The sequence below is a fragment of the Cupriavidus pauculus genome (assembly GCF_008801835.1).
GTDB classification, from domain to species: domain Bacteria; phylum Pseudomonadota; class Gammaproteobacteria; order Burkholderiales; family Burkholderiaceae; genus Cupriavidus; species Cupriavidus pauculus.
In genome coordinates this window covers 54132-140131 of the sequence record NZ_VZOW01000013.1, presented here as the reverse complement: position 1 = coordinate 140131, position 86000 = coordinate 54132, and the positions used below count along the sequence as shown (strand labels likewise).

Genomic DNA, 86000 nt, shown 5'->3' with positions numbered 1-86000 from the left:
AAGCACTGCAAAGAATCCAGCAGTACCACGGACGCCTGAAGGTCGAGGCCGATACGATGAACTGGCGTTCCTATCTGACCCGGCTCTGGAACACCGACCGCAGCGAATACCTGCGCACGATCGAGACTGCGGGCGGGCGACGCGTGACAAACGAGCCGCTCTCCGAAGATGAACTGGCGTACTGGAAGGCGTGGTTGAATCCACCCGAACTGTCCGCGAATCTGATCCGATTCTTCGATCGGTATGTGCATGATTCACGCGCTGGTTTTATCCGCATCGATGGTGGCGGATATTTGCTGCCACGCCAATTGGTCGCGGTCGCGCCGCCTGCGAACGCGATGACGACACCAAGCGAAGGCGAACCAGCCACCCACGCCGCCCCGATCACCCCGCACTATTCCGCAGCGTATCCGCAAGCTGTCTCGCGCTATAGCGGTGTCATGGGTCACTAAGGACGCAAGCGCATGTTCAACAAGCTCCTCAAGGCATTGTTCGGTCCGCGCGCGCCAACGGACTTGGCCAGATCTTCGCAGGCGCGATGGGAAGCGTGGTTGCTGCCGGTGCGCGACGGTGCGCCCACCGGCGACGATCCCTCCTACGACGATGCATTCCTGGCAATCAAGGATGAAGTCGCCAAGCTGTCCGATATCGACGACACGCTGATCGTGGACGCATCCGAGCGGCTGTTGAAGACGGTGGCGAAGGATGTGCGGCTCGCGGTGTATTACCTGTATGGCCGCATGCGTCGCGATGGTGCGGAAGGCGTCGGCGACGGCTTCGAGCTGTTGTCGGCGCTGATCGACCGCTACGACGCGCAGCTGTTGCCGGCGCGTGTCGAAAGCCGCAAGGCTGCGTTGGAGTGGCTGGCCGGCTCGACATTCACAGACCGGCTCGAGCGCGTACACGGTCTTGTCGGCGCACCGCTTGAACGCACGATGTCCTCGCTCGCGTTGATCCTGGCGCGTACCGCGCAATGGCCGGAAGGTGCGCGCCCGTCGCTGGAAGGCCTCACTCGCCGGCTCGCCGACCGTGTCGAATCCCCGGGCAGCGGGACTAACGCGATGATTGACCGATCGGGCCTGCCGCAGACCGCGCCGGTGTCGGCAGTGCCAACCGCTGACAGAGTGACGTCGACGCGCGACTTGCTCGATCAGGCGCGCCAGATGTCGCAGTACCTCAGGGACCAGCCGCACGGCTATCTCGCCGCTTACCGGCTGATGCGCTGCATTCGCTGGGATACGCTCACCGAATTGCCGCCGCACGATGCAGCGCGCAAGACGCGGCTGATCGCGCCGCGCGCCGAATTGCAGACTCAGCTCAAGCGGCTGATGTTGCAAAAGCAGTGGCCAGAGTTGCTCGACCGGATCGAACAGGCCTTTGCCGAAGGCGCCAACCACTTCTGGCTCGATTTGCAGTACTACGCGTTCGTCGGGCAGGAACACGCGGGGGCCGCGTTCGCGTGCTTGCGCGATCTGCTGGCGACCGATTGCGCATTGATGCTGGACCGCCTGTCCGGCCTCGAGCACCTTGCGTTTTCCGACGGCACGCCGTTCGCGGACGACACGACGCTGGAATGGATCGCGCGCCACGCCACCGTGCGCGACATCGAGCGCGGCGACCCGGTTTCGCCGGTGTCGGTGTCGTCCGCCAGCACGGACTGGGCGGAGACCGAAACGCAGGCGCTCGAAATCGCCGCACGGCAGGGACTGGACGCGGCGTTTGCATGGCTGCAGACCCTACCGGTGAAGGACGGCGAGCGCGATCGATTCGTGCGTCAGGTGGTCATGGCGCGCGTCGCCGAGCGGGCCGATCGCATCGACACTGCTCTTCATCTGCTATCCGCAATCGACGGCGCCGCCCAGCGTTTTCATCTGGCGCGATGGGAGCCATCGCTGGCGTTTGAAGCCAAGCATCATCTGGTGAAGCTGCTGAAGATCCGCGTGATGCGCAAGGACGCGGACAAGGTGGCGCTGGCGCAGCGCATCGACGCGCTTGTCGGCGAGATGACCGCAATCGATCCCGCCCGCGCTGTAGCGCTCGTCCAACCGTAGCGGACACCCAATGAACCATTCGACCCAAGACAACGAAATTCTGCGCTATTACGAGGCGGAAATGCGCTACCTGCGCGAGGCCGGCAAGGAATTCGCGCAGGCTTTTCCCGACCGCGCGCGCATGCTCAATATCGACCGGATCGGAGAGCGCGACCCGCATGTCGAGCGGCTGTTCGAGGGTTTTGCATTCCTGATGGGCCGCCTCCGACACAAGCTCGATGATGAACTGCCGGAACTGACGGAAGGACTGGTCAGCATGCTCTGGCCGCATTACCTGCGCATGATTCCGTCGCTGTCGATCCTAGAGATGACGCCGGATCTGGGCGCGCTGCAGCGCCACGAGGTGTTGCCTGCCGGGCTGGAGGTCACCTCCGATCCGATCGCACTGGATTCGCAGGTCGACGGTTCGGGCGAGCGCGTGGAGTGCATCTATCGCACAACCCAGCCCGTTGACCTCTATCCGTTGCGCCTGACTGAAGCTGGCGCCTATACACGCGAGGACGGCCGCTCGGTGATTCGCTTGCGGCTGGCGCTGCAGACGCAGGGCCGGCGCGAGCAGCTGTCCGTGCCTCGTCTGCGGCTCTATCTTCATGGCGATCGCCCCCTCGCGCTGGCGCTCTATGCGGCGTTGACCGCGAAGCCGCTGGCGCTGCAGGTTCGGATTCCGGACAGCACGGTCAATTCAGCGAATTCGGCCGATCCGAAAGATCGGGAAAATCCTGCGGATCCGCTCAGTGGGACCGGGCGGCCGGGCGCACCGCGTGCGATGCCAGGCCTGCATCTGGAACCAGCGGGATTCGACGCAAACGAACGGCTTTGGCCAAAGCCGGACAATGCCTTCGGCGGCTATCAACTGTTGCTCGAGTACTTTGCCTTCCCCGAGAAATTCATGTTCGTGGATCTTGTGGGACTCGATCTTGACGCAATTCCCCACGATGCGCCCCATGTCGATGTGGAAGTGGTGCTGGCCAAGCCGTTTCCGGACGACATGCGCTTCTCGGCGGAGAACGTGCGGCTGTTCTGTACGCCGATCATCAATCTGTTCGAGCTGGAAGCCGATCCGGTTTCCGTCAATCATTTCGAATGCGAGTACCGCGTGCGCACGCAGCAGCACGGCAAGCATGTCGACGCATACGCGGTCGATGCGGTGCGCGGCTTCGAGGCCGGCAGCGGCCGGCGCTTCGAATACACCCCGTTCGCGGCATTTCGCCATCGTGGCGGCATGCTGCGCCACGAGATGCCCGAGCGGTACTTCCACACTCGCGTGCGGCGCGGCGCATCGGGCCGATTCGACACGTGGCTGGTGCTCGGCGGTCATGCGTGGGACCAGCAGCAATCGTTGCCGGACGAAACGTTGTCGCTATCGGTGACCGGCACCAATGGCATGTTGCCGCGCAAGGGCCTGCGCGAGGCCGGCATCAGCGGCATGCGCGGCGGCTTCACGAGCATCGTCGCAGTGCGCAATCTCATCGCACCCACCGCACCGCTGTATCCGCCTACGGCCGATCGCTTTCACTGGCGCGTGTTGTCCCATCTGGCGCCGAATTACCTATCGCTGCTCGATGCGGAAATCTTGCGCGGCAGCCTGGCGTTATACGACTGGACAGACGGCGAACTGAACCGCAGACGGATCGAAGCGATCAAGGACGTAGGCCATCGGCCGTTGCAGAAGCTGGTCAAGGGCGGCCTGCTGCGTGGCGTGGAAATCGAGGTAACGCTGGACAGTACGCGCTTCGCCGGCGCGGGCGATGTTGCGCTGTTCGGCGAGATGCTTAACCGGTTTCTGTCGTTGTACGCCGGCGTGAATCTCTATACGCGCCTCGTCATCGTGTCGCAGCCAAGCGGCGCCCGGCTCGCCTGGGCCGACAGCAAGACGGAAGGAGCGCCGTTTTGATCGATTCCGATGCCTTGAGTGCCAACGCTGCGGCAAGCCGCCTATTGCCGACGCTGCTTGCCAATGCGCCGCTGATGAATTTTCTGCGCTTCTGCGAGCTGATCGAGTTGGCGGCGCCGCAGTGCGCACCGCTCGGGACGACTGATTCGCCGGCGGGCGATCCAGTGCGGTTCCGATCGCACGGCAAGCTGGGCTTTCCGTCGCGCGAGATCCATATGGTCGAGCGGGATGGCGATGTTCCCGACGCGCCGCCCGTGGTCAGAACCACGTTCCTTGGGCTGTACGGCGTCGATGCACGCATGCCGTCATATTTCGTCGACGAGATCGCGCAGCGTCGCGACGGGGCCGAGCCGCTCGCAGCGTTTCTAGACTTGTTCCACCACCGCATCGTGACGCAGTTCTACCGCGTCGCGCGGAAGTATCGCTATCCGATGGGCTTCCGGCCGGGCGGGCGGGACGAGGTATCGCGCTGTCTGCTAAGCCTGCTTGGACTGGGCTTCGGCACGGAGCCTACGAGCCAGCGCGGCGATGCTGCCGAGCCGCTGGAACCGCGCAGGCTGCTGTCGATGCTCGGGCTTGGCACGCAACGCACGCGCACCACGGAGGGCCTGGCCAGCGTGCTGAAGGATGCGGTGCCGGATGCGCACGTGAAGGTGGAAGAGTTTTATCCAGTCTGGGTGCGCCTCGATCAGGGCGATCGCATGCCGCTCGGCGAGAACTGTGTTTTGGGCGGCGGCTTCTACGATCGTGCAAATGCCGTGCGGGTTGTGATTACGCCGCAGTCGCGTGAAACCGTGCTGTGCCTGATGCCAGGTAAGCCCTTGAACCAGGCACTAATCGGCCTGCTGCGCTTCTACCTTGGCTATGCCGCGCATGCCCATCTTGAAATGCATGTGCGTCCGACGCTGATGCCCGCGCCAGGTTTGCGTTGCGATCAAGTGCGGCTCGGCTTCACGACGCAACTCCCGGCCGCAGCCTGTGCGGATGGCGACGCATCCCGGCTGTCGACATCGCGCATCACGCGCGTTCGGCTGGGGATCTGGAGCGGCAGTCATGCGTGCGTGCGTCGCCGCTGAATGGGGCGCACTGCCGGCACAACATCGAGCTTGATTACGTTGAGGATAAAAACGATGAGGCGACAGTTTGGGAGCACGATCGGATTGTTGGCCGCCATGCTGGTCGCGGGCTGCGGCGTCGGGCAGAAGGTAGCGGACGGTACGGTCGATTTGGCACGATGGGCGTTCACGACAGAGGTCAAGACGATGAACCTCGATCTCGTCAGCCGCGCCGCGCTGAATCCGAGTGGCGCGGGACAACCGTTGTCGACGGTGGTGCGCGTCTATCAGCTGAAAACGCCGCAGACGTTCGAGCAACTGAGTTACGCGCAACTCGAATCGAATGACCTGGAACTGCTGAAGGCCGATGTGCTGGCTACCAGCGACGTCGTGTTGCGTCCCGACGCCAGCGTGAGTCTGGCAGAGCCGATGCATGCCGACACCGCATATGTGGGCGTCGTTGCGCTGTTCCGTGGCGGCGACAAGGACACCGTCTGGCGGCTGGTGGTGCCGAAGAAACAGTGGAAAAAGACCGATCCGGTGAAGATCGAGCTGCGCGGCAGCAAACTGGATTTGGCCTGACCAGTCGCGCCGGCGGCGACGGAGGCGCAGCGTTGCTGTTGCCGCCGTGTGCGCCGACGCATCCTGGCCGAGCAGCGCGTCGATCGATGGCCGCGCCGCGCAGGCTGTCCCCGTGGTTCAGCCAGCCACCGCGACGCGCACCTGTTTCAACGCATGGAACGGATCGAGCTGGATGGCGGTGGCGGCGGCGTCCGTCACCAGCGTCCACGCGCGTTCCAGTGGCGTCCAGTGTTGTTGGCGCGCGCGGCCAAGCTTGGTCGAATCGGCCAGCACGAAGATATCGGCGGCCTGGCGGATGATGCATTCCTTCAGATAGGCTTGCTCGGCGGTGGCCTCGCACAACCCGACGCCGGCCACCACGCCATCGGCGCCGAGGAACGCCTTGTCCACGCTGATGCGCGACAGCGCCACCTGCGCCAGCGGTCCGAACGTGCCCATGCTTGAAGGGCGAACGTCGCCGCCGATCAGTGTTACGCGGATCTTCGGCAGTCCCGCCAGGGCGGTGACCGCCAGCAGGTTGGTGGTGTAGACGTGCAGGTCCTCGCGCGCTGCGAGCAGCCGCGCCAGGGCCGCGGCGGTGGTCCCGCTGTCAAGCAGCACGGCGTCACCGTCCTGCACGAACGAGGCGGCCAGCCGCGCAATCGCTTCCTTCTGTTCGCGCTGCAGCGCCTTGCGCTCTTCCAGCGAGGCTTCGGGTTCGTGGCCGCCCAGTTGCATCAGCGCCGCGGCGCCGCCATAAGTGCGCACGATGCGGCCCTCGCGCGCCAGCGCGGTGAGGTCGCGGCGCACCGTTGCCTCGGATACGCCCAGGCTTGCCGTCAACCGGTCGACATTGGCGTCCTCTCCCGCGAGTACGAGTTCGAGGATGGCGCGGCGGCGGTCGGCGGCTTTCATGATGTGGCGGCAACAAAAAGGGGATCGCAAAGGACCCCCGATCTTACAGCAGCGGGGCCACAGGCCGAGCGGCCTGTCGGGCCCGCCCGCTCAGAGGCGGCGCGTGGCCAGTTCCGCGCCCTGGCGCAGGGCTTCCAGCAGGCTGCGCTCATCCGCGATGCCCTTGCCGGCGATGTCGAACGCGGTGCCGTGATCGACCGACGTGCGGATCACGGGCAGGCCCACGGTAATGTTGACGCCGGCTTCAAGCCCCAGCACCTTGACCGGGCCGTGTCCCTGGTCGTGATACATCGCCACCACCAGATCGAAATCGCCACGGCCGGCGCGATAGAACAGCGTATCGGCCGGCAGCGGGCCTTCCACGTCCACGCCCTGCGCGCGCAGCGCTTCCACTGCCGGGATGATCTTCTGTTCTTCCTCGCCCTGGCCGAACAGGCCATTTTCGCCCGCGTGCGGATTGATGCCGCACACGCCGATGCGCGGTGCGGCGATGCCGGCGCGCTGGAGTGTGGTGTTACCGCGTTCTATCGTGCGCTGCACCAGGCCGGGCTCGATCTTGCGGATGGCATCGATCAGGCCGATGTGCGTGGTGACGTGAATCACACGCAGCTTGGGCGCCACCAGCATCATCGAAACTTCCGGCGTGCCGGTCAGATGCGCGAGCATTTCGGTATGGCCGGGGAACTTGTGGCCGCCCGCGTGCAGCGCTTCCTTGTTGAGCGGCGCGGTGCAGATCGCGTCCAGCTTGTCCTGCTGCGTCAGCTGGACGGCACGCTCGATATAGCGGAACGCGGCGTCGCCGGCCACGGCCGAGATCTTGCCGAAAGGCAGGTCTTCGGGAATCAGACCCAGGTCGATGCAGTCGATCGTGCCAGGTTCGAAGCGCGCTTCATCGGGCGAGCCGATGGCGCGCACCTTGAGCGTGGAGTTCACCAGCCTGGCGGCCAGTTCGAGACGGCGCGCGTCGCCGATGACCAGCGGGCGGCATTGGGCGTAAACGCTGTCGTGCGCCAGGCTCTTGACGATGACTTCGGGGCCGATGCCGGTGGCGTCGCCCATCGTGATGCCGATAATCGGAATGTAGTCGCTCATTTGTCCATCTCAGTCTTGGCGCATGGCCTGCCAGGCCAGCCATAGCGCGGCTTCGGTGCCGAACGCGCCAGCCTTGGTGGCAACGCGCCGGGCGGGGGATTCCAGGGTGGCCGACAACGGCACACCGGGTTCGACTTCGCGCAGCAGCGCCAGAGCGTCGATGCCTGCGGCGGACAGCATCGCGCGTGCGGTTTCGCCGCCGGTCGCGATCAGGCCGCCGACGTGGGCGAAGTGCGGCAGCACCAGCGCCGCCAGCGCGGTGGAAAGGCGCGGACCTTCCGCCGGGTCGAAGGCGTCGTCGCGGCCGATGCTGACCAGCATATCGCGGCCGGCGCGCAGCGTGGCACCGATCGATTGCTGTGTGGCGTGCCAGTCCGCATGGGCGACGCCATTGCGCAGCACCTGCGGCGCGACGCTCAGGCAGTCGATTGCCGTGCGCTCGCACAGGTATGCCGCCTGCCTGCCAGAAATGCCGGACATGCTGCCGACCAGCGCCAGTACCGGTCCGGTGCGATGGGTAACGCCGCCGGCGGGCGCTTGCGCAGGCTGCGGCGCCGCCATGGACAGCGCGCGCGCCAGGCCGCCGGAACCGACACAGAAGTGCGCGGCATCCAGTGCGAGCGACGCTGCGGCCAACGTGAGCAGATCCTGCTCGATCTCCGCATCGCACACCACAGCGTGAAATCCGGCGTCGATCCACGCGGCCAGTTGCGATCGCGTGGCAGCGGCGCCGGCGCGCAGCGTCTGGAGTGGCATGCGCACCGTGCGCAGACCTTGCGCGGCCAGCAGGTCGACCATGTCGGCGGGACCGCTCAGCTTTTCCACGCGCCAGATGTCGGTGTCTTCGAGCGGCTGTCCGTGGACGAACATGCGCCCGTCCTGCGTGGTGCGGCCCGTGGCGGGAAATGCCGGTGCAACGATTGCCAGCCCGGCCGCCGGCTGCAACGCCGCAGTCTCCGCGGCCCAGTTGCCACGCAGCGTGGAATCGATCTTCTTGTACAGGCGTCGTTCCTGGCCATCGGCGCGGCGCCACACGTCGAGGTTGCACGCGGCGGCGTCTTGCGGGGCCATGCGGCGGCTGTCCGCGTCGGCGGCAATGACGTCGGCATGCGCGATGTCGGCCACTGTGTCCGCGTTCAACGTGACGACCGTGCGCGCGCCGTGCGCGGCAAAGCCGATCGCGCAGTCGGCCGCGCCGGACAGGTCGTCGGCGATGATCAGCCAGTTCATGCCGGCGACCGCCCGACTGCCATTTCGGTCTTGCCGGCCACGCGACGCGCTACCCATGCAGTGACCAACGGCGTCATCACGGCGGTCACGACCACGCAGGCGGCGACGAGGATCGTCGCGTGCTTCGCGGCTTCCGTGTAGGCCGGATTGGCGGCGGCGACGAGTGTCGGCACCGCGGCCGCATTGCCGGCCGTGCTGGCGGCCGCCACACCGGCCACGCCGGTGCCGCCGCTGAGCCGATCGGCGATATAGAGCGTGGTACCAGTCACCACCACGACCGCCACGCCAAGCCCGAGGCCCAGCATGCCGGCCTGCCAGACCTTGTGCAGATCGAGTCCCGCGCCCAGCGCCAGCGCGAAGAACGGAATCATCACTGGCACGGCCTTGCTCAGGAAATCGCGCATTTCACGATCCAGATTGCCGAGCAGCATGCCCAGCATCAGCGGCAGGATGCTGCCGACCAGCGTGGGCCACGGAAATGCGGAAAGCCCGGCCACGCCAAGCGTCACCATCGTGAGGAACGGCCCGGATTCCAGCGACATGATGGTGTATGCGCCAACGTCCTCGGGCTTGCCGTACTGTCCCATCAGCGCCATGTACAAGCCGCCGTTGGTGTCGTTCATCGCGGCGACGACCGCCAGCGTCGACAACCCCGCGAACATGCCCGCGCTGACCGGCGCTTCGCCAAGGAAGTGGCCGAGGATCACGCCAAGGACAATGGCAGTGCCAACCTTGGTGGCAAACAGCACGCCGCCTTTCTTGACGATATAGGGCGTGGCCTTGATGTTGATGCTCGCGCCCATGCAGACGTAGAACACGGCCAGAATCGGCAGCGCGCCCGTGAATAGCGCATTGGTGAACGACCCAAAGAACTTTGGACCATCCGGGATAAACGTGGCCACCAGCGAACCGATCAGCAGCGGCACGATCATCATGCCGCCCGGCACGCGCTCGATGGCGCGCTTGATATGAATCTGCATCGTCGTCTCCTGCCGCGTGGGGGGCGGCAACCTGTGTGTTGTGATCAGATGATTGATCGAAACGATCAATCTTGGGCGGCAGTGTAGGCGAAATGGTCGATACTGACTAGTTCGATCATAAAAATGATTGAAATGATCAAAAAAATGCATTGGTGTAATGCGGCTGCCAATGCACCCGCGATGCTCCGGCCGTTTTTGCACAGGACGTGAGCGATCTGGTTAGACTTCAGCGCTGTGGCGGCCGCCGCGACGCGCTTGGCGCCCGGCGGCTTTCGATCCGGCGCGCCGCCTTCCGAATTTGATGACCTGGAGCCCACAAGATGAGACTGATTGGCATGCTCGATTCTCCCTATGTGCGCCGCGCCGCCATCGCGATGCGATTGCTTGGCGTGCCGTATGCGCACGAATCGGTATCGGTGTTCAGCACTTTCGAGCAGTTTCGCGCGATCAATCCCGTGGTCAAGGCGCCCACGCTGGTGTGCGACAACGACGTCGTGCTGATGGATTCCACGCTGATCATCGACTATGCCGAGGCGCTGGCGGGGCGCAGCCTGATGCCGTCGGACCTGCCGGCGCGTCAGCGTGCGCTGCGCATCGTCGGGCTGGCGCTGGCGGCATGCGAGAAGGCGGTACAGAACGTCTACGAACACAACCTCCGCCCGTCGGAAAAAATGCATGCGCCGTGGGTGGCGCGCGTCGATGGCCAGCGTGACAGCGCCTTCGCGCTGCTGGAGCGGGAAATGACCACGCTGCCGCTGCCGGCGTCCGAGCAGGCGCTCGACCAGGCCGGGCTGACCGCTGCCGTGGTGTGGACCTTCACCCAGGCGTTGCTGCCGGGTAAGGTCGATCCGGCCGCGCATCCTGCGTTGGCGGCGTTCACGGAATCGGTCGAGCGATTTCCTTCATTTGTAGCGCTGCCGCACGCCTAACCGCGCCGCGTCACCCGCATGGGTCACATCGCGCCGCGCTCGGGCGGCGTTTGGACCACCTCACGTCTCGGCTCGGTACGCTACCCCACCAAGCTCCCCACAATCGGGTGATGTGCGGCGCGTCGTGATCTTGCAAGATATTCAGCGGGGCAACAGGATCCTTGCCCCGCTACCACTTCTGCCCCGCGACCTCCCCGGCCTGCGGGGCTTTTTATTGGCGGCGCGGCCGGGGCGGCTGCGGATGACGAGATGGCGCGCGCCGAGGTCAGCGCGCTTTCAGAATCGACTCGATCTTCGCGGCCGCGCGCTGCAAAGGCGGCAGCAGATGCGACTCGAGCCGCGCGGCGTCGCGGCTGCCCAGCACCATGCTGATGCCGAGCCCCGCCACGACCTTGCCGCTCTGATCGCGCAACGGCACCGAGATCCCGGCGAAACCGTCGGCCAGTTCGCTGATCAGCGTGCAATAGCCGTCCTGTCGCACCTGCGCCAGCTTGCGCGCCAGCGCGGGACGCGAATCGACCGTGAACGGCGTCAGCTTGCGCAACTCGGCCCCTTTGAGATAGGCGGCCAGTGCGTGGTCGTCCAGCCCGGCCAGCAGCACGCGCCCCAGCGAATGCGCGTAGGCGGGCATGCGCCGGCCAATCGCCATGTCCACCCGCAACAACTGGCTCGGTTCCTCGCGCGCCACCAGCACCACCGATTCGCGGTCGAGCATGCCGATCGAGCAACTCTCGCCCACTTCGGCGCAGAGCGCCTGCAGATAGGGACGTGCCAGTTGCGGCAGGTTCATCGACGCAAAGTACGCGTAGCCCAGATCCATCACCTTCGGCGTCAGAACGAACTGGCGGCCTTGCTGGGCGACGTAGCCGTTGTGCGCCAGCGTCAGCAGCAGGCGGCGCGCCGCGGCGCGCGTCACGTCGAGCTGTTCGGCCACGTCCTGCATGGTCAGCCGCTCCACGCCGCTGGCGTACAGGCGCAGCAAGGCGAGCCCCTTGGTCAGGGAATCGAGCAGCTCTTCTTTCTTTGGCGCCTCGGGAGCGTCGTCGGCGTGCTGGGCGTTGCTTCGCGGCATGAGTAATGGGAAATGAACGGCATCTGCGGGTCTTACCGGACTTGCGTCCGGCTGTCCGATCCGTATGATAGGCGTTTCGCGAACTTTTGTTCGCAAAACGTGGATCGGTAGAAACCACGACGGCACAAGACTCAGGAGACAGCGATGAAGGTGATCACCACCGCGCAGGCGGCGGAACTCGTCCAGAGCGGCTGGACCGTGGCCAGCGCGGGGTTTGTGGGCGCGGGCCATGCCGAAGGCGTGACCGAGGCGCTCGAGCAGCGCTTTCTGCGTGACGCCATGCCGCGCGATCTGACGCTGGTCTATTCCGCGGGGCAGGGCGACCGTGGCGCACGCGGGGTGAATCACTTCGGCAACGCCGGCATGACGCGCGCCATCGTGGGCGGTCACTGGCGCTCGGCCACGCGGCTGGCCACGCTGGCGATGAACGAGCAATGCGAGGGATTCAATCTGCCGCAAGGCGTGCTGACGCATTTGTATCGCGCCATCGCCGGCGGCAAGCCCGGCGTGCTGACCAAGATCGGCCTGCACACGTTTGTCGATCCACGCAGCGGGCTCGATCCGCGTTACCACGGCGGCGCAGTGAACGAGCGCGCGCGCAACGCGATCGCCGCCGGCACCGCCAACTGGGTCGAGGCGGTGGAATTTCGCGGCGACGAATATCTGTTCTATCCGAGTTTCCGCATCGATTGCGCGCTGATTCGCTGCACGGCGTCCGATCCGCGCGGCAACCTGAGCACGCATCGCGAGGCGTTTCACCACGAACTGCTGGCGATGGCGCAGGCCGCGCACAACTCGGGCGGCATCGTGATCGCGCAGGTCGAATCGCTCGTCGACTATCACCAGAACCTGCAGGCCATTCATGTGCCCGGCATTCTGGTCGATTACGTGGTGGTCAGCGAACAACCCGCCCATCACCAGATGACATTTGCGGAGGCCTATAACGAGGCGTATGTCCGGCCGTGGCGCGGCGAGGCGGCCGATGCCGCCGAGAAGGCGAGCGAAGCCGAGACGCTGCCGCCGGCGTCCGCGCCGCTCGATGCGCGCACCATCGTCCAGCGTCGCGCTGTGATGGAACTTGCCGCGCGCAAGCCGCGCGTGGTCAATCTGGGCGTGGGCATGCCCGCGGCGGTCGGCGCGCTTGCGCATCAGGCCGGGCTCGGCAATTTCACGCTGACCGTGGAGGCGGGGCCGATCGGCGGCACGCCGGCCGACGGCCTCAGCTTTGGCGCATCGGCCTATCCGGAGGCCGTGGTGGACCAGCCCGCGCAGTTCGATTTCTACGAAGGCGGCGGCATCGACCTGGCAATTCTCGGTCTGGCCGAACTCGATGGTCACGGCAACGTCAACGTCAGCAAGTTTGGCGAAGGTGAGGGCGCGCTGATCGCTGGTGTCGGCGGCTTTATCAACATCACGCAGAGCGCGCGCGCCGTGGTCTTCATGGGCACGCTGACCGCTGGCGGGCTTGAGATCCGCGCCCAAGACGGCCGGCTGGAAATCGCCAAGGAAGGCCGCGTGAAGAAGATCGTGCCGGAAGTTTCGCACCTTAGCTTCAATGGCCCGTACGTGGCGTCGCTGGGCATTCCGGTGCTGTACGTGACCGAGCGCGCGGTATTCGAGATGCGCGCCGATGCCGATGGCGAGCCGCGTCTCACGCTGGTGGAAATCGCGCCCGGCATCGATTTGCGGCGCGACGTGCTCGACCAGTGCGCCACGCCGGTGGCCGTGGCCGATGACCTGCGCCTGATGGATGCGCGCCTGTTCCGCCCGGGCGCGATGAAACTCTGAGCGCGCCGCAGCGCGTTCCGAAGGATCGCCCCTGCAATCGTTCGCCCAACACTAGAAACGCATCGGCCGCCCCCGGTTTGGCCGATCGATATTGGAGGAAGCACTGTGCAACACCATCGTCAATCCCGTCGTCTCGCGCTGGGCGCGCTTGCCCTGGCAGCATCGCTGCCGTTCGTATCCGTGAGCGCGTTCGCGCAACAGAACTATCCGGACAAGCCGATCCGCCTGGTGGTGCCGTTCCCCGCCGGTGGCCCGACCGACACCGCGGCGCGCATCATCGGCCAGAAGATGGGCGAAACGCTCAAGCAGACCATCGTGATCGACAACCGCCCAGGCGCGTCGGGCACCATCGGCACCGATACCGTGGCCAAGGCCGCGCCCGATGGCTATACGCTGGTGATGCTGGCCACGCCCGCGCTGCTGGCGGCGCACCTGTTGCCGCGCCGGACCTACGACGTCTTCAAGGACTTCACGCCGATCGGCAATGCCTATGAGCTGCCGATCGTTATGGTCGTGAATCCCACTGCGCTCCCGGACGTGACCGACCTGCAGCAGTACATCGCCAAGGCCAAGGCCAGCCCGGGCAAGATGAACTACACCAGCGCCGGCAATGGCAGCTTCGGGCATCTGTCGACGGAGCTGCTGAAGAATTTGGGTCATTTCGATGTGCAGCACGTGCCGTACAAGGGCAGCGCACCGGCGATTTCCGACCTGCTGGCCGGACAGGTGCCGATGATGTTCTCCGACATGATCGCCGCGCTGCCGCATATCAAGGCCGGCAAGCTGCGCCCGATCGCGGTCGGGTCGATCAAGCGCGTGTCGTTTGCGCCCGATGTCAAGACCGTGGCCGAGCAGGGTTTCCCGGGATTCGACGCGACGTCGTGGGGCGCGCTGCTGGCGCCTGCCGGCACGCCGAAGGACGTGGTCGCCAAGTTGTCGGCTGCGCTCAAGGGTGCGTTGGCCGATCCGACCGTGCAGCAGAAGATGCTCGGCGCCGGCACCGTGGCTTCTTATCTGCCGGCCGATCAGCTGGCCGCGCGCATGCAGGGCGACTATGTGAAGTGGGGCAAGGTCATCAAGGACAACAACATCAAGAGCGACTGATGCCTTGCCGCCGCGCAGTGCCGGTCCGCGTCGCCCCGGCGGCGCGCTTCAGGCCTGCGCCGGCAGTGTCTGCTGGAATTGCGACACGCCGTTCATGTCGCGCAGATCGACCGTCATCGCCCGCGACGCGGGATCGATATTGACTTCGCCGAAGAACTGGAAGCCGGCAAACGGCGACATGTTCTGCGCCGTCGGCGCCTTCTGGTAGACGATGCGCGGGCCGAACGTGTTGTCGAGCGGATTCGGTCCGAAGCTGCCGGCGTTGAGCGGGCCCGCGACGAATTCCCAGAACGGGTCGAAATCCTGATACACCGCGCGCTCGGGCGCATAGTGATGGGCCGCGCAGTAGTGCACGTCGGCGGTCAGCCACACCACGTTGCGCAGTCCCGCTGCCTTGATGCGCGACAACAGCCGGGCGGTTTCCAGTTCGCGGCCCAGCGCGGGGCCGTTGCCGTTGGCGATCGCTTCCCATCGTTCACGGCCTTGCGCGTCCTTGCCGTCGGGCACGCCAAGACCGATCGGCATGTCGGCGGCGATGACCTTCCATGTGGCCTGCGACGCTTCCAGCTCTGCCATCAGCCAATCGATCTGCGCATTGCCCAGGAATGCGGTGGCGGCGCTTTCGGTCGCCTCGCGGTTGTAGCCGTTCGGGCCGCGAAAGCTGCGCATGTCGAGCACGAACACGTCCAGCAGCGGACCGTAGGCGATCTTGCGATGCACGCGCTCGGCCAGACCCTGGCGGTGCCAGCGCATTGGCGCGTTTTCCAGGAACGCGCGGCTGCCGCGCGCCACCAGCAGGCGCACGTCCTTTTCGGTGTAGCGCGCGTCAGCCGACAGGTCTTTCGAGTCGGACCAGTTGTTGGTCACCTCGTGGTCGTCCCATTGCCAGATCTGCGGGACCTGGCTCGCGAAGCGGCGCACATTGACGTCCATCATGTTGTAGCGATGCCGTCCGCGGAATTCCTTCAGCGTTTCGGCCACCTTGCTGACTTCCTCGGTCACCACATTGCGCCAGATCCGTCCGTCCTCGGCCTTCTGCTCGGCGCTGATCGGACTGTCGGCGTAGATCGTGTCGCCACTGTGGATGAAGAAATCGGGATTGCGCTGGCGCATGGCTTCGTAGATGCGCATGCCGCCAAGGTCCGGATTGATGCCCCAGCCCTGGCCCACCGTGTCGCCGGACCACACGAAGCGGATCGGGCGGTCGGCCGTCAGTGCGCGGGTGCGGAAGCCGCCTTCCATCCATGCGCCCAGGCCGCGGCGCTCGCCCGGGTTTTCGAACGCCACGCGCACGTGGTACTGCTGGCCCGGCAGCAGGCCGGTAAGCTGGGTGCGCGCCGTGAAATCGGTCTCGCTGCTGGCCAGCGGGCCAGAAATCCGCGTGGCATTGCGGAAGTCCGGCGCGGTGGCATATTCGACCACCATGCGCGATTGGCGCTCGGCACGGGCCCACACTACAAGGCCGTCGTCCGACGGATCGCCCAACTGGATGCCGTCGGGCGCGCCGGGGCGGCTCGCCGAGATCACGGCCGGGGCGGCCAGCGCCGATGGCCCCAGCACGGCCACGCCGGCGCCAAGGCCGAGAAAGCGGCTGGAGGTGCGCAAAAAGCTGCGGCGGGTGCTGTCGCTGGGCTGGGTGGCGGTCATGGGTGATCGTAGGGTGTGGTCTGGTGTCATGGTCGTAGCGGCGCTCGGCCGGCGCGCTATGCTCGCGAGCTTGTGTGACACGCTGTTGACATGCGCTTGACATGGCGGACCGCAATACTGCCTGGCGCGCCGATGTCCGTCGCCGGGACTCTGGTGGTAGAATCCAAGTCTTTGATTTTCCGGGCAATTCATCTGTTCGCCAGTTTTTGGCTGCGAGCGGCCCGTTGACCAGTTCCAGACGCGTGTCCGTTGCCTCGGCTCCGCGCCCTGCACCGACACTCCATTGATGACGATGACAACCACCCCAGACCAGACCCCAGCCGCAGAGCAGACGTTCGAAAGCTTCGGGCTGGACGCGCGAATCCTGCGCGCCTTGTCCGACCAGGGCTACACCAAGCCCACGCCGATCCAGGCGCAGGCCATCCCCGTGGTGCTGCTGGGCAAGGATGTCATGGGCGCGGCGCAGACCGGCACCGGCAAGACCGCCGGCTTTGCGCTGCCGATCATCCAGCGCCTGCTGCCGATGGCCAACGCCAGTGCATCGCCGGCCCGCCACCCGGTACGCGCGCTGATGCTGACGCCCACGCGCGAACTGGCCGATCAGGTCTACGATAACGTTGCGCGCTACGCTCAGCACACCGACCTGCGCAGCACGGTGGTTTTCGGCGGCGTCGACATGAATCCGCAAACCGACGCGCTGCGCCGCGGCGTGGAAATCCTGGTGGCAACGCCGGGCCGTCTGCTCGATCACGTGCAGCAGAAATCGGTGAATTTGTCGCAGGTGCAGATGCTGGTGCTCGACGAAGCCGACCGCATGCTCGACATGGGCTTCCTGCCCGACCTGCAGCGCATCATCAACCTGCTGCCGGCACAGCGCCAGACGCTGTTGTTCTCGGCCACGTTCTCGCCCGAAATCAAGAAACTAGCGTCGAGCTACCTGAAGCAGCCGGTGACGATCGAAGTGGCGCGCAGCAATTCGACCAACGAAAACGTGCGCCAGATGGTGTACCAGGTTGCCGACGGCCACAAGCAGGCGGCCGTGGTGCATCTGCTCAAGCAGCGCGCCACCGGGCAGCAGTCCAAGCAGTGCATCGTCTTCGTCAACAGCAAGATCGGCTGTTCGCGCCTGGCGCGGCATCTTGAGCGCGAAGGCATCAACGCCGCGGCGATCCACGGCGACAAGACGCAGACCGAGCGCATGCAGACGCTCGAAGGCTTCAAGAACGGCACGATCGACGCGCTGGTGGCCACCGACGTTGCCGCGCGCGGGCTCGATATTCCGGCCATGCCGTGCGTGATCAATTTCGACCTGCCGTTCAGCGCCGAAGACTATGTGCACCGTATCGGCCGCACGGGCCGCGCCGGGGCCAGCGGCGATGCACTGTCGATCTACACGCCGGGCAACGATGACCGCCTGCTTGCCGATATCGAGAAGCTGATCAAGCGCAGCGTGCCGCGCGGCACGCTCGAAGGCTTCGACCCGACCGGCGAGCGCGCGCGTCAGGAAGATGCCGAGCGCCGCCGCCAGCGTACGGACACGCGCCGCCCGCGCGAGAACGGCGAAGGCGAGGAATCCACGCGCCGCCGTCGTACCGAACCGGCCGGCCGCCAGGCTTTCCGCCCGTCGGACGATCCGTTCTTCTCACGTCCGTACGAGCCTTCGGGCAACTACACGCCGGCGCCCCAGGCCGAGGACCAACTGGCCGCGGCGCTGACGCGCGGCCGCCAGACCACCAAGCGCCCCGTCGCGGCACTGCTGGGCGGCGTGCCGCGCAAGTCGTAAGTTCCCAAGCGCTCGCGGGCGGGCGCCATTCGCGCGTCAGCCCGGCACCTTGCCGTACTGGTGGCCTCGGGCCGTCCTGGCCTGGTTCGATTTGGCGAGCATCTGCCGTCCCTTATCGTCGGCTGCCCGCTATCCAATGCGCCCGCCGCGTTACGCCTGCGCGCGCTGCCCGACCCACCGGGACGCCCATTGAGCGGTAGCCGCCGCCAGCCACGCCTCGATAGTTGCCTCCCCATTCACGATACCCAGATGCGCACCGGCCTGCCGCAGCGTTGCGAGTGGCGTCGTCGTATCCAGCGCCTGCGCGCCGCTTTGCTTGCTCAGCTTTTCCCCGGCCGCATTGACCACGACCGGCACGTGCAGATACGCAGGCGTCGGCATGCCAAGCAGATGCTGCAGATGAATCTGGCGCGGCGTGGAATCGAGCAGGTCGGCGCCACGCACGATATGCGTGATCGCCTGCGCCGCGTCGTCCACCACCACGGCGAGCTGATAGGCCCATAGCCCATCGGCGCGCCGCAGCACGAAATCGCCCAGTTCGGTTTCCAGGTTCTGGCACTGCCGGCCCTGCCAGCGATCGTCAAAGCAGATGATTGCGGCGGTGCCATCGGGCACGCGCACGCGCCACGCGCGCGGCAGCTTGCCGTGGAGGCCATGGCGGCAGGTGCCCGGATACCCGAGCGTCTGATGCCGCTCGCGGACGTGCACGAGGGAATCGGCAATCTCCTTGCGCGAGCATCCGCATGGATAGAGATGACCGGTTGCATCGAGCCGGCGCAGGGCGTCGGCATACAGCGTTTCGCGGCGGCTCTGCCAGACCGGCGGCTCATCCGGATGCAGGCCCAGCAAGGCCAGCGTGCGCAGGATGTCGGTATCGGCGCCGTTCACGCAGCGCGGATAGTCGATGTCCTCGATGCGCACCAGCCAGTCGCCGCCATGCGCGCGGGCGTCCAGCCAGCTGGCCAGCGCGGTGACGAGGGAGCCAAGATGCAGCGGGCCGGTCGGGGAGGGGGCAAAGCGCCCCCGATAGCGTTGCGGCATGGTTTTCTCGGGCGCCACAGGCTATTCGATCGACTCCGTCTGCCCCTGCGGCGACTGCTGCATCAGCGCCTGTGCCAGACGCGGGTCCTCAAGCTTGCTGGCCCACCACTGCAGCGCCTTGCCGCGCGTGTTGGTGCGCCATGCCACCTTGAAGTTGCCGGGCGCGCGCACCTCGACGGTCTCGCGCACCTGCAGCACGCCGTTCTCGATATGCGGCTGCGCCATCGGCGCCGGCAGCCAGCCGCAACCGAGCCCGCGGATCTGCGCTTCGAGCTTGTCGCGCATGGTGGGCACCACCAGCACGTCCTGCCCGGCCAGCACGCCATGCGTGCGGGCCGGCAGATTGCGCGACGTGTCGCCCACCGCCACGATGCGATGCTTGGCGATCTGGATCGTCGTCAGCGGGCCCGGCTCGGACGCCAGCGGATGATGCGCCGCGACCGCGAATACAAACGGGATGCTCCCCAGCGGACGCACCTGGAAGCCCTGCGTGCTCGGGGTTTCGTAGGCGCCGCCGATGATCATGTCGGCACGGTTGCTGATCAACGCGTCCCATGTGCCGCCGAGCACTTCCTTCGAAAATCGCAGGCGCGTGGCGGTGTTCTCGGCGTAGAAATCCTGGATCACCGGCAACAGCGCGCGGAAATTGACCAGATCGTCGACGGCGATGTTCAGGTTGGCTTCCCAGCCCGTGGCCAGCCGCTTGACGCGGCGCGCGAGGTCGTCGGCGGCGTGCAGCAGATGGCGTCCTTCGTCCAGCAGTGCGCGGCCGGCCGGCGTCAGCTCGGCGCGGTGGCGCCGGCGGTCGAACAGCAGCACATCGAGGTCTTCCTCGAGTTTGCGGACCACATAGGTCAGCGCCGATGGCACCTTGCCCATTTCGTGGGCGGCGGCGGCGAAACTGCCCTTGCGCTCGATGGCGTCAAGGACTTCAAGGGATTCGAGGGAGAGGGGCATATTCAGATTTTCTGAACGACTGCTTCTAAGACGGTGCCCGTAAATATACTCCCGCGGTTCTACACTGCCTAGCATCGAAACGCCGCTGACCTAGAAGCAACACCGAAAACCGGGCGGCGGCCCCGGCCACAAGGAGGGCCATCAAAATGATTGAAATCCGTAAGTCTGAAGAGCGCGGGTATGCGGACCATGGCTGGCTCAAGTCGTATCACAGCTTTTCGTTCGCCGATTATTACGATCCCCGCCACATCCAGTTTGGCCCGCTGCGCGTCATCAACGAAGACCGCGTCGCGCCCGGCATGGGGTTTGGCACCCATGGTCATCGCGACATGGAAATCATCAGCTATGTGCTGGAAGGCGAACTTGCGCACAAGGACAGCATCGGTAACGGCAGCGTGATCCGTCCCGGCGATGTGCAGCGCATGAGCGCCGGCACGGGCGTGCGCCATTCCGAATACAACCATGCGGCCGACCAGACCACGCATTTCCTGCAGATCTGGATCATGCCGGACCAGCAGGGCATTGCGCCTGGCTATGAGGAAAAGCACTTCGACGCCGCCGACAAGCGGGGCCGGCTGCGTCTGGTCGGCAGCCCTGACGGTGCGGACGGCTCGGTCGTGATCCATCAGGATGTGCGGCTGTTCGCGGGCCTGTTTGACGGCGACGAGGCGGCCACGCTGGCGTTGCAGCCGCAGCGCAAGGCATACGTATTTGTGGCGCGCGGGCGCGTGAGCGTCAACGGGCAGGTGCTGGAAGCCGGCGACGCTGCCACGCTGGAAGGCGAGGACGCCGTCCGCCTGACCGACGGCAATGGCGCCGAAGTGCTGGTGTTCGACCTGCCGTCTTGAGGCCCCGCGCGCACTGGCTGGCTGCAACGTCCGTCGGGCCCGGCGGACGTGCTGCCGGCCGGACGCACGGCGCGGTAACCGATGCTTACAGGTCTGATTTTTTGATACTGTGCCGCTATGCTATCGTCTGGCAATCCGCCATGCGACCGTCGCGGCACATCGCCGCGCGCCGACCAATCGTCACGCGATGACCTTCGTATCCATTCTTTTGGCGTTGATTGCCGAACAATTCCGAGCATTGGGTCGGAATAATCCTATTTATGACGTCGTCCGGGCGCTCGGCGATCGGGCCGAGCACGCGTTCGATACAGGACGCCCGCGCGACGCCGCGCTGGCGTGGCTGACCGTCGTGGTGCCGCTGGTGCTGGCTGCGGTGGTGGTGCACTACCTGCTGGCGTCGATCAGCGTGGCGCTGACGCTGGTCTGGAACGTCCTGCTGCTGTATCTGACGCTCGGCTTCCGCCAGTTCAGCCACTATTTCACCGACATCCACGAGGCGCTCAATCGCGACGACCTGCATGCCGCGCGCACGCTGCTGCATGAATGGACGGGGCAGGATACGGTCGACATGCCGGTCACGGAAATCGTCCGCCACACCCTGGAAGCGGCCATCGTGGCAGTGCATCGGCATGTCTTCGGCGTGTTTTTCTGGTTCCTGGTGCCGATTGGTCCGGGCGGGGTCGTGCTGTATCGCACGGCCGAATACCTGAGCCGGCTCTGGAACGCGCCGTCCAACGAGCGCAGCCCTGCGCTGGGCCGGTTTGCCGCGAAGGCATTCTATGTGCTGGACTGGGTGCCGTCGCGCCTGACCGCGATCGGCTTTGCCATCGTCGGCAATTTTGAGGACGCGATCTACGCGTGGCGCAACCACGCGCGCAAGTGGAACGACGCGGTCAATGGCATCCTGCTGGCCAGCGGCGGCGGCGCGCTGGGCGTGCGTCTCGGCCAGCCGCTGGCCGAGGACGACTCGCGGGTGATGCTGCGCACCAGCCTGGCTGGAGTCGATTACGCGCCCGGCATGAGCGACTTGAGCGATGCGGACCCGGTGCCGCCCGAATATGGCGCCGAGCCCGGCGTGCGCACGCTGCAGTCGGCGGTGGGCCTGGTGTGGCGCGCCGTGATCCTGTGGATGCTGCTGCTGGCGATGATTTCGCTGGCGCTCTGGGTGGGCTGAATTTCCGCCACCCGGGCCGGCCCGCAATGGGCCGTGCCTATGCCCTGGCGCGGCCGCATTGCCAGCAGGCGGCAAACTGCGCCTCGTGCCACTCGCCGCAATGACGGCACTCCCAGCGCGGACCGGGCGACGGATTGGCTGCCGCGTTGAGCGCCGCCCAGGCGTCGGCCTCGGCCGCATCGTCGACGATCCATACCTGCGGCGCACTCTCGTTCAGCGGAATATCGCCCGCCGCGCCCGCCAGCCATGTGTTGCGGACCTGCGCGGCGATGCCGGCCGCGCGCAAGACGTTTTCGCAGTGCGCGGCATGGACCAGCGAGGGTGTCCTGAGCAGCAGTTTCATGATGGCGCGCTTCTAGCGGGCAACGTGCCTTTACCTTATCACGCGCGCTGCGGATTGCCAGCCGCGCTTACCACGGCTTCTGTTGGCGCGACTCGTGCAGCAGCTGCGTATAGAGCTGGTGGCGGCGCGCCGAAATCGCGCCGTCGTCGATGGCCGCCAGCACCCCGCAGCCTGGCTCGTTGATGTGATGGCAGTTGTAGAAGCGGCATTCGGTCAGGCGCGGGCGGAATTCCGGGAACGCGCGCTCCAGCATGCCTTCGCTCAGGTGATGGAGGCCGAATTCCTGGAAGCCCGGAGAATCGATCAGATAACCGGGCCGTCCGTCCACCACCGCCCATTCGCGGGGCAGGTGATACAGCCGTGTGAACGTGGTGGTGTGCTTGCCCGAATCGAGCTTCGACGAGATCTCGCGGGTCTGTGCCTCGACACCCGGTATCAGCAAATTCAGCAGCGACGACTTGCCCATGCCCGACTGGCCGATCAGGATGCTCGACAGCCCAGCCGTGCGCGGCTGCAGCGCCGCCAGCGTTTCCTCGGGGCGCGCATGTACCGACAACTCGACGGTGTCGTAGCCAAGGTCGCGATATAGCGCCAGGCGGCGCCGCGCGTCGTCGAGCCGGTCGGTCAGGTCGGTCTTGTTCAGGATGACCAGCGGGCGGATCTCCAGCGCTTCGGCCGACACCAGCGCGCGGCCGAGCAGATCCTCCGAAAAGCCCGGCTCGGTGGCCAGCACGATGATCACCTGGTCGATATTGGCGGCCAGCAGCTTGGACTTGAACTGGTCGGAGCGATACAGCAGGTTCTTGCGGGGATCGATGCCGGTGATCACGCCCTGGTCTGCCGCGGCCAGTTCGATGCGCACGTGGTCGCCCACCGCCGCATCGCTTTTCTTGCCGCGCGGAAAGGCGTGCAGGTGCGTTCCGTCCGCGCGTTCCACCACATAGTGGCGGCCGTGCGCGGCGACGATCAGTGCGGATTCGCCATGGGCGGCGTTGCCCTTGCCGGCGCCTTTCCCGGCATTTTGATGGCGCACGCTGCGGTTCATGCGTACGACAGCAGGCGGTCGATCCGCTGTGCCGCAGGCGGATGCGAGTAGTAGAACGCGCTATAGATCGGGTCGGGCGTCAGCGTCGACGCGTTGTCCTTGTACAGCTTCACCAGCGCTGAGACCAGGTGGCCGGCGTTGGTCTGGTGTGCGGCGAATTCGTCGGCTTCGAACTCATGCTTGCGCGACGACTGGCTGGCCAGCGGGCCAAGCACGAAGGTGAACACCGGCAGCGCGAGGAAGAACAGCACCAGCGCCAGTGCATGGTTGCTGGCGCCGAAATTCGGCAGCACGCCCAGCCCCGTGAAGAACCATTCGCGCGTGGCCAGCCAGCCCAGCAGGGCCAGGAACACCAGCGACAGCGCGAAAGTGACCGCCATCATCTTGGCCACGTGGCGGCGCTTGAAATGGCCCAGTTCATGCGCCAGCACCGCTTCCACTTCCTCGCCGTCGAGCCGTGCCAGCAGCGTGTCGAAGAACACGATCCGCTTGGCCGCGCCGAAGCCGGTGAAATAGGCGTTGCCGTGCGCGCTGCGGCGGCTGCCGTCCATCACGAACAGCCCCTTGCTGGCGAAGCCGCACTTGCGCAGCAGCGCTTCGATGCGCTCGCGCAGGCTGTCGTCGGTCAGCGGCTCGAACTTGTTGAACAGCGGGGCGATGAAGGTCGGCACGATCACCTGCAGCAGCAGGCTGAAGGCGACCCACACCAGCCACGTATAAAGCCACCAGTAGCTGCCGGCGCGGTCCATCAGCCACAGCACCGCCAGCAGCACCGGCAGGCCCAGCACGCACGCCACCAGCGCCATCTTGATGAGATCGGCGAGCCACAGCCCGAACGTCATCTTGTTGAAGCCGAAACGCTGCTCGATCACGAACTGGCCGTAGAGCGAGAAGGGCAGGTCGACCAGCCCGCCGATCAGCGCCACGCTGGCGATCAGCGCCACGCCGTAGAAATAGCCGCCGCCGTCGAACACATGGAGCCAGAACTGGTTCAGCGCATGGAGCCCGCCCAGCATCGTGAAGCCGATCAGCAGCGCGGCACCGGCCAGCACTTCGAGCATCGACAGCCGCGTGCGCGCCATCGTGTAGTCCGCCGCCTTCTGGTGGGCGGCCAGCGCGATGGTGTCGGCAAAGCGTGCCGGCACCGCGCCGCGGTGGCGCGCCACATGGCGGATCTGGCGCGACGCCAGCCAGAGTTTGGTCACCACCATAATGACCAGTGCGGCAAGAAAGATAAGGGTGAACATCAGCAAGCCTGGTTGCGACGACACGGCGGCGAGAGTGCCGGCCGCGCCATCTGGGGCGAATATGCGAGAATTATAAGTTGTTCGCCGCCGGCGGCTCCGCGCCCGGCGATTTCCCTTTCGAATTCCATATCGAGCCGTACCGCCAGATGACAAGCCCCGCCGCAACTTCCGTGAAAAGTGAAAACAACCTTGTCTGGCTGGACATGGAAATGACCGGTCTGCAGCCCGATACCGACCGGATCATCGAGGTGGCGGTGGTCGTGACCGATTCCGAGCTCAATATCCTTGCCGAAGGCCCGGTGCTGGTGATTCACCAGTCCGATGCAGTGCTCGATGGCATGGACAACTGGAACAAGGGCACGCACGGCCGCTCGGGCCTGATCGACAAGGTCAAGGCGTCGACGCTGACCGAGGCCCAGGCGGAAGCCGAACTGCTGGCGTTCCTGAAGCGCTGGGTGCCGGCCAGCAAGTCGCCGATGTGCGGCAATTCGATTTGCCAGGATCGCCGTTTCATGGCGCGCTACATGCCCAAGCTCGAGGCGTTCTTCCACTATCGCAATCTCGATGTTTCCACGCTCAAGGAACTGTGCAAGCGCTGGGAACCGGCCATCCACAAGGGCTTCCAGAAGCGCCAGATGCACACCGCGCTGGCCGATATTCTCGAATCGGTGGAAGAGCTGCGCTATTACCGTCAGCATTTCATCAAGACCCCGGCCGAGGCGGCTGCCTCGTTCCCGGCTGCCGATGCGCCCGCTGCCCCTGCCGACCCTTCGCCTGCTGCATAAGGCCATTCGCCCGATAACAACAACCCGGCGGGCGGGTCCGTAACGGACCGGCCACGCCGCCCGCTCCGTCCTTGCCCGGCGCCCGCCCGGCCACTCCGACATGTTCACGCGCATTGTCTCCATCATCACCCCGGTCATCCTGATCATCGTGATCGGCTGGATCTACGGGCGGCGCGCCCACCCCGACATGACCGGCATCAACCGCGCCATGCTGGAGGTGATCGCGCCGCTATTGGTGGTGTCGGCCTTTATCAGCAAGGACTTCGTGCTGGCCGATCAGTTGGTGCTGCTGGCCTGCGCGGTGGCCGTGGTGATTGGATCGGGTGTGCTGGCGTGGATCGTGGCGCGGGCGACGGGAGCCAATCCTCGCACGTTCGTGCCGCCGATGATGTTCAACAACAGCGGCAACATGGGCCTGCCGCTGTCGGTCTTCGCATTCGGGCAGGCGGGACTCGCGCCGGCCGTGGCGCTGTTTGCGGCGTCCAACCTGATGCATTTCACGATCGGCATGAAGATCGTCAACCGGCAGGCGTCGATGGCGCAGATCGCGCGCAATCCGATGGTGCTGGCGACGGTGGCCGGTGTAGCACTGTCGCTGGCGCGACCGGTTTTCTCATTGCCAGAGCCGGTCTACGAATCGATCAAGCTGCTCGGTGATTCCACGGTGCCGCTGATGCTGTTTGCGCTGGGCGTGCGCATGAAGGACGTCAGCCTGCGCAACTGGGGGATGGGCGTGCTGGGCGCCGTGGTCTGCCCGCTGGCGGGCATCGCGGTGGCACTGCTGCTGGCATGGTGGGTGCCGATGACCGATCTGCAGCGCGGCCTGCTGTTCGTGTTCGCGTCGCTGCCGCCGGCCGTACTCAACTTCCTGGTGGCCGATCACTATCGCCAGGAGCCCGATCAAGTGGCCTCGATCGTGCTGCTGGGCAATATCGCCGCCGTCGTGTTCGTGCCGGTCGGCCTCTATCTCGGGCTCCGGTAACGGCCGGAATCAGACCGTCGGCGCAGGTTTCGGCCGGATGGCGTTTTTCGGGCGGAATGCGCGCACGATGGCGTCGTCGGTCTCGATATACGGACCGCCGATCAGGTCGATGCAATACGGAATGGCGGCGAATACGCCTTGCACCACGGTGCGGCCTTCCACATCGCGCAATCCTTCCAGCGTTTCCCGGATCGCCCGTGGCTGGCCCGGCAGGTTGACGATCAGCGCGGCGCGGCTTGGCGTTTCGCGGATCACGGCAACCTGCCGCGACAGGATGGCGGTCGGCACGAAATGCAGGCTCACCTGCCGCATCTGCTCGCCGAATCCCGGCATTTCCTTGGTGCCTACGGCCAGTGTGGCTTCCGGCGTGACATCGCGCCGCGCCGGCCCGGTGCCACCGGTGGTCAGCACCAAGTCGCAGCCGGCCACGTCGACCAGCTCGATCAGCGTGCGCGAAATCAGCGCCTGCTCGTCGGGAATCAGCCGTTCGACCGACTGCCACGGCGACGTCAGCGTCTTGCCGAACCAGTCGCGCAGCGCCGGAATCCCTTCGTCCTGGTAGGTGCCCGACGAGGCGCGGTCGGAAATCGAGACAAAGCCGACCACCAGTTCGTCGGGGTGGCTGCGCGGTACGGGGGCGGTCAGCGGTGGATTCATGATTCGGTGTCCTCGGCCGGTGTGTCGGCGGCTTCATCCTTGCCGCCGCCCAGTGTGTCCTTGATGGCCTGGAACAGCTCGCGGTAATACTTCGGCGGCTTGCCCAGTTCCTTTTCGCGACGGGCGTTGCGGATGATGTTGCGCACCGCTTGCACGTCCACGCCCGGGTGCTCGCCGAGGAACTTGGTCAGGTTGGCGTCGTCGGCCAGCAGCAGGTCGCGCCAGCGCTCGATCAGGTGCAGCCGGGCGGTTTCGGCCTTGCTAGTGCCCTTGAAGCCTTCCAGCGCGCCGCGGATGGCCGCCACTTCGTCGTCGTCGAGCGTGCGCATCACCTTGCCGACAAACTGCATCTGGCGGCGCTTGCCTTCGTGGCTGGTGATCTTGCGCGCCTGGAGAATGGCGTCGGACAAGGCTTCCGGCATCGGCACGCGGGCCAGGCGGTCTTTGGGCAGGGCTTCGAGTTCGACGCCCAGGTCCTGCAGCGCGGTCATGTCGCGCTTGCGCTGGGACTTGCTCTTGGGCAGGTCGTCGTCCTCTTCCGGGGCAAATCCGCCCGGGAAGCGTCCGTTGGAGGTGTTACGGGTATTTCGCGTCATGGGCGGCATTTTATCTTGCTATGATTCCCGTTTGGACTTTTGATCACGCCCGCCCATATGAGCCAGACTGCCGAACAGACCGCGCATTTCACGTACACCCAGGACCAGCTCAAGACCATGGCGGCCGATGTGCTGCGTGTGGCACGCGAACTTGGCGCGACGGACGCCGCCACCGAGATTTCAGAGGGCAGCGGCCTGTCGGTGACCGTGCGCAAGGGGCAGGTCGAAACCATCGAGCAAAACCGCGACAAGGTGGTCGGCGTGACGGTGATGATCGGCAAGCGCCGCGGTAACGCCAGCACCTCGGATTTCTCCCCCGCCGCGCTGCGTGCGACCGCTGAAGCGGCGTACAACATCGCGCGCTTTACCGCCGAGGACGACTGCGCGGGCCTTGCCGAGGAAGAATTGCTGGAGCGCAATCCCCAGGATCTGGATTTGTTCCATCCGTGGACGATCGATGCCGAAGAGGCCATCGATATCGCGCGTCGCGCGGAAGCGGCATCGTTTGCCGTGTCGCCGAAGATCAAGAATAGCGATGGCGCCAGCGTGTCGGCCCAGCATTCGCAATTCGTGCTGGCCACCTCGCGCGGGTTTGTCGGCGGCTACCCGTACTCGCGTCACTTCGTCTCGTGCGCGCCGATCGCCGGCTCGGGCAACGCGATGCAGCGCGACGACTGGTATTCGTCCAAGCGCTCGCCGCAGGCGCTGGCCGAGCCCGAGGCAATCGGCCGCTATGCCGCCGAACGGGCGCTGGCCCGCCTGAATGCGCGCAAGCTGTCCACCCGCAAGTGCCCGGTGCTGTTCGAGGCGCCGCTGGCCGCAGGCCTGCTCGGCGCGTTCGTGCAGGCGGTGTCGGGCGGCGCGCTGTATCGCAAGTCGACGTTCCTTTACGACACGCTGGGCAAGGCGGTTTTTGCGCCCGATATCCAGATCTACGAACGCCCGCACGTTCCCGGTGCGATGGGCAGCGCGCCGTTCGACGAAGAGGGCGTGCGCACGCGTGAGCGCGAAGTGGTGCGTGACGGCGTGGTCGAAGGCTATTTCCTGTCGACCTATTCGGCACGCAAGCTTGGCATGCAGACCACCGGCAACGCCGGGGGATCGCACAACCTGACGCTGAGCAGTTCGCTGACGCAGCCGGGCGACGATTTCGTCGGCATGCTCAAGAAAATGGGCACCGGCCTGCTGGTGACCGAACTGATGGGACAGGGCGTCAACTACGTGACCGGCGATTATTCGCGCGGCGCCTCGGGCTACTGGGTCGAGAATGGCGTAATCCAGTATCCGGTCGAAGAAATCACGATTGCCGGCAACATGGTCGAAATGTTCAAGCAGATCGTCGGCATTGGCGCCGATGCGCTGGTGCGCGGTACCAAGGAAACCGGCTCGATCCTGATCGAGCAGATGACTATCGCGGGCAACTGATCGCCCGACCGTATCGCGGAAATACTGCCGGGCTTATTTCTGGAGTGTTTCTAGCGCGGATCCCAAAAAAACGTGGCGCCTCGATCGGGCGCCACTTTTTTTTGTGCTCGGCGATTATTGCTCGCCCGACGGCGGCCGTTCGTAGGTCACGAATGCGTAGTCGAAACCGTTGGCTTCGGAATGATGCGTTTCGCGCGCCACTTCGATCCACTTCGACCGATCCACTGCGGGAAAGAACGCATCGCCTGGCACGTCGGCATCGATCTCCGTCACGATCAGCCGGTCGGCGCTCGGCAGCGCTTGCGCATACAGCTGCGCGCCGCCGATCAGGAACACCTGTTCCGCGCCGATGCACAGCCGCTGCGCATCTTCGAGCGAAGCCACCACCTCCGCGCCATCGAGCGTCAGGCCGTGATTGCGGCTGACTACGATGTTGCGCCGTCCCGGCAGCGGCCGGCCGATCGAATCCCACGTCTTGCGGCCCATGATGATGGGCGCGCCCAGCGTGGTGCGCTTGAAATGCTGAAGGTCTTCGGGCAGGCGCCATGGCAGCGCGTTGTCCCGGCCGATCACGCCGTTGCGGGCGCGCGCGACGATCAGTGTCAGCAGCGTCATACGGCCACCGGCGCCTTGATGGCCGGCCACGATTCATAGCCGATCAGTTCAAAATCGTCGTACTTGTAATCGAAGAGGCTCTCGGGCTTGCGCTTGATATGGAGCGTCGGCAACTTCATCGGCGTGCGCGCCAACTGGGTCCGCACCTGCTCCATATGATTGCTGTAGAGATGGCAGTCGCCGCCGGTCCAGACGAAATCGCCCACGTCGAGGTCGCATTGCTGCGCGATCATGTGCGTCAGCAGCGCGTAGCTGGCGATATTGAACGGCACACCGAGAAAAATGTCGGCGCTGCGCTGGTACAACTGGCAGCTCAGCTTGCCGTCGGCCACGTAGAACTGGAAGAACGCGTGGCAGGGCGGCAGCTTCATTTGCGGGATGTCGCCGACATTCCACGCAGACACGATCAGCCGGCGCGAATCGGGGTTGTTGCGGATTTGCTGCACTACGTCGCTGATCTGGTCGATGTGGCGGCCGTCCGGGGTGGGCCAGGCGCGCCACTGGTAACCGTAGATCGGGCCGAGTTCGCCGTTCGCATCGGCCCATTCGTCCCAGATCGTGACGCCGTTTTCCTTCAGGTACGCGATGTTGGTGGAACCCTGCAGGAACCACAACAGTTCATGAATGATCGACTTCAGGTGCAGTTTTTTGGTGGTGACCACCGGAAAGCCTTCGCCCAGGTCAAAGCGCATCTGGTAGCCAAACACCGAGCGCGTGCCGGTGCCGGTGCGGTCGGACTTTTCGGTGCCATGTTCATAAACATGGCGCATGAAGTCGAGGTACTGTTTCATCGGCGCGGAGGGGAAAAGTGATCTCGGCCAACGGGCCGCAAGCCGGGATTTTAGCCTGATTGCGAAACTGGCCGCCCAAGGGCGGCCAGTTTCATTTCAGCGGAGCCGGATCAGTGGCTCTGCACGGGCTTTTCGCCGGTTCCGCGATTATCGCGACGCTTCTGCGTCAGGTAACCAGCGCCCAGCACGCCGCCGACGATCACCAGGTACAGGCCCCACTTGATGGCCGGCTGCGCCTCGAAGAACGCCTTCGTGATCGGCTCGCCCAGGATCATCTTCACGGCCGTGAACGCCAGCACGCCGGCGCCCACATAGATGATGGCCGGGAAGCGCGTCATCAGCTTGAGCACCAGGCTGGAGCCCCACACCACGATCGGGATGCTGATCAGCAGGCCCAGCACCACCAGCAGGAAGCTGCCATGCGCGGCTCCGGCCACGGCCAGCACGTTGTCCACGCCCATCACCGCGTCGGCGATGATGATCGTCTTCATCGCGCCCATCAGCGTGGCCGCACCCGCACCGTGCTCGCCGCCATCGTCATCGGCAGCCAGCAGCTTGTACGCGATCCACACCAGTGCCAGACCGCCCACCAGCAGCAGCCCCGGAATCTTGAGCAGCCACACCACGCCAATGGTCATGGCCGAGCGGACCACCACGGCGCCGACGGTACCCCAGACGATGGCTTTTTTCTGCAGATGGGGCGGCAGGTTGCGCGCCGCCAGGGCGATCACGATGGCGTTATCGCCAGCCAGCACCAGGTCGATAACCACGATCGACAGCAATGCCGTCAGGAATTGCATCGTGAACAGATCGGTAAACCACTCCATGTAGGCTCCTCAAATGTGCAATAGCTGCGGGCCGCTCTGGCCAGCAAGTTGTTTTGACACCTGGGATTTACGGAGCGCCGGAAGTGCGGGGCCGCCTTTGCAAACCGTAAATGCCAGGTTGCAAAGGTCTTGCTCGACGGACTGGTGCGGAATGCGCGCCAGGGTCAGCACAACCGGAAGCGGGTCGCGCTTCGGAATGACGATTGTGCTAAGGGCATGGGCCCCCAAGCTACTCCCCTTTTACTTCCCTCTCTGGAAGGGAACGGGCCGCGGGAATTGTCATTACCCGCGAGCACGTAGGACGCGATTATAAGGGAATTACGAGAAAAATGTCGCGCCGCCGGTGCCATTTTCGCATGTATGCAACATGAGTCATGAGAGGGTCAGTGTTTGTAAAGTGATGCAACGCATCAGACGCGCATAAGCATATGCACCTATGCTATGTGGATTGGTTCGGCAGATGTGCGTCAGACTGAACAGGCGTATGTCCCGGCCCAGCCGCCCGCTCCGTCGGCCGCGGATTTTGAGAGGGATTCACCGTAGTGCCCATCGACAAAACAAGGAAACGTCATGTCGGCCCTTACGACGCCCAATAAGACACCGCTGAATCAGTCCCGCCCCCAGGCCTCCGCCAACCACCACAACCACAATCACAACAATCACCATCCGGCCGACGACCGCACCGCCGAAGCGGCTGAAGCGGCCGCGCGCATCGTCGTCGGCAACGGCCCCGCGCGCCACGGCGCCGTGCCGCAGCCGGAATTCGTCCAGCAGTACCGGGAAGACAGCGGCGCCATGCGCGCCGAAACCGTTGCTGGCCTGAGTCGCCAACAGGCCAGCATCAGTCCGAAATTCTTCTACGACGTGCTCGGCTCGCGCCTGTTCGAGGCGATCACCGACCTGCCCGAGTACTACCCGACCCGCACCGAAGCGTCGATCTTCGCCGCCGCCGCGCCCGCCATCGCCGCGCGCGCGGGCAGCGGCTGCGTGCTGATCGACCTCGGCGCCGGCAATTGCGAAAAAGCCGCGCGCCTGTTCCCGACCCTGCAGCCGGCGCAATACGTGGCGGTCGATATCTCCGTCGAATTCCTGCGCGGCACGCTTTCCAGCCTGCAGCAGCAGAATCCGCAGATCCCCATGCTGGGGCTTGGCGCAGATCTGTGCGGCACGCTCGATTTGCCGACCAGCGTCCGGCGCGGGCGGCGGCTGTTCTTCTATCCGGGATCGAGCATCGGCAATTTCGCGCCGATCGACGCGCTGGCGCTGCTGCAGCGGCTGCGCGCAGCGGCCGGGCGTGGCGACGGCGTGCTGATCGGTGTCGATCTGTTCAAGGACGCCGACACGCTGGTGGCTGCCTATGACGATGCGCTGGGCGTGACGGCGGCGTTCAACCGCAACGTGCTGCGCAACGTGAACCGCATCGTCGGCAGCGATTTCGCGCTCGAAGACTGGCGTCATGCGGCGTCGTTCGACGCCCAGGCGTCGCGCATCCAGATGCATCTGCAGGCCGCGCGCGACGTGCAGGTGCGCTGGCCCGGCGGCGAACGCCGCTTCGCCGCGGGCGACACGATCCACACCGAGGATTCGCACAAATATCGCCCCGACGATTTCGCCATGCTGCTCGAGGCGGCCGGCTTCAGCGATCCGGTCAGCTGGACCGATCCGAACGGCTGGTTCGCGGTGTTCCACGCGCGCGCCTAGCGGCAAAGCCGCGGCGCCATCAGGGGATAAGGGGACGTGCCGGAGCCTTCGGCGTGCGAGTGTCATAATGCGCGCAGCCGGTGGGCGCCTTCTGCGCGTCCCCTGTCTTTCCATTCCTCTGTCAGGACCCTTCGATGAGCGGCTTCTCGATGCTTCCCGATCTTCACTTTACCGGCGGCAAGGCGGCCTGGCCCGACGCACGCCGGTTGCCGCGCGAGGGACTGGCGCAGGCGTTGGTGGAGTCGCGCAATCGCACCCTGGCATGGCTGGGCGCCTTCGGCCAGACCCGCAAGGGCTGGACCGTGCCGCGCCAGTACGATTGCAACCCGCCGCTGTGGACGCTCGGGCATGTCGCCTGGCACGCCGAATGGTGGTGTTTGCGCGGCGTGCGCCACCTGGAGCAGGGCGGCGTCCGCCTGCCGGTGGCCAGCGAGCCGTCGCTGCTCGACGGCGCCGACGAATGGTTCGATCCCGATCGCATCGGTCCCGACGAGCGCTGGGAAATCGCATTGCCCGATGTGGCTCGCGTGAAGCAGTACGCCACGCAAGTGCTCGACGGCTTGCTGCGCCGCATCGCGCTGCTGCCCGACGACGAAGATGCCACGCTGTATCCGTTCCGGCGCGCATTGCTGCACGAGGATGCGCAAGGCGAAACCATCGCCGCGCTTTTGCAGGCGCTGGATCTGGCGCCGGTCGAGCCCGCATCGATCGCCCCGTCGGTCTCGGCCGTGTCGGCGGGCACGCTGCATTTTCCGGGTGGCAATTTCACGCAGGGATGGAGCGAACCGGACGGTTTTGCATGGCCCGATGAATTCCCCGCGCAGAAGGTCTATGTCCCGGCGTTCGAAATGGACGCATCGCTGGTGACCAATGCGCAGTTTCTGGAATTCGTCGAGGACCGGGGCTATGAGCATCCCTCGTACTGGTCCACGGCAGGCCGCCAATGGCTGATGACGCAGGAACGGTCGGCGCCGCGCTACTGGTCGCGCCACGCCGTCACGCGCAGTTGGGTGGTGTCGCGCTTTGGCGCGCAGCGCACGCTCAATCCCGACGAACCGGTGCGTCACGTTACGCTGTTCGAGGCGCAGGCGTGGTGCGTCTGGGCCGGTCGCCGCCTGCCGCAGGAAGTGGAATGGGAGTTGGCCGCGACGCAGAATCGCGGACTGCAATGGGGTGCGCTGCGCGAGTGGACCGCCACTCCGTACGAGCCGTATCTCGGTTTCGCCGCCGAGCCGACCGACGTCGATATCGTCGGCCGCTTCGGCACGCACCAGGCGGTGCGCGCGGTGTCGTTCGCCAGCCCCGCGCGCCTGCGCCATGTGCGCGCACGCGCCGCGCTGCTGCCCGAGGACGACGTGTCGTTCGTCGGCTTCCGCAGCTGCGCCGTGTGAGGTTGAGGCGAGGCTTCCAAGCGGGCGATCAGTGATGCGCGGGCCGATTGGGCGCGCGTGAGACGATGCTCGGGCGACGGCCAGCGCCGCGCCAAGTCATCGGCGACGATGCTCGCAGGCGTGACCGGCGAAACAAACAGAAATGGCACCCGAAGGTGCCATTTTTTTACGTCCGCGCCAAAGTTTCAGCGCATTCGCTTAACGGTCGTAGCGCGAACGGCTGTTGCGCTGGCCGCCGAAGCCGCCGCGGTCGCCAAAGCTGCGTTCGCCGCCAAAGCCGCCACGATTGCCGTCGCGCGGTGCACCGTCGCGATTGCCGAAGCCGCGCGGTGCGGCTGCGTCACGCTGGGCGAAGTCACGGTTGCCATACGAACGCTGTTCGGCGCCGACGTTGCGGTCACCGAAGCTGCGCTGCTGGCCTTGACCCTGACCCTGGCCACGATAGCCGCCGTTGCCGCGATCGCCGAAGCCGCGTTGCTCGCCACGGTCGCCGAAGCCACGATTGGCATCGCCAAACGGGCGCGGGGCGCTGCGATCGCCAAAGCCGCCGCGATTGCCGTCGCCGAACTTGCGTTCGCCGCCGCCGGCGCTACGGTCGCCAAAGCTGCGCTCGCCGCCTTCGCGATTGCCGCGGTATCCGCCGCCGCCGCCGTTGCTGCCGCGATAGCCGCCGCCATTGCCGTTGCCACGGAAGCCGTCACGGCCGCCGCCCGGCTTGCCGCCGAAATTCGAACGCGGCTTGGGCGAACGACGCGGCTCCAGGCCTTCGATCACCGATGCGTCGATGCGATGGTTGGTAAAGCGCTCGATACGCCGCCACTGGAACATGTCGCCATGGTTCACCAGGTTGATGGCGATGCCCGAGCGGCCGGCACGACCGGTACGGCCGATACGGTGCACGTAGTCTTCCGCCTGCTTGGGCAGGTCGAAGTTCACCACGTGCGTGATATCGGGCACATCGATGCCGCGCGCGGCGACGTCGGTGGCCACCAGCACGCGCAGGTTGCCGCGGCGCAGCGCCGTCAGCGTGCGATTGCGCGCGCCCTGGGTCATGTCGCCGTGCAGTGCGCCGGCAGCGAAGCCGGTGTCCGACAGGCGTTCGGCCAGCGAATCGGCATCGCGCTTGGTGGCCGTGAACACGATGGCCTGCTTGAGCGACGAATCGCGCAGCAGGTGGTCGAGCAGGCGCTCCTTGTGCGACATGTCGTCGGTGAAGTGCAGGCGCTGTTCGATGTTGCTGTGGTCGGCGTGGGCCGCGGCGATCTCGATGCGTTGCGGATCGCGCAGCTGACGCGAGGCCAGCTGGCCGATGCGCGCGTCGAGCGTGGCCGAGAACATCAGCGTCTGGCGCGATGCCGGCGTGGCGGCGACGATGGCGTCGATGTCATCGGCAAAGCCCATGTCGAGCATGCGGTCGGCTTCGTCGAACACCAGCATGTCCAGCGCCGACAAATCGATCCGGCCGGCTTCGATGTGATCGAGCAGGCGGCCCGGCGTGGCGACCAGGATGTCCGGCATGCGCGACAGCATGGCGAGCTGCTTCGGATAGGGCATGCCGCCCAGGATGCTGGCGCACACGATGCGGCGCAGATGGCGGCCGTACTTGGCGGCCGCTTCGGTCACCTGCAGGGCCAATTCGCGCGTCGGCGTCAGCACCAGCAGCGCCGGCTGCGCGGCGGCCGGGCGGGGGCGCTTGCCCTTCATGCGCTTGGCCGGTTCGGTCGGGCGCTGGGTAGGCGGCTTTTCGCTGATGCGCTGGATCGCGGGCAGCATGAAAGCGGCGGTCTTGCCCGAGCCGGTCTGGCTCGACACCAGCAGGTCGCGGCGGGCCAGGAAGGCCGGGATGGCTTGCGCCTGAACCGGCGTCGGGGTGTTGTAGTTGGCTTCGGCCAGGGCGCGCAGGATGGCGGCGTCCAGGCCAAGTTTGGCGAAGCCGTTTTCTGGCGCCGGGGCCGCGGCGGCTGCCGGCGCTTCATCGGCGTGGAGCAGCGCGTCGAGCTTGTCGAGCGGGCTCACGGCAGCGGCGGTCGTGGCGGTGGCGTCAGTGGCGGAAGCAAAAGGCTGCTCCGCACGGAATTCTTCGTGCTGGGTCATGTCGTCGTGCGAAATAAAAATGCATGGCACCCCAGGGCAGATATGCGCGAAGGGGTGGGCGCAGTGCAAAGTCTTTAAAAAGGCTTCGGCGCCAATCGGTAGGCCGTACGACAGACTCAGCTGGCAATACGGCGGCAGGCAGGGGGGCGGCTGGTTATTGGTGCGACCAACCGAAAATCCCTGGCAGGCAAACAGCGCAAATGACTACAGGCTGTTCATCAGGATCGGAGACGAGGCTACGTCAGGTGAGCGGTGCGTTCTGGCCAGGCACCTGTCGGAAACATCGTGTGATGACAGAGGCAGGGAGCAGAGCTTGGGAGGTATGCGGATGCGCCATGGCGTGGATGCCGGGCGCGGTGCGGAACTCACAGTGCGAAACTCACGGCGCGCAGTATAGCAGAACCCTTAGGAATTTGCTGCACCGCGAAATGGGCGCAAACGTAATCGGATGTAAGGGGAAGGCAAGCGGAAAGCGCCTGGGCCGTCGCTTGATTGTCGGAGGTCCCTGCCTATACTCCAGACCACGGGCTTCGCGCCCGTACGGGGCGGACGATCAACGTCCCGCCGATCCTTCCTTCGGCAAGGATGGCTTGCCGCTCTTTTCCGGCATTGCGGTCATTGGACGCCACTGCCAGATTTCCTCCGACTGTCCGGGTGGTCCGGATGGGCGTCCGCGTCATGGGCGGAATCCAAGGGAAACCTGCTTGGCAAAGCAATGACCGGAATTTGCCGGCGATGCAGATCCAGGAAGTCCGGGCCCGTCCGCAACCAAAGCCCGCCAATGATCTGGCGGGCTTTTTCTTTGCGGCCTTGCTGTAATGACCGGCCATTGTCACGCGAGCGATGCGGATCACTCGCGGGTTGGCCGGCTCGCCCGTTCCTGCCCTGCAGCCTGTGATGTACCCGGAAAGCCCTGCGGATACTGGATCAGCCGTGTCAGCGACGAACCTCGGTACGCTTGCCAGCGATAGCTGCCGGCCAGCCTTGCGCCGCCCACGATGGCGAGCATGGCCTCGCGGTCGAGGTCGACGTTCTCGGACAAATCCTTGATGACGATGGATGCCATGGCGTTCTCCGGCGTGCGGGCCTTGCCTCGGCCGGCCGGTACGGCGCCGGTCGGGCTGCGCCGGGGCAGGCGCGGGCCCGCTTCAGTATAGGCAGCGATGCCGTTTCCCGCGTGGCGTGCGAGAGGCGGCATCGCATCCCGGCGTGCGTCGCTCAGACCACCGCCAGGTTGCCGCCCCATTGCGACGGATTCACGCCCAGCTGGACGTGGCCCAGACTGGCGCCAATGATCCGGTTGTTGTTGAACGCGGCCACGTTCACCTGCTGCAGCTGCTGCACGCTCTGGTTGACCGTGATGTTCACGTTGGCCAGCGGGCCGGTGTTGCCGACCTTGCTGAGCCAGTCGGTGCCGCCACGGATGGCGCACAGCGATTTGCGGTCGAGGTCCTTGCTGGCGGCAAGGTCGCGGACGATGATCGATGACATGGTGAGTCTCCTGGGTGCGGATGCCATGCGCGGCGCGCGGTGCGGCGCGCGACGCGCATCGGGTTCGGCGAGCTGAATCGGGTGCGCGATTACGCGTTGTTCTGCGCGTGCTGATTCGTGTACGCGTTGTTGGTCATATGGTCCTGGAAAGCCGACCCATTGGCGAAGTAGTTGCCCACCTGCTGCATTTGCTGGTTTTGCTGATCGATCTTGGTGTGCGAATCGAACGACAGCTTCACCGGTGCATATACGCTGGTCCACGGTGCGGCGATGATGCCGAGTCCGCCGCGCACGGCTTGCATGCCGGCGCGATCGAGGGTGGCGGTGGTGGTCAGGTCGAGGATGGTCAGGGTGCTCATGGCAGTCTCCTAGCGGCAAATCGGGTGTGATGCGGTTGGGGCGATGCGGGATATCGGCGAGCGCGGCTTACTTCGCGCCGTACACGTTGTTCTCTGCGTGCTGGTTCGTGTAGACGTTGTTGGTCATGTGGTCCTGGAACGCCGAGCCGTTGCCAAAGTAGTTTTCCACTTGCTGCATTTGCTGGTTCGACTGGTTGATCGTCGTGACCTTGTCCACCGACAGCTTGAACGGGCTGTACACGGTGGTGATCGGCAGAAAGGCGATGCCGCCGCGCACGGACTTCAGCGTCGTGGCGTCGAGGGTTTCGGTCGAGGACAGGTCCTTGATGGTCAGCGTGGTCATGTCAGTCTCCTTGGGAGGAAGGGTGAAGCGGGTTGGGTGATGAGCATCGGGTTGGTGTCGCGCTCGGTATCCCTATCGCAGCAAGCGTGCCAGCGCCGGTCCGCGCGCCGACGAAAAACGCGGACGCCTTGTGCCGTGCGGGTTTGCGGTGCGTGGGGTGGTTTAGCGCAATGCGCACCGAGCGCGATGCGCGGTGCGAAGTGGTGGTGTGGGGCCAACAGAATGCGGTGGGATGTCTGCGCGGAGGCGACGCTCGCGCGCGTGGCGCGCATCGATGCGGCATTGCGGATGACCGGAGTGCGCACTAGTATCCATCGAAGGCAATATGCCGTGACGCGGCGGTTCCGCCCGTTGTGCCATCACTCGTCGGATGCACCGGATGCCCAGCCTGACCGAACTCATTCGGAATTTCCAGCGCGGCAATTTGAGTCGCGACGAATTCCTCGCCTCGGTGGATCTGGCCCTCAAGGACGATCGCACCGACTCCACCCAGTTTGCGCGCGTGCTCACTGAAGAACACACGCGCTTTCCATTGCCTGCCGCCGTGTACGCGGAAGTCATGGACCGCATCGATTCGCACATGGCCACGCAGTTCGATCCGGGCGGCGATGTCGCCACCGAGGCGATCGGCCATGCGGGGCGCGACGCGCTGAGCGAAGAAACCCGTATCGAACCCGATCCCTCGGATCGCCCGGCACCGGGCGCGTCGGATCCGTCATCTGGCCCGGGCGGCAACACGGCCGGCACCGGCAGCCAGAGCGGGCTTTTCACCGGCGGGTATGTGCCATCGGGTCCCACCAAGGGCGTGGGCGATACATTGAACGGCCGCTTTGTGCTCGAAGAATGTCTTGGCGTGGGCGGCATGGGCACGGTGTACAAGGCGCTCGACCTGCGCAAGCTCGAAGCGTCGGACCGCAAGCCGTATATCGCCATCAAGGTGCTCAATCTGCAATTCAGCGGTCATCCGAAATCGCTGATCGCCCTCCAGCGCGAGGCGCGCAAGGCGCAGCAGCTGGCGCACCGGAACATCGTCACGGTCTACGACTTCGACCGCGACGGCCCGACGGTCTTCCTGACCATGGAATACCTGTCCGGCAAGTCGCTCAATCGCGTGCTGCGTGCGCCCGATTTTGCCGGGCTGCCGTATGCGAAGGCGATGCCGATCGTGATCGGCATGGGCAATGCGCTGGCCTACGCGCACGAGCGCGGCTTCGTCCATTGCGATTTCAAGCCGGCCAATGTGTTCCTGACCGATCGCGGCGAAGTGAAGGTGATCGATTTCGGCATCGCGCGCGGGTTCCAGCAGCCCACCGACGACGCGGACCAGACCGTGTTCGATCCCGGGTCGCTCGGCGGCATGACGCCGGCCTACGCCAGTCCGGAAATGTTCGAACACCGCGAGCCCGATCCGCGCGACGACATCTACGCGCTGGCGTGCGTCACCTACGAACTCCTGACCGGCAAGCATCCGTACGACCGGATGGCGTCGACCGAGGCGCGCGCCAGGAATATGAAGCCCGTGCCACCGTCGTCGCTGTCGCGCGGACAGTGGAAGGTCTTGCGTCAGGCGCTTTCGCTCGATCGCGCCACGCGCACGCCCACCGTCACGCGCTTCCTGGCAGGGCTCGGCGCGGAGCCGCAGCGCGGCGGCGCGCATGTGCCGGTAATCGTCGGCGGCGCCGTGGCGTTGCTGGCCATTGCCACCGGCGTCGGCTTCTATCTGTGGCGCAGCCCCGCCGCCGGCGATGCATCGAACGCATCGACCACGTCGACCGCATCGAGCGCATCGAACGGGCCGTCCGCACCGAATCCGGCCGCGCCCGCCGCCGCGCCGTCGCCGCCCTCCAACGTGCCGCTCAAGCCGGAAGCCGTGGCGCAGGTGCTGGCCGCCACGCCCTGCGCGCTGCTGACCGCCAGTGTCGACGGCAATACGCTGCAGGTCGATGGCTACGCGGCCGAAGCGGCGCTGGCGGGGCTGCGCGACAAGCTTCTCAAGGTGCCCGGCGTCAAGGCGCTGAAGCTCGACGCGCAGCCGCTGTCGCAGGACAAGTGCGATGTGGTGCGGACCGTGGCGCCGTACTGGTCGGGCAATCACAAGGCGGGCGAACAATCCGGCGCGAGACTGCGCACGCGCGGCGGCACGCAGTTGACCGAGGGTACGCCGCTGGTGCTGGACATCACCACGCCTGCGCATGAGTCGTATGTCTATGTCGATTACTTCGTGGCCGATGGCAAGGTGGCGCATCTGGTGCCCAGCCCGCGCGTGCAGGGCAATCAGGCGCCCGCCAGCTACACCGCGACGATTGGCGATGGCGGCGACTGGGTTGTCTCAAAGCCATTCGGCACGGAACTGGTCGTGCTGCTGACTACGCCGGCGCCACTGTTCGGCACGCGCCGGCCCGAGTTCGAATCGCGCCAGGACTATCTGCACGCGCTGGAAAAGCCGCTCGCGCAAATGGCCAGCAAGTATGGCCGCGGACAGATCAGCGCGGACCTCGTGCAGATTGCGACGCGCGCGAAATGACTATCTGGACTATTTGGCTTCGCGCACCACGCGGAAGCCGTTCTGCGATTGCCGCACGCTGGTGCTGTACTTGAAGCGCGTGGACGACACCATGTAGCTCGCGCCTTCGCGCCACGATCCGCCGCGTATGACGCGCGCGGTACACGTGGGCTCGTCCCACGCGCGGCCATCGGTGGGCGCGTTCTTGTACGAGCTGTGCCAGCAATCGGCCACCCATTCCCACACGCCGCCGTTCATGTCGTGCAGCCCGTACGGATTGGCGGCGAACGAGCCGACATTGGCCGGCGCCGCATCGCTCCACGGATCGCCGCAGTCCTTGCAGTTGGCGTTGCCGCGCGCCATCCGGTCGCCCCACCAGTACGCCGTGCCGGTGCCGCCGCGCGCCGCGTATTCCCACTCGGCTTCGGTCGGCAGGCGATAGGTCTTGCCGGTGGTCTTGGACAGCCATGCCACGTACAGTTGCGCGTCGTCCCAGCTGATGTCGCGCGCGGGTGCGGTCTTGGCGTCCGGCGAATTGGTGGCGATGCGCGGGCAGGCGTTGGCATCGACGCAGGCGTTCCATTGTTCCGATGTGACCTCGTACTTGCCGATGGCGAACGGGCGCGCAATCGTGACGTGATGCGGCGGCCGTTCGGCCGGATCGCTGGTGTTGCTGCCCATCGTGAAGCTGCCGGGATTCAGGCTGATCATCGCCGGGCATTGCGGACAATCGCGCGCTTCCACGCCTTTCGCTTCGGCGCCCCCGGCCTTGGCCGATGGCGGCGCGTCCTTGCCTTCGGTCGCATAGGTGACCGTGCCCTGCGAGATCGCGCCACCAGCGCGCGAACGCGGTTGCGGGGTGTTGCCCGGCGATGGGGACGCTGGCGCGGCAGCGGTGGCCGACGGTGTCGATGCGGCGCGCGGCGCGGATGCATCCGGCGCCTTCGATGCCGTGCGCGTGTCGGTCTTTGTTTCGGGCCGCGCAACCGGAGCGGACGCCGGTGCGGCGGCGCGCAGGCGTTCCACGCGCGCCTTGGCCAGCGCGGCGAAGCGTCCATTCGGATATTGCTTCAGGTACGCCTCGTAGTCGCCCGCGTCGCTGCTGTTCTTGATCGAATCCCAGAACGAGAGTTCGTATTGCTCGTCGCTATTCTTGGGCAGGATGCCGGCGTGCGCCGCCGACACGAGCCACTGCCCCGGCCGCGGCACGCCGCTGCCGCCGATGTGCAGCGCGCCGATCCCCAGCAGCGACACGACTATGATCTTCCGCCACATATTCAGCCCCCTTCGGATCGGCGCAGCGCGGTGTGGAGTTGCCGTGACGTGGTACCGGCCGTTTCACAATAGCACAGCGATTGTGGCGCGAAAGTTCGCTTTTTAAGCGCTGGCGACCTACGCTGTAGGACACATCGCCGGGCGCATCAAAAAACGTCGACCAAGAATCCGCTCATCGCGCGGGGAACCGTGTGCAGCGGACAGTTCTCCGGGAGGAGCCGCCATGTCCAGACGATTCCTGCTCCGCGCGCTGGCGGGCGCAATGCTCGCCGCGTGGTCCAGCTTCGCCATTCCGCTGACGCCCGCGCCCAAGGGCGCCGAGGTCTACATCATCTGGCCCGGCGACGGCGCCGTGATCGATGGCGGCAAGCTCTGGGTGCGCATGGGCCTCAAAGGCATGGGCGTGTGTCCCAAGGGCGTCGAGCGATCCAATTGCGGGCACCACCATCTACTGATCGACACCGACCTGCCGCCGCCGGACAAGGAAATCCCGAACGATCGCAATCACCTGCACTTTGGTGCCGGTGAAACCGATGCGCGCATCGAACTTCCGCCCGGCAAGCACACGCTGCAACTGCTGCTGGGCGACAGCAAGCACGTGCCGTTCGATCCGCCGATTTACTCGAAGAAGATCACCATCACCGTGCGCTAGCGCATCAGCGTGAGCGGGAGAGAAGCCATGTCCAAGCCAGTCTCCGTGGTGACGCTGCTGCTGTTTGCGGCGGCCATGCTCCACTTCGGCGTTGCGCGCGGCGCGGATGCGTCGGCGCCCGCTGCCAGCGCGGCCAGCGGTCCCACGCCCGCGCCGAAGAACGCCTATCTGTACATCGGCTATCCGAACAACAATCAGACGCTGCCGGCCGGCAAGCCGATCAAGGTGTGGTTCGGCCTGCGCAACATGGGTGTGGCGCCCAAGGACGTCAAGTTTCCGAATACGGGCCACCACCATCTGCTGATCGATACGGACTTGCCGCCGCTGGACAAGGAAATTCCGAACGACCGCAACCACCTGCACTTCGGCGCGGGCGAAACGGAAACCACGATCGAACTGCCGCCCGGCAAGCACACGCTGCAACTGCTGATGGGCGACGAGAAGCACATGCCAACCAATCCTCCGATTTATTCGAAGAAAATCACCATTTACGTAAGGTGAAAGGCGGTGGCCAGGTGATACGTCACGATGCGGACTCGGAGCAAAAATGGCGGGGCGGTCCGCCAGTCTCCGGCACGGCGCGCAGCGATGCGCGCCGTTTTTTTTGAGTGTTGCCGTGGGACCGACAGAACAACGCGCCAGCTGTACGCCAGCATCCAACACCTCGCCGCGCCGTGCCGACGCGCGGTGCGTTGGGATTTCGCTGCAATGCCTTGCGCCGCAACGGATTGCGCGTTCTGGCAGCGGTTGGTTACGACGCTGGCACGCTTGCTGCGATAGGGATATCGAGCGCGACACCAACCCGATGCTCATCACCTAACCGCTTCACCCTTCCTCCCAAGGAGACTGACATGACCACGCTGACCATCAAGGACCTGTCCTCGACCGAAACCCTCGACGCCACGACGCTGAAGTCCGTACGCGGCGGCCTGGCGGTGTTTGCGCCGCGCACCTCGATCTTCACGCCGGTGAGCCTGTCGTTCGACTCGCACAAGACGATCACGCAATCGAACCAGCAAATGCAGCAAGTGGAAAACTACTTCGCCAACGGCTCGGCGTTCCAGGATCACATGACCAACAACGTGTACACCAACCAGAGCGCGCGGAACAACGCCTACTGAACACAGAGCGCGGCAACGGCGTCCGTCGCTATCGCATCACGCGCGACGCCGTATGCCGCTCGGGGAGCTTGTCGCCGGGGACACCTCCGCCCCGGCATTTTTTTGTCCGCGATTTCGGTTGCGCGCGCGTGCCGGGCTTGGCGTCCACGCGCCGCCGCACCACAATACAGATCGAATGCCAGGACGTGCTGCCACGGTCCGCTGGCGTTTCGCGCAGGAAGCCATCGTGACTGATTCCGCCCTCACTTCGCGCCGTATGCCGCCGTGGCTTGGCGCTGTCATCTGCGTGTCGATGCTGGCCGGTTGCGCCGATTTTCGACCACCCGAATACAAGCGTCCCGATACCCCGGCAAAGGCGGCGTGGACGCGCAACGAGTCGGTGAGCGTGTCGCCCGGCGAAACCATCGTGCCCAACTGGTGGCAAGGCTTTGGCGATCCGTATCTGGACCAACTGGTGGCCAAGGCGATGAGCGGCAATTACGACATCAAGGTGCTTGCCGCACGCATTCGCGTGGCCAACGCACAGATCGCCGAGGTGCGCGCGGGCGCGCTGCCGGTGTTCGATGTCGGCGCGGGGCTCGATGTGTCCAAGACCACGGGGCAGGCGGTTTCTCGCACCTATAACCTCGGCGCCACGGTCAACTGGGACATCGACATCTGGGGCAAGGTCGAAAAGGGCGTGCAGGCGCAGACCGCCGAATTCCGCGCCACCGAAGCCGACTGGCGCGCCGGCTACCTCTCGCTGGCGTCCGATGTATCGATCACGTACTTCACGATCCTGCTGCTCGACGAACAGATCGACCAGCAGCGCCATACGCTGGCGCGCAACAACGACATCCTGACCACCTACAAGGCGATGCTGGCCAACGGCCTGCTGCCGCAGATCCGCGTGATGCAGCAGCAGGCGGAAATCAATCGCCTGACGAAGGACCTGATCGAACTGCGCAGATCGCGCGATGTGGCGGAAAACGCGCTGGCTACGCTGGTCGGCGTGCCGGCTGGCGAACTCAAGGTGCCGCCGGGACGCCTGCAGCAGCGCGTGAAGTTGCCGGTGGTGCCGGCAGGCCTGCCGTCGCAACTGTTGGCGCGCCGGCCCGATATCGTCGCGGCCGAATACCGCGTGCTGGCGGCCTATGACCTCGTCGGCCAGGCGCGTCTGGCGCAGCTGCCCAGCATCAGCCTCACCGCGCGCGGCGGCACCGCCAGTTTCGCGTTGTCGGACCTGATGAAATCGTTCACGTTCGGCTTCATGCCGAGCATCAACCTGCCGATGCTCGATCCCAGCGTACGGGCGCGTGTGAAGACCACGGAAGCCAACGTCGGCGTGGTCGAGAACGAATACGGGCGCACTGTGATGACCGCCTTCGAGGAAGTGGAGAGTGCGTTGGTCAATGTCGATGCGCACAAGAAGCAGCGCATCGAGTTGCAGCAGCAGGTCGATCAGTTGCGCGTGGTGGGCGCGCAGATCGAGGCGCAGGCGCGCGAAGGCATTGCGTCGCAACTGGAAGTGTTCGAATCCGAACGCTCGCTGCTGACCGCGCAACAGGCGTTGTTGGCCGTGCACCAACAAATCCTGACCGATACCGTCACGCTCTACAAGGCGCTGGGCGGTGGATGGTCCGAGGTCGATGTCCGTCACGGCGCGCCAAACGCGATGGCCGACACCGCCATGCCCGCTGCCGATGCAACGCGCTCGGGCAATCCGGAGCCGCGCAAGGCGGCGCGTTAGCCGCAACGGCGCGCAAAACGTTTCAACGTTGAAACCCGCCTGCGCCGTACGCACGCAGCAACGCTGCGGCGCAGCGCATTGACTCCCCTTACGCGTGGCCTACTATGTTTCTACCCGTGACCTGCCGCCCCTTGCCCGTCTTCGCGCCGCGCCCTCGCGCACGCAACACTGGCGATGCGCGGTTGCGCGCCACAGGCCCCACTGTTGGTTCTGGTGAAACATGACGCGCGACGATGCCCCCTTCATGGATATGCCGGTCATGGCGCAGCCAGCGGGCCAGTTGTTCGATGTCCTGCTGATGCCAGTGTCGCGCCCCGAGCTTGGCGAAATCCGCATCGGCGACGACCTGTTCGCGATCGGACGCGGCGAGGCGCCGTTCGCTGCCTATCCATCGGAAGCCGTGTCGGTGCTATCGCGTCGTCACGCGCGGATCTTCTCCGAGGACGGTTCGGTCTATGTTGCCGATCTGGGCAGCAAGAACGGCACGCGCGTGAATGGCGACACCGTGGCGCAGCAGCCGGCGTTGTTGCGCGATGGCGACGAGCTCAACTTTGGCGCGGGGCTGTCGTACCGCGTCAGGCTCTATCCGCGCCCGCCCGCGCCGGAGCCGCCGCGCGTCGCGGTCACGCTGACGCCGGTGCGCGACGATCTCGGCCTGCAGCCGGTCGTCATCGCGCGTTTTCCGTTTATGGTCAACAAGACCGACGAGACCTTCGCGCGCTATCGCAGCGACTATCCGCACCAGGTGAACTATCTGTCGCGCCGTCACGCCCATGTTTACCTCAAGCATGGCGTGCCGTGGGTCGAGGATCTGGGCAGTACCAATGGCACGTTCGTCAACGGCGTACGGCTGCGCGACCAATCGATCCGGCTGGAATCGGGCGACGTGGTGGCGTTTGGCGGCAGCCACTTTGTCTATCGCGTGACCGTGGAGCACGAGGCGGATGCCGACGCCACGGCCACGCGCACGTCGTTCCTGGCGCCTGCCGAGCCGGCGCGGGGCGACGGCGCGGCCGGGGTGCCGCCCGATGTCGATCCGGACAAGACCACGTTCGTTGGCGCGCCCGATTCGTTTCTCGATATTTTCTGTGTGGACTATCGCGCTGCGCAGGAAGACGAAGTCAATCCCGAGGCGCTGCCCGATGTCGGCGATCACGCGGCGCATCCGCAGCCGAAGCGCGGGCGGGTAGCCATGATGATCGTCGAGGCGTTGCGCCGCTTCGGCATCCGTGACCGCCATCAGCTGGAACGCGCCGCGCGCATTGCGGTCCTGGCCATCTCGGTGATCGTGGTCGGTGGCACGTACATCTGGTGGCGTGGCGCGCCGGACCGCACGCTCCACGCCTTGATCGAAAGCGGCGAATACGCGCGGGCCGCCGAGGCGACGGACAAGGTGCTGGCCGTGCATCCCGACAACGCGCAATACCAGGCGCTGGGCGCCGAGGCGCTGATGCGCGGCTTCGTGCCGGCGTGGTCCGCCCGGCTGCAGGCCAACGATTTCGCTGGCGCCGACGCCGTGCTCGGCCAGATGCGTGCGCGCAGCCAGCATAACCGCGAGGGGCAGGCATTGATCCGGCAACTGGCCTGGGTGGGCGACCTCGAGCGTTTCGTGGTGGGCCGCGGCGGGATCGATGCGCCGATCCGGCTGTACACGGACGAGGCGAAGATTCGCGACCTGCTACGGCAGTGGGGCGACGATACCGCCGCGCATCAGCGCCTGCTCGGACGCATCGCCACCGATGTGCCGCCGTTCCGCGACACGTACGCGCGTGCATTGAGCGACCTGCGCCGCCTGCAGAACGACGATTCGGTCTATCTGGCCGCGATCGACCGGCTCAACACCGCCATCGCGACAGAACTGGCGCGCGATCAGCCCGAAGCACTGCAGGCGATGCTGGCCGAATACCAGGACAAATATCCGCGTCTGGCCGGGCTCGATCGGGTTTCGGCCGACCTGAAGCAATACACGGCGATCATGCAGGCGCTGCGTGAGCGCGCGCCCGCCGCGCTGGTGGCGCACATGCGCACGGCAAACCTGTCGACGCCGCCGTTCCAGGCCGCCTATCAGGCGCTGCGGCCGCGCCTGCCCGGCGACGATGTGCTGGCGCAATACGCAAAGGCTGAAAAAGCGTGGGAGCAGGGTGACAGCACGACGGCCGTCGCTGCGCTCAGGTCGATCAAAACCGGCCCGTGGGCCGCCGATATCGCCAGGGACGCGGCGCGTCGCGAACAGGTGGCCCGGCAGTTCGCCGCCGTGTCGAACGCGCGCGGCAGCGCGGGGTACGACGAGCAGTTGCTTGCGCTCTACGCATCGCTCGATCCTCACGCCGACGCGTTCTTCACCCGAGCGGTCGAGGCCAATGTCGAGACCATTCGCGAAGGCGCCCTGCGGCACGCCAACACGCTGCTCAACCGCGCCGCGACGAACTGGCGGCAGTATCGCAACAACGGTCTGATCTCAAGCGAGCAGCGGCTGGAAGCGGCGATTTCGCCGAAGTTCCGCGCCCAGGCAAAGCTGCTGGCCGATGCGCAGGACGATGCGCGGCAGGGGCTGCGCATCTACACGCAACTAAAGATTGACGACACGGAGCAGTGGACGCGAATTCGCGACGATATCCAGGCCGAAATCGACGCCCAGCGCCGCGCGCTCAACGAGCTGCGCATGGTGCTGGATCCGGCGGTATTGAAAGCGAAGCTCTCGCTGCTGGGCGAGGGCAGCAACCAGGCGACGGCTGCCACAACCGGCGCAGCGGGCGCGGGCGGTCCGGCGACTGGCGCCACGGCGAACGTCCCCGCGGGGAGCGGGCCATGAAGGACGACCTGCGCGAACCGGGCGGGTCGCGGCTGCGTCCGCTGACCGAGGCGCTCGAGGATCACAGCGCCGAAGGCATTGCGCTGCTGAGCGCCGAGCCGCGCAAGCTGACCCTGCTGACCGTGGTGGTGACGGCGGCGCTGATGCTTTGCGGTCTGGTCTGGTCCTTCTTTGGGCACGCCGACGTGATCGTCGCCGCGCAGGGCACGCTGGTGCCGGAATCGGAGGTGCGGCGCTTCTATGCGCCCGTCGATGGCGAACTGGTCGATCTCTACGTGGCTGAAGGGCAGCCGGTTTCCAAAGACGACGTGGTGGCGCGGCTCAATGCACGCGGCGCGATCGAGGCGGCGGCCAACGCGCTGCAGGCGCAGCTCAAGCTCGAGGACGCGGAACGCGAATGGAAGCAGTTTCCGGAGCGCAAGGCACTGCTGGAACGCAAGGCGTTGGCGCTGAGGCAGCAGATCGAACTGGGCACGCGCCTGCACGAGAACCGCATGGCCGAGGGCACCACGCGGCTGGCCGAACAACAGCGCGCGCAGCTGACCGAGGCGCGCAGCAATCTCGAAAACGCCCGCCGTGCGCGCGAGTTCGCGCGCCAGGAACAGGATCGCTATGCACGCCTGTTTGCGCTGCCGGCTGGCGGCGGCGTGTCGCAATCGCAGGTCGAAGCCAAGCGTGCGGCCACGCAGGAGGCCGAAAACAATCTGCGCGTGGCGCAATCGCGGCTGGCTGAACTCGACGCGCGGCTGGCGCAGGAGTACACGCAGGCCAGCGCGCAACTGGAAGGCAGCGGCCAGGAACTGGCGAATCTGCGCATCCAGTACGACGCCGCGATGCGCGAGATCACCAGCACCGAGGACAAGCTGCGTCTGCAGGTGCAGACTGCGCGGCTGGTGGCCGACGCCGCCGCGCGCATCAAGTTCGAAAACATCGACAAGGACAATTTCCTGCTGATCCTCGCGCCGGTGTCGGGCGTGGTCACCGATGTCACGTCGACGCAGCGCGGCGACAAAGTGCAGGCGAACGCACCGCTGGGCGGCATCGCGCCGAAGGATGCACGGCCGATGCTGCGCATCGAGATCGCCGAGCGCGACCGTGCGTTTCTGCGCGAGGGCCTGCCGGTCAAGCTCAAGTTCAGCGCGTTTCCGTTCCAGCGCTACGGGCTAATCGCCGGCACGCTCGAATACATCTCCCCGGCCACCAAGCCGTCGGGGCCGGATAAGCAACCAGTCTACGAAGGCCGGGTGCGGCTGGCGCAGGACTACTACAGCGTGGCCAGCAACAAATATCCGCTGCGTTACGGCATGACGGCCACGGCCGAGATCGTGGTGCGCGAAAGACGTCTGATCGACCTGGGGCTCGACCCTTTCAGGCAGGTCGCCGGTTGAACGGGCAAGCGGTCAAACTAGAGGAGAGGGCGATGACAGCCATCGTGCGTATCGACGACGAGACGATCGACGTCGACGATTTCGTAAGGGTGCTCAAGCTGACCGGGCAGTTCGAAGGGCTGGTGGAGCAACTGGTGCGCGACAAGCTGACCGTGCATGCAGCGCGGCGGCACGGCATTGCGCTCTCGCCAGCGGACGTGCAAGAGCGCGCCGACCAGTTCCGGCGCGCGCATGGCCTGCATCGCGCGGCCGACATGAATCACTATCTCGATGCGCTGCACATCACGCTCGACGAATTCGAGACGTTTATCACCGACAGCCTCTATCAGGAACGGATGATGGAACGCGTCTGCACCGAGGCGGCGGTCGAGGAGTATTTCCAGCTCAATTCGCCGCGCTTCGACAGCATCGAGGTCAGCCACATCGTGGTGGATACCGAGGGCAAGGCGCGGGAGCTGGTGTCGTATCTGCAGGACGATCCCGATGCGTTCGCCGAAATGGCGCGCGAACACTCGATCGCCGATACGCGGGAACAGGGCGGCGACATCGGTAAGGTATTGCGCGGATCGCTCAAGAGCGATATCGAGGCCAAGGTGTTCAACGCGGAACCCGGTGACCTGCTTGGGCCATTTCCAGCGCCGGACCGCGCGTTCTTCGAAGTATTTCTGGTGCGGGCAAAACACCCGGCCAGGCTCGACGCCGATGTCGCCGTGGAGATCCGGCGGCTGCTGCGCGAAGATTGGCTGATGGCGCGGGCGCAGGAACATGTCATCGAAGCCCGCTAGCGATGCCGCGGTGACGGCTGCCGCCGCGGACCCGGCCACGCCGGGGCCGCAGTCGCTGGCCGATTTCCTCGCAGGCGTGGAGATCCTCTCGCCGCTGTCGCGCGCGGAGATCGAGCGGCTGGCGGAAAGCGCGCGCACGCTCAACTTTGGCTTCGGCGACACCGTCTGCAACGCCGGCGAAGCCGCCGACGGCATTTTTATTGTGCGCAGTGGATCCGTGCGCGTGTTCAACGAGGAACACGGCAAGGAAATCAGCATGGGCGTGCGCAAGGCCGGAGAAGTGTTTGCCGATATCGCGTTGCTGCGCGAGTATCGCCACGAGTCGTCGGTACGCGCATCGGGCAAGACGGAACTGATCACGATTGCGCGTGCGGTGTCGGAGCCCGTGGTGAGCGGCAATCCTGCCGCGCTCGCGTTTATCACCAGCTATGTGGCGATCAGCTCCGCCGGGGGCTTCGTGGCGCGGCTGTTCGATCTGCGCGGCAAGCTGGACAAGGCCGAGCTCGAGGACGCCGTGCGCAGCGTGGGCGTCAAGCGCGTGGCGGCGGGCAAGACGATTCTCCAGCAGGATGGCCGCGACGACCGGCGCCTGTATGTGGTGCGGCAAGGCACGGTGCGGATCGAGCGCGAGGAAGACGGCGACATCTTCCCGTTGGCCACGCTGCGGCAGGGTGACATTTTCGGCGAGCGCGCGTGCGTGATGCGGCAGGAGCAGATGGCCTCGGCCATCGCCGAAACCGACACGCGCTTGCTGGTGATCCCCGAGAAAACCGTGCAGTTGATCCTTGAGCGAAACGGGCGGCTGCGCGAGGTGCTCGAAGAAAGGATCCGCGCGGTCGACCGCGAACTGCATCGGCAAAAGAAGCTGGCCGAGCGGCGCAAGCGGCCGGTACTGCTCGATCTGCAGTCGAAGCCCGAGCTGGGCGAGCGTGTGATCCGCCGCTTTGCGCTGGTGGAACAGGCCGAGGAGATGGATTGCGGCGCGGCGTGCCTGGCGATGATCTGCCGCCATCACGGCATTCCGATGACGCTGGGCAAGCTGCGCGAACTGGCCAACGTGACTACCGCTGGCGCGACGCTGGACAGTCTGGCGCGCGCCGGCGAATCGCTCGGGTTCACCACGCGCGGCGTGCAATGCACGCGCGATGCGCTGCTCGGCTTCGAGTTGCCGTTCATCATTCACTGGGAGGGCTACCACTATGTAGTGGTCTACGGCGTGTCGTCGCGACACGTCTGGGTGGCAGACCCCGCGATCGGTTTCCGCAAGATGAACACCGAGGAATTCGAGCGCGGCTGGAGCGGCACGTGCCTGCTGTTCTCGCCCGGCGAGCAGATGACCGAGCTGGCGGTGTCGCGTTCGCCGTGGCTGCGCTTTATCGGCTATCTCGCGCCGTACAAGACCATCCTTGCGCATCTGTTCCTGGCGACATTCGTGATCCAGCTGCTGGGCGTGGTGCCGCCGCTCATCATCCAGAACATCCTCGATGGCGTGGTCGTGCACCAGAACATCGGTCTGCTGCATCTGCTGATCGTGGGCCTGGTGATCTCGAACGTCTTCACGCAACTGATGGTGACGATCCGTGCGTACCTGGCCAACTTCATGGTGCGCAACATGGATTTCGCGATGATGTCGCACTTCTTCAAGCACACGCTGTCGTTGCCGCTGTCGTTCTTTGCCAAGCGCAAGACGGGCGACATCTTTGCGCGCTTCCAGGAGAACCAGACCATCCGCGCCTTCCTGACCGAATCGACCGTCACCACCGCACTGAACCTGCTGATGGTATTCATCTACTTCAGCATCATGTTTCTCTACAACGTCAAGCTGACACTGCTGCTGATTGCGTTCGTGATCCCGATCGCCGCGTTGACGGTGATCGTCACGCCGAAGGTCAAGACTTATGCGCGCGAAGTGTTCGCGGCATCGACCGATGCCAAGGCATACCTGATGGAGACGCTCGGCGGCGCCGAGACGGTCAAGGGCATGGGTATCGAGCGTCCAGTGCGGCTGCGTTGGGAGCGCAAGTACGCCAAGGCGCTGGACAGGCAGTATCACGCGCAGGCGTTCCATATTCTTGTGGGCCTGGCGAGCCAGGTGCTGAACGCGGCCACGACCATCACGATCCTGTGGGTGGGTGCCACGCTGGTGCTGGAACGTGAACTGACGATCGGCCAACTGATCGCCTTCAACGCATTCATGGGCAGCGTGCTGGCGCCGCTGATGGGGCTGGTGGCGCTATGGGGCCAGTTGAACGACGCCGGCGTGGCGATGGAGCGGCTGGGCGACGTGCTCGATCTGGAGCCGGAGCAGAGGCCGCAGGACGTGCTGTCGCGCGTGATGCTGCCCGACCTGCAGGGCGAGATTGATTTCGACGGCGTCTATTTCCGCTACGGCGGCGAGGACACGCCCTATGTGCTCGAGAACATCAGCTTTCATATGCGCCCCGGTGAAATGGTTGCCATCGTCGGCCGCAGCGGATCGGGCAAGACTACGCTGGCCAAGCTGCTGGTCGGCTTCTACAAGCCCAGCGAAGGCTCGATGAAGGTCGACGGCTACGACATGAACGTGATCGATACGGAATTCTTCCGTGCGCAGGTGGGCTACGTGATGCAGACCAATCTGCTGTTCTCGGGCACGGTGGCGGAGAACATTGCATGCGGCGACGAAAGTCCCGACCGGCGTCGCATCGAGGAAGTGGCGCGGATGGCTGACGCGCATCCGTTCATTTCCAAGCTGCCGCTCGGCTACGAGCAGGTGGTGGGCGAACGCGGCATCGGGCTGTCCGGCGGTCAGATCCAGCGGCTGTGCATCGCCCGCGCGCTCTATCACGACCCGCGTCTGCTGGTGTTCGATGAAGCGACATCGGCGCTCGACACGCAATCGGAGAGCAATATCCTGGCCAACATGCAGGACATCCTGCGCGGGCGCACCGCGGTGATCATCGCGCACCGGCTCAGCACGATCATGCAGGCCGACAAGATCCTGGTGCTCTACGAAGGCGGCATCGTCGAGCAGGGCAGGCACGAGGAACTGCTGGAGCGGCGCGGCATGTACTACCAACTGGTCCAGAAGCAACTGAGCGCGGCATGAAGCTATACAACCCCACACCCGCTACGTCCGCGGTGTCGTTCGCGGGCCTGATCGAGAAGATCGAGATCCTGCGCTCGACGCTGCGCTGGTCGTCGCGGCTGGAGCGCGCGGAAATCGAGAAGCTGCTCAAGCAGGCTACCGCGTTGCGCGACGAAGTGATGGGCCTGTCGCACAAGGAACGCTTTGTCGCCGCGGCGGCTGCCGCCGGCGAGCCGGATGCGCCGGCCGTCGAGCCTGTGGAGATGTCGTCGCGTGAACGCCGGCAGGCGCTGATGGAGCGCAGCTTCATTTTCGAAGGCACGTTCGGCGACAACCCGAAACTGCTAGAGGCGCTGGAAATTGCCGAAAAAGCCGCGCCGACCGACCTGCCGGTGCTGATCGATGGCGAAAGCGGCACAGGCAAGGAACTGATGGCCAAGGTGATCCACGCCAACGGGGCGCGCACTGACAAGCCGTTTATTTCCGTCAACTGCGGCGCGATTCCTGACAGCCTGCTGGAGTCCGAACTGTTCGGGCACAAGAAGGGCGCGTTCACTGGCGCGGCCACTGATCGGCGCGGCAAGTTCGAGAGCGCGCATACCGGCACGATCTTTCTCGACGAGATCGGCGAGCTGCCGCTGACCGGACAGGTTAAGCTGCTGCGCGTGCTTGAGGCGCACGAGATCCAGCGCGTCGGGTCCGATGAAGCCATTTCCGTCGACACCCGCATCGTCGCGGCCACCAACAAGGATCTGCGCAGCATGAGCGCGGCCGGCACGTTTCGCGAGGATCTGTTCTACCGCCTGAGCGTGATCCACGTCACGCTGCCCGCCTTGCGCGAGCGCCGCGACGAGATCCCGCTGCTGGTTTCCTATTTCGGCGACGAAGCCGCAGGCCAGTTAAAACGCCGCCCGATCCGGCTCACGCCGCGCCTGCGGGATTTTCTGCTGCACTACGACTACCCCGGCAATATCCGCGAGCTGCGCAACCTGATGTATCGGCTGTCGTGCCTGGCCGGCGATACGGCTGACTTTGCGCATCTGCCGCAAGACATCCGCCCCAAGCCGACCGCGCTGGCGGCGGTGCCGATCGATGGCACCACATCGCGCGTGACCGATCCCGGCATCGCCACGTCGCTCTCCGAAGCCAAACGCGCGGCCAGCGATGAGGCCGAGCGCGCGTTCCTGGAACGCGGACTGCAGGAAGTGGGCGGCACCGTGGCCGAACTGGCGCGCCGCTGCGACATGAACCGCTCGCATCTGCAGATGCTGCTCAAGAAGCACGGCATCCATTCCAAGGATTTCCGCACCCAGCGCCCGGCCGGCGCCAAGTAGGCGCGCCGGTTTGGTCGGATACGGCGGCGCGCGTTCTATGGCGCACGCAATGGCGCGTCAGACTTCCGGATTAAGCAGCGTCATGTCCGATCCACCGGCAATGTCCTCGGCGCGGATCACGACCACCGACACGTTGTCGCGGCCGCCGTTGCCCAGGGCCAGTGCGAGCAGCGCCTGGGCGGCCTGGGCCGGATCGGTCACGGCCGCGAGCGTGTCGGCGATCTGCGCGTCCTCGACTTCGTTGCTGAGTCCGTCGCTGCACAGCAAGAAAACATCGCCATCGCCGATCTCAAGCGTGAGCTGTTCCAGGTCGAGCGTTGCCGCCGCGCCGACCGCGCGCGTGATCGTGTTGTGTGCCGGATGGTGCCTGGCTTCCTCTGCGGTGATCAGCCCGCGCGCCTTGAGGCGTTCCACCTGGCTGTGATCGCGCGACAACTGTTTCAGGTGCCCGCCGCGGAACAGGTACAGCCGGCTGTCGCCGGCCCACAGACAGGCGCAGCGACGTTCGCACGCCAGCAGCATGACGACCGTGCTGCCGATCACCCGCACCTTCATGCGCAGCGCCTGCTCGATCAGCAAATGGTTGACGGACTGGATGGCCTGGCGCGCATTCGCCACCGCATCGTCGAAGCTGGCCGGTGCGGGCAGCGTGGCCAGCGCATCGACGATGGCGCGGCTGGCAAAGTCGCCCACCGCGTGGCCGCCCATGCCATCGGCCACCGCCCAGATGCCTCGCTCGGGCAAGTCCAGGCAGGCGTCCTCATTGCGCTCGCGCACGCCGCCAACGTCGGTGCCCGCGGCGGAGGTCCAGCGGAATTGCGATACGCAGGTCACGACATGCTCCCGCGCGAGCCCGTGACCGATGTCACGCCGCGCGAACTGGCGCCCCCAGCGCCGACTGGATCGGGGTTGCCGCATTGGCTGCCCGGACTGCGGGCAGCATCGGATCAACCGCCGCTACACCAACCGTCCCTTGTTGCGGGCGTCCATATTCGCATCGACCGCAATGGTCGAGTTCGGCGCGTTGTTGTGGACGTCGATGCTCTGGAACTGGTTGTTCATCTGATCAGCATAGAAGCTGTAATTGATCTCGTAAAAGTTCACGACCGGCGACGCGCTGGGCCGCGCTGCCACATACGGCTGGATCCAGCCAAAAACCCACGGCGCGCCGCCGCCCCGGATGGCGGACATGGCGCGGACATCGAGTTCGTGGCGCGTATCGAGATCGCGGATGGTGAGCTTGGCCATGATCGTCTCCTGAAGGCGGGCATCGGTGGTTGCGACGCCGTTGTATCCGCAAGGCCCATGCCATGCGCGCCACAGGGCGACCAAGGCGCTCGCCGGGCGCGTCTGCGGCCCGTTTATGGTGGGATTCCGGCTGTTTGTGGCGCATTCGCGGCAGCGCAGGGCGCCGCGAGCGGGGCATGTGTAACGAAGTGCGCTTTCAGAGGTTGGGGCCGCGCCAACATGCGCCGCAAACAGTGGGGCGGAAACCGTCACCGGGCAAGCATGCGGCTGCGCCTTGCACGGCTCGGACGGCGACGCCGCCCCCGGACCGCCGCGCGGTGCGAATGGCGCTCGCCGCCCAACACAACGCGCGGATTCGTGTCGGCATCGCACCAACCATCGCCCCGCGCCGCAGGGGCGTCGTCGCCCGCAAATCGTTATGCGATGGTCCTTGCCCCGGATTGGCACGCTTGATGCGGGTGGGTTGGCAACGACGCAGCACTGGCTGCCAGACACCGACACCGCACCGAGACCTGCCATGAACCACGAAGACCAACAACAAGCCGACCTGCCGGACGACGTCTACGTGCCGGGAGCCCACCTCGTGACGCAACGCCATGGCTACGCGCACCACGGCATCTACGCCGGCAACGGCCGCGTGATCCACTATGCCGGCTTCTGTCACGCGCTCCATGCGGGACCGGTGGAAGAGACCTCGCTGGAACAATTCGCACAAGGCCATCGCGTCACCATCAAGGCCGAGCCGTGCGCGTGCTACCTCGGCGCCGAAGCAGTGCGCCGCGCCCGCAGCCGCCTGGGCGAAAACGACTACCACCTGCTGACCAACAACTGCGAGCACTTCTGCACCTGGTGCCTGCTAGGCCAGGCGCGCAGCGAGCAGGTGGAGACATGCCTGCGTCATCCGCAAGCCGCCATCGTCACCGTGCTGCAACTGGTACGCGCACTGCTGTCTCCGACCAACGGCCACTCCGGCCTCAACGCCGCCTGAACCAACCAACATCCTTCGCAAAGGGAGCCCGCCATGTCCGCACTGATCGATTGGGAACGCTGCAGCAGCCATCTCGGCCGCGCCAGCCATCGGCGCCGCGACCCTGGCCGCGCGACCAAGCGCCCCCGCACCACCACCGCCCGCGCAACACGTCGCGGCGATCCACATGCGCCCGAGTTTGCTATACTCCGCTCCGTCTTTCGGCCCGCCCGTCCTACTGCGGCGGCGCCATGCAGACGGTCCGCTCGCCGTAGTTCAATGGATAGAACGAGCGCCTCCTAAGCGCATTGAACGGGTAGCCAAAACCCCCGAAACCCTTATAAATCAAGGGCTTGGCTCCCTCCCAGTCCCGTCTAATCCCGTCCCATTCCTCCCTCTCGCGTCCCATTTTTGTCCCAAAACGCCGTTGTCCCACGGCTACAGCGGGCATTCTTGGAGGGCTTGGGGAGGTTGTTTTTGAGGCTATGGGGAGGGTTCAGCAAGGAACCCGAAGAAGGAAATCTTGGCACCGCGAGCGGGAATCGAACCCACATCTAACCCTTCTTACCACTTCAGTTTTCACTGCCCTACCAGGTAGGTTTGTGGTCTGGACTTTGCCTTCATCTCATAGAGATGGGAGCCGTCAAGTCTCTACACCTTCCATGAAGCAAGAGCTTCAAGGCTTGGCTCGGCGTTGCCACGACCAAAAGTCAGAGGGTTCACCGAATTTGACTCCATTCAATCCCGCCATCGCTGACGAGTTGCCCAACATGTAGGAGGGGTTTGTTCTATCCGTTGAACTATCGCGGTATGGATGGAAGGGGCAGAACCACACTATCATACACGACATCACACATACGGGGGAAGGGTCAGACATGGAGCTTCATGCACAGCTTGTAGACTATCTGAAGACAAAAACAGACGGAAAATTCTTGATGACCCCAGAACAGCTTGAAGCTGAAATTGGGATCTCGGAAAAACAACAATCAAAGCTCCGAAAAGAGCAGAATTTTCCTATTCCGTGGAAGCCCGTTGGTCGCAGTGTCTTCTACTCCATCTATCATGTTGCAGACTTCTTGCTCAGTGGCGAAGTAAAGCAAGAAGAAGCCCCCATTGCAGAGCCCGTTGAAGAGAAGCCAATCAAGCCGAAGGTTTTGCAACCAGTAAAGAGCAAAACCCCCGTACAAGATTTGTCATTCCTTGCTAAGATGAAGTTTCTTGCCGCTCATGTCCAAGAGCAAGCAACAGAATTGCAATCTCTGGCAGACAACCTCAATCGCTATCATGACTCGCTTGAGTTAAAAATGAAGCTAGATGGTTCTCTTCCAGTCAGCGACAAACCACACCAAATCGTCAAAAAAATCTAAGCAAGGATGACCAACCCATGAAAACGCCGACTCCAAAACAAAAAGGCATTTACATGACGGCAGAGCTTTATGAGGCTGTCATCCTTGGTCGCCATGCAGATATTCAAAAAGGACGAAAGGGACAAAGCCTAAATCAATCTCTTGATGAGGTTGCCGAGGACTTCAAAAATCCAATTGTCCCCTACATTGAGAGCTTGGGGGAAGTGTATGACTTGCTCACCCCGATCATGTTTCAGATTCATGGAAACCCCAAGACAAAATCCGCTCTTGGTAAATCCCTTTGGCACACCCTCTTGCTCATGGCACGGGACAAGCAATCTGGTTCATGGATAGCTCAAGCCTCCTTTGCTAACTATCTCGCTCTTAATGAGGTCAATTCAGCCAAGCCCTTCATTCCGTTAATCAAAGGCGATTTGACTGAAGAGCAAATAAAAGTAAAAAGGTCATTTGCTGGAACCGTCTTTACTTACATGAATGAGGCACGAATTCTCCATACGGCTCTTAACATTGATGGATGGGACGATCTGGAAGGATGGTGGAAAGGTCTAACACATCCCCACATAGATACGAATTAAAGCCCCTATTCGGGGCTTTTTTGTTGTCTTCAAGGGAATGATATCGGGTTAAGAAAGAATAACCCCTAAAACCCTCTAATTTCGTTGTTTTCCGCATTGATTATCCCATAATGCGAAACATAATCAGCAAGTTCTAATCCTTTTTGTTGTAATGCGTTTCTTCAATAGGGTTTACTTTGGCAATCAAAATCTTTTTACAAGAATCTTGCTAGATCTTGTTGACCCACTTGATAGATCGCCATATGATGGAGACATCAACAAGCACAACACACCAGGCAGCAGCAAGCTTGTTGAGACTTCTAACCTCTGACGCAAGCTGTTGCTACCATACCTACTGGAGAAAGAACATGGCTGAAACGATCACCGCAAAGACCGCCGCCAAGGAAGCACCGAAGAAGCTGACCGTCGCTGAAATCCTCGCCAAGCGCCGTGAGTTTGAGGAAATGATTCAAGCTCAACTGGATGCCGAACGCCCCGCAGCTCTGGCATCGGTCAAGGAGCAGATCGAGACCTTCGCCTTCACGGCCGCTGAGCTGGGCTTCGCCTCGCTGGAAGCAATCAAGGAAGTCATCCATGCCGAAGGCTTCACGGCTGACGAGCTGGGTTTCCATATCCCCACCGCTGGCAAGGGCAAGGGTGACGGCGAAACCAAGTCCCGTGTCATGGGCAAGCCCATCAAGAGCAAGGACGGCAGTGCAACGGGTGTTTGGCTCGCTCACCCGCCGAAGTTCCTTGAAACCGAGGGTTGCTACACCACCTACAAGAGCGGCGAGCCGGTGGATGCATGGCTGGTCAATCCCGCCGACAAGAAGGCGAAGATCAACTTCCTCAAGAAGCTGGCAAGCCGTGAAAGCAAGCAACCGACCAAGGAACAACTTGGCGAGATCACCGAAGCTGAATTCAAGGCTGACTAAGCTTTACCTCAGCTCTCAGCACAAGCCCTCCGAAGAGGGCTTTTTTGTACCTGTTTCGCAAGGGTTCACTTCGTCAGTAAAGAACCCGTAGAGGGAAATATGAACAACAACCGCATGAGGAATTTTGGTGGAGGCACGGCGATAGCCATCACCCCACTTCACCGAGACATTGTGAAAGGTCTCATCCTCAATGGTGAGTTTGACCTTTTGAAGAACACCACTCACCTTGATGAAGTCTTCAAGCTCGCTCAGCACCCCGAGGAAACGAAGCTTGCCATTGACACCTACCTCAACTTTACCCAGCAGATCGAGAGCTTGAATTGCTCGCTCACTTTCTTTGGGTTTCGGCAAGGTGGATGGATCGAGAACGGACAGATGCAAGCTGGTGACTGGAAGAGCATTCTTTCTGACGACAAGCAGAGCTTCAAGAAGCCACCCGTTTTGATGTTCGCTTTCTCGTTACAGAGCAAGACACACAACAACCCTTCTTTTGAGGTCAAATATTACATTCCTCTGGAGTTCATGCTACTGGCACTTGCAAGCATGGTCTCCCACATCTGGCTCCAAGTCTTCTTTGACGAGAACCAACCGATCCCATGGCAAGAGATCCAGCAGATAGGACGAGGAGCTTGAACCGTTTCCTCATACCAATGAAGACCCACTATGACAGTGGGTTTTTTTTCGTCTACAGAACCCCTCCAGAGCTTCCCAAACCTGTCCCCATTCGGATACCTTGGAGGACTGAGTTCAGGACCCGAGGGATGCTCAAGTCTTCAGCTCTAGAGCCGTTATGCAGTATGGCTACAATCAGCTTTTGCCCCACCACGAGACCAGTAAAGGATCAGTCATGTTCGGATTTGGAAAGAAGAAATCAAAAGAAGGCACTGAAGAGCAACTTCATGAAACCATGAATTTTGGTGGGTTCGGTGGATTGAAGCGAACGAGCTCACCAAGCACAACCGAACAAGCAACCAGGTCAAGTGGCAAAGCAGATCTCTCCATTCTGGATGAGGTTGAAAAATACGACGAGAATATTTTTGTTGGTGCGAATACTCTACTCACCAAGTTCAGAAAAAATACTGAAGCAGGCAAAGAGAAAATCCCCAAAGACTACTTCAAATCAGTGGTTGATGGTAAGGGTGAGTATTTTCCTGAAGTCAAGATTATTTCGGCATATCTCTTCTACCATTTCTATAAAGAGATTGTCGAGAATAAATATCAAAGTCTCCCACGCCTCCTTCTTGCAACTAAAGAACTTCACAAATTTGTTGTTGGTCGGGAAAACTCAGAAGCCCTCCAAGACTTTTCCTACTACTTTCTAGAGGAAGTTTCCTCTACATGTGCTGGATATATTATCAAAGAAAATCCAGCAAAGAAGGAAGAACTGTTCAGCAAGTTGGTTCCCGTTGCTGGTCTTTGTGGCAAGTTGATCAAAGCCAACCTATCTGAACTATCTGAAGAAGGTCAGCAAACCTCAACCCCTTCTAGCTCCTCTCCCACCAATGGCAAGCCGTTTGAAGATGGATTGAAAAGGTCGGGAAAAACCGTTGAGCAAGTAATGAAGGAGATGGGTGAGGATGTTGCACCTGTCTTTTACAAGAAAGACCCGAAAACCTTCAGCCAGGTTGCCAATTACTTTTATGCAATCTTCCTCAAGCTGAGAGATAACCTGAAGCAAGGTAATGAGATTGAGCTTGATCTTGATGTCAAGATTCCAGTGAATATGCTCAAGAGTTCTGCTGTATTCAGCAAGGACACGGCAACAAGCTATATTACCTCAGCCTTCAATGTTGCCACTTCAGTATTTATCAATATTGATACGCGAGATCTCAAGGCAGGAGAACGTCTAACATTGGTGCAACTCACTGCATCACTGATTGGCACAGTGGGAGAAAATTGCGACAAATTATTGGGAATGGAAGCCAAGAAACAGGTTCCAGAAAAGAACGGCGAAGATAAAAAGGATTTGAAGCAGGTCTCAGAAGCTCTCCAAAACAATCCTAATGTTCCTGATGATCTCAAAAAGAGCTTGAAGGAAATCACCAGCTTTTTCACTGGTGAGACTTCTATTGCTGAAATGCAATTCAAAGGTGCAATTGAAAGTCTGACTGGCGATCAGATGAAGGCCAAGTATCTTGAGACCCTTGAGGGTAATATCTTCACTGCTACCTTTGAGAATGAACAATTCAAGGAATTCTATCCTGATGTCAATGCTTTGAAGGCAGAGCTGAAGAACGTCGATAGGTATATTGAATTCTATGCCTATGGTATTTTCGCAAATACCTATACTGACGACAGAGATTTTGCACTTACCAAGTTCTCAGCCAAATTGGGAGAGGCAGACAATAACGAGGCAGCAGCAATGGTGTTTGGCACTGCAATGTCAGCAGTGGTGCAACACCGGGCAGGCAAGGAAAGCATTCACCACAGCATCTTTAGCTTGGTAGCTCAGTTTCTTGAATATAAGAAGAAAGAAAAAGCTGAAACCAAAGCACAGTTTGCAGAGGGGTTCAAGGAGAGAGGGATTGAAGTTTCTGACTCCATCTTGGATATGGTTTCCAACTTTGCAGAAGAACATGGTAGGAATAAAGTCAAAGAAGCCAGTTCTGAACAACCGAAGCAGGAAGTGAAAGAAGCTCCTAAATCGGGTCCTGCATCTTTCTTTGCTGATCAGCCGAGGAAGACCGAATATCAGCTCCATTCCAACTTTGCTAAAGACGCTGAGGAAATTGCTAACGTTTTCTTGGAAATGGCCAAGGAGCTTATCAATGGTGTGAGGCAGGCTTCGACAAACGGAGATAATATTGAGAATGTCTTCAAGCATTTCTGCTACCAGCATGTGATCCGCTATCACTTGCAGAGTGCTGCCTTTGCTCAGCCAGCTCTTATGGAGTCCATTCTCTACTACTGCCAAGGATTCAATCGTCCTGATCTTCACCTGGTTGAAATGGTGACACTGGCTCATTGGAAGCCATTGCTTGAGATTGCCTATCAAGAGCTCTATGTTCCGGTTCTGATTGAACAGGTCAAGTCTCTTGAGGATCAAAACAAGGCCATTCAGAGCTTCCACAGAAAGGCTAGAAGTGTTCTCTCTGGCATGAAGGATAGGGAAGCATATCGCAACATGACAGATGAGGAAATTGTTCTTGATTTCCTTGAAGTCATTCCGTTCTATCAAGTTCTCTTCCTCACATCTCCTTTCAATGATAGTCGGGATGAGCTTTCCCCTCTTATTACGGAAGGCAAAGATTATCTGTTGAAGCAAAGTGGCAAATACAACAAGACGTGGATTACTACCACTCTTCTATTTGCCTATGAAAATGCACTGGATATGAGGAGATATGACAAGGGTATTGGATTGGATCAGTATCCCAATCAAGGACCGAACATTGCCCTCCTCATGTTGTTCTTCTTCCACCAGATCAACATGGACGTGAATTTCACGGAAGAAAATGGGGTTCCTTTTGCCAGTGGTATGGAGCAACGCTACCCGCTTGAAATCATTCCCGACGTTGAACCAGTCAAAGAAAACATGATGATCGCCATGGCAGGCTCCCATGTTTTTGAGGAGCTTGTTCCTGATTTAGAAAGCTCCAAAGCCACTGAAAATAAGGTGGACGAGGTTGAGCAATCTGAAGGTGGGGGTGGCAAGTTCTCAGCCCTCTTCAAATATATGGAAGAGAACAAGGATGAGATTGCATTCAGAACTACTATCAAGGGACTGAAGGAAAGCCCCATCAAGGAAAAATACACTGACACCCTTGATAGTGATACTTTGAAAGCCGCAATTGTTGGTCTTGAGTTGGGAGAGTATTTCCCCGATTTCGAGCAGACCGAAAAAGAATTGAGGAGTGACGATAAATATATCGACTTCTATATAGTTGGTGTAGTTGCAACCTCCTTCACTCAAAACAAAGAGCTGGCTCTGGCTAAATTCTCAGAGAAGTTGGCGAATGCAAGCAACACTGAAATTGCTGCCATGATCATTGGTGTTGGTGCAATGGCAGGAGGTTTGGCTAATGCAGGTAAAACAAGCTATCACAAAGATCTCTTTGTGTTGGCACAGGAACATTTAGCAAAAAATTCCTCTACCAGTAATGGGCAAACGAATGACGGCAACACAGAACCCTCTCCAGCAGTGATGGACCTCATGGGAAATCTCGCTACTCTCACCAAAGGCTTGATGGGATTGGAAGGTATTAGCGAAGAAGGAAAACAGCAGCTTGCCGAACAGCTTGGACAGCTTTCTAAGATGGGCTTTTCACCCAATGAACAAGTTGTGCAGGAGCGGTATGGTCAAGCAAAGTCTGTAGATCCCCTCCCATGGTTTAATGATTGTGGTATTCAAAGCAGCAGCTTTGATTTGCTCAAGTCAGTGGTTAGGAAGTATTACCCCATTGATAAGAAAGATAACGATAAGGGTCTCAAGCTGATTGAGACGAAATTCTCCAATTCGGATTACTGGAGAATTGCAGATAGCCCATTTGGTCAAGCCATGATTTATACAGGTTTGGCAATCCATGTTGGTATCAATAACAAGTGGAAGGGAATGACCGAAGCCTTTATGGGTCTCAAGGACGTTCTCACTTGGATTGATAATTTGGAAGAAAGAAGGAAGGATAAAGAGACGAAATACATGTTCCTCAATATCCCCCTCAATATCATTCGTGCAGCATCAGACACTCCAGAAGAAATCATGTCAGCCATTGAGGAAATGGTTGCACATGCTGAGAGTGCATTTGAGGAAAAAAATCCAGCAGTGAATGATGCATTGGGGAGTATTGCCACTCTTACGAAGGCATTGTTGGATTCAGGAATGGGTAGTGATGAAGACAAGGCCACTTTGAGGAAAAATCTTGAAGAGCTGGAACGGGACGGTTTTCATCCTAGTGAAATTCCTGAACCCGAGGAAGAAAGCTCAGGTTTCTCACCAGAAAAAGCCAAGGAGATAAAGAGCAAAATGCTTCCTTGGTTCAAGAACTCTGGTGTAGTGATTGATGATGATGTCTTGGCTCTTTCTCTTGTGATTAATAAAATCATCGAAGCTGAGAAGAATGGATACACCGACCCACAGGAAACAGCAAAAAAATTCTCAACCTCTCGTATCTTCCAAGAGCTGTATTCAACAGAGTTTGGGCAGGCTGTTTTCTATGCAACCTTCGCCATCGTAAATACCATCGATAAGGAGGAATTCTTGGCTGATATGATTGATGGCTATGTCAATATCCTGAATTGGGTGATTCACCAAGAAGAGCGTGCAAAGAAAGGGTTCTACATTGTGTTTCTCTCTGGCTTGGTGGAAATTGCCGCTAGAACGAAAAATGGTATTGAAGAGCTGAAAGAAATCTATGACAACATAATGGAGGACTTCCTTGAAAAGGTGAGTGCATGGGGTAAGGAGGAAGGTGTCCCCCCTGAAATCATGGAACTCAAATAACAAATAGCTACCGAGAAGAAGCCCTCCTAGCGGGGGCTTTTTTATTGGTTCTCCAGCTCCATAAATGAGGAAACCAATCCAATCCTCTCCATCATCTTGGGAAAGCATTCGCTTCCCTTGGCAGTCAAGCTGCCTTGCCATACGGCAACACGAGCTCAAAACAGGCTGAGATGACACCATTCCTCATTTAAGAAGCTCATTCCATTACCAGTAAAAGAAAAGCCCCGAATTCGGGGCTTATTCATTTTTCTTGACCTTGTTTTGCACTGTCATCCTTGCCGACCAGCTTTCTCTTTCTGAATTTTGGCAAGCAAGCGATCTTTGAATGGCTTGGCACGAGAGAGGCTATCAACATTGTTTTTGCTATCCATTTTCGCTTGGTTTAGCAAAACTAGCTCTTCTGCTGTTGAGCCTTCTTCCAGAATGTCTTTTGTAGTCTTTCCAGCCAAGACACCATACTTCATGGCTACCTCACGGAAAGCCCGTTGAGAAACAATCCAGTCAGCTAAAGTTAATCGCAGATCTTCATTTACTTCTTGAAGCAACTTGTTCTTCTCAGTCAGCTCTTTATTGACCCGAGCATAGTAAGCGATTGAGCCATCAGCCGAAGCCAAGCTACGGCGAGCATGGTCAAGCTGTTGCTGGCTACCTTCCAACTCAAGACCAAGAGAGTCAATCTCCCGCCCCTGGTTGCCAATTTTTTCTAAGGCAGTCAGACCGCCCAATGTTTCAAGAAAACCGCTCATAGTCCAACTCCTTTTGTCAAGACATAAACCACACTAGCGTACTATTTCAAAAAAATCAATCTCCCGCAATTAAAAAGACACTCAATTGAGTGTCTTTCTTGTGTTATTGCTTGTCTTCTTTATCGCCATTATCACTTTGTTTCTTATCTTCTTTCTTTAACTTCTCTTCTTGGTAGAAGGTTTCAGCCTGATTATGCAATTCTTTTCCAGTAAGACCAGAATCCAAGGCTTTATCTAGAACTTTCTTGGTAGCTTCACTTCCAATATTACCTTCCATGCTTCCAATCGTATTCATGATATTGCGGAGGTTCTTTGTGTTATTGCCAGCATATGCCTTAATGAACCCACCATTAGGATTGTCAGCAAGACTTTTATCCATAATTTGCTTGCCAAGTGATCGAGCTGCATTGATAGCACTGCCCCCAAATTCCTTGTGACCGTTTTCTTCTGATTCAGTAAAGCCCTCTTCAAATTCAGCTTTACCGTTGATTGGGTCAGATACAGTAGCCATATCTAAACCTTGATCATAAGCTTGGCTATTCGCAACAGCTTTCTTGACACTACTGAATGAGTCACCTGGTATCATACTAGCATGGCTATTTTTAGTATCAGCAGTTCCGGCTCCATATCGCTCATTCATTTTCCTATCCATGTTTGCCAACTTGCTCTTCTCTTCATTCGCATTCTGTTGAGATTTACGAGCCAAAGCTTGTAAGCCTGTTTTAGCTCCTATGTTTGCTGCACCAGTTGAAAAACCAGCTACTCCAGAAGTCATACCACCCGCTTTATCAGCAGCACCAGAGAACTCACCAGCAAATTGACCCAATTTAGAACCAGCCCCACCAATCCATTGTAATAACTGGTCAGGCAGTTGATACATGATACTGAAGCATTTTCTAATGAAAATGAACATGACAGATAGGTAGACAATGGAACCGATAGCTAATGCTGTAAGAGCTGAGATTCCGCTAGTGCTATTGGTACTTTGAGCGAAAACCTCAAAGAACACCTTATTGATGAACTCGCCAATTACTGCGGAAATCACAATGGATGCTTCCATGCCGAAGATCATCAAAACAGGTCTAAGAACCAAAGAAAGCACTAGGGAGTAACCATTGCCACCGCGACCCGTCATATCATCCCCGTTTGGATGAAGGTGCATGATTGCCCATAGAGGCGCCGCAATGATGGCTTCAATGACTAACAAGACCCAGCCAACAATACAACCTATCCAAATAATGAATGGCATATTGGGTATGAAATAAGCCGCAGCAGCACCAGCACCAGTCAATACCTTGATAGGCATATCAAGAAACCAACCAATAACATTGATTGCTGATGCCATACCACCACCACCAATCGAATCGGCAAACTTAACCAATGCCAATGCAGCAACGGCTATCGCCGCAACAACAAGCTCAACCAATGTGAGCAATCTATTTCCTAGTTCGTTAATGACGACTAGAGGATGTCTAGTGTCATTTTTCAAGCTATAAAGATTTACACCTGTAAAGACTTCAGTGATCCCCGCTTGAAGGGTCTTCAATGGGTTTCCAGTTAGATGCATTCCACTTCCAGCTTCATTTTGTGCATCAGGACTATTTTTGATTCCCAAGAAGCTACCAGGTTGACTTCTCTTGTTGGCAGCTAAAACAAGCTTCGCACCGTCATAGTATTTAGATGCATCAGCAAAGATTAGGCTATCCATTGCTGGACCCACGGCAGAAGACTCATCAGTTGGAGACGAAGCTACGGCTTTGTTGATTAGGTCGTTCATTTGAACGATACGAGTGAACCATGCCCCAGCCAATATCCAACCTTGATTATTAGCCGCTTGTTGAATCTTAGTGTAGGCATCACCAGTGGATAGACCATCAGCAACACTCTTAACGCCTTTAAGATAATTGTCTGTCGCTTGCTCAATTTGAGCATAATATGCAGTAGCTTGATCAGGCGTCATAGTCACACCATGTACACCTTCACTATCTGGAGCTGGGGCTGTAGCTATGACAGAAGCCGCCAATGCATCCATTTTGTGAACCAAGATATCTGTTTGTGCAACATGAGCTTGATTGATTGCTGAGACATCCATTGGAGCAAAGATAGTTCCAATATCGCCCAGATAACCGCCATTTGTTGTAGGGGTTGTGTTTGCGACTGTTGAATCGACTTGGGTAGCATTCTTGTCTTGTGGATAATCAACTTCTCCACATCCATTTCTTCTAATGCTGGAAGTGGCATCTCCATACACCCAGCCTTGGCTGGCTTGTGTCATGGTGTAATTGTATTTGCCCCATTTTAATATTGAGCTTGTTTCTGAAATGGCTCGTGCATATGCGCGATAGCACATGGAAGCATTAAATGCTGCTTGTGCGGTTCCAAGAATTTCGTTTCTATATGTCTGCACATTGGTATTGGCTGCTGATGTTGGGTTGCTCATAAAGGCACCCCAAACCTGATCTGCCAAACCGATACCTTGTACAACGAGCCACATAACAAGGGCTTGCATCACACAATAACCACCGCCGACAACTGGAAGAACAAGTGCTGTACCTACTGAATATCTGATGGGTATCCATACAGAAGAGAACTTCTTACCCAACATCTCCCCATCATGTGCCGTGTTCAAGGTTCCGGCCAATATAGTGTACCCAGCCAAGATACCGCCAATAATTAAGCATCCGCCATTGAAAATTTTGATGCCTGAAATCAAAGGATCACTGCCACCGCCATCTAACAAGCCACCAAAGATTGCTCCAAGCACTTTGATTGATATATCCCCTGAAGAGGGTTCAAACACATTGGCAGCAAAAGAACTGGCACTTGCCAGCATGAATAACATAAATACAAATAATTTTTTCATTGATAACCCCTTATTGTTTTATTTTTGGTCATCAATACCTTATCAAATTAAATTATCGTGTCAACGATAAAAACAAAAAGCCCCAAGGTTTTATCCAAGGGGCATTTGCATTACTCAATTACAAGGAGACTCAATCAACCATATTATTGTCATTATCATTGATTGGATCGTTTGTCAGACGATGATTAACTTATACGAAAACGAAATTCACTTGTCAAGATATCATCAAAAATAACTCGCACAAAAAACAAAAGCCTCAAAAAGAGGCGATTGTTTTTCATGAACCAAAAACAACTCAAAGGAGCATTTGAGAGATACCAAGCTCACATGATTAAACTTGGCATTCTTGTTTTTACACACTAAACCCGGTTTGTCAACTATTTAATCATGTTGAGAGCAAATTTTTTTAGATCAAGCCCAAGTTCCTCAAATTCATCTTCAATAGCTTGATGGGCTAAACCTTCAATAAGAACCTCAGCAATATACTTCACCCTATGATTGCTCTTGGCAACAGACAGATGCCACAAGCCAAACACAGCAGCAATCAAGTGAGCTGAATAGCCCGAGGCTTCTCCAGACTCATACGAGTAATCAATCAGCTTCGTTTTGAACCGCCTGAAAGCATGTTCCAACGAATACAGCTTTCTAGAATCGTCACAATAGGCAAGCAACTCAGCAAGGGTTAGGTTGACCGAGCCGTCTTGTTGGTTGTCCCAATCCGCCTCTTCATCCTTCTTCAAAACCGCTTGCCCCTTCGCCACGAGTTCACCGAGCTTTTGAGCGGAATCTTTGGGGAAGCGCCGTTTTGCCTCTTCTCCCAAGGTCTCAATCGGCTTGCCAATCAAACCTCTCTCAATGAGGTGTTGGAGGTCAGACCACGGCAAGCTATCGCTTTCTCGTATCCCAAATCTGGTCTCTCCATACTCTCTCAGCTCCAAATTGCCGAGAGCCACCATTTCAGCCTCAAACGGGGCGAGTTTGAAGCCAAGCAAGGGATTGACCAACCAGAAGGCTTTCAAGCCCAGATCCCAACTTTCAAGGCTCTCTCTATGTTCCAGAGCAAGAACCTGATCGACCAGACTTTCAGCTTCTTGTAGGTTTTTGTCGCTTTTGTGAGCTTGTAGAACCTTCCAGAGCTCTATTCCATAGGGGCCGACCTCAAAGCAGTCCATTGAGCCAGGAGCAAAGTCTTCAACGAGCTTGAGGAACTTCGTTTGAGGGCTTTGTACCCCCTTTAAGTAGCTATCCCAAGGGATGTCATACATTGCCCCAAGGATGGAAGAAGGATCACGGCAAGCCTTGAAGAAATCGGCTTCCCTTTCAATCTTGCCCTTCTCCATAGCCACTTTGATAGCTTCTTTCGCCCAATAACGGGTTCTCATGGCATTCAGCGGTTTATCCCAGTTCCCATGTGCCATCTTCACTCCAAAAACACGCTTTTTTGATTTGTCAAGTTTTCTAGATAAAACCTAGAAAATCTTCATTCCGGGCCTTTTAACTCCCCAAGTTTTAAAGTGGCGACACTTAAACAACAAAAGGAGTTAAACATGAAACAAGAAATCAAGAACTACAACTTAAAGATTAAAGGTCAAGGCCAGCTTATCAACAATGATTGCCTTGTTGGAATGAAGAACATTCCAGACAACAGTATTGACCTTGTGCTTACCGATCCCCCATATGGTATCGCAAACAAGAACCTTCGCACATGGGTAGGAGCTTCCAAGAACGGCGGGAAAACCGTAACAACACAAGAAGCTTGGGGTAACGACTTCCAAGACAGCTTTGGTGACGTGGACGGCTTCTGGGATTGGTTCAAGCCTTTCATGACCGAGATGACACGAGTAACCAAGGACGGCGGCTCAATCATTCTCTTTCTTGATGTGAAGTACATGGGCCATTTTGTTTATCTGATTGAAGAAGAATTCGGTCTTAAGTTCCGAAACAATATCTACTTCACCAAGAAGAACCCAGGCCCAGGTCTCAACATGAAGGGGTATCGCCACGCTTGTGAACAAGCAATTTGGTTTACCAAGGGCAAGACACCTTTCAACTTCAACTTCTTAGAGCAGAAGGACATGCTTAATGTTTTCAGCGGAGCCGTTGGAAGCAACAAGGAAACAAAGCACCCATGCGAGAAGTACAAATGGATGATTGAGCCACTTATTGAACGGCATAGTCATGAGGGGCAACTGATTCTCGACCCATTCGGGGGCTCAGCAAGCACGCTTGTCTATGGTATCCAAAAAGGGCGCAAGGTGATTGCCTTTGAGAAGAGCGAGAAATTCTTTGAGATGGCAAAGGAACGAGTTGAGAAACATGGTCTTGATGTTCTCTTCTATGAGCCAAACAAGAAAGCTGAAACTAAGGAAAAGGTGGAAGTGAAGCAAGAGGAAGTCACCGACAAGATGAAGAGCCAAATTGAACAGCTTGACGTAACAGCCAAGCAACAAGTTCAAGAGTTCATTGACTCACTCTTAAAGGTGAATGCTCCCAAGACCACCAAGAAGGTTGCTACAAAGAAAGTGGAAGTGAAGGCTGAGAAAAATGACCGTGTTTCCGAAATCATTGCGGAGTTAGCGAGCATCAAAACCAACCTTAACAATGACTACATGGGCATGAGCATGAAGAAGAAGATTAACCAGTTAAAACGCCAGCTTTCACGGAATTTAACCAACAAGGAAAGCATGAAGGAAGAGTTATCGAATCTTGCCGCACTTAAATTCGATGAGAGCAACCAGTATTGCCACGAAGGGATTAAGGCTGAATTTATGGAAGTGGTCAGCCGTATCGAAGAGAAGTTTATGGAACTAGCTTAATTTTGACAAGGAGAATGAAAATGAGGAACGTATATGAGGTTTCAGTAAGTCAGACACGCGAATACTTCGCATATATCGAGGTAGTTGCTGACTCTGAAGAAGAAGCACGAGAAATTGCAGAAGAAAAGATTAAAGCCCCTGACGATATCAATTGGAGCTGGGGAGGGAATTATCCAGTTGAAATAGACGATGTTGAATTTCAATATGAAGAAGACGACGAGGAGAATGAAGATGAGTAAAGCTAAATATGTATGGGCATGGACAGATGAAGATGACACCTACATCAACAAGAAAGATAGCCTTGAGGAAATTATCGAGGAAATCATTGAGCATTATGAGCCAGAAGCCAAAAGACTCACGATTGAAAAGAAAGACAGCAAGTTTGTTGTCCACTACTTCTCGGAATATGTGAGCGATTGGGACGAGATGGAGGATATGGACTTTGGAGGAATTGAGGAAGAGCAAGAAGACGGCTTCAAGATTCATTGTGAATTTGAAGCTACCCCTTGGACTACAGCTCACTTCCTAGATGCTCTTGCACGGGTTTATGAGCGAGAAGACAAGTTTGATATTTCAGAGAACAACTAACAAGGAGAACCACTATGAAAAACGGACACTACAAACAAATTACAGAGATTGGATTAGGGCAAGTCATCAATTTCTTCTATTTCAAGGGCATCAACTACCTTGAGCGGGAATTCAAAAAAGGACGAGACCTTGACAACCCAGTAGCTATCATCATCAAGGGAACTAGCAAGATGACTGTTGCTTTAGAAGATATGAGCAAAGAGGAATATGTGGCTCGCCTAAAGGTTGCATGTCACTTCATTGAAGCTGACGCCATTATGATTTTCTCCGAGGCTTCAAATTGGACTGGAACAATGGAGGAAATGAAAAATGTCAAAGAGATGATGGGTCAAATTCATGGGCATGTAAAAGCCGTAGACGTTCTTCATGTGCTTATCGAGACACAAGGCAAGCGAATTATTGGTGTTGCCGATATTGAAAGCAAGGGGAATAAGCGAGTGATGAAATCTATGAAGTGGCATGTTGTCGACCTTCCAGAAGAACAGGAATGCCTATTTAGCCACTTCTTACCAAATCAAAAGGAGGCAGCATGAAAACAGATGAACAAATCAACATGGAGGTAAGCGAAGCGATTCTTAATGTAATGAACAAGGTTCAAGACGAAAAGCAAATCAGCTTTGCAGATTACAACAACAAAAAGAGTCAAGAGTTATTTGCTCTTCAGCTTGATGTGTTTCTTCGATTGGGAGGCAAGGAAGCAACCTACCTCATGCTTCAACGAATGATTGCCCAGGCTCAGCACCAAGGAGAGACAGCATGAACAAGGCTCGCATTGAACACTACTTGACCGAAATCCAGAGCTGGGAGGTATCCCCTCCCTCTATCGGAGAGGCACAGAAGGCAACGAAGGGGCTAATGAGTGAGTTGTTTCCCAACCTACGGAGAGACCACTTAAATTGGCTTGCTGGAAATTTTATGGCAACACATTACAAGGAGAACGAAGATGACAACAACCAACAATGAGCCAAATATCAAGGAACTTGCTCACATGAATATCCAACTGGATATGAAACAAGTTGGATATTGGATGGGATATGTCACCCATAAAACAATCACATGGGACGACATTGGGAAAAGCAAGGAGTTCTATATTGAAAGAGCCAAATATCTTGCCCTTGAAAATGATGCCCAAGATTTTGATTGTGGCTACTTTATGTCAGAGGAACTAAAAAACGATATCGACTTCGCCAAGCAACTCATACCTCTTCATGGCGGCTATGCCCACTGGTTTTCAGCAAACGTTCGCAAAGACAAGGAGGTCATCAAACTCATACTTAAACACTGCGAACCTAGTCAATGGATACCTGGAGGCTATAACTGCAAAATCTTAACCAAGGAAATTCGTCTTGATGTTGCTTACGACATTATCAAGGAGTTTCCAGAGTACGAACAGCTCCTTGGGGCAACCATCAAGAAGAAGATTGGTTCAATGGGTCTTGTTGAGTATGTAGAGAAAAAGAACCTTCAGAAGTCATTGAAGAAAAATTTGACGAAGGACAATAAGCCAACCATGAGGATGAAGATTTAATCAGGTCAATCCAACATGGAAATCAAAATAAGCTCCCAAGTGGAGCTTTTTCTTTTTATATTCAAGAAACTTTGATTGATGACTTGACAAATGAATTTTACTCGTTAAATTGATTATACGGATAGCAACACGGAGATATTAAATGAACACCAATACACCAATCTTAGATAAAACAAAATTTGAGATACTTGCTGAAAGAAAAACAGCCCGCATTGAGGTTTTAACTCCACCAAAGTTAAAACAGCTCGCCAAAGAAAAAGCCGAAAGAGAAAACACCGACTTGAGCAAGGTCATCAATTTCGCTTTACTTCAGTTTTTGGAGAACTAAGAGCAAGGCACCAATAAAAAATCCCCCAAGCTGGACACTTGAAGGATTTGATTTTTCAACCCAACTCAGAAGGAGGAAAACTACTGAGTAGTTAATAAGGATAAATATGCTATGAATAATGTAATAGAAGAAAAAGAAAATGTCAATAACGAATTATCACAGGAAGACCAAAAGGCGAAAGAATATCTTGATGGTGTTATTGACGGCCTTGAAGAAGAGCTAAGAAAAGACGAGGCAACAAAACAAGCTTCTCAAGCAGTGAAGCCATCTAAAAAGGCTACAAGCAAGAAAACCAGCAAGAAGGTTCCCGCCAAGGCTGATACCGAAACAACACAAAATGACGAGGAAGGTGGAGCTAAGAAGCACCCACCTACCATTGAGCACATCTTTATCAAACGCAAAGACACAGACGGCAGATTTCTCATCAATAACTATCGCCGCCAAGGTTCTCTTCTATTCAAATGGACTGGTGAATATTGGAGACAGCAAGAAGAAGAAGACATCAAAGGCATGATAACGAGCTGGCTAGACATGAATTATTCGGGTCAATTCCTTGCTCGCAATCTCAACTCAATCTATACCATGTTCACCAATTCTGTTCTCAAATTTGAAAAAGAGCAGATTGAGGGAATCATCATCCCAACTCGCCACCACTGGTTAAAGGTTGACGAAAAAACAGGCAATATCAAGGCAATCGTGCCAGATAGAACCCAGCCCGTGAAGTACATCATTGATGTGATTATTCCAGCGGAGGGTAATTTTACCATTCCCAAGAAGAAGGCAGTTTTCCCACCAAAGAGCAAGTTCCAGAAGTTCCTAAAGACTTCCCTTGTCGATGAGGCGGTTCGCCAGGTTGTTCAAGAATATTGTGGCTACACACTTACTAACACAACCAGAAAGCAAAAGATGCAATGGTGGGTAGGTAAAGGCGCAAACGGCAAGAGTGTTTTGATTGAGATTTTATCCAGCCTTCACGGCAATCCAGTTTCAGTGAAGATCAATGAGGTAGGTCAATACAATGCTCATCTTGTTGGAGCAAGTCTTGTGTTTGCTACTGAGACCGATAAGAAAGGATTTGACCAGGAATTCGTCAAGCAAGCCGTATCTGGTGACAAGGTTGAGGTCAGAGCTATCTACGGCAAGAAACAGAACGCTCAGCTAACCGCCAAGTGGATCATGCTTATGAACGATATACCTCATATCACAGACTTTACCGATGCAATTTTTAGACGTGTTCAACTTGTCAACTGGACTCAGCAATTTACCGAAGCAACAGCAGATGAAAACCTTGCTCACGACATTATCAGAGACGAAAAAGAAGAAGTTCTTTTCTGGTGTCTTGAAGGTCTTCAACGCATGATCAAAGCCGACTGGAAATTTACCAAGGCTCAGAGCATTGATAACTCTGTCGCTGAGTGGAGAAATGCTGCTGACAAGGTTCGCTTGTTCTTTGTTGAACGTAATTACCACTACGACGATGACAAGAAGAAAAAGAACGACAAGCAAACCATATTTGAAGCATTCAATAAGTGGGCGGATCAGAACAAGTTTGAACAAATGTCGTCAACTAGCTTTTGGCTTCGAGCAAATAATATCTTCCCAAGATTGAAGGAAGACCAAGACATGAAAGATAAAAATACAGGAAGACGAGCAGTCCACTTATATATCAAAGCCGAAACAATACAGGAAATTTAAAACAGACAACTACAAGGAGAAAATCTATGTCTACAAACGCAACAATCGCAATTTTAAATAAGGATGGAACTATTAACATGACTTATTGCCACCATGACGGCTACTTGATTGGTGGAGTTGGTGAAAAATTACTCAACCACTACAAGGATGCTGAATCCGTAAAGAACTTGATAAAAGGTGAGGCAATGGATCGTCTTGGCGAAACCAAACAATCAACGGAATTTTATGGGGTGGGGAAAAATCCAGAATACTCCCGCAGCTTCACCGATATTGACCACTACAAAACAAGAAAACAATATTGGCAAAAGGACTTCAACTATCTCTTTGACGAACAAACAAACTCTTGGTCTTACAATAAACAACATGACGTCACCCATTATGGCTTCGTAGATCATGATAACGACAAAAAATCATTCAGGCCATTGAACCAAGAAACACTCAATAAAGAGCGCGAGCAAGCTGTTTTAGACTTCATCCAAGTGCGAGACCACCACCCCGACGATATCAAATGGAGAAAGGATGTTATTGAAGAGAATTTAGTCAAAGGAGCTGACTTCGAGAATATCAAGAAGATGATTAACCCCACTAGACTTAACAAGCAAGTAAATCCATCTGCACAGGAAAAGTTTGACCATGCTCAAGAAGTAGCAAACAAGCTTAATGCCATCAAATTGGATCGTGAGCTTCCTCAAAAAGACAGCTACGAAGACATGATGAAAAAGCTTGGTATCCAACATAAGGACAAGCAAGAGCAATCAATCACACGAGCTGGAAAAATCAAGGTATGAACCAATCACCATGAGCTCTCTTCGGAGGGCTTTTTTATTGGCTCCCAGCCTTCTTAAATGAGGAACCTAACCAATCCTCAAAGTCATCTTCAAGAAAGCCTTAGCTTTCCTAGCGGTCAAGCCGCTCAGCCAGGTCTCCCAGCCTACGGCACCAACTCCACCAGGTAGAGACCAACTCCTACCCTCCCGAAAACACTCACCTTTTGCTCAATGTTTGGGCACAGGCTCAGGAAGGCCATTTCTAGCCCCGTGGAGCCGTTTTCCACCCGAGACATACCAAAGCACCAACCAACCTCAAACAGAGGCTTGTAGCCCCTTCTCGCAAGCCAATTTTCAGGCTTTGACGATCAAAAAAGCCAACATCTTCAATTCATCAATCAATCTTACCTTCTATCTTGAAGTTTACCGTTTATCTAAAAGTCAAGATTTAATCGGTCATTATGTTGACATATTCCAAATAACCGTTAAATTAAATATATAACAAAAACAAACAAGGAGACCCGCCATGAATGACAAAGCCAAGGCTCAATTAAAACAAGACAAAATTGATGCGTACTACAATGTTTTGCACAAACTTTCTCACGCATACTGTTTTGACGGCGACACTGATTTCATAACTGTTGCTACTGAAGTGTCTAAAAAATACAAAGAAACCATAAGAATTTATAACTTCTTGTCTAGAAATAGATTTGAAATTGACAAAGAAGCAAGAAAGGAAGGAGATCGCATGTTGCGCCAACTTGAAATTGGTGACTAACAACAAGGATTAGCCCACCTTACGGGCTACCAACCATAACTACAAGGAGACAATCATGATGGCAGCTATCAATAACCAATATTTCATTGCAGAAGATGAGGGAACAGCCTTCTTCTTTGTCAGAGTCTTAACCAAGAGCATATTGACTGAAATCAAAGCAATCTGCACCAAACTTGGCTTTGCCAATTTCATCATTCAAGGCTTTATCTCAAACATAGAGGATAGTCACTTTGTCAAAGTGGAAAACAAACAATAACTACAAGGAAAAAATATACAAAGGAGGATTTATGAAAACAAGCCAAAAACGATTTTATTATGTGACATTGACCGTAGCCTTCATCATGCTTTGCTTGATAGCGGGCTTACCCAAGGCATTCGGTCAAGAAGTTGTGAGCAAGAAGAAGGATGCCTCTTGCTTTGTGATGGGGGACTCCATTGCACAAGGGATCGCAGCTCAGCTCCCACAATGCGCCAGTGACACCAAGGTCGGCTTGAATACAGTCCAAGCTCTCACCAGGTTCAACCAGGTGCCGGCCGTCCAAACAGTCATTGTGAGTCTTGGAATCAACGACAGAGACTATCCAGGCACGAGATCCAACCTAGCAGCCCTACGAGCTCGCATCCATGCTCAGAATGTGATCTGGATACTTCCACCCGCTATCTTGTCGTTTGGTATTCAGAAGAAGAAGGATGCTCTCTATGTAGCCATGCGAAATCGTGACTACATGAAGAACATTGACCAAACCATCTCAGCAGACCACATCCACCCCACGAACAACGGCTACAAAGCAATTGCTCAACAACTTGGAATCTAACCACAACAAGGAGACTTATCATGACAACCAAGAAACAACAAACCATTATCAAACTGATCAGCATACTTCTATTAGCCTCATTGGTATACTACACCTATGCTCAGCATGATCAATCATTTAAGGAAGGGATCAAGAAAGTGGGTGTAGACCTTTGGAATGACTTGGCGAATCCCCAGCATTTCCAAGGATAAATTCACCAGCCACAATGAAAGAAAGCCCTCTAGGGGCTTTTTTTGTTGCTCTATGGCTTAACCACCATATCCATTCAAATCTATCGTGTCTTTGCAACTTGATGGCAACCACTGAGGGGCAATCATAGCGAAATTTCCGCACTTCCAATGGATTGAGCCATTCGCATCAGGAACCGCTTCTATCGCTAACATTGCTCTTGAAAGCTTGGCATTTGCTCCACTGCCGAAACGAACAATAATCAAGCCGTTTTGAATGTTATTGACGAAAGCATACTTGCCGACTGGCATTGCAGTAGGAACCGCCCAATTACTTGCAGGCAGTGTTCCATTGTTCGCATAGTATTCTTGAATATCGTCTTGAAGCCCACCAACAATTGTCATACCTTCAGATACTTGCGCTCTTATTACATAGTCTTGATAAGCGGGCAAAGCTATTGCCGCTAAAATTCCAACGATAGCCACCGTAATCATCAGCTCTATCAATGTAAATCCGTTTTTCCTCCCATTAAGTCTCATAGTGTCCCCTTTTATTTTTATGGTTGTTCTCCAAATATAACTTTCAATTTCCATTTGTCAAGATAGCCAACCTTTTATCTATCTTGAATGTTGACAAACTCAATATAACCGTTAAATTGAATAGAAAGGACGATAAAGGAGAGGGGTCATGAACCTAATACAAATAATTGATGAAATACAAGCAAGCCACCAATATGTCAATAATATTATCGAATACGATGACAAGTATGATTTGGTTGAATACAAGGGCAAGCTCATTGTGATTGAAAAAGAGCAAGTAGGGAAATCAACCCCTACCGCATCATTCTTCTATATCTCGAATCCCAATGACCCTCAGAAGCTTTCCATTGAGGATCACCCAGAGGGGGCAGCTAAGCGATTTGTTGAATACTACAATCAGAAGAAAGAACTCAAGGCGAAGATGCTTGATGATTTGGAAAAATGGAGTAGAACTTGGATTAAGACAAAGGAAGCCAAATGAAAAACAAAAACGCCGAGCTTCAATGTGAGAGACAAGAGCAAGAATTTGACTTCTGGAATAAATCAGTCAAGGAAGAAAAACACCATGAACCAGAGGGCATGCCAGTGTGGGTGCGATTCATGATTGTTATTGCGACAATTGCTCTATTGATTCTTGCCCATAGACTAGGATTTGTCTTGCACCATGCGGGAAGCTTCCACGCATGAAGTCGGCAAGAGTGAGGGTCTATTACAGAGATGAGGATTGCTCTACGAGAACCATAGAAAAGATTGTCAATGCGAAGAGCAAACAGCTTCTTAAAATAGAAATCAAAAGGTATCTTGCAAGCCTAGATCAAGACTATTACTCATACATGATCGACCAATACACTTGATTAAGTGTATTTATCTGGTATGTTGTCTTGTTAACCACAAGAAGAACAACATGACCATACTAATAACAACATTCCTACTACTTGGCATTGTCCTAATCGCCTACGGCTTATTTTCCAAGCCAAAATCCAACCAGCAAACACAAGAAGGCAAGATCTTGCCCGACATGATTCCTTGGAAGATGTCTGGGGTAAATGTCCGCTCTAGGCTTACCGAGACCCAATGGAACGAGCTGAGGAATTATGCGAAGCGCAAGAAAGGCTTCTGTTGTGAGGTATGCGGGGGCAAGGGAAAAGCCCAAGGTTTCAAGCACGACGTCGAGGCTCACGAGGAATGGGTTCACGACCACAGAACCAGAACCCAATCCCTCACAAATATCCTCATCCTTTGCCCGCTTTGTCACAAGTTCAAGCACATAGCCTTTACTGACTCTAGAGGCTACGGGCCAATGGTTAGAGCTCACATACAGAAGGTCAACGGCTGGACTGCCGACCAGGTAGAACTGGCCATCAACAGAGCCAAGCACGAGGTCAAGCAACTCAAGGGAGTCTGGAAGCTGGATCTCACCTACCTCAATAGCTACCCCTACCAGGTCAAAGAGCAGAACAACCAACCAATCGTCTTCACCACCCAAGAGAACCGCTTTTGCCGTAAAGGGGTGTACGAATGAACCCCATCATTGCTCTGGCTATCGGCTTGCTCTTGGGCTTTCCTTCATGCTGGAAACTCATCCCACTTGTTGCCTTCTTTATATGGGCATTGTTCCATTTCTACTCAACCGAAATCGCTATTCAACTAATGAACCTACAGCGATGGTTAGAGAATGAGCTTGAAGAAATAGAAGCTGAAGAGATGAAGAAGAAAGAACAAGAAAATAGCAAATAAATCAAGCAATTAACTTGATTTATGCCAATATTCTGATATAGATGATGAATGAAACCAACAAGGAATCTATATGGAAAAAACACTTGATCAAATAGAGCCAATCCAAATCACCGACGACTTTGAGAAGATGGCTCAAGAGCTTTACCAAAGTGATTGCAAAGACAAATCCAAGCTACTACCACAAGAATATTTTGACAATGAAAAGTTCATGATCGCTTGTGTTGAACAAGATGGCGACTTGGCTAAATACGCCTCAGACAGATTAAAAAACAGCCGAGAGTTTGCTCTTGAAGCACTAGATGCCGCACGTAGTTTATGGTTCGGAACTTCCACTTTTCCTCTTGCAGACATGAGCGATGAGGTCAGAAACGATAGAGATTTCTATCTATCTGCCTTGAATTCAAAAGCAAGAAAAACCGGAATTATGGACTCAATGGGGGATGAGCTAAAACAAGACAAGGAGATTGTCCTTGCCTATGCTCATGCAATTCATGCTGAGACTTGGGATGATGATTGGAGAGACGCGAAAAGCAATGAAACAGCCCAAGAGAAATTCAAGCACTATTTGAAAGCTGATCCAGAACTCATTGAACGAGCTCGCCAAAGAGCCGAAAGACCCAATGCCTCAGAGAGGGACAAACATTGGTTTGAGACTTTAAGTGCCCAAGGTCAAAGTGGCAGATATTACTCTCTACCATCCAACCTACTTGCAGATAAGCCTTTCGCAATGGACCTAGTAGCAGCCGATCCAGCAGCATATCTTAACTTAGATAGACATCTCCAAAAAGATACTGATATTGCCCTACAAGCTCTCAAAGGGGAACACCAGTTCTATCCTGTTTTAGATAGAGAGCTTCTTGATAACAAAGACTTCGCTCAACAAGCCGTTAAGGTATCCCCAGAAATTTTCCACTATCTAGGCGACGAGCTACGAGCAGATAGAGAAGTCTTCAAAGATGCTTTATCACACAAAGATTTCAAACCAATCTCTGAGGGACTTACGAAAGAAGTCGAGCAAGAATTGCATGGTACAGACTACAAAAAACCCGCTACCAGCATTGAGCCATCATTCTTGTCCGACAGAGAGCTTGTGCTTGAGATGGGAAAGAAAGACAAAGAGATTGTTGCGAAAGCCTCTTATCCACTTAGAAACGATCCAGAGCTTATTCTTGAGACAAAAGCCTACGATCACATGTCAGATAAATTGAAAAGCATGGTCGGCAATCAAGACCCTGAGCAAGCATTAAACCGAATTGTCAACAAGAACAAGCTTGACATCAACCTTGCTCAAAAAGATCCATACGAAGACATGATGAGGAAACTTGGGCTTGAGCATAAGACTAAGCAAAATCAATCAATGACCAGAGAAGGCAAAATTAAACTATAAGGAGAAACTATGGATTACTACACAGTCAACGAGAATTTCATTTCCGACATACGTCAAGGTTATGTTACTGATGCCAAGAAGTTAATGGAGCATGAATTATTTGACGCCAACTACAGCGGAGAACGCGGATCTACACACCTTGAAGCAGTGGCAGCATCAAGAGACAATCCAGAGATTATGAAAGCGCTCATCGATAAGGGAGCCGACTCAAGACAATACCCATATGCATTGATACTTGCTTCCCATTGGGGGTATCTTGGCAATATGGCTGTCTTAATAGATCATGGGGCTGATATTCATGCAAAACGAGAACATGCCCTTGTAGTCGCCATAGAAGCCCACCAAACAGGAGCCACACAAATGCTCATTAACAAGGGAGCGGATGTCGAGATTGCGATTCCTCAAGTCAGAAACATTAAAGAGGAAACAGCTCAATGGGTGCGAGATACAGCGAACTCAGTAAAACTTGCCAACAAACTTGACACCACCCTTCCTCAAAAAGACAGCTACGAAGACATGATGAAAAAGCTTGGTATCCAACATAAGGACAAGCAAGAGCAATCAATCACACGAGCTGGAAAAATCAAGGTATGACACCAACACCACAAGCCCTCTTCGGAGGGCTTATCTATTGTGAGCCTCTATTTCATTCTGACGGCGATAGTCTTCGTCAAGTCTCTCTTTCATTTCACGAACAGCATCATCAACTTCGTTGACACCCACATCGCTATATATCAAGTGTTTGTGTTTGCCTTCTTCCACTACCCAGAAATGAAGTTCCTTCTCTCGTGCTAAATATTGATATTTCATCTATCAACCTCCTTTAATCCGTCCACAAATAGCAGAAAACAAAAGCAAGTCAAATTATTTTCAATAAGTCAAGATATTTCTTGCTTTCTATGTTGACAAATTCTTTTTATTCGTTATATTGAATATTGACAGATAAAAGGAGATGTTATGTTTAAGATGAATAAGCCATTGGAAAAGAAGTTAGATAAGAGTTTAGAGAAGAAGCAAGAGTTGGAACATACAACACTTGAAAAGCCCGAGGCTGAGAAATTCTTGAGCAAGGACGGCATCAAAAAATTTGCCAAGGATTTTTGGAAGTCTTTAGAAGATACAGGCAACTTCCAAGGATAAGTTCTCCAGCACCCAACCAATCAAGCTCGCTACATGCGGGCTTTAGGGGTACAAGGAGAACCAACATGAATTCAACAGACAGATTAAGAGGACAAAAAAACTATTTCATACTTGAGCTTTGCACAGAGCAAGAATTAAACAAGCTCGCCTCTCACTACGACCCAAGCCTTGTCATGCTTCCAACTGACAACTTGCCACAAGCCTACAAAGACAAGATGGCAGATATCAAGAGAATCAGAGAACAACAAAATCTTGATATGTACTTCAATGTCGGCAACCACACAGCCAAGCACGAGCAGATCAAGATTGAATTCTTGAAGAACGGGAAGCCTCTATTCTCTGCCGTCTTTGACGATCCCCTTCAGATGATCGATTCAGCTTACAAAGGCATTCAGAGCCTTCAAGCAGCTTTGGTCTACGACGACATGATGAAGAGCCTTGGGCAGAAGCACAAAGCCAGCAGCACCGCCAAAACTACAAGGAGCTTCAAATGATCGTTGAAGAATACACAATGGCCTTGGTTGCGAAATGGCACCTTCTAGACATGGAACAGAAAACCACCGTGGACAAGAAGCTTGAGATTGAATATATCCGTGACGACAGCCACAGCTTCAAGCGATTTCTTTTCAACCATGCTTTCTATGAGGGCTTGAAGGTTACTGAGTGGATTGGTTCAGATTGCTACGAGCTCAGCCTACAGAGCATCAGCAACCCAACCAGCAACAAGAGTCACTACAACCTTCATTTCTCTCTCAATCACATTCCAGAGAGCCAAGAGCTGATCGAGACCACATATCACGCTCACTTTGAATTGGAGCTTGCCAGGTACACCGAGAAGGCGATCCTCACCAGAACGAAGGAAGTCTTTCACCAACTCGCCCCTCTTGTCTTGGAGACCTACAAAGGCAAGCACACCTTCAAATGGGGTGAACTCAGACAGAAAACAGGTGGATTGATAGACAGACTGGACCAGCACGAAAAATGGCTTAGAGGTCAGTATTAAGAACAAAAACAAGGAGCGACGACATGAACAACTTAGAGACAAACTTGAATGACTATCTTTGGTATGTGAGAAAGCACAAGAAAGCTGACAAAGCAGCATATAGCTATCTCGCATCCCTACTTTCAAAGAAAGTAAGCACCATCATGCTTGCCAACAAGCTCTCTATTGAACTTCATGACAATGGAGGCTCCAAAGGCAAAGCAAAAATATAAGGAGACGATATGGAACTACAACAAGAAGAATTTCAGTTTTTCAAGAATAATCAAACTGACACAACACCCAAAGAGGATATCAAGGGCTTGCTTAAAGAGACGGGAGCATTCCTCTTCGTTAATGCATTCATGCTTGCATTGACCACTTCAGCTCTCAGAGACATGGCCGATGCAGCGAAGAACCCACACATAGGAGGTTTCCTACTTTTACTTGTCTTGCTTGGCTTTGCCTTTGTGGGATCTCTCACCACGGCAGGCTTTGTAAGAAGTGGAGTTGCCTTTCTTCGCTCAGCAGAGAAGCTATGCAAGGCAATATGGAGGAAACTAGACAGATGAGAATACGAACCAAAATCTAAGGAGCCGAAAGGCTCTTTTTTATTGCCTCCACTTATCTTCAATTGTGTCTCCTGTCTTTTATTTTAGTTGCTATGTTGACAAACTCAATATAACCGTTAAATTGAAGTTATAACAACAACAAGGAGACAATATGATTGAAGAAACTACTCTTGAAATTGATGAATACTTTGAAGGGTTGCCACCTTATCTACAGCTTGCCATCAAAAAAGGCTCAGTAGCAACTGTCAGAGCCCACCTTAATCCAGAACACAACAAAAACGCCATTTTATGCAAGGCTGCATATTTAGGTCATTTAGATATCGTCAAGCTTCTTGTTGAAGAATTTGACACCAATATCCGTGCTTTTGGTGACTATGTTCTTGAAGTCAGTATGATGGAATACCATTCCGATATTTATGGATATTTCAATGAAATCGTTGGCGAGCAAGAGGAAAACAATGAAGGCGATCCAGGCGATGAACCCACTTTCCCCTCTTTTGATTTTGATTTTGATGAGGATGACGAGGAAGAGGAGGAAATCAAGCCTGAAGAGAAGGAGAAAAATGA

86 protein-coding genes and 1 pseudogene (1 of these 87 only partly in view) are annotated in these 86000 nt (G+C 58.4%); 58 read left to right on the top strand and 29 right to left on the bottom strand.

Annotated features, from left to right (window positions below):
• The 5 genes and pseudogenes from F7R19_RS15635 to tssJ all read left to right on the top strand — a co-directional run.
• Positions 1-452, top strand: a pseudogene (locus F7R19_RS15635) (hypothetical protein); the annotation flags it as partial.
• A gap of 12 nt (positions 453-464) precedes the next feature.
• Positions 465-2051, top strand: coding sequence for a type VI secretion system protein TssA (tssA, locus tag F7R19_RS15630; protein WP_150981175.1), 1587 nt, complete (start codon positions 465-467; stop codon positions 2049-2051).
• A gap of 10 nt (positions 2052-2061) precedes the next feature.
• Positions 2062-3945 carry a type VI secretion system baseplate subunit TssF gene (gene tssF, locus F7R19_RS15625; protein WP_150981174.1) on the top strand — a complete coding sequence of 628 codons (1884 nt, stop codon included), beginning with the start codon at positions 2062-2064 and terminating at the stop codon, positions 3943-3945.
• A gap of 74 nt (positions 3946-4019) precedes the next feature.
• The gene (gene tssG, locus F7R19_RS15620) at positions 4020-5021 is read left to right on the top strand and encodes a type VI secretion system baseplate subunit TssG (protein WP_150981181.1); all 1002 of its coding nucleotides are present in this window, start codon (positions 4020-4022) and stop codon (positions 5019-5021) included.
• A gap of 54 nt (positions 5022-5075) precedes the next feature.
• Complete coding sequence (tssJ, locus tag F7R19_RS15615; protein WP_150981173.1) at positions 5076-5582, top strand: type VI secretion system lipoprotein TssJ; 507 nt, start codon at positions 5076-5078, stop codon at positions 5580-5582.
• Positions 5583-5699: 117 nt separating this feature from the next.
• Here tssJ and F7R19_RS15610 read toward each other — a convergent pair whose 3' ends face one another.
• The 4 genes from F7R19_RS15610 to F7R19_RS15595 all read right to left on the bottom strand — a co-directional run bounded on the left by F7R19_RS15610 (position 5700) and on the right by F7R19_RS15595 (position 9778).
• Complete coding sequence (locus F7R19_RS15610; RefSeq protein ID WP_061958926.1) at positions 5700-6476, bottom strand: DeoR/GlpR family DNA-binding transcription regulator; 777 nt, start codon at positions 6474-6476, stop codon at positions 5700-5702.
• A gap of 90 nt (positions 6477-6566) precedes the next feature.
• Positions 6567-7568, bottom strand: coding sequence for a 4-hydroxythreonine-4-phosphate dehydrogenase PdxA (gene pdxA / locus F7R19_RS15605; protein WP_150981172.1), 1002 nt, complete (start codon positions 7566-7568; stop codon positions 6567-6569).
• Between the two features lie 9 nt (positions 7569-7577).
• Positions 7578-8798, bottom strand: a complete 1221-nt coding sequence (locus F7R19_RS15600; RefSeq protein ID WP_150981171.1) for a four-carbon acid sugar kinase family protein — start codon at positions 8796-8798, stop codon at positions 7578-7580.
• Entirely contained in the window at positions 8795-9778 is a 984-nt protein-coding gene (locus F7R19_RS15595) for a 2-keto-3-deoxygluconate permease (RefSeq protein WP_150981170.1), read from the bottom strand. Before F7R19_RS15595 ends, F7R19_RS15600 begins: the two co-directional genes overlap by 4 nt.
• Before the next feature lie 320 nt (positions 9779-10098).
• Between F7R19_RS15595 and F7R19_RS15590 the strand changes: the two genes are divergently transcribed.
• Positions 10099-10707 (top strand): glutathione S-transferase family protein, encoded by a 609-nt coding sequence (locus F7R19_RS15590; protein WP_061958929.1) that lies wholly within the window; start codon positions 10099-10101, stop codon positions 10705-10707.
• Positions 10708-10972: 265 nt separating this feature from the next.
• Here F7R19_RS15590 and F7R19_RS15585 read toward each other — a convergent pair whose 3' ends face one another.
• Positions 10973-11779 carry an IclR family transcriptional regulator domain-containing protein gene (locus F7R19_RS15585; protein WP_150981169.1) on the bottom strand — a complete coding sequence of 269 codons (807 nt, stop codon included), beginning with the start codon at positions 11777-11779 and terminating at the stop codon, positions 10973-10975.
• A 144-nt stretch (positions 11780-11923) separates the two neighbouring features.
• Here F7R19_RS15585 and F7R19_RS15580 point away from each other — a divergent pair, with 144 nt between their 5' ends.
• Positions 11924-13567 carry an acyl CoA:acetate/3-ketoacid CoA transferase gene (locus F7R19_RS15580; protein WP_150981168.1) on the top strand — a complete coding sequence of 548 codons (1644 nt, stop codon included), beginning with the start codon at positions 11924-11926 and terminating at the stop codon, positions 13565-13567.
• Positions 13568-13672: 105 nt separating this feature from the next.
• The gene (locus tag F7R19_RS15575) at positions 13673-14671 is read left to right on the top strand and encodes a Bug family tripartite tricarboxylate transporter substrate binding protein (protein WP_061958932.1); all 999 of its coding nucleotides are present in this window, start codon (positions 13673-13675) and stop codon (positions 14669-14671) included.
• A gap of 48 nt (positions 14672-14719) precedes the next feature.
• On the opposite strand, the gene F7R19_RS15570 is transcribed toward F7R19_RS15575, so the two are convergent.
• Complete coding sequence (locus F7R19_RS15570) at positions 14720-16318, bottom strand: alkaline phosphatase D family protein (RefSeq protein ID WP_084004170.1); 1599 nt, start codon at positions 16316-16318, stop codon at positions 14720-14722.
• A gap of 286 nt (positions 16319-16604) precedes the next feature.
• On the opposite strand from F7R19_RS15570, the gene F7R19_RS15565 reads away from it, so the two are divergent.
• Positions 16605-18101, top strand: coding sequence for a DEAD/DEAH box helicase (locus tag F7R19_RS15565; RefSeq protein ID WP_061958933.1), 1497 nt, complete (start codon positions 16605-16607; stop codon positions 18099-18101).
• A gap of 150 nt (positions 18102-18251) precedes the next feature.
• Here F7R19_RS15565 and gluQRS read toward each other — a convergent pair whose 3' ends face one another.
• Positions 18252-19142, bottom strand: coding sequence for a tRNA glutamyl-Q(34) synthetase GluQRS (gene gluQRS / locus F7R19_RS15560; RefSeq protein WP_150981166.1), 891 nt, complete (start codon positions 19140-19142; stop codon positions 18252-18254).
• Positions 19143-19163: 21 nt separating this feature from the next.
• The gene (locus tag F7R19_RS15555; protein WP_061958935.1) at positions 19164-20099 is read right to left on the bottom strand and encodes a LysR family transcriptional regulator; all 936 of its coding nucleotides are present in this window, start codon (positions 20097-20099) and stop codon (positions 19164-19166) included.
• Positions 20100-20245: 146 nt separating this feature from the next.
• Between F7R19_RS15555 and F7R19_RS15550 the strand changes: the two genes are divergently transcribed.
• Together F7R19_RS15550 and F7R19_RS15545 are read left to right on the top strand one after the other, a co-directional pair.
• A complete protein-coding gene (locus tag F7R19_RS15550; protein WP_061958936.1) occupies positions 20246-20947 on the top strand; it encodes a pirin family protein in 702 nt (233 codons plus the stop codon).
• A 187-nt stretch (positions 20948-21134) separates the two neighbouring features.
• Positions 21135-22121, top strand: coding sequence for a CobD/CbiB family protein (locus tag F7R19_RS15545; protein WP_061958937.1), 987 nt, complete (start codon positions 21135-21137; stop codon positions 22119-22121).
• A 37-nt stretch (positions 22122-22158) separates the two neighbouring features.
• On the opposite strand, the gene F7R19_RS15540 is transcribed toward F7R19_RS15545, so the two are convergent.
• From F7R19_RS15540 to F7R19_RS15530, 3 genes are all read right to left on the bottom strand, one after another.
• Positions 22159-22464, bottom strand: a complete 306-nt coding sequence (locus F7R19_RS15540; RefSeq protein WP_061958938.1) for a putative signal transducing protein — start codon at positions 22462-22464, stop codon at positions 22159-22161.
• A 67-nt stretch (positions 22465-22531) separates the two neighbouring features.
• Positions 22532-23509 carry a ribosome small subunit-dependent GTPase A gene (rsgA, locus tag F7R19_RS15535; RefSeq protein WP_150981165.1) on the bottom strand — a complete coding sequence of 326 codons (978 nt, stop codon included), beginning with the start codon at positions 23507-23509 and terminating at the stop codon, positions 22532-22534.
• Positions 23506-24756 (bottom strand): M48 family metallopeptidase, encoded by a 1251-nt coding sequence (locus F7R19_RS15530; protein WP_150981164.1) that lies wholly within the window; start codon positions 24754-24756, stop codon positions 23506-23508. Before F7R19_RS15530 ends, rsgA begins: the two co-directional genes overlap by 4 nt.
• Before the next feature lie 146 nt (positions 24757-24902).
• On the opposite strand from F7R19_RS15530, the gene orn reads away from it, so the two are divergent.
• Positions 24903-25541, top strand: coding sequence for an oligoribonuclease (gene orn, locus F7R19_RS15525; protein WP_150981180.1), 639 nt, complete (start codon positions 24903-24905; stop codon positions 25539-25541).
• 100 nt (positions 25542-25641) lie between these two features.
• The gene (locus tag F7R19_RS15520) at positions 25642-26523 is read left to right on the top strand and encodes an AEC family transporter (RefSeq protein WP_150981163.1); all 882 of its coding nucleotides are present in this window, start codon (positions 25642-25644) and stop codon (positions 26521-26523) included.
• A 9-nt stretch (positions 26524-26532) separates the two neighbouring features.
• Here F7R19_RS15520 and mog read toward each other — a convergent pair whose 3' ends face one another.
• Positions 26533-27180, bottom strand: a complete 648-nt coding sequence (mog, locus tag F7R19_RS15515) for a molybdopterin adenylyltransferase (RefSeq protein WP_150981162.1) — start codon at positions 27178-27180, stop codon at positions 26533-26535.
• The gene (gene yjgA / locus F7R19_RS15510) at positions 27177-27776 is read right to left on the bottom strand and encodes a ribosome biogenesis factor YjgA (protein WP_150981161.1); all 600 of its coding nucleotides are present in this window, start codon (positions 27774-27776) and stop codon (positions 27177-27179) included. Before yjgA ends, mog begins: the two co-directional genes overlap by 4 nt.
• A 57-nt stretch (positions 27777-27833) precedes the next feature.
• On the opposite strand from yjgA, the gene pmbA reads away from it, so the two are divergent.
• Positions 27834-29201, top strand: a complete 1368-nt coding sequence (gene pmbA, locus F7R19_RS15505; protein ID WP_061958949.1) for a metalloprotease PmbA — start codon at positions 27834-27836, stop codon at positions 29199-29201.
• Positions 29202-29315: 114 nt separating this feature from the next.
• Here the strand turns inward: pmbA and F7R19_RS15500 are convergent, their stop codons facing one another.
• From F7R19_RS15500 to F7R19_RS15490, 3 genes are all read right to left on the bottom strand, one after another.
• Complete coding sequence (locus tag F7R19_RS15500) at positions 29316-29816, bottom strand: dihydrofolate reductase (RefSeq protein ID WP_061958950.1); 501 nt, start codon at positions 29814-29816, stop codon at positions 29316-29318.
• Positions 29813-30607 carry a thymidylate synthase gene (gene thyA / locus F7R19_RS15495; protein ID WP_150981160.1) on the bottom strand — a complete coding sequence of 265 codons (795 nt, stop codon included), beginning with the start codon at positions 30605-30607 and terminating at the stop codon, positions 29813-29815. The genes F7R19_RS15500 and thyA overlap by 4 nt, the downstream gene beginning before the upstream one ends.
• Positions 30608-30717: 110 nt before the next feature.
• On the bottom strand, positions 30718-31434 hold the full coding sequence (locus F7R19_RS15490; protein ID WP_061958952.1) for a TerC family protein: 717 nt from the start codon (positions 31432-31434) through the stop codon (positions 30718-30720).
• A gap of 570 nt (positions 31435-32004) precedes the next feature.
• Here F7R19_RS15490 and egtD point away from each other — a divergent pair.
• Positions 32005-33135 carry an L-histidine N(alpha)-methyltransferase gene (gene egtD, locus F7R19_RS15485; RefSeq protein ID WP_150981159.1) on the top strand — a complete coding sequence of 377 codons (1131 nt, stop codon included), beginning with the start codon at positions 32005-32007 and terminating at the stop codon, positions 33133-33135.
• A 134-nt stretch (positions 33136-33269) separates the two neighbouring features.
• Positions 33270-34526 (top strand): SUMF1/EgtB/PvdO family nonheme iron enzyme, encoded by a 1257-nt coding sequence (locus tag F7R19_RS15480; protein WP_150981158.1) that lies wholly within the window; start codon positions 33270-33272, stop codon positions 34524-34526.
• A 198-nt stretch (positions 34527-34724) separates the two neighbouring features.
• On the opposite strand, the gene F7R19_RS15475 is transcribed toward F7R19_RS15480, so the two are convergent.
• From F7R19_RS15475 to F7R19_RS15450, 5 genes are all read right to left on the bottom strand, one after another.
• Positions 34725-36620, bottom strand: a complete 1896-nt coding sequence (locus F7R19_RS15475; protein ID WP_061958955.1) for a DEAD/DEAH box helicase — start codon at positions 36618-36620, stop codon at positions 34725-34727.
• Positions 36621-37470: 850 nt separating this feature from the next.
• Positions 37471-37686 (bottom strand): hypothetical protein, encoded by a 216-nt coding sequence (locus F7R19_RS15465; protein ID WP_150981157.1) that lies wholly within the window; start codon positions 37684-37686, stop codon positions 37471-37473.
• 152 nt (positions 37687-37838) lie between these two features.
• Positions 37839-38111 carry a hypothetical protein gene (locus tag F7R19_RS15460; protein WP_061958956.1) on the bottom strand — a complete coding sequence of 91 codons (273 nt, stop codon included), beginning with the start codon at positions 38109-38111 and terminating at the stop codon, positions 37839-37841.
• Positions 38112-38200: 89 nt separating this feature from the next.
• Entirely contained in the window at positions 38201-38470 is a 270-nt protein-coding gene (locus tag F7R19_RS15455; RefSeq protein ID WP_150981156.1) for a hypothetical protein, read from the bottom strand.
• 67 nt (positions 38471-38537) lie between these two features.
• Positions 38538-38813, bottom strand: coding sequence for a hypothetical protein (locus F7R19_RS15450; protein WP_061958958.1), 276 nt, complete (start codon positions 38811-38813; stop codon positions 38538-38540).
• 379 nt (positions 38814-39192) lie between these two features.
• Here F7R19_RS15450 and F7R19_RS15445 point away from each other — a divergent pair, with 379 nt between their 5' ends.
• Positions 39193-41337 (top strand): serine/threonine protein kinase, encoded by a 2145-nt coding sequence (locus F7R19_RS15445; RefSeq protein WP_150981155.1) that lies wholly within the window; start codon positions 39193-39195, stop codon positions 41335-41337.
• Between the two features lie 9 nt (positions 41338-41346).
• Here the strand turns inward: F7R19_RS15445 and F7R19_RS15440 are convergent, their stop codons facing one another.
• Positions 41347-42591 (bottom strand): formylglycine-generating enzyme family protein, encoded by a 1245-nt coding sequence (locus tag F7R19_RS15440; protein ID WP_150981154.1) that lies wholly within the window; start codon positions 42589-42591, stop codon positions 41347-41349.
• A gap of 223 nt (positions 42592-42814) precedes the next feature.
• Between F7R19_RS15440 and F7R19_RS15435 the strand changes: the two genes are divergently transcribed.
• The 9 genes from F7R19_RS15435 (at position 42815) to F7R19_RS15395 (ending at position 55479) form a co-directional block, all read left to right on the top strand.
• Positions 42815-43243 (top strand): DUF4399 domain-containing protein, encoded by a 429-nt coding sequence (locus F7R19_RS15435; RefSeq protein WP_150981153.1) that lies wholly within the window; start codon positions 42815-42817, stop codon positions 43241-43243.
• A gap of 75 nt (positions 43244-43318) precedes the next feature.
• Positions 43319-43744, top strand: a complete 426-nt coding sequence (locus F7R19_RS15430) for a DUF4399 domain-containing protein (RefSeq protein ID WP_150981179.1) — start codon at positions 43319-43321, stop codon at positions 43742-43744.
• A gap of 350 nt (positions 43745-44094) precedes the next feature.
• A complete protein-coding gene (locus tag F7R19_RS15425) occupies positions 44095-44364 on the top strand; it encodes a hypothetical protein (RefSeq protein ID WP_061960215.1) in 270 nt (89 codons plus the stop codon).
• A 256-nt stretch (positions 44365-44620) separates the two neighbouring features.
• Entirely contained in the window at positions 44621-46093 is a 1473-nt protein-coding gene (locus F7R19_RS15420) for an efflux transporter outer membrane subunit (RefSeq protein WP_150981178.1), read from the top strand.
• A gap of 220 nt (positions 46094-46313) precedes the next feature.
• Positions 46314-48905, top strand: a complete 2592-nt coding sequence (locus tag F7R19_RS15415; protein WP_150981152.1) for an FHA domain-containing protein — start codon at positions 46314-46316, stop codon at positions 48903-48905.
• A complete protein-coding gene (locus F7R19_RS15410) occupies positions 48902-50293 on the top strand; it encodes an HlyD family secretion protein (RefSeq protein WP_150981151.1) in 1392 nt (463 codons plus the stop codon). The genes F7R19_RS15415 and F7R19_RS15410 overlap by 4 nt, the downstream gene beginning before the upstream one ends.
• A 32-nt stretch (positions 50294-50325) precedes the next feature.
• Positions 50326-51078 carry a peptidylprolyl isomerase gene (locus F7R19_RS15405; RefSeq protein ID WP_150981150.1) on the top strand — a complete coding sequence of 251 codons (753 nt, stop codon included), beginning with the start codon at positions 50326-50328 and terminating at the stop codon, positions 51076-51078.
• Complete coding sequence (locus tag F7R19_RS15400) at positions 51059-54166, top strand: peptidase domain-containing ABC transporter (RefSeq protein ID WP_223505795.1); 3108 nt, start codon at positions 51059-51061, stop codon at positions 54164-54166. The genes F7R19_RS15405 and F7R19_RS15400 overlap by 20 nt, the downstream gene beginning before the upstream one ends.
• Positions 54163-55479, top strand: coding sequence for a sigma-54 interaction domain-containing protein (locus F7R19_RS15395; protein ID WP_150981149.1), 1317 nt, complete (start codon positions 54163-54165; stop codon positions 55477-55479). The genes F7R19_RS15400 and F7R19_RS15395 overlap by 4 nt, the downstream gene beginning before the upstream one ends.
• Positions 55480-55536: 57 nt before the next feature.
• Here the strand turns inward: F7R19_RS15395 and F7R19_RS15390 are convergent, their stop codons facing one another.
• Both F7R19_RS15390 and F7R19_RS15385 read right to left on the bottom strand, forming a co-directional pair.
• Positions 55537-56313 carry a PP2C family protein-serine/threonine phosphatase gene (locus F7R19_RS15390; RefSeq protein WP_150981148.1) on the bottom strand — a complete coding sequence of 259 codons (777 nt, stop codon included), beginning with the start codon at positions 56311-56313 and terminating at the stop codon, positions 55537-55539.
• Between the two features lie 123 nt (positions 56314-56436).
• Complete coding sequence (locus tag F7R19_RS15385) at positions 56437-56727, bottom strand: hypothetical protein (RefSeq protein WP_061955978.1); 291 nt, start codon at positions 56725-56727, stop codon at positions 56437-56439.
• 517 nt (positions 56728-57244) lie between these two features.
• On the opposite strand from F7R19_RS15385, the gene F7R19_RS15380 reads away from it, so the two are divergent.
• From F7R19_RS15380 to F7R19_RS15355, 6 genes are all read left to right on the top strand, one after another.
• Complete coding sequence (locus F7R19_RS15380) at positions 57245-57715, top strand: lecithin retinol acyltransferase family protein (protein ID WP_150981147.1); 471 nt, start codon at positions 57245-57247, stop codon at positions 57713-57715.
• A gap of 854 nt (positions 57716-58569) precedes the next feature.
• Positions 58570-59061, top strand: a complete 492-nt coding sequence (locus F7R19_RS15375) for a hypothetical protein (RefSeq protein WP_064804174.1) — start codon at positions 58570-58572, stop codon at positions 59059-59061.
• Between the two features lie 17 nt (positions 59062-59078).
• The gene (locus F7R19_RS15370) at positions 59079-59636 is read left to right on the top strand and encodes a hypothetical protein (RefSeq protein ID WP_150981146.1); all 558 of its coding nucleotides are present in this window, start codon (positions 59079-59081) and stop codon (positions 59634-59636) included.
• A 347-nt stretch (positions 59637-59983) separates the two neighbouring features.
• Positions 59984-60550 carry a hypothetical protein gene (locus F7R19_RS15365; RefSeq protein ID WP_064804179.1) on the top strand — a complete coding sequence of 189 codons (567 nt, stop codon included), beginning with the start codon at positions 59984-59986 and terminating at the stop codon, positions 60548-60550.
• A 99-nt stretch (positions 60551-60649) separates the two neighbouring features.
• On the top strand, positions 60650-61183 hold the full coding sequence (locus F7R19_RS15360; protein WP_150981145.1) for a hypothetical protein: 534 nt from the start codon (positions 60650-60652) through the stop codon (positions 61181-61183).
• 214 nt (positions 61184-61397) lie between these two features.
• Entirely contained in the window at positions 61398-65987 is a 4590-nt protein-coding gene (locus F7R19_RS15355) for a hypothetical protein (protein WP_150981144.1), read from the top strand.
• 269 nt (positions 65988-66256) lie between these two features.
• On the opposite strand, the gene F7R19_RS15350 is transcribed toward F7R19_RS15355, so the two are convergent.
• The 3 genes from F7R19_RS15350 to F7R19_RS15340 form a co-directional block, all read right to left on the bottom strand.
• Positions 66257-66733 carry a hypothetical protein gene (locus tag F7R19_RS15350; protein WP_082932830.1) on the bottom strand — a complete coding sequence of 159 codons (477 nt, stop codon included), beginning with the start codon at positions 66731-66733 and terminating at the stop codon, positions 66257-66259.
• 103 nt (positions 66734-66836) lie between these two features.
• Positions 66837-69596, bottom strand: coding sequence for a DotA/TraY family protein (locus tag F7R19_RS15345; protein ID WP_082932831.1), 2760 nt, complete (start codon positions 69594-69596; stop codon positions 66837-66839).
• A 377-nt stretch (positions 69597-69973) separates the two neighbouring features.
• The gene (locus F7R19_RS15340) at positions 69974-71014 is read right to left on the bottom strand and encodes a hypothetical protein (protein WP_064804188.1); all 1041 of its coding nucleotides are present in this window, start codon (positions 71012-71014) and stop codon (positions 69974-69976) included.
• Between the two features lie 129 nt (positions 71015-71143).
• Between F7R19_RS15340 and F7R19_RS15335 the strand changes: the two genes are divergently transcribed.
• The 14 genes from F7R19_RS15335 (at position 71144) to F7R19_RS29770 (ending at position 79102) form a co-directional block, all read left to right on the top strand.
• Positions 71144-72412, top strand: coding sequence for a site-specific DNA-methyltransferase (locus F7R19_RS15335; RefSeq protein WP_064804190.1), 1269 nt, complete (start codon positions 71144-71146; stop codon positions 72410-72412).
• A 20-nt stretch (positions 72413-72432) separates the two neighbouring features.
• Complete coding sequence (locus tag F7R19_RS15330) at positions 72433-72651, top strand: hypothetical protein (protein ID WP_150981143.1); 219 nt, start codon at positions 72433-72435, stop codon at positions 72649-72651.
• Complete coding sequence (locus F7R19_RS15325) at positions 72644-73000, top strand: hypothetical protein (RefSeq protein WP_150981142.1); 357 nt, start codon at positions 72644-72646, stop codon at positions 72998-73000. The genes F7R19_RS15330 and F7R19_RS15325 overlap by 8 nt, the downstream gene beginning before the upstream one ends.
• 14 nt (positions 73001-73014) lie before the next feature.
• Positions 73015-73533 carry a hypothetical protein gene (locus F7R19_RS15320; protein WP_064804194.1) on the top strand — a complete coding sequence of 173 codons (519 nt, stop codon included), beginning with the start codon at positions 73015-73017 and terminating at the stop codon, positions 73531-73533.
• On the top strand, positions 73530-73760 hold the full coding sequence (locus tag F7R19_RS15315; RefSeq protein WP_064804196.1) for a hypothetical protein: 231 nt from the start codon (positions 73530-73532) through the stop codon (positions 73758-73760). The genes F7R19_RS15320 and F7R19_RS15315 overlap by 4 nt, the downstream gene beginning before the upstream one ends.
• Positions 73757-73963, top strand: coding sequence for a hypothetical protein (locus tag F7R19_RS15310; RefSeq protein WP_064804198.1), 207 nt, complete (start codon positions 73757-73759; stop codon positions 73961-73963). Before F7R19_RS15315 ends, F7R19_RS15310 begins: the two co-directional genes overlap by 4 nt.
• Positions 73944-74528 carry a hypothetical protein gene (locus F7R19_RS15305; protein WP_150981141.1) on the top strand — a complete coding sequence of 195 codons (585 nt, stop codon included), beginning with the start codon at positions 73944-73946 and terminating at the stop codon, positions 74526-74528. Before F7R19_RS15310 ends, F7R19_RS15305 begins: the two co-directional genes overlap by 20 nt.
• A 142-nt stretch (positions 74529-74670) precedes the next feature.
• Entirely contained in the window at positions 74671-74856 is a 186-nt protein-coding gene (locus F7R19_RS15300; RefSeq protein ID WP_064804202.1) for a hypothetical protein, read from the top strand.
• A gap of 111 nt (positions 74857-74967) precedes the next feature.
• Positions 74968-76551 (top strand): phage/plasmid primase, P4 family, encoded by a 1584-nt coding sequence (locus F7R19_RS15295; RefSeq protein WP_064804204.1) that lies wholly within the window; start codon positions 74968-74970, stop codon positions 76549-76551.
• A 26-nt stretch (positions 76552-76577) separates the two neighbouring features.
• The gene (locus F7R19_RS15290; RefSeq protein WP_064804206.1) at positions 76578-77339 is read left to right on the top strand and encodes a hypothetical protein; all 762 of its coding nucleotides are present in this window, start codon (positions 76578-76580) and stop codon (positions 77337-77339) included.
• Positions 77340-77844: 505 nt separating this feature from the next.
• Positions 77845-78096, top strand: a complete 252-nt coding sequence (locus F7R19_RS15285; RefSeq protein ID WP_064804209.1) for a hypothetical protein — start codon at positions 77845-77847, stop codon at positions 78094-78096.
• A gap of 55 nt (positions 78097-78151) precedes the next feature.
• Complete coding sequence (locus F7R19_RS15280) at positions 78152-78352, top strand: hypothetical protein (protein WP_064804211.1); 201 nt, start codon at positions 78152-78154, stop codon at positions 78350-78352.
• 31 nt (positions 78353-78383) lie between these two features.
• Positions 78384-78911, top strand: coding sequence for an SGNH/GDSL hydrolase family protein (locus F7R19_RS15275; RefSeq protein ID WP_064804213.1), 528 nt, complete (start codon positions 78384-78386; stop codon positions 78909-78911).
• Positions 78912-78931: 20 nt separating this feature from the next.
• On the top strand, positions 78932-79102 hold the full coding sequence (locus F7R19_RS29770) for a hypothetical protein (RefSeq protein WP_156669018.1): 171 nt from the start codon (positions 78932-78934) through the stop codon (positions 79100-79102).
• Positions 79103-79159: 57 nt separating this feature from the next.
• Here F7R19_RS29770 and F7R19_RS30485 read toward each other — a convergent pair whose 3' ends face one another.
• Complete coding sequence (locus tag F7R19_RS30485; protein ID WP_269465845.1) at positions 79160-79672, bottom strand: pilin; 513 nt, start codon at positions 79670-79672, stop codon at positions 79160-79162.
• A 94-nt stretch (positions 79673-79766) separates the two neighbouring features.
• Between F7R19_RS30485 and F7R19_RS15265 the strand changes: the two genes are divergently transcribed.
• The 6 genes from F7R19_RS15265 to F7R19_RS15240 all read left to right on the top strand — a co-directional run bounded on the left by F7R19_RS15265 (position 79767) and on the right by F7R19_RS15240 (position 83336).
• Positions 79767-80099 (top strand): hypothetical protein, encoded by a 333-nt coding sequence (locus tag F7R19_RS15265; protein ID WP_064804215.1) that lies wholly within the window; start codon positions 79767-79769, stop codon positions 80097-80099.
• On the top strand, positions 80096-80305 hold the full coding sequence (locus F7R19_RS15260) for a hypothetical protein (RefSeq protein WP_150981140.1): 210 nt from the start codon (positions 80096-80098) through the stop codon (positions 80303-80305). The genes F7R19_RS15265 and F7R19_RS15260 overlap by 4 nt, the downstream gene beginning before the upstream one ends.
• A 217-nt stretch (positions 80306-80522) precedes the next feature.
• Positions 80523-81140, top strand: a complete 618-nt coding sequence (locus tag F7R19_RS15255) for an HNH endonuclease (RefSeq protein WP_064804217.1) — start codon at positions 80523-80525, stop codon at positions 81138-81140.
• Positions 81137-81355 carry a hypothetical protein gene (locus F7R19_RS15250; RefSeq protein ID WP_064804220.1) on the top strand — a complete coding sequence of 73 codons (219 nt, stop codon included), beginning with the start codon at positions 81137-81139 and terminating at the stop codon, positions 81353-81355. The genes F7R19_RS15255 and F7R19_RS15250 overlap by 4 nt, the downstream gene beginning before the upstream one ends.
• A gap of 70 nt (positions 81356-81425) precedes the next feature.
• Positions 81426-82742, top strand: a complete 1317-nt coding sequence (locus tag F7R19_RS15245) for a DUF4116 domain-containing protein (RefSeq protein ID WP_064804223.1) — start codon at positions 81426-81428, stop codon at positions 82740-82742.
• Between the two features lie 9 nt (positions 82743-82751).
• A complete protein-coding gene (locus F7R19_RS15240; protein ID WP_064804225.1) occupies positions 82752-83336 on the top strand; it encodes an ankyrin repeat domain-containing protein in 585 nt (194 codons plus the stop codon).
• A 30-nt stretch (positions 83337-83366) separates the two neighbouring features.
• On the opposite strand, the gene F7R19_RS15235 is transcribed toward F7R19_RS15240, so the two are convergent.
• Positions 83367-83552 (bottom strand): hypothetical protein, encoded by a 186-nt coding sequence (locus tag F7R19_RS15235; RefSeq protein ID WP_150981139.1) that lies wholly within the window; start codon positions 83550-83552, stop codon positions 83367-83369.
• Positions 83553-83699: 147 nt separating this feature from the next.
• On the opposite strand from F7R19_RS15235, the gene F7R19_RS15230 reads away from it, so the two are divergent.
• The 6 genes from F7R19_RS15230 to F7R19_RS15205 form a co-directional block, all read left to right on the top strand.
• Complete coding sequence (locus F7R19_RS15230; protein ID WP_064804227.1) at positions 83700-83882, top strand: hypothetical protein; 183 nt, start codon at positions 83700-83702, stop codon at positions 83880-83882.
• Positions 83883-83947: 65 nt separating this feature from the next.
• Positions 83948-84376, top strand: a complete 429-nt coding sequence (locus F7R19_RS15225) for a hypothetical protein (protein ID WP_064804229.1) — start codon at positions 83948-83950, stop codon at positions 84374-84376.
• Complete coding sequence (locus F7R19_RS15220) at positions 84373-84885, top strand: hypothetical protein (protein ID WP_064804231.1); 513 nt, start codon at positions 84373-84375, stop codon at positions 84883-84885. Before F7R19_RS15225 ends, F7R19_RS15220 begins: the two co-directional genes overlap by 4 nt.
• Before the next feature lie 23 nt (positions 84886-84908).
• Positions 84909-85097 (top strand): hypothetical protein, encoded by a 189-nt coding sequence (locus F7R19_RS15215; RefSeq protein WP_150981138.1) that lies wholly within the window; start codon positions 84909-84911, stop codon positions 85095-85097.
• Between the two features lie 9 nt (positions 85098-85106).
• Positions 85107-85433, top strand: coding sequence for a hypothetical protein (locus tag F7R19_RS15210; RefSeq protein WP_064804233.1), 327 nt, complete (start codon positions 85107-85109; stop codon positions 85431-85433).
• A 151-nt stretch (positions 85434-85584) separates the two neighbouring features.
• On the top strand, positions 85585-86000 hold the start of the coding sequence (locus F7R19_RS15205; RefSeq protein ID WP_150981137.1) for an AAA family ATPase. It continues 1432 nt past the right edge of the window; the window shows 416 of its 1848 coding nt (coding positions 1-416); it begins with the start codon at positions 85585-85587; its stop codon lies beyond the right edge, outside the window.

What these genes read in the sequence shown, in the direction of transcription:
- tssA (WP_150981175.1), top strand. Translation starts at nt 465, where the DNA reads ATGTTCAACAAGCTCCTCAAGGCATTGTTCGGTCCGCGCGCGCCAACG.
- tssF (WP_150981174.1), top strand. Translation starts at nt 2,062, where the DNA reads ATGAACCATTCGACCCAAGACAACGAAATTCTGCGCTATTACGAGGCG.
- tssG (WP_150981181.1), top strand. Translation starts at nt 4,020, where the DNA reads ATGAATTTTCTGCGCTTCTGCGAGCTGATCGAGTTGGCGGCGCCGCAG.
- tssJ (WP_150981173.1), top strand. Translation starts at nt 5,076, where the DNA reads ATGAGGCGACAGTTTGGGAGCACGATCGGATTGTTGGCCGCCATGCTG.
- F7R19_RS15610 (WP_061958926.1), bottom strand. Translation starts at nt 6,476, where the DNA reads ATGAAAGCCGCCGACCGCCGCCGCGCCATCCTCGAACTCGTACTCGCG.
- pdxA (WP_150981172.1), bottom strand. Translation starts at nt 7,568, where the DNA reads ATGAGCGACTACATTCCGATTATCGGCATCACGATGGGCGACGCCACC.
- F7R19_RS15600 (WP_150981171.1), bottom strand. Translation starts at nt 8,798, where the DNA reads ATGAACTGGCTGATCATCGCCGACGACCTGTCCGGCGCGGCCGACTGC.
- F7R19_RS15595 (WP_150981170.1), bottom strand. Translation starts at nt 9,778, where the DNA reads ATGCAGATTCATATCAAGCGCGCCATCGAGCGCGTGCCGGGCGGCATG.
- F7R19_RS15590 (WP_061958929.1), top strand. Translation starts at nt 10,099, where the DNA reads ATGAGACTGATTGGCATGCTCGATTCTCCCTATGTGCGCCGCGCCGCC.
- F7R19_RS15585 (WP_150981169.1), bottom strand. Translation starts at nt 11,779, where the DNA reads ATGCCGCGAAGCAACGCCCAGCACGCCGACGACGCTCCCGAGGCGCCA.
- F7R19_RS15580 (WP_150981168.1), top strand. Translation starts at nt 11,924, where the DNA reads ATGAAGGTGATCACCACCGCGCAGGCGGCGGAACTCGTCCAGAGCGGC.
- F7R19_RS15570 (WP_084004170.1), bottom strand. Translation starts at nt 16,318, where the DNA reads ATGACCGCCACCCAGCCCAGCGACAGCACCCGCCGCAGCTTTTTGCGC.
- F7R19_RS15565 (WP_061958933.1), top strand. Translation starts at nt 16,605, where the DNA reads ATGACGATGACAACCACCCCAGACCAGACCCCAGCCGCAGAGCAGACG.
- gluQRS (WP_150981166.1), bottom strand. Translation starts at nt 19,142, where the DNA reads ATGCCGCAACGCTATCGGGGGCGCTTTGCCCCCTCCCCGACCGGCCCG.
- F7R19_RS15555 (WP_061958935.1), bottom strand. Translation starts at nt 20,099, where the DNA reads ATGCCCCTCTCCCTCGAATCCCTTGAAGTCCTTGACGCCATCGAGCGC.
- F7R19_RS15550 (WP_061958936.1), top strand. Translation starts at nt 20,246, where the DNA reads ATGATTGAAATCCGTAAGTCTGAAGAGCGCGGGTATGCGGACCATGGC.
- F7R19_RS15545 (WP_061958937.1), top strand. Translation starts at nt 21,135, where the DNA reads ATGACCTTCGTATCCATTCTTTTGGCGTTGATTGCCGAACAATTCCGA.
- F7R19_RS15540 (WP_061958938.1), bottom strand. Translation starts at nt 22,464, where the DNA reads ATGAAACTGCTGCTCAGGACACCCTCGCTGGTCCATGCCGCGCACTGC.
- rsgA (WP_150981165.1), bottom strand. Translation starts at nt 23,509, where the DNA reads ATGAACCGCAGCGTGCGCCATCAAAATGCCGGGAAAGGCGCCGGCAAG.
- F7R19_RS15530 (WP_150981164.1), bottom strand. Translation starts at nt 24,756, where the DNA reads ATGTTCACCCTTATCTTTCTTGCCGCACTGGTCATTATGGTGGTGACC.
- orn (WP_150981180.1), top strand. Translation starts at nt 24,903, where the DNA reads ATGACAAGCCCCGCCGCAACTTCCGTGAAAAGTGAAAACAACCTTGTC.
- F7R19_RS15520 (WP_150981163.1), top strand. Translation starts at nt 25,642, where the DNA reads ATGTTCACGCGCATTGTCTCCATCATCACCCCGGTCATCCTGATCATC.
- mog (WP_150981162.1), bottom strand. Translation starts at nt 27,180, where the DNA reads ATGAATCCACCGCTGACCGCCCCCGTACCGCGCAGCCACCCCGACGAA.
- yjgA (WP_150981161.1), bottom strand. Translation starts at nt 27,776, where the DNA reads ATGACGCGAAATACCCGTAACACCTCCAACGGACGCTTCCCGGGCGGA.
- pmbA (WP_061958949.1), top strand. Translation starts at nt 27,834, where the DNA reads ATGAGCCAGACTGCCGAACAGACCGCGCATTTCACGTACACCCAGGAC.
- F7R19_RS15500 (WP_061958950.1), bottom strand. Translation starts at nt 29,816, where the DNA reads ATGACGCTGCTGACACTGATCGTCGCGCGCGCCCGCAACGGCGTGATC.
- thyA (WP_150981160.1), bottom strand. Translation starts at nt 30,607, where the DNA reads ATGAAACAGTACCTCGACTTCATGCGCCATGTTTATGAACATGGCACC.
- F7R19_RS15490 (WP_061958952.1), bottom strand. Translation starts at nt 31,434, where the DNA reads ATGGAGTGGTTTACCGATCTGTTCACGATGCAATTCCTGACGGCATTG.
- egtD (WP_150981159.1), top strand. Translation starts at nt 32,005, where the DNA reads ATGTCGGCCCTTACGACGCCCAATAAGACACCGCTGAATCAGTCCCGC.
- F7R19_RS15480 (WP_150981158.1), top strand. Translation starts at nt 33,270, where the DNA reads ATGAGCGGCTTCTCGATGCTTCCCGATCTTCACTTTACCGGCGGCAAG.
- F7R19_RS15475 (WP_061958955.1), bottom strand. Translation starts at nt 36,620, where the DNA reads ATGACCCAGCACGAAGAATTCCGTGCGGAGCAGCCTTTTGCTTCCGCC.
- F7R19_RS15465 (WP_150981157.1), bottom strand. Translation starts at nt 37,686, where the DNA reads ATGGCATCCATCGTCATCAAGGATTTGTCCGAGAACGTCGACCTCGAC.
- F7R19_RS15460 (WP_061958956.1), bottom strand. Translation starts at nt 38,111, where the DNA reads ATGTCATCGATCATCGTCCGCGACCTTGCCGCCAGCAAGGACCTCGAC.
- F7R19_RS15455 (WP_150981156.1), bottom strand. Translation starts at nt 38,470, where the DNA reads ATGAGCACCCTGACCATCCTCGACCTGACCACCACCGCCACCCTCGAT.
- F7R19_RS15450 (WP_061958958.1), bottom strand. Translation starts at nt 38,813, where the DNA reads ATGACCACGCTGACCATCAAGGACCTGTCCTCGACCGAAACCCTCGAC.
- F7R19_RS15445 (WP_150981155.1), top strand. Translation starts at nt 39,193, where the DNA reads ATGCCCAGCCTGACCGAACTCATTCGGAATTTCCAGCGCGGCAATTTG.
- F7R19_RS15440 (WP_150981154.1), bottom strand. Translation starts at nt 42,591, where the DNA reads ATGTGGCGGAAGATCATAGTCGTGTCGCTGCTGGGGATCGGCGCGCTG.
- F7R19_RS15435 (WP_150981153.1), top strand. Translation starts at nt 42,815, where the DNA reads ATGTCCAGACGATTCCTGCTCCGCGCGCTGGCGGGCGCAATGCTCGCC.
- F7R19_RS15430 (WP_150981179.1), top strand. Translation starts at nt 43,319, where the DNA reads ATGCTCCACTTCGGCGTTGCGCGCGGCGCGGATGCGTCGGCGCCCGCT.
- F7R19_RS15425 (WP_061960215.1), top strand. Translation starts at nt 44,095, where the DNA reads ATGACCACGCTGACCATCAAGGACCTGTCCTCGACCGAAACCCTCGAC.
- F7R19_RS15420 (WP_150981178.1), top strand. Translation starts at nt 44,621, where the DNA reads ATGCCGCCGTGGCTTGGCGCTGTCATCTGCGTGTCGATGCTGGCCGGT.
- F7R19_RS15415 (WP_150981152.1), top strand. Translation starts at nt 46,314, where the DNA reads ATGACGCGCGACGATGCCCCCTTCATGGATATGCCGGTCATGGCGCAG.
- F7R19_RS15410 (WP_150981151.1), top strand. Translation starts at nt 48,902, where the DNA reads ATGAAGGACGACCTGCGCGAACCGGGCGGGTCGCGGCTGCGTCCGCTG.
- F7R19_RS15405 (WP_150981150.1), top strand. Translation starts at nt 50,326, where the DNA reads ATGACAGCCATCGTGCGTATCGACGACGAGACGATCGACGTCGACGAT.
- F7R19_RS15400 (WP_223505795.1), top strand. Translation starts at nt 51,059, where the DNA reads ATGTCATCGAAGCCCGCTAGCGATGCCGCGGTGACGGCTGCCGCCGCG.
- F7R19_RS15395 (WP_150981149.1), top strand. Translation starts at nt 54,163, where the DNA reads ATGAAGCTATACAACCCCACACCCGCTACGTCCGCGGTGTCGTTCGCG.
- F7R19_RS15385 (WP_061955978.1), bottom strand. Translation starts at nt 56,727, where the DNA reads ATGGCCAAGCTCACCATCCGCGATCTCGATACGCGCCACGAACTCGAT.
- F7R19_RS15380 (WP_150981147.1), top strand. Translation starts at nt 57,245, where the DNA reads ATGAACCACGAAGACCAACAACAAGCCGACCTGCCGGACGACGTCTAC.
- F7R19_RS15375 (WP_064804174.1), top strand. Translation starts at nt 58,570, where the DNA reads ATGGAGCTTCATGCACAGCTTGTAGACTATCTGAAGACAAAAACAGAC.
- F7R19_RS15370 (WP_150981146.1), top strand. Translation starts at nt 59,079, where the DNA reads ATGAAAACGCCGACTCCAAAACAAAAAGGCATTTACATGACGGCAGAG.
- F7R19_RS15365 (WP_064804179.1), top strand. Translation starts at nt 59,984, where the DNA reads ATGGCTGAAACGATCACCGCAAAGACCGCCGCCAAGGAAGCACCGAAG.
- F7R19_RS15360 (WP_150981145.1), top strand. Translation starts at nt 60,650, where the DNA reads ATGAACAACAACCGCATGAGGAATTTTGGTGGAGGCACGGCGATAGCC.
- F7R19_RS15355 (WP_150981144.1), top strand. Translation starts at nt 61,398, where the DNA reads ATGTTCGGATTTGGAAAGAAGAAATCAAAAGAAGGCACTGAAGAGCAA.
- F7R19_RS15350 (WP_082932830.1), bottom strand. Translation starts at nt 66,733, where the DNA reads ATGAGCGGTTTTCTTGAAACATTGGGCGGTCTGACTGCCTTAGAAAAA.
- F7R19_RS15345 (WP_082932831.1), bottom strand. Translation starts at nt 69,596, where the DNA reads ATGAAAAAATTATTTGTATTTATGTTATTCATGCTGGCAAGTGCCAGT.
- F7R19_RS15340 (WP_064804188.1), bottom strand. Translation starts at nt 71,014, where the DNA reads ATGGCACATGGGAACTGGGATAAACCGCTGAATGCCATGAGAACCCGT.
- F7R19_RS15335 (WP_064804190.1), top strand. Translation starts at nt 71,144, where the DNA reads ATGAAACAAGAAATCAAGAACTACAACTTAAAGATTAAAGGTCAAGGC.
- F7R19_RS15330 (WP_150981143.1), top strand. Translation starts at nt 72,433, where the DNA reads ATGAGGAACGTATATGAGGTTTCAGTAAGTCAGACACGCGAATACTTC.
- F7R19_RS15325 (WP_150981142.1), top strand. Translation starts at nt 72,644, where the DNA reads ATGAGTAAAGCTAAATATGTATGGGCATGGACAGATGAAGATGACACC.
- F7R19_RS15320 (WP_064804194.1), top strand. Translation starts at nt 73,015, where the DNA reads ATGAAAAACGGACACTACAAACAAATTACAGAGATTGGATTAGGGCAA.
- F7R19_RS15315 (WP_064804196.1), top strand. Translation starts at nt 73,530, where the DNA reads ATGAAAACAGATGAACAAATCAACATGGAGGTAAGCGAAGCGATTCTT.
- F7R19_RS15310 (WP_064804198.1), top strand. Translation starts at nt 73,757, where the DNA reads ATGAACAAGGCTCGCATTGAACACTACTTGACCGAAATCCAGAGCTGG.
- F7R19_RS15305 (WP_150981141.1), top strand. Translation starts at nt 73,944, where the DNA reads ATGACAACAACCAACAATGAGCCAAATATCAAGGAACTTGCTCACATG.
- F7R19_RS15300 (WP_064804202.1), top strand. Translation starts at nt 74,671, where the DNA reads ATGAACACCAATACACCAATCTTAGATAAAACAAAATTTGAGATACTT.
- F7R19_RS15295 (WP_064804204.1), top strand. Translation starts at nt 74,968, where the DNA reads ATGAATAATGTAATAGAAGAAAAAGAAAATGTCAATAACGAATTATCA.
- F7R19_RS15290 (WP_064804206.1), top strand. Translation starts at nt 76,578, where the DNA reads ATGTCTACAAACGCAACAATCGCAATTTTAAATAAGGATGGAACTATT.
- F7R19_RS15285 (WP_064804209.1), top strand. Translation starts at nt 77,845, where the DNA reads ATGAATGACAAAGCCAAGGCTCAATTAAAACAAGACAAAATTGATGCG.
- F7R19_RS15280 (WP_064804211.1), top strand. Translation starts at nt 78,152, where the DNA reads ATGATGGCAGCTATCAATAACCAATATTTCATTGCAGAAGATGAGGGA.
- F7R19_RS15275 (WP_064804213.1), top strand. Translation starts at nt 78,384, where the DNA reads ATGAAAACAAGCCAAAAACGATTTTATTATGTGACATTGACCGTAGCC.
- F7R19_RS29770 (WP_156669018.1), top strand. Translation starts at nt 78,932, where the DNA reads ATGACAACCAAGAAACAACAAACCATTATCAAACTGATCAGCATACTT.
- F7R19_RS30485 (WP_269465845.1), bottom strand. Translation starts at nt 79,672, where the DNA reads ATGGAAATTGAAAGTTATATTTGGAGAACAACCATAAAAATAAAAGGG.
- F7R19_RS15265 (WP_064804215.1), top strand. Translation starts at nt 79,767, where the DNA reads ATGAACCTAATACAAATAATTGATGAAATACAAGCAAGCCACCAATAT.
- F7R19_RS15260 (WP_150981140.1), top strand. Translation starts at nt 80,096, where the DNA reads ATGAAAAACAAAAACGCCGAGCTTCAATGTGAGAGACAAGAGCAAGAA.
- F7R19_RS15255 (WP_064804217.1), top strand. Translation starts at nt 80,523, where the DNA reads ATGACCATACTAATAACAACATTCCTACTACTTGGCATTGTCCTAATC.
- F7R19_RS15250 (WP_064804220.1), top strand. Translation starts at nt 81,137, where the DNA reads ATGAACCCCATCATTGCTCTGGCTATCGGCTTGCTCTTGGGCTTTCCT.
- F7R19_RS15245 (WP_064804223.1), top strand. Translation starts at nt 81,426, where the DNA reads ATGGAAAAAACACTTGATCAAATAGAGCCAATCCAAATCACCGACGAC.
- F7R19_RS15240 (WP_064804225.1), top strand. Translation starts at nt 82,752, where the DNA reads ATGGATTACTACACAGTCAACGAGAATTTCATTTCCGACATACGTCAA.
- F7R19_RS15235 (WP_150981139.1), bottom strand. Translation starts at nt 83,552, where the DNA reads ATGAAATATCAATATTTAGCACGAGAGAAGGAACTTCATTTCTGGGTA.
- F7R19_RS15230 (WP_064804227.1), top strand. Translation starts at nt 83,700, where the DNA reads ATGTTTAAGATGAATAAGCCATTGGAAAAGAAGTTAGATAAGAGTTTA.
- F7R19_RS15225 (WP_064804229.1), top strand. Translation starts at nt 83,948, where the DNA reads ATGAATTCAACAGACAGATTAAGAGGACAAAAAAACTATTTCATACTT.
- F7R19_RS15220 (WP_064804231.1), top strand. Translation starts at nt 84,373, where the DNA reads ATGATCGTTGAAGAATACACAATGGCCTTGGTTGCGAAATGGCACCTT.
- F7R19_RS15215 (WP_150981138.1), top strand. Translation starts at nt 84,909, where the DNA reads ATGAACAACTTAGAGACAAACTTGAATGACTATCTTTGGTATGTGAGA.
- F7R19_RS15210 (WP_064804233.1), top strand. Translation starts at nt 85,107, where the DNA reads ATGGAACTACAACAAGAAGAATTTCAGTTTTTCAAGAATAATCAAACT.